Here is an 87912-nt window from a genome sequence, read left to right on the forward strand (position 1 = left end):
GACAACCCCCGCCGGACACCCTCCCAAAACAACACCCGCACACACCGAGCCCGCCCAGGCCGCTTCCCACCCATCACAACTCCTCATCACAAGGCGTTGCAACCACCCACTGACCCCAAGAGATCGAAAGCGTCGCTAACCGCTACCAACTGCGTGCTCACCCCGGCACGCTTGGTAGCGGTTTACGACCGTGATGATCTTGCTTGGGCGTACTTGCAGGCCTACCAAGGGGTGAGGCTGGGGGTGTGCTGACGGTCACCGGAGTGGGCGGCGCACAACCCAGAGGGGGTGTCGGACGTCTGATCGTGCAGAGAGTGCGGTTTAGTGGACACCGCATCCGGCACCGAGACGATGGGACGGGCAATGACCTACGGCGGAGACTATGGCGGGCGCCGGCCACCCACGGGGCCCCGTCAGCCGCCGCGCGGCCCACGGCAGCACCAGTCGGCCCAGATGATGCCGATCCCCGGCAGGGAGCAGGCGCGACGCCCGCAGCAGGGACAGCGCTCATCCCGCCAGGGGCCGCCGCCGGGACAGCGGCCACCGCGAAGGCCCCAGGGTGGCCCGCCGCCCCGTCCGCCCAAGCGCAGGCGATGGGGGCCCGGCCGGGTACTCACGGCGCTGCTCGGCGTGATCGTGCTTTTCCTCGGCGCGACCTGGGTGTACCTGGAGTTCTCGATCAACCGCATCGACGCACTGCCGGACTACGACGGCAAGCCGGCCGCGGGCGAGGGCACGAACTGGTTGATCGTCGGATCCGACTCCCGTGAGGGGCTCACCCCCGAGGAGGAGGAGCGGCTGGCCACGGGGAACACCGGCGGGCAGCGCACCGACACCATCATGGTCGCGCACGTCCCGGACAACGACACCGCGCCGACCCTGCTCAGCCTGCCGAGGGACTCGCAGGTGGCCATCCCGGGACACGGCACGAACAAGATCAACGCCGCCTTCTCCTTCGGCGGCGCCCCCTTGCTGGCGCAGACCGTCGAGCAGGCCACGGGCCTGCGCATCGACCACTACGCCGAGATCGGCTTCGGCGGTTTCGCCAACGTCGTGGACGCGATCGGCGGGGTGGAGATGGACATCCCCGAGGAGATGCGCGACACCAAGACCGGCGTGGTCATCCCGGCGGGAACGCAGGAACTCGACGGCGCACAGGCGCTCGGCTTCGTCCGCATGCGCTACAGCGAGGCGACCCCTCGCTCGGACCTCGACCGCGTGGCCAACCAGCGCAAGTTCATCGGCGCGATGGTGAGCGAGATGGCCAGCCCCGCAACGCTGCTCAACCCGTTCCACCTGTTCCCGTTGCTCTCCGCGGCACCGGACGCCCTGACCATGGATTCCGGTGACCATCTGCACCACCTGGTCGGACTCGCCCTCGCCATGCGTGGCATCTCCTCGGGCGGGGTCGTGACCACGACCGTGCCGGTGACGTCGTCGTCGGCGGTGAACTGGGACGAACAGAAGAGTGAGCAGCTCTTCGACGCGCTGCGCACCGACAAGCCAGTGCCAGACAGCGTCATCGTCAACTGACCGGTAGGCGGCACTTTCCGCGGAGAGTGCCGCCTGGCGGTCAGGCCGCCTTGCGGGAGCGCAGGATGTCCAGCGCCTTGTCCGCGTGCACGCCCATGCGTAGCTCGCTCTTGATGACTTCGAGCACCCGGCGGTCGGTGTCGATGACGAACGTGTGCCTGCGGGTGAGCAGCGGGCCGAACTTGCGCCGCACGCCGAACGCGGTGGCCACCTCACCGGCTGGATCGGACAGCAGCGGAAAGTCGAAGCCGTGGGTGTTCGCGAACTGTTCCTGCTTGTCCACCGCGTCCGGGCTGATGCCGATCCGGTGGGCGCCGACCTCGGCGAACTCCGTGGCCAGATCCCGGAAGTGGCAGCTCTCGGCGGTGCAGCCGGAGGTCATGGCGGCCGGGTAGAAGAACAGCACCACCGGGCCGGTCTCGAGGAACTCCGTCAGCGACCGCTGCTGCCCCTTCTCGTCGGGGAGCGTGAAGTCTCCCGCGAGGTCACCCTGCTTCATGGATGCGTCCTTTCCGTAACCAGCGGAGCCTGCGGCCCATCGTGCCTGCTATTCGGAGCGGCGACGCACCCGGCTTGCTCCTCGCCGGCCGGACCGGGGTCAGCTCGCGTGCCGCTCGATCAGCTCGTCGATGTCGTCGCCGGTAGCCGATTCGGCGACGAACGCCCCGCGGGCCGCGATCACCCCGAGTTGTCGCAGCCGGTCGGCGTGCTCGTCGCTGCACACGCCCTCGGCGCCGATCCGCAGGCCCAGCTCGCGGCCACGGGCGATCAGGTGGCGTAGATGCCGGGTGGCCACCTCGTCATCTCCCTTCGCGAGGGAGTCGACGACGTGGCCGCTCAGGATGATGTGCTGGACCGGCAGCCGGTGTGAGGTGATCAGCTCCAGATCCGCGGTTCCGGTGACGGTCAGCACTAGCGTCGCGCCGAGTTCGGCGAGTACCGCGAGCGAGTCGACGACCTCGCCGCGCGGGTCGAGGATCGAGGCGCCGTCGGTACACAGCCGTAGCGCCTTGCCCGGCAACTGGTTGCGGTCCAGCTGCTCCTTGACCAGCAGTACGAGGTCCGGATCGATCGCGAGGCGGTTCGGCAACCGTACGCATACGTCCGGGGCCGCGTCACCGAAACGTTCCCGCCAGCGAGCCGTCGCGGCGAGTGATTCGGTGAGCAGCCACTTGCCGAGCGGGATGGTCATCCCGGTGGTCGCGGCCAGTGGGTAGAACTCGTCCGAGTCGAGCTCGCCCATCTCCGGATGGTTCCACCGCAGACCCGCGTTGACCGCGGCGATCCGGTTCGGCTCGTTCAGCTTCACGGTGGGCTGGTAGATGAGGGAGAACTCGCCGTTCTCCAGCGCGCCCGCGATCACCGCACCGAGCCGGTACCGGCTGCGATCCCGCGCGTCGAGCTCCGGGTCGAACAGCATCCACTGCGCCTTGCCCGCCTCCTTGGCGCGGTGCAGCGCGATCTCCGCGGCCCGCAGCAGTTCGCCCCTGGCGTCCGAGGACGGCTTGACCACGATTCCCGCGCTCGCGCTGACCCCGATGCCCTTGCCGTCCAGGTAGATGGGTTCGCCGAGTTCCTCGAGGGCCTCCTCGACCATGGCGATGACGTCGGTCGGCGCGAAGTGGCCGTGCATCAGCACGGCGAACCCGTCGCCGGTGAGCCGGGCGACGAAGGCGTCGTGCTGGGTGAACACCGAGGCCAGCTTGCCGGCCACCTTGCGCAGGACCTGATCACCGACGCCGGCGCCGAGGCCGTCGTTGATCACCTTGAAGCCGTCGATGTCGAGGTACACCAGGCCGATCTGTTCATCGGCGCCGAGCGAAAGCGTGGTCTCCAGTTTCGCGTCGAACCGGGAGGCGTTGGGCAGCCCGGTGAGCGGGTCGTGCAGGTTCTGGTGCCGCAGGGTCTTCTGCAGCAGGTGGACCTCGTTGACGTCCTCGATCATCAGCACGGGAAAGACGGTGCCCTCGCCGTCACCCGGCAGGCGGACGATCGTCACGTGTGTCCACAGTGGACCATCGGTGTGCTTCAGTTGCATCCGCTCCCGGTAGCGGGACACCTCGTGTTCGGCCAGATCCGCCACGCCGTCGCGCAGGGACTCGGCGTCGCGTCCTGCCGCACCGAGTTCGGGAATCGCCACGCCACGCAAGGTGTCGGCCTTCCGGCCGAGAGTCCGCAGGAGCGCCGGATTCGTCTCCACGATCGCGCCGCCGGGGTCCGCGAGGGCGATGCCGATCGGTGACGTCGAGTACAGGGCGGTGAATCGCAGCACGGCCGCGTCGCGCACCCGTTCGTAGCGCTCGTGGACGTCGCGGGCTACCTCAAGCAGTATCGATTCCAGATCTTTCGAGGGAAGCGATACTCCTTTAGTGTCCGCCAGTGTGTTCGCCCACCGCTGGGCGATCTCCACCAACCCTGGTTCCGCACCAGGTTCAGGCACAGTCCACCTCTTCACGCCAGAGCGAAGGCCAGCTCAGCCCGCGGATGCGAGTTTCCCGTCGGGCAACGGGTCCGAGCCAGCCGAGAGCCCTGCAACGGCATCACGCATTACCCTCTGTGTCTACCGGCTGAAAGAGTGATCATCTGTGCAATTGTGAGCACTCTCCGTGTTCTCGCCCTCCGCCGGTTCAGGGTCGCGATCACCGAGGACTGAGCCGAACCGGTAAACCGTCCACCGGAACCGGCAGCGATACGTAGTCCCAGCGCACCTGGTAGTTCTCCGGCACGGTCCACCGGAACGCCCGCAGCATCTCGTGCAGGAGCGCCTTGACTTCCAGTGTGCCGAAATGCAGGCCGATGCACTTGTGCGCGCCACCGCCGAACGGCATCCACGCGAAGCGATGGGACTTGTCCTCCCTGCGCTGTGCCGAGAACCGTTCCGGGTCGAAACTGTGCGGGTCGGTCCAGTACTCGGGCAGGAAATGGTTGGCGGTGGGGGAGACGCCGACGAGGGTGCCCTCCGGCAGGAAGTGCCCGAGTACCTCGGTGTCGCGTACGGTCTTGCGGGCCATGGTGGGCACGGGTGCCACCAGTCGCAGGGCCTCCTTGATCACCAGGTCGAGCGTGTGCAGTTGCTCGAGGGCCGCCATGTCCGGGATGTCGTCGCCGAGTGCCAGCGACTCCGCGCGGGCCCGTTCCTGCCACTCCGGATGCTTGGCCAGGTAGTAGGCCACGGCGGTGCTGGTGATCGTGCTTGTGTCGTGTGCGGCCATCATCAGGAAGATCATGTGGTTGACGACGTCGGCGTCGTCGAACCGCTCACCGTCCTCGGTGGACGCAGCACACAGGGCGGCGAACAGATCGTCGCCGCCTCCGGCACGCTTGGCCGGGAGGTTGCCTGCGAAGTAGTTCTCCAGCAGCCTGCGTCCGGCCAGGCCCGCGGACCAGCGGCCGCCGGGCACCGGGTACCGCACGATGGCCGTACCCGCCCGGACCGAGTTCACGAAGGCGCGGTTGATCCGTGCGGCCTCGGCACTGTCGCCGTCTCCCGGCATACCCATGAAGACACGTGTCGCGACGTCCAGGGTGAGCTGCTTGAGTGACCAGTACAGCCGGGGGTTCTGCCGCCCGGACCATGCGGCGACACCCGAACGCAAGGCTGGGCCCATCTGGTCCACGTAACCGTTGAGCCGGTCTCGGCTGAACGCCTGCTGCATGATCCGGCGGTGCATGTGGTGCTCGCCGAAGTCCAGCAGCATCAGCCCGCGGTGGAAGAACTTCTCGATGAAGAACTCCCAGCCTGCCTGTGAGAACGCCTTGTCCTTGTTGACCAGCGCGATCTGGGTGGCGTCTGGGCCCGAGAGGGTGACGATCCGCTTGCCGAAGGCGCCCATCCAGGAAACGGGTCCGTAGTCGTCGTAGCGCCGCAGTGCGTACTCCACGCCGAAGCGCATGAAGTCGAGGGAGTGACCGATCAGCGGTGCGCCCGCATCTCCCAGCACTGGCTTGAGCCCGCTGCCCTCGGGCGGTGCGGCCAGTTCACGGACCGGCCACCGCTTGTCGAGCAGTCGCTGGTCCACCGCCCGGGGCAGCGGGATCGCGGTCAGTGGCGGCATGCGCTCACGCAGCGCTCCGGTCATCTTGCCGACGGCGGTCGTCATGGCGGTCCTCTCCTCGTCGAGAGCAGTACCCGCTCTTACCGTCCCGCACTATTGGCAAAGTGACAAGAGGGTGTCCACCATCAGTGGTGCTGTTGGGTCCTGACCTCGTGCGCGGCCGCCACCAGGTTGCGCAGTGCGGGCTCGATCTCGGCATAACCCCTGGTCTTGAGCCCACAGTCGGGGTTGACCCACACACGCTGGGCGGGCACCGCCCGCAGTGCGGTGCGCAGCAGACCGGTCATCTCGCGCACATCGGGCACCCGGGGTGAGTGGATGTCGTAGACACCGGGCCCGACACCCCTGCCGAAGCCGGCCCGTTCGAGGTCGCCCAGGACCTCCATGCGGGACCGGGCGGCCTCGATACTGGTGACGTCGGCGTCGATGGCCTCGATCGCGGGCAGGATGTCGCCGAACTCCGAGTAGCACATATGCGTGTGGATCTGGGTCGAGTCGGCGATACCGGCCGTGGCGAGCCGGAAGGCCGCCACCGCCCAGTCGAGGTACTCCGCGTGCTCGGCCGCGTGCAACGGCAGCAGTTCGCGCAGCGCGGGCTCGTCGACCTGGATGATCCGGATGCCGGCCGCCTCCAGGTCGTGCACCTCGTCGCGGATGGCCAGTGCGACCTGCCTTGCCGTGTCCCCGAGCGGCTGATCGTCGCGGACGAACGACCAGGCGAGAATGGTGACCGGCCCGGTCAGCATTCCCTTCACCGGCTTGGCCGTGAGGGATTGCGCGTAACGCGCCCACCGGACGGTCATCGGCGCCGGACGGGCGACGTCGCCGTAGAGGATCGGCGGCCGCACACACCGGGAACCGTAGGACTGCACCCACCCGTGCTCGGTCGCGGCGAAACCCCGCAACTGCTCGGCGAAGTACTGCACCATGTCGTTGCGTTCGGGTTCGCCGTGCACCAGGACGTCGAGCCCGAGGTCCTCCTGCAGCCGGATCACCCGCTCGATCTCGTCGCGCATCGCCGCCTCGTAGGCCGCGCTGTCGAGGCGGCCCGCCCGATGCGCGGCACGAGCCCGGCGAATGTCGGCGGTCTGCGGGAACGAACCGATTGTGGTGCTCGGCAGCGGCGGCAGCGCGAGTTCCTCCTGCTGTGCCGCGACCCTGGTGCGGTGATCCGCCCGCCGGGAGTCCTCCGGCCGTACCCTGGTCAGCCGGTCCCGTACGGCCGGGTCGCGCAGCGCCGGTGCGTTCGCACGGTCCCGTACGGCCGCGCGAGCGGCCTCGAGTTCTGCCGCCACCACACCGGTACCGGAGTGCAGCGCGCGTCCGATGAGGACGACCTCGTCGACCTTCTGCCTGGCGAACGACAACCAGCCGCGGATCCGGGGGTCGAGGGAGGTCTCCCGGTCGGCGTCGTAGGGCACGTGCAGCAGTGAGCAGGAGGTGCTGACGCCCACCTCCGCCGCACTGCCCAGCAGGGTGGCCGCGGCGGCGAGAGCCCGGTCGGCGTCCACCCGCCAGATGTTGCGCCCGTCGACCACCCCGGCGAGCACCTGCTTGTCCCGCAGGGAGGGTTCGCCGACGACGGTGTCCACAGCGGATGGAGCGGTCACGAGGTCGACGGCGATCGCCTCGATCGGCGACCGGGCCAGCCGCCCGAGCGCGGGACCGAGATCTCCGAAGTAGCCCGCCGCCAGGATCCTGGGCCGGGCGGCGGCGGACCCCAGTACGTCGTACGCGTATGTGAGGGCGTCCAGTTCCTCGGCGCTTCGGTCCGCCGCGAACGCGGGCTCGTCCAGCTGGACCCACCGGACCCCCTCGTCGTGCAGGGTGGCCAGCAGGTCGAGGTAGGCCGCGAGCAGCGAGTCGAGCCGCTCCAGTGGCCGGTAGCCCGCGGGTGCGCCGTCGGCCGGCTTGGCCAGCAGCAGGAAGGTGACCGGACCGACCAGCACCGGACGCGTTTCGATGCCGAGCGCCCTGGCCTCGCGGTACTCCTCCAGCGGCTTGCGCCCGTGTACGGCGAACGTGGTGTCCGGCCCGATCTCCGGGACCAGGTAGTGGTAGTTCGTGTCGAACCATTTGGTCATCTCGAGTGCCGGCGCTTCGGCGGTGCCCCGTGCCGCCGCGAAGTACGTGTCGGTGGGCGAGAGGCCGAGTTCGGTGAACCGCGCGGGCAGCGCGCCGAACAGGGTCGCCGTGTCGAGAACCTGGTCGTAGTAGGAGAACGTGTTGGACGGGACGGTGTCCAAGCCCGCGCCGGCGAGCGAGCGCCAGCCCGCGACGCGAAGGTCGTGGCCGGTGCGTTGCAATTCCGCCTCGTCGAGCGTGCCCGCCCAGTAGGCCTCGATGGCGCGTTTGAGTTCCCGGTCCGGCCCGATCCGCGGATAACCCAGAATGGTGGTGCCAAGGCGATCGATATCGTTCACAGCTCTCTCCTCGCGAGCTCGTCCACAAGAGTCCGGGCGAGGGCAGCGGAGGCGAACAGCGGGAAAGCCCGTGTCCGTCCGGCCCACCCTCGAGGCGCGGACTCGCGCCGGCCGGCGGCGGGCGCACCACGGGCAGGTCTTCGGACTCGTGGGCATGGGCTTTCCGGCCCGGCCTACCGGCCGTCGCTTCCCGGATTCGCGTCCAGTGCTTTACCGCTGCTCGCGGTGACGGCGTTCGTTCCCACATACCGCTGCGGGGCAGTCCCGGATTCACACCGGGTTCCCTGTTGCCTCCACGGTGAAAGCAGCTCGGCCACGCCACCGTGGAACCAGTGGCGTGGCCGAGCGTAACAGCGGACGGACTGTCGTAGCGGCGGTCTCACCGCATGGGACAGGTCGTGCTCAGTCCCAGTCGAGGGCACCACCGGACTGGTACTCGATGACCCTGGTCTCGAAGAAGTTCTTCTCCTTCTTCAGATCCATCGCCTCCGACATCCAGGGGAAGGGGTTCTCCTCCTGGCCGAAGATCGGTGCGAGGCCGATCTGCTGCGCCCTGCGGTCGGTGATGAAGTGCATGTACTGCTCACACAGCGCCGCCGAGAGCCCCAGCATGCCGCGCGGCATGGTGTCGCGCGCATAGGCGACCTCGAGCTCGCAGGCCTCGATCAGCATGCCCCGCACCTCGTCCTGGAACTCCTGCGTCCACAGGTGCGGATTCTCGATCTTGATCTGGTTGATGCAGTCGATACCGAAGTTCAGGTGGATCGACTCGTCGCGCAGGATGTACTGGTACTGCTCGGCGATGCCGACCATCTTGTTGCGCCTGCCGAGGGAGAGGATCTGCACGAAACCCGTGTAGAACCACATGCCCTCGAAGATCACGTAGAACGCGACGAGGTCCCGCAGGAAGTTCTGGTCGGCCTCCATCGTGCCGGTCTCGAACTCCGGATTCTCCAGGTTCTGCGTGTACCTCAGTGCCCACGCGTCCTTGTCCGCGATCGAGGGCACCTCGCGGTACATGTTGAACAACTCGCCCTCGACCAGGCCGAGGCTTTCACAGATGTACTGGAAGGTGTGCGTGTGTACGGCCTCCTCGAACGCCTGGCGCAACAGGTACTGCCTGCATTCGGGGTTGGTGATGTGCCGGTACACCGCGAGCACGATGTTGTTGGCCACCAGGGACTCCGCCGTGGCGAAGAAGCCGAGGTTGCGCTTGAGCATCAGGCGCTCGTCCTCGGTAAGGCCGTCGGCCGACTTCCACAGCGCGATGTCGGCCTGCATGGCGACCTCGGTCGGCATCCAGTGGTTGTTGCAGCCCGCGAGGTACTTCTCCCAGGCCCAGCCGTACTTCAGTGGCAGGAGCTGGTTGACGTCGGCGCGGGCGTTGATCATCGCCTTGTCGTCGACGCTGACCCGCTGCGCTCCGCGCTCGATGGCGCCGAGGCCGGTGGCGTCGAGGGACTTCGGTGTTTCCAGATTGGTCATGTGCGTCCGTTCCGGTGTCGTGAGTGTGCGTGTCCGAGAGCCGCAGCCGTCACTGGCACGCTTCGCAGTCGGGGTCGTCGATGCGGCAGGCCGCCCCGTCGGTGGTGGAGAAGTCCACGTCCACGTCCGGCGCGGGACTGGGCGACGGCGCGGGGCTCGGCGTCGGTGCCGGGCTCGGCGCGGCGGCCGGAGCGGCGGCCGGGGCGGGTGGCGGGGTGGCCGAGACGGCGTTGAGCTTGCCGTCGGTGCCGCGCAGCGTGCTCTTCTCCACATGCGTGGCCGACTGGGCCCGCAGGTAGTACGTGGTCTTGAGCCCCTTGTGCCAGGCGTAGCGGTAGAGCTCGTCCAGCTTCCGCCCACTCGGCGCGGAGATGTAGAGGTTGAGCGACTGCGCCTGGTCGATCCACTTCTGCCTGCGCGAGGCCGCGTCCACCAGCCACCGGCTGTCCATCTCGAAGGCCGTGGCGTAGAGGGCCTTGATGTCCTCGGGCACCCGGTCGATCTCACCGAGGCTGCCGTCGAAGTACTTCAGGTCCGAGACCATCACCTCGTCCCACAGGCCGCGGGCCTTGAGGCTCGCGACCAGGTGCGGGTTCACCACGGTGAAGTCGCCGGACATGTTGGACTTGACGAACAGGTTGCGGAACTGCGGTTCGATCGACTGGCCGACACCGCAGATGTTGGAAATGGTCGCGGTGGGTGCGATCGCCATGACGTTGGAGTTGCGCATCCCGCTGGACCGCACGCGCCCGCGCAGAGTCTCCCAGTCCAGAGTGGACGACGTGTCGATCTCGAGTGCGTCGCCCTTTCGCGCGTCGGCGAGTAGTGCGAGAGAGTCGATCGGGAGGACTCCCTTGCTCCACAACGAGCCCTCGAACGAGGCGTACTGGCCGCGCTCCTCGGCGAGCTGGACGGACGCCGAGATCGCGTGGAAGCTGATGTGCTCCATGCTCCGGTCGGCGAACTCCACGGCGGCTTCGCTCGCCAGCGCGATGCCCTGCTCGAACAGGGCGTCCTGGAAGCCCATGAGGCCGAGCCCGATCGGGCGGTGACGCAGGTTGGACCTGCGGGCCTCGGGGATCGTGTAGAAGTTGATGTCGATCACGTTGTCGAGCATCCGCACCGCGGTCTTCACCGTGCGCGCCAGCAGATCGGTGTCCAGTCCGGCCGGGGTCACGTGCTTGAGCAGATTGACCGAGCCGAGGTTGCAGACCGCGACCTCTTCGGTACTCGTGTTCAGCGTGATCTCGGTGCAGAGGTTGGACGAGTGCACGACCCCGGTGTGCTGCTGCGGGGAGCGCAGGTTGCACGGGTCCTTGAAGGTGATCCACGGGTGTCCGGTCTCGAACAGCATGGTGAGCATGCGCCGCCAGAGGTCCACCGCGCGCACGGTCCGCACGACCTTGATCTCGCCGCGCTCGGCCATCGCCTCGTACTCGCGGTACCGCTCGGCGAAGGCGTTGCCGTAGAGGTCGTGCAGGTCCGGTGTCTCGTTGGGGGAGAAGAGGGTCCAGTCGGCATCTGCCTCGACCCTGCGGAGGAACTCGTCGGGCACCCAGTTCGCCGTGTTCATGTCGTGGGTGCGCCTGCGGTCGTCGCCGGTGTTCTTGCGCAGGTCGAGGAATTCCTCGATGTCGATATGCCAGGTCTCCAGGTACGCGCACGCCGCGCCCTTGCGCTTGCCGCCCTGGTTCACCGCGACCGCGGTGTCGTTGGCGATCTTCAGGAACGGCACGACGCCCTGCGACTGGCCGTTGGTGCCCTTGATGTGCGCGCCGAGCCCGCGTACCGGGGTCCAGTCGTTGCCGAGGCCGCCGGAGTACTTCGCGAGCAGTGCGTTGTTCTTGTAGGCCTGGAAGATCGAGTCCAGATCGTCGTCCACTGTGGTCAGGAAGCAGGACGAGAGCTGCGGCCGGGTGGTGCCGGAGTTGAACAGGGTGGGGGTGGAGGCCATGAAGTGGAACGAGGACAGCAGCTCGTAGAACTCGATGGCACGAGCTTCCCGGTCGTCCTCCCGGATGGCCAGGCCCATCGCGACGCGCATGAAGAACGCCTGCGGAAGCTCGAACCGGACGCCGTCATGGTGCAGGAAATAGCGGTCGTACAGCGTCTGCAGGCCGAGGAAGCCGAAGTCAAGGTCGCGCTCGGGGCGGATCGCCGCGGTGATGCGGTCGAGGTCGAACGCGGCCAGTTCGGGATCGAGGTGCTCCAGCTCGACGGCCCTGCGCACGTAGTCGCGGAAGTAGTCGCCGTAGTTCTGCGCCATCTCGCTCTGGTTCGCCAGCCGGGTCTCGCCCGCCAGGTAGCCGAGCGCTTCCGCGCGCAGCTTGTCCAGCAGCAGCCGGGCGCTGACGTAGGAGTAGTTCGGCTCGTGCTCGACCAGCGTCCGCGCGGCCATGATCTGCGCCAGCGCCAGTTCGTCCATGCTGATGCCGTCGTAGAGGTTGCGACGGGTCTCGGTCAGCACCGGATCGGCGGACACGTCGGCGAGTCCGGCGACGGCCTCGCCGACCACGTGCGCGACCCGATCCCAGTCCAGCGGGGCAACCGTGCCGTCCGCGGCGCGGACGTGGATCTCGGCCTCGCCGGAACCGGACGCGGCCTTCTCCGCGGCCCTGGCGCGGGAGTGCTCCTCGCGGTACAGGACGTAGGCGCGGGCGACCTTGTGATGCTCGCCGCGCATCAGCGCCAGCTCGACCTGGTCCTGGATCTGCTCGATGTGCAGCGTGACCAGCTCACCTGCCGAGTGGCGCAGCAACGAGGACTCGACCTGCGCGGTGAGATCGGCGACCAGGTGGTGCACCCGCGAGGAGGCCGAAGCGTCATCGCCCTCGACCGCGAGGAACGCCTTGGTCATCGCCACCGAGATCTTGCCCGCGTCGAACGGTGACACGCTGCCGTCCCGCCGGATGACGCGCACCGATCCGGTGCTCGTGTCCGGGGCGGACGGCGGTCGCTGACTGGTCTCCAAGGACATGCCTGACTCCAAAAGGGCGCGTCGGATGGGCATCCCGGCGGGACCGGGATGCTCGCTGCACGAATGTCACCGGCGCCGGGGACCACCACCTCGCGCGGCGAATCGACGTCCCCACGGACGCGCGACCCACTCCCACGCACCACCGGACGAGGTGTTCTGGCTCCCGGCTCGCGGGTGACGGCGATGTGTCGCCGGCCCCGCGTGCTGTCGGTGTCCAGAGCCTACATGTTGTGGTTCTTCGCCGCATAGGACCCAATATGATGGCGTGTCGCTGTGTGTGTCTGGCCACAGAATCAGCGCTGACGGCCGCCGTCAGCTGCCGTCGGGTACCCGAATGATCACACCTGCGGCACCGGATCGCCGATCGACGCGAGGTCCTCGGCCACTCCGACGTGGTAGTGCTCGGGGTCGAATCGGCGGGTCCTGCGACGGTACTCGGCCGTGCGGCCGGGCCAGTTGGCCACCACCCGCCCGTGCGTGTTGCGGTACCAGCTACTGCAGCGCGTCCACACGGATTTGGCGAGGCGACCCTGGACCTCGGTGTCCCAGCGCCGCTCGCTCTCGGCGCGGACGTCGACATAACGGCCCGGGTGTTCGACGAGCCCGCGGACGGCGTCGCGGATGTAGCGGGCCTGGCTCTCGAGCATGTGGATGATCGAGTTGCCGCCCAGGTTGGTGTTCGGCCCGTACACCAGGAACATGTTGGGGAAGCGGGGAACGGTGATCCCGAGGTACGCCCTGGCGCCCTTCTCCCACGCGGTGGACAGGGTGGCGCCCGCGCGCCCGGTGACCTCCACCGAGTCGAGCAGATCGTTCGTGCTGAACCCGGTGCCGTAGATGATCACGTCGGCGGGGTGCTCCGCGCCGTCCGCGGCCAGGACGCCGTTCTCGGTGATCTCGGTTACCGGTGCGGTCACCAGATCGACATTGGGCCGGGTGATCGCGGGCAGGTAGTCGTTGCTGAACAGCACCCGCTTGCACCCGAGCTCGTAATCGGGGGTCAGTGCGGCGCGCAGCCGGGGATCGGTTATCTGCTTGCGCAGGTGCCGCATCGCCTGCAGGCGGAACACCGGGGTGATCCGCCGCCAGCGGGAGAGACACTGCTGGGCGAACTCGGCATAGAGCCAGAAGGACAGCCGGTCGAGGGACTGCAGTACCGGCAGGCGCCGGAACGCGGCGTGGTGCCGTGCGGTGTAGGCGTGGTCCCGCTTCGGCATGATGTACTGCGCCGAACGCTGGAACACCGTGAGACGGGCGACCTCGGGCTGGATCTCCGGCACGAACTGGATGGCACTGGCGCCGGTGCCGATCACCGCGACCCGCTTGCCCGCGAGGCTCTGGTCGTGGTCCCACCGCGCGGAGTGGAAGGCGGGACCCCGGAACCGGTCGATCCCCGCGACGTTCGGCAGCGCGGGCCTGGAGAGCTGGCCGACTGCCGGAATGAACGCGACCGCGCTGTACTCCTGGCCCTGCGCGGTGCGGATCGTCCACCGCGCGGTGGTCTCGTCGAACGTCGCGGCCCTGACCTCACTGTGGAAGCGGATGTGCTGAACCACGCCGTACTTGCGGGCGGTTCGGTCCAGATAGGACTGGATGTCCCGGTGCCCCGCGTAACGGCGCGGCCAGCGCAGGTTGCGTTCGAACGAGAAGGAGTACAGCGGGGAGGGTACGTCGCAACCCGCGCCGGGGTAGGTGTTCTCCCGCCAGACGCCACCGAGGTCGGCCGCCTGCTCCAGCACCACGAAGTCATTGATCCCGGCCCTGCGGAGTTCGATCGCCATCGCGATCCCGCCGAATCCGGCACCGACGATCACCGCGGTGGTACGGACGGGTTCGGTGGGGGACTGCGTGGTCATCGATACCTCCGACCTGCCGGGCCTGCTCGCCGCGGCCGTTCCCGTCCGCGATCCGTCTCAGGAGAGTAGGTCCACGGGGTGGGGGTGGACCATCCCGGCCGCGGACACCTTATCGAGATTTCCGGCCACGGGCGGCCACCGCCGGATCAGCCGCCGAAGCGCAACCTGAAATCCCGCGTGTGCAGGTTGAGCAAAGGCCGGCGCCCGGCGAGGTAACCGAGCGGGCCGTCCGGATTGATGTTCCAGTTCGCTCCAGCCGCACGGGGCAGGGCGCGTGAACCGACCTGGCTGTACTTGATCGAGTCGCCGACCCGCTGGGCGATCGTGAAGGAGCCGCGCATCGGGAACGGTGGGCCACTCCGGACGGTGAACGCCGCCGTGGCGATCCAGTCCCGCGCGGTCGACGCCGTGGCCGTGAACACGCGGCCGTGCCGGAAGTCGAAATCCGCGAGATCCTTCGGGATGCCCCACAGTTGCCTGCCCCCGGCCAGCGAAACCTCGCTGTCGACCCAGATCTCGGTGATGGTCGCGGTCGGCTGGAGTCCACTGCGGACAGTGATGGCGGCCAGCAGTTCGTGGTAGGCCAGCTGACCCTGTTCCTGGTAGTCGATCCAGGCCGTGGTGACCATCGCCCGGCCCGCCAGCGTCATCGGCTGGACACCGGCGGGGAGGCGAGGTAGCTCGCCGACCGGCACCTGCCATACGGACAGGTAACCCTGCCCCGCGAGCCGCCACGGTTCCGGCGGGTATTCGGCGGTGCTCACGGTTTCTCCTCGTGCCGGCTCCCATCGGCCCACGGGAGGTGGCCGGGAATGTCCTCTGGTACCCGCAGTGTCCACTCCGGCGGTCGTTTCTGCAGGAACGAGACGACCCCCTCGATCGCGTCGGAGTTACTGGTGAGCCCGCCGATCAACGTGGAGTCGAGTGCGTGCACCGGCAGCGGCGAGTCCAGCGCCGACATACGGTAAAGCAGTTGGCGGGTCACGGCGACGGAGACGGGTGCGGTGTTTTCGATGATCTCCCGCGCCAGTTCATAGGCCCGGTCCAGCAACTCCTCGCGCGGGTGCAGGCTGTGGACCAGGCCCGCCCTGGCCGCCTCCTCGGCGTCGAAGACCCGGCCACTGATCATCCAGTCCATCGCGGTACCGAGCCCGACGAGCCGGGGCAGGAACCACGCCGAGGCACCCTCGGGATAGATCCCGCGACGGACGAACACGAAGCCGAAGCGGGCGTCGGCCGAGGCGAGCCGGTAGTCCGCGGAGAGGGTGATCGTGATGCCGCCGCCGATCGCCGCACCCGCGATCGCGGCGATGACCGGCTTGTTCATCAGGAAGATCCGCTTGGAGCAGCGTCCCGCCGGCTCCTGCCAGTGCTCGCCGGGACCGTGCTCGGCGTCGAAGTCGAATCCGCCCTGAGAAAGGTCGGCGCCGACGGAGAAGTCCTTGCCCGCGCCGGTGAGGACGACGACGCGCACATCGGCGTCCGCGTCGGCCCGGTCGAGGGCGGCGGCGAGTTCGTCGGCCATGGTGACCGTGTAGCCATTGCGGGCCTCGGGCCGGTTGAGCGTGACCGTCGCGACCCGCTCGGCGACCACATAGGTGATCTCGCTGTACTCACTCGTATCGCTCACTCGTCGCCTCCGGTGTTCGCGGTGAGGCAGACGTTAAGCCACGCCGCCCACTACTGGCAAGCTGCCAACAAGCTCCACGGTCTCCTCAGTCGCGCCGTCCCCAAGCCGCGAGGGTGAACTGCGGGACGTCGATGAACGCCGGGTCGTCGAGCAGCGCGGTGAACTCGTCGAGTTCGGCCTGGGTGATCGAGCCCTCCTCGATCAGCGCGGGGCTCACCTGTGCGATCAACGGCCGCCACCGGTCACGTTCGAGGTTTCCCATGCAGGCGAGCCTGCCGGTGAAGTCGACCTCGGTCAGCCCGGCACCGGCGAGTGCGGACGGAATGGACCGTGCCCAGGTGAGGTCCGCGCCGTGCTCGGCGTACTTGTCGCGGTACGCCGCCATGATCCGCCGGACCACCGGAAACGGAGAGGTCTCGGCCGGCAGCTGGTAGGGCTCCTCGATGACCAGCCAGCCGCCGGGCTTGAGCCAGCCTGCGGCCCTGGCGAGCACCTCGTCCCGGGCGGGCAGGTGACTGAAGAGGTACCTGGCGTGCACCAGGTCGAACGAGCCCGGTGCGTAGCCGGGATCGGTGACGTCCTGTTCGGCGATCTCCAGGTTGGCCGCCGCGTCCGCGTCCAGGTATCGCGTGTCGATGTCGGCCGCCACGACCCTGCCGTCCGGACACCGCTCGGCCAGCCAGTACGCGATGGAACCCGCTCCGGCCCCGAGTTCGAGGCAGTCCCAGGAGGGCCGGACGCCGAGGGCGGCCAGGATCCCGGTGCTGAACACGTCGACGCTCGACTGGATCGAGTTCAGCCTGGCCTGTTCCGTAGGGGAGTCCTTGCTCAGTACGCCGCTCCGGTAGGAGGTGTGTGCCGGTTCCTCGGCGGTCATCGATGTCCTTCCTTGCGGGGGCGGGAATCGTCCTCGGCGGAACGGGCGGGGGAGAACGTGGCGACCACGGCTGAGGTTCTCGCCGAGGAAACCGACCGGAGGAAGTCGACCTCGCCGGAGAGGTCGTCGCCTGGGCCGAGTCTGCGGCCCTCGGGATCGGGTTCGGCCGGTTCCGGCGTCACGCCGCGCGCCTTGGCCGCGAGGGCGACGGTGAGCCAGCAGGCGGTCGCTGTCGCCTCGACGGTGTCCGGTTGTACCCCGCGGGCCAGCGCGTGCTCCCTGGCCCGGGTGACGGTCTCCGTGCTCACGTAGTCACGCAGGATGAGGATGGCGTCGCGGATCTCGATCACCCGGCGGTAGAGGCGCAGGTCGGTCGACCAGCGGCGCATGCCCGGTTCCGGCAGCCGGACGCCCGGCGCGGCGGCGACCAGCTCCCGCCACAGCGGGTCCAGGCCATGCAGTGAGCGCAGCTTCGCGGCCAGCTGCCGGAGCTCGAGCACCAGCGGCAGGGCGATTCCCGCGGCGATCAACCAGGTCGTCAGGCCGATGTTCAGCGGGAACAGCGCCACCAGCCACATCGGACGCAACAGCAGGACGCCGAGCACCACCGGGCCCCAGAAGACCGCGGACGAGGCGAAACCGGCGGCCAGCAGCGCGAGTCCGGTCCGCAGCGTCGGAGCGGACTGTGCCCGGTAGGCGTACCGCGCACAGAGCATCGCGCAGGGCACGACCGCGACCACGTGCGCGGCGGACAGCAGCCACCAGAACGGGCTGTACCACTCGGCTTGCACGGTACTCACACACCCCGCGTGCGGGGAGATCGTGGCGTTGAGGGCGATGAGCGTGACACTCACCCCCGCGGCCCAGCCGTACACCAGCCACGGCCGTCGCCGGTCGAGGGCGGCCAGAACGAAGTCCAGGATGAAGGCGGAACTCGCCACTCCCCAGATGTTCATGAACAGCCCGCAACTGTTGGCGAAGACGAACGTCGAGTTCAGCGCGGCCGTGACGGGATCGAGGTAGACGGTGACCGAACCCGCGATCCCGGTCGCGGCCAGCAGGAGCCTGCGTTGCTGGGTGGACCGCAGGGCGACCGGCGCGCGCAGGAGGATCACCAGCCAGAGCAGGAGCGCCCCCACGAGCATGAAGTCCGAGCCGAAGCTGTAGACGGCTGCCATGGTCATTCGCCCTCGCCCCGGATTCCCAGTGCGGCCTCGAGTTCACCGAGCACGCCGGCCGGGTGGGTGGACTGCTGTGCCCGTGCCGAAGTGCGGATCAGGCTGGCGACGAGTTCGGCCTCCCGCTCCTCTTCTGTGGTGTAGCTGGTACGGGCCAGCAGGCGCTCGATCAGGCCGGGGTCGAGATCGGGCAGGAACCGCGACAGCTCCTGGCGATCGATTGCCCCGGACTCGGCGGTGTCGTTGTTGTCGGTGTGTCCGCAGAGCATGTGCCCGATCTCGTGGAGCACGATGTGGTCCCGGTGGAACCGGGTCGTGTTCTCCTCCACGTAGATGTCGTCATGGGTGTCCGTGCTGATCCACAGGCCGCAGGCGTTGATCGTGCAGCCAGGCGCGAGCGTGTGCAGGTGAATCGGCCTGCCCCGCTGTTCGGCCACCGCGCCCACCAGGGCATCCACCGAGAACGGGCTCGGCAGCGTGAGCCGCGAGACGAGCTCCTGGCACCTTCTGTAGCTGCCTCTGCTGGTCATGTGCGCGGCACTACCTCCTGTCGGGCATCTCCGGAACGAGCCGGGTGGCGAGACCGCCCTGTGGCCCATCTAGCCTTCCGCCCCCGATGCCTCCGTCGCGTTCTCCCCGAGTGGTTCGAGCCGCTCGATCTTGCGCGCCTGGTTGAGCATCGTGAGGATCGAGTTCAGCGTATCGTCCGAGAGCCCCTCCGCACGCAACGCGATGGATCGCACTTTCTGGTTCCGCAGGGCCAACGCCAGTTGCAACTGGCTGTCCACGCGTGCGGCCACCGCGTCGTCGAGGAAGTAGTCGGCCGGCACCCCGAAGAACTCGGCCAGGGTCGCGAGGGTGCCCTGCGTCAGGTTGCGTTTCCGGCCCGTGGCCAATTCCCACAGGTAGGTGCTCGAGATCGTCTCACCGGTCTGGTCGCCGATCTGCGCGGCCAGCTTCGCGAAGCCGGGACGCGAGCGTTTGTCCGGGTAGAGCGTCTCGATCAGATGGTTTAGTTTGCCGGCGAGCGGGCCCGCCACGTCGCGGTCGCCTGCGTCGCCGAGCGCCCCACCCGCGTCGTTCGAGGTCACTGACATGGCCTGGCCTCCGTCCCCATGGACGATGAGCACCCGGAGCGGTCGTCCGAGAAGCTGTCCGCTATGGCGGTCACATCGTCTGCGAACATTGTCGATCAGTCCGCCGTAGTTGACAACTTGCGGCCTGGCTGGCGTATGGTCTGGAGGCGGATTGTCCGCTGTAGCGGGTGGGGCGCCGAGGGGGCCTGGGGGCTGCTCGGCGCCTCCTCCTACCGCCTACCGCCTACCGCGCGGCGGCTGCCCGCAGGAACATACCGGCCGAGCGCACCGCCGCCCTGCCCTCCGGCACGAAGTCGGCGAACGCCTGGAACACGTGGATCTGCCCCGGCCATACCTGGAGCTCCGCGGAGCCGCCGCAGGCCGTCACCGAGTCGGCCAGCCGTTCGGAGTCCCCGAGCAGACATTCCGTCCCGCCGACCTGGATGAGTAGCGGCGGCCATCCGGTCTTGTCCGCGGCCAGCACGTTCAGCCGTACGTCCGCCGGATCGGCGCCCGCGGTGTAGGCCTGCCGGCACTTCTCCACATAGGCAGGTGGGACGAATGGATCACGGTGCTCGAGATCCCTGCGCCTGATCTCGGCCAGGTCGAAGTCGAGCCACGGGGAGAGCAACAACGCGCGAGCGGGTTGTGGGAGTCCGGCGCGGCCGATGTCGGCGAGCAGGCCCGCCGCCAGCTGTCCGCCCGCGGAATCTCCCGCGACGGTGATCCGCTCCGGCGCGAAACCCTTGTCCAGCAGCGTTCGATATGCCGCGAGTGCGTCGTCGGCAGCGGCGGGGAAGGGGTGTTCGGGAGCGCGCCGGTAGTCCAGCAGGAACACCGGAAGGTTCGCTGCCGCCGACAGCCGGTATGCGAGCAGACGGTGGGACCGGGGTGAGCCGAACACGAATCCGCCACCGTGCAGGTACAGCAGGGCTCCGTTGGTGGCGCGCGCGGATGCCGCCCGCAACCAGACCCCGCGGATATCGCCGTACCGGGCTGCCCAGGCGCGGGCTCCCCTGGGCAGCCTGCTCAGTCCGGCACTGTCCGCGGTCCGCCGCAGTGCCCGCAACTGGTATCCCCTCGGTGAGCTGCGATCGGCGAGCGGGCGGACGCGCGCGGCGAACATCTGCCGCAGACGCACACTTTGCGGGCTGGGCGCCCCGGATTCCCCGGACTCCGGCCAACGTTCGGTCGCGGCGGTCGTCGCCATCGGACCTCCTCAGGGTCGTCCGGAAACCTACGGTATCCGAGTTCGAAGACCGGCGGTATCCCTGGCTGACAAAAACAATCATGCGAGCTTGCTTTTTGTTGGGGCTGGTGCCAGTCTGGCCTCCGACGACTCGAGGAGGTGGCCGTGGCGGACCTCGGCGCGATTCTGGACGACCTCGCGGCCCAGGGCCGGGAGGTCGACGACCTCGTGGCCGGTCTCTCGGAAGCGCAGTGGCGGCAGCAGACGCCCGCCGAGGGCTGGACGATCGCCCATCAGGTGGGACATCTCGCATGGACGGACGCGCAGTCGCTGATCGCGGTCCGTTCCCCTGAGGAATTCGCCACCGTGCTCGAGCGGCTGGTCGCCCATGGTTCGTCCTTTGTGGATGAGGTGGCCGGCGACTGGGCGAGCCTGCCCCGCGACGAACTGATGCGGAGCTGGCGGCAGGGGCGCACCGAGCTGGCCGATGCGCTGGCCGAGGTGCCACCCGGCACGAAGCTGCCGTGGTTCGGGCCGCCGATGAGCGCCGCGTCGATGGCCACCGCGCGGATCATGGAGACGTGGGCGCACGGCCAGGACATCGCCGACGCGCTCGGTGTCACCCGCCGTCCCGCCGACCGGTTGTGGCACGTGGCCCGGATCGGGGTGCGAACCAGGGACTTCGCCTTTCTCGCGAACTCGCTGGCGCCACCTGGCGAGGAGTTCCGGATCGAGTTGTCGGCACCTGGCGGTGACAGCTGGACCTTCGGCCCGGAGGACGCCGTGAACCGGGTGACCGGCAGCGCTCTCGACTTCTGCCTCCTCGTCACCCAGCGCAGACACCTCGACGACACCGACCTCGTCGCCGATGGCGAATCCGCGCGGGAATGGCTCGGTATCGCGCAGGCCTTCGCCGGACCACCCGGCGGCGGCAGGAAAGCAGGGCAGTTCTCGTGACCGCGCTGCCGTCACCGCCGGATCCGATTCGGATCGGGAACGCGTCCGGCTTCTACGGAGACCGGTTCTCCGCCGTCCGCGAGATGCTCACCGGCGGACCACTCGACGTCCTCACCGGTGACTACCTGGCCGAGTTGACGATGTTGATCCTCGGCCGCGACCGGATGAAGAACCCGGACCGTGGGTATGCCAAGACGTTTCTCCGGCAGCTGGAGGAGAACCTCGGCCTCGCCATGGACAAGGGCGTCAAGATCGTGGCCAACGCGGGCGGGCTCAATCCGCGGGGACTCGCCGACGCGCTGCGCGAAGTGGCCGCGAAGCTCGGCCTCGATGTCGCGGTCGCGCACGTCGAGGGGGACGATCTGCTGAACAGGGCGGGCGAACTCGGGCTCGGTACACCACTGACCGCGAACGCCTACCTCGGCGCTTGGGGCATCGCCGACTGCCTGCGCGCGGGTGCCGACGTCGTGGTCACCGGCCGCGTCACCGACGCCTCGGTGATCGTCGGCCCCGCCGCGGCGCACTTCGGCTGGTCGGCACAGGACTACGACGCGCTGGCCGGCGCGGTGGTCGCGGGGCACGTCATCGAATGCGGAACGCAGGCCACCGGGGGCAACTACGCCTTCTTCACCGAGCACGACGGGATCGGCCTGCCGGGATTCCCGCTCGCCGAGATCCACGCGGACGGTTCCAGCGTGATCACCAAGCATCCCGGGACGGGTGGTGTCGTCAACACGGGCACCGTCACCGCGCAGCTGCTGTACGAGATCACCGGAGCCCGCTACGCGGGGCCGGATGTCACCTCGCGGTTCGACACCCTCGCGCTTGAGCAGGACGGCGCGGACAGGGTGCGGATCTCCGGTGTGACCGGGGAGCCGCCACCGCCGGAACTGAAGGTGTGCCTGAACGCCCTCGGCGGCTGGCGCAACGAGGTCACTTTCGTCCTGACCGGACTGGACATCGAACGCAAGGCCGAGTGGGTGCGTACCGAGCTGGACGCTGCCCTCGAAAAGAATCCCCCAGCCGAGGTCAGGTGGACGCTGGCCAGAACCGACCATCCCGATGCCGACACGGAGCAGCGGGCCAGCGCGCTGCTGCACTGCGCGGTCAAGGACCACGACCAGAAGGTGGCGGGCAGAGCCTTCAGTGGTGCGGCGATCGAGCTGGCATTGGCGAGCTACCCGGGCTTCCACGTCACCGCGCCTCCCTCGGAGGCGTCTCCGTACGGCGTTTACACCGCCGCCTATGTGGACGCCACCGAGGTGCCGCACGTCGCCGTGCGGCCGGACGGTTCCCGCGTGGATATCGCCCCGGCCGTCACGACGAGGACACTGACCGAGGTGGACGATCCCGCGCTGCCGGCACCGCTGCCCGGCGGACCGGTTCGCCGGCTGCCACTCGGGTCGGTTGCCGGAGCGCGCAGCGGGGACAAGGGTGGCAACGCGAACGTCGGCGTCTGGGTGCGTGGCGAGCAGGCCTGGCGCTGGCTCGTGCACACCCTGACTGTCGAGGAGTTCCGGCGGCTGCTGCCGGAGACCGCTGCGCTGACCGTGCGGCGCCATGTGCTGCCGAACCTGTGCGCACTCAACTTCGTGGTCGAGGGGCTACTGGGCGAGGGGGTCTCGTCCCAGGCCCGGTTCGACCCACAGGCCAAGGCCCTCGGGGAGTGGCTGCGCTCCCGTCACCTGGACATACCGGAGGCACTGCTGTGACCCAGACCGCTGCGACCCAGACCGAAGCGGCACCCGCTGTGGCGGACCCGTTCACCACGCCCGAGCGCGTCGCGCTGCGGCAGACGGTGCGCCGGTTCATGGAGGCCGACGTCCTGCCGAACCTCGACGAGTGGGAGCGCGCCGGTGAGCTGCCGCGCGAGCTGCACCGCAAGGCCGGGGAGATCGGGCTGCTCGGGCTGGCGTTCCCCGAGGAGGTCGGCGGCGGGGGTGGCGACTACCTGGACGCCCTCATCGCGACCGAGGAGATCCATTACGCGGGTGGTTCCGGCGGGCTCATCGCGTCATTGTTCACCTGCGGGATCGCGGTGCCGCACATCGCCGCGGCAGGCGACCCGGAGCAGGTGGACCGCTGGGTACGCCCGGCGCTGGCCGGTGAGCTGATCGGCTCGCTGGCGGTCACCGAACCGGACGGCGGATCCGACGTGGCCGCCGTGCGGACCAGCGCCCGCCGCGACGGCGACCATTTCGTCGTCAACGGCGCCAAGACGTTCATCACGTCAGGTTGCCGCGCGGATTTCGTCACCACCGTCGTGCGTACCGGCGACCCCGGTGCGCACGGGCTTTCCCTGCTGGTGGTCGAGCGGGACACGCCGGGCTTCACGGTCTCCCGCAAGCTGGAGAAGATGGGCTGGCACTGCTCGGACACCGCCGAATTGTCCTATGTAGATGCTCGTGTGCCGGTGGCGAACCTCGTGGGCGCCGAGAACAGCGGGTTCGCCCAGGTGGCCACCCAGTTCGTCAGCGAACGGGTCTCCCTCGCGGTGCAGGCGTATGCGACCGCGCAGCGGGCGCTCGACCTGACACTGGACTGGTGCCGGATGCGCGAGACCTTCGGCAGGCCGCTGATCTCCCGTCAGCTCGTGCAGCACACGCTGACCGAGATGGCCAGGAAGATCGACGTCGCGCGGACCTACGTCCGGCAGGTGGCGTTGCGCCACGTCGCGGGCGAGGAGGTCATCGCCGAGGCATGCTTCGCCAAGAACACCGCGGTGGAGACCGGCGAGTGGGTGGTACACGAGGCGGTGCAGTTGCACGGTGGTCTTGGCTACATGCGCGAGGCCGAAGTGGAACGACACTACCGGGACATGCGCATTCTCGGCATCGGTGGAGGCACCGACGAGATTCTCGCCGGGCTCGCCGCCAAGCGATTGGGATTCACCTCATGACCGCACTGAAGTCCGTTGTGGACCCGAAGTCACCAGAGTTCGAGGCCAACCGCACAGCGATGCTGGCCAAGCTCACGGAACTGGAGACCGAGCACGCCAAGGCCATCGAGGGTGGTGGGGAGAAGTACACGGCGCGGCACCACAAACGCGGAAAGCTGTTGGTGCGCGAGCGAATCGAGTTGCTGCTCGACGAGGACGCACCGTTCCTCGAACTGTCGCCGCTGGCGGGCTGGGGCAGTGACTTCCGGGTGGGCGCGAGCGTGGTCACCGGTATCGGCGTCGTCGAGGGCGTCGAATGCATGATCATCGGTAACGACCCGACGGTGCGCGGCGGCGCGAGCAATCCCTGGACGACGCGCAAGATCTTCCGCGCCGCGGACATCGCGATGGAGAACCGGCTACCGGTGATCAACCTGGTCGAGTCCGGTGGCGCGGACCTGCCGACGCAGAAGGAGATCTTCATCCCCGGCGGACGGCTGTTCCGGGACCTCACCCGGCTGTCCGCCGCCGGAATTCCGACGATCGCGCTGGTGTTCGGCAACTCCACCGCGGGTGGGGCGTACGTACCCGGCATGTCCGACCACGTCGTGATGATCGCCGAGCGTTCGAAGGTGTTTCTCGGCGGTCCGCCGCTGGTGAAGATGGCGACCGGCGAGGTGGCCGACGACGAGTCTCTCGGCGGCGCGGAGATGCACGCACGCACCTCGGGGCTCGCCGACTACCTCGCTCAGGACGAGCCCGACGCCATTCGCCTTGGCAGGCGGATCGTGGCAAGGCTGAACTGGCGCAAGCACGGGCCTGAGCCCGCCTCCCCGGTCGCACCGAAGTACGACGAGGAGGACCTGCTCGGTGTCGTTCCCGAAGGACTGAAGGTGCCGTTCGATCCGCGCGAGGTGCTCGCCAGGGTCGTCGACGGCTCCGAGTTCGACGAGTTCAAACCGCTCTACGGCAACAGCCTCGTCACGGGCTGGGCGAGGCTGCACGGCTACCCGATCGGCGTGCTGGCCAACGCGAGGGGTGTGCTGTTCAGCGAGGAAGCGCAGAAGGCGACGCAGTTCATCCAGCTGGCGAACCAGACGAGGACCCCGCTGCTGTTCCTGCACAACACCACCGGATACATGGTCGGGCAGAACTACGAGCAGGGCGGCATCATCAAGCACGGCGCGATGATGATCAACGCGGTGTCCAACAGCACCGTCCCGCACATCTCGCTGCTCATCGGCGCCTCCTACGGTGCGGGGCACTACGGCATGTGCGGCCGCGCCTACGATCCCCGGTTCCTGTTCGCCTGGCCGAGTGCCAAATCCGCGGTCATGGGGCCGCAGCAACTCGCCGGCGTGCTCTCGATCGTGGCCAGGGCCGCGGCCGAGGGCAGGGGACAGAAGTACGACGAGGACGGCGACGCCGCCATGCGCGCGGCGGTGGAGGGGCAGGTCGAGGCCGAATCGCTGCCGATGTTCCTGTCCGGCCGGCTCTACGACGACGGAGTGATCGACCCGAGGGACACGCGCACCGTGCTCGGACTGTGCCTGTCGGCCATCCACAACAATCCCGTCAGCGGCGCCGGTTTCGACGGCACCGGCTTCGGCGTCTTCCGGATGTAGGAGCACAAGCCATGCGAACGATCGAGAAGCCACCACTGAACGCGCCCGCCGAAGGCCCGTTATCGGGGCGGCAGGGCCGCGTTCGGCGAGAGCGGACTGGTTCCGGACGAGTCGGCCCTGGCGACGCGATCACGGACGCGCGTTTCCAGTCAGGGATGTAGGAGCAGGAGCCATGCGAATGATCGAGAACCTGCTCGTCGCCAACCGGGGCGAGATCGCTTTGCGCGTCTTCCGCTCCTGCCGGGACGCGGGGATCGGCACGGTCGCCGTCTATTCCGACGCCGACGCCGACTCCCCGCACGTCACCTCGGCCGACGCGGCCGTGCGCCTGCCGGGTAACACACCTTCGGAGACCTACCTGCGCTCCGACCTGGTGATCGCGGCGGCCGTGCAGGCCGGCGCCGATGCCGTGCATCCCGGGTACGGGTTCCTTTCGGAGAACGCCGGTTTCGCCCGTGCCGTGCGGGAAGCCGGGCTGACGTGGGTGGGCCCGCCGCCCGAGGCCATCGAGACCATGGGCTCCAAAGTGGAGTCCAAACGCCTGATGGCCGAGGCGGGAGTGCCGGTACTGCCCGAATTGGACCCTGCCGATGTAACCGAGGCGGATCTGCCGGTGCTGGTCAAGGCGTCCGCGGGCGGTGGCGGCCGAGGCATGCGGGTGGTTCGCGCACTCGCCGAGCTGACCGAAGCCGTCGCGAGCGCGCAGGCCGAGGCCGCGTCCGCGTTCGGTGACCCGACCGTGTTCTGCGAGCGGTACCTGGATTCGGGCAGGCATATCGAGGTCCAGGTCATGGCCGACACCCACGGCACGGTGTGGACCGTGGGGGAGCGCGAGTGCTCCATCCAGCGCCGTCACCAGAAGGTGGTCGAGGAAGCACCATCGCCGTTGGTGGATGCCGCGATGCGGGAGGAACTGTTCACCGCGGCGCGCACCGCGGCCAAGGCCATCGACTACGTCGGTGCGGGAACGGTCGAGTTCCTGGCCACCGACGGCGGTGAGTTCTTCTTCCTGGAGATGAACACCCGGCTGCAGGTCGAGCACCCGGTCACCGAGTGCACCACCGGGCTGGACCTGGTGACCTCGCAGTTGCGCGTCGCCGAGGGCGAGCGGCTGCCGCAGGAGCCGCCCGCGATACGCGGGCACGCGATCGAGGTCCGGCTCTACGCCGAGGACCCCGCGGCAGGATGGCAGCCACAGAGCGGCACGCTGCACGCGTTCGACGTTCCCGGAGTGGTCGCCGAGTTCACCCTCCCGGACCGGCACGGCATTCGCCTGGACAGCGGGGTGGTAGCCGGATCGGTGATCGGGGTGCACTACGACCCGATGCTGGCCAAGGTGATCGCCTGGGGCCCGGATCGTCCAGCCGCCGCGCGGGCCCTCGCCGGCGCGTTGGCCAGGGCGCGGATCCATGGCGTGACAACGAACCGCGAGCTGCTGGTGAACGTCCTGCGCCACCCCGGTTTCCTCGCGGGCGACACCGATACGGCGTTCTTCGATCGCCACGGTCTGGACGTACTGTCCGCCCCACTGGCTGGCGAGGACGCGCGGGCATTGTCGGCACTGGCCGCCGCACTGGCCGACGCGGCGGCCAATCGGGGACAGGCACGTGTCCTCGGTGGACTGCCCAGCGGTTGGCGCAATCTGCCCTCCGCACCGCAGCGCAAGACATACCTGCTGGGCGACACCGAGTACGAGGTGGCCTACCGCCTCGGTCGTTCGGGGCTCGTCGCGGAGGGCCACGAGAACGTCGAGCTGCTCGAGGCCGCACCGGACCGTGTCGTGCTGGCGGTGTCCGGAATCCGGCGCACGTTCTCCGTGGGACGCCACCCCGGCCTGGTCGCGGTGGACTCCTCGCTGGGTCCGGTCGCCTTCACGGCGGTGCCGCGCTTCGCCGATCCGGACGCGGCACTCGCGGCTGGCTCGCTCGTCGCGCCGATGCCAGGGACGGTGCTGCGTGTGGCCGTGTCCGAGGGCGACGCGGTCACCGCGGGCGAGCCGTTGCTGTGGCTGGAAGCGATGAAGATGGAACACCGAGTTTCGGCACCCGCCGACGGGGTGGTCGCCGAACTGCCGGTGGTCGTGGGCCAGCAGGTCGAACTGGGAACCGTTCTCGCAGTCGTGAGTACCAACACCGAGGAGTCGGCATGACCATGAACTTCACCGAGCCCGAGGAGCGCCTCGCGCTGCGCAAGGCCGTCGCGGAACTGGGCCGCAGCTACGGTTACGAGTACTACCTGGAGCGCGCCCGCGCCGGCGGGCACACCAATGACCTCTGGGACGAGGCGGGCAGGCTCGGCTATCTCGGAGTCTCGGTACCGGAGGAGTACGGCGGCGGTGGTGCCGGGATCGGTGACCTCGCCGCGGTGTGCGAGGAGTTCTGCGCGGCGGGGACCCCGATGCTGCTGATGGTCGTCTCCCCGGCCATCTGTGCCACGGTGATCGCGCGGTTCGGCACCGAGGAGCAGAAGCAGCACTGGCTGCCTGGGTTCGCGAGCGGCCAGGTGCGTATGTCGTTCGCGATCACCGAACCGGACGCCGGATCGAACTCACACAAGATCACCACCACCGCCCGGCGCAAGGAGGGTGGCGGCTGGATCCTGAACGGGCGCAAGGTCTACATCTCGGGGGTCGACGAGGCCGACGCCGTGCTGGTGGTCGGGCGCACCGAGGACGCCCGCACCGGCAAGCTCAAGCCCGCGCTGTTCATCGTGCCCACCGACACACCCGGGTTCGAGTACACCCGGATTCCCATGGACCTGGTGTCCGCGGACAGCCAGTTCAGCCTGTTCCTCGATGACGTCACCCTCCCCGCCGAGGCGCTCGTCGGCTCGGAGGACGCCGCGATCGCGCAGCTGTTCGCCGGGCTCAACCCGGAACGCATCATGGGCTCGGCCTTCTCCAACGGCATCGCCCGTTACGCGCTGGACAAGGGCGTGCGTTACGCCAAGGAGCGCAGCGTCTGGGGCGCGCCCATCGGTTCCCACCAGGGGCTCGCGCATCCGCTGGCACAGGTGAAGATCGAGCTGGAGCTGGCGAAGCTGATGACCCAGAAGGCCGCGACGCTCTACGACTCGGGGGACGACTTCGGCGCGGGAGAGGCCGCCAACATGGCGAAATACGCGGGAGCCGAGGTGGCGATCAGGGCAGTCGACCAGGCCGTTCAGGTCCACGGCGGGAACGGGCTCGCGTCCGAGTACGGGCTCGGCACGCTGCTCGGCGCCGTTCGCGTCGGTCGCATCGCGCCTGTGAGCAGGGAGATGGTGCTGAACTTCGTCGCGCAGCATAGTCTCGACCTGCCCAAGTCGTACTGATCGGTAACAAAGGAGCGCATGTGAGCACGCTGGCGGGTAAGACCCTGATCATGTCGGGCGGCAGCAGAGGGATCGGCGAGGCGATCGCGGTACGCGCCGCGCGCGACGGCGCGAACGTCGCCCTGATCGCGAAGACCACCGAGCCGCACCCGAAGCTGCCCGGCACGATCTACACGGCCGCCAAGGCCATCGAGGAGGCCGGCGGCCAGGCCCTGCCGATCGTCGGCGACATCAGGGACGACGAGGCCGTCGAGGCCGCGGTGGCCAAGACCGTCGAGCAGTTCGGCGGGCTGGACGTCGTGCTCAACAACGCCAGTGCGATCGACCTGACGTCGTCGGAGTCGATTCCGATGAAGCGCTATGACCTGATGCAGGACATCAACGCCCGCGGTTCGTTCCTGTTGGCGCGCACGGCGATCCCGCACCTGCGCAAGTCGGAGAATCCGCACATCCTCACGCTGTCGCCGCCGATCAGCCTCGACCCGAAGTGGTTCACCGCGGGGCACCTCGCCTACAGCATCGCGAAGTACTCGATGAGCCTGGTGACCGTCGGCCTCGCCGCGGAGCTGAAGGACGACGGTATCGCGGCGAACTCGCTGTGGCCGCGAACCACGATCGACACCGCCGCGATCCGCAACGTGGTCGGCGCCGAGCTGGCCAACCGGTCCAGGACACCGGAGATCATGGCCGACTCGGCCCACGCGATCCTGACCAGGCCGAGCAGGCAGACCACCGGAAACTTCTTCATCGACGACGAGGTGCTGGCCGCCGAGGGCGTCACCGACTTCGCGAAGTACCGGCTGGCCGAACGTGAGGAAGACCTTCAGCTCGACTTCTGGGTCGAGTAGATCAGCGCGGGCCGGCGAGGCCCTGTGGCACCGAAAGGCAGCGTGGCCGCGATGCGTGAACCGCGACAGGAACGCAGCAGGACCACTCGGCGGCGGCTGGTGGAAGCCGCGGTCGAGTGCATCGCGGAGCGGGGCTGGAACGGCATCACCGTCGCGGTGATCGCCGAGCGTGCCGGGGTGTCCAGAGGTGCCGCGCAGCACCACTTCCCGGCGAGGGAGGACCTGGTGGCCGCGGCGGTGGAGCTCGTGGGTGAGGTGCAGCTGGTCGAACTCCGCACCCGCTCGGAAGGGCTGCCCGCCGGGTCCTCCCGGATCGAGCCGGTGGTGGACATGCTGCTCAACCTGTACGCGGGGCCGATGTTCCGGGCCGCCCTGCACCTGTGGGTGGCCGCTTCGACGGACGACGCGCTACGGGCGATCCTGGTGCCGCTGGAGGCCAGGGTCGGTCGAGAGGCGCACCGCGTGGCACTCGAGCTGCTCGGGGTGGACGAGTCCCATCCGGGCGTGCGCGAGATGGTTCAGGCGACGCTGGACCTCGCGCGCGGGCTCGGGCTGGCCAATCTGCTCACCGACGACACACGAAGGCGCCAGCAGATCGTGCGTCAGTGGGCCCAGGTGCTGGCCCCGGCGCTGCCGCAGGTGGCCCCGGCCGCATCGGTGTCGGGCCCGGCCGGCGCCTGAACCTGGCGCCACCGCCGGTCAGCGCACCTCGCCGATGTCCTCGAACCACACATCGGGCCTGCGGGTGATGAACTCGCTCATCAGCTCGGCACACCTGGCGTCGTCCAGCACGGTGATCCGCACGCCGTTGTCCGCGAGCCAGTCGTGGCCACCGGAGAAGCTGGCCGCCTCGCCGATGATCACCTCGCCGATGCCGAACTGGCGCACCAGCCCACTGCAGTACCAGCACGGCGAGAGGGTCGTGACCATGATCGTGTCCCGGTAGCTGGGCCGCCGCCCAGCGGCGCGAAACGCCGCCGTCTCTGCGTGGGTGGCCGGGTCGTCGTCCTGGACCCGCCGGTTGCGTCCCCGGCCCAGGACCGTGGCGCCCGGCCCGAACAACGCCGCCCCGATGGGGACCCCGCCCTCGGCCGCTCCGAGTTCCGCCTCCTCGACAGCGACGGCGAGCATGGCTTCCGTGGTGACACGATCGGTCGTCATCCGCCCACTCTCGACGGTCGGCGCGGTCCGGGCAAGCAGGGGGTGCGTGATCGCGGCAACCGTGACACGAAGGAAAGCGACCGCTTAGTATGTCGGGAACCGGCGGCGGCCGGAGGCGGATCCGTCCTCGACGAAGTGGGAGGTGGCAGCGCTCGTGATGAGACGGCGGCTACTCCACGGAGTCCGGCAGCGCGACGACCGCCCCCAGCATGCGCAGGGCGAGTTCCCCGTACTCCCTGCCCAGCTCGTCGGGGGAGGTGCGGTTGCGGCTGGTGTACCAGCGAGCCACGTCCACGCCGAGGGACAGCACGGCACGCGCCGCGGTCCGCGGTTGGCGCACCTGGAAGACCCCCGCCCGGACCCCTTCGGTGATCACCTCGCGCACCGTGTTCTCGATGCGCCTGCGCAGATCCGCGACGATCTCGTACTCCCGTTCGGGCAGTGCCGCGAGCTCGTACTGCACGACCCTGGCGACCAGATGCCGGCGAGCGTGCCAGGCGACGAAGTCCTCGACGACCCTGCGGATCACCTCGACCGGCTCGGCACTCGTCGCGACCACGTTCTGCACCAGTGCCAGCGTCTGTTCGTGGCCGTTGCGGCTGATCGCGAACAGCAACGCCGCCTTCGAAGGAAAGTGCACGTACAACGCGGCGGGGCTCATTCCCGCGCCGCTTGCGATGTCGCGAGTCGTCGTGGCGTGGTATCCCCGGCGGGCGAAGGACTCCACCGCGGCGAGCATGAGTCTGCGTGCGGCGTCGGGCTGGACGTCCGGCCACAACTCCGCGGACAGCGACATCGTCATGCGTCAGAGTGTAAGCGAGCGCTTAGCGGCGTTCGATCAACGGAGTAGGAGATCGACTCTAGTGGACTCGTTCAAGGATCGTGTAGCCATCGTCACCGGCGCGAGCAGGGGAATCGGCCTCGGCATCGCGAAGGACCTCGTCAACCGCGGCGCGAAGGTGTGCATCACCGCGCGCAAGCCGGAGCCACTGGCCGAGGCCGTGCGCGAACTCGGTGGCGAATCGGTCGCCCTCGCGGTACCGGGCAAGGCGGACGACCCGGAGCACCAGGAAGAGGCCGTGCGCCGGACGCTGGAGACGTTCGGCAGCGTGGATCTGCTGGTCAACAACACCGGCATCAACCCGGTGTACGGCTCGCTGCTCGACGTGGAGCAGGAGGCCGCGGCGAAGATCTTCGCGGTCAACGTACTCGCCCCGCTCGGCTGGGTACGCCGCGCCAAAAACGCCTGGATGGGGGAGCACGGCGGCGCCGTGGTGAACGTCGCGTCCATCGCAGGGCTGCGTACCTCGCCGGGCATCGGGATGTACGGCGTCAGCAAGGCCGCGCTGATCCGGCTGACCCTCGAGCTGGCAGGCGAACTCGGACCGGACATCCGCGTGAACGCGGTGGCACCGGCCGTGGTGAAGACGAAGTTCGCGACGGCGCTGTACGAGGGCCGCGAGGACGAGGTCGCCGAGCCGTACCCGATGAAGCGTCTCGGCGTCCCCGAGGACGTCGCGGGCGCGGTCACCTTCCTGCTGTCCGAGCAGGCGGGGTGGATCACCGGGCAGACCATCGTGGTCGACGGCGGGATCACGATCGGCGGTGGCCTGTGACGGCCGAACCCACCGAGCTCGATGGCGCGGGCGTCGTCATCACCGGTGGTGGGGGCGGGATCGGCGCCGCCATGGCCCGCAGGTTCACCGCCGAGGGCGCGCGTGTGGTGGTCGCCGATCTGGACGGCGAGGCCGTCACGGCGGTGGCCGAGGAGGTCGGCGCAACCGCGATCACCACCGACGTCGCGAGCGAGGCAGGGGTCGAGGCGCTGGTTTCCGGCGCCCGCGAGGCACTCGGCGAGATCGACCTGTACTGCGCGAACGCGGGTGTCGCCCCACTCGGTGGCGCCGACGCCACCGAGCAGCAGTGGGCGCTCGCCTGGGACGTCAACGTCATGGCCCACGTGCGGGCGGCCAACGCGCTGCTACCGGATTGGCTTGCCCGTGGCAGGGGCCATTTCCTCGCCACGGTATCGGCGGCCGGGCTGCTGACGAGCCTCGGTTCGGCGCCGTACTCGGTGACCAAGCACGGTGCCCTCGCCTTCGCGGAATGGCTGTCGGCCACCTACCGCCATCGGGGCATCACGGTGCAGGCCGTGTGCCCGCAGGGGGTGCGCACGAAGATGCTCGAGGACGCCGGGCCGGGCGGCAAGCTCATCATGGACGAGTCCGCCATCAGCGCGGAACAGGTGGCCGACCTGGTCGTGGAGTCGATCGCGGACGGCCGGTTCCTGGTGCTGCCGCATCCCGAGGTGGCCGGGTACTACGCCGCGCGCGCCACCGAGACCGATCGCTGGCTGGGTGGCATGAACAAGCTGCAGCGCAAGGTCGAGGAAACCCTGGGCAGCACATAACGGCGAAGACCCCATACGCCGGGCGACCCGCGCACTTTCCCGGGAAAGCGCGCGGGTGGGTCTCGCACTTTCCCGGGAAAGCGCGCGGCGTGGGGAGGACGGACTTCAGGCGCGAGCCGCGTCTCCGGCCTGGTTCATCTCGCGCATCTGGTGGTCAAGGCGCTCGGCTCGTGCCCGTCCCGCCGACAGCAGCAACTCCACTCCCGCCGCGAGGTCGCGCCCGAGGTCGTACTCCCCGCCGCGTCCCGTCAGCGTGGTCGCCTGCTCGTCCTTCGCCAGTAGGCGGGCCATGCGCCCGAGGCCGGCGACCGTGCCGACCAGAACGAACAGGAACAGCGTGTTGGCAATCATCTCGGCCATGCGGCCCACCTCCCGGCTGATTAAGTAGCGGTCCAGTCTTGCGATTGGCTTGTACCTACATCAGACTGCTAGGTGAAATGGAACGGTGGTAGAGCCAATGGCAGTAGAAGTGGATCGTTTTCCTCCGGATGCCCTCGGCCGTGGCGCCGCGCTGGCGAACCTCCTCGGGGACTGGACCGCGGGGCCTGGGCCCTTGTATCGCAAGCTTGCCGACGCACTCGCCCGTGCGGTCCGGGAGGGAGCGCTGCATCCGGGCGACCGGCTGCCCGCCGAGCGCGAACTGGCCGGGGTGCTGGCAGTGAGCAGGGCCACTGTCGTCGGGGCATACGACGAACTGCGCGGCCGCGAGGTGATCGAACGCAGGCAGGGCAGCGGGACCAGGGTCAGCCGGGCCGCGAGGGCGCCGCTGAGCGACGGCAGAGTGCGTGGCGGCGGCGCGGGTGCCATCTTCCAGCGACTCATCGATGGGCCCGGTCCACTGATCTCATTGGCCTGTGCCGCGGACAGGGGAGGGCCGGAGGTCACCGAAGCACTGCAGGAGGTCGTCGCGCACGACATGCAGGATCTGCTCGGCGATCCCGGGTACCACCCTCGCGGCCTGCCGGTGCTGCGCGAGGCCATCGCCGAGCACTACACGACGCACGGACTGCCCACGTGCGCCGACCAGATCCTTGTCACCACCGGTGCCCACCAGGCGCTGGTGGTCATCGCGGAGGTGTATCTGCGCAAGGCCGCGACGGTCGTGGTCGAGGCGCCCAGCTGGCCCGCCTGCCTCGACGTCTTCCGTTCGGCCAGTGCGGAACTCGTGCCCGTGCCACTGGACGACGAGGGCATCGAGGTGCGCGGGTTGCGCAACGCGCTCGCCGAGCACGCTCCGGCTCTGCTCTATGTCATGCCGAGCTACCACAATCCGACCGGCGTGCTGATGTCGGAACTACGTCGCAGGCAGGTGGTGGAGCTGGCCGCCCGTTACGACGTGCCGATCCTGGAGGACAGCGCCTACTCGGGCATGGGGCTCTCCGAATGCGGTCTCGAAACACCGCCACCGCTGGCGGCGACCGCCGGGGAACACGTCGAGACGGTGACGGTCGAATCGCTGGGGAAAGCGGTCTGGGGCGGGCTGCGGATCGGCTGGGTCCGTGGCCCGGTCGAGGTGATCGAGCGGTGTGCGCGGCGCAAGGCACTGGCCGACCTCGGAAGCCCGATCATCGACCAGGCGGTCGCGGCGCGCCTCGTGCCCCGGCTCGACGAACTCGCGCAGAGCCGGTCGGCGGGCCAGCGGGAGCGCTGCGCCGCCCTGGAGGAACGGCTCCGGCAGCGGTTGCCGGACTGGCGCTGGCGCAGGCCGGACGGTGGATCGTCGCTGTGGGTCGAGCTACCGGACACGAATGCCGACGTCTTCGCCCAACTCGCACTGCGGCACGGGGTCGAGGTCATTCCCGGGTCCACGATGGACCACACCGGCGGGCACGAGAACTACCTGCGGATCCCGTTCACCCACCCGCCCGGAGTGCTCGACGAACTCGTGGAGCGGCTGTGCAGGGCGTGGACGGAGCTGCGGCGGCACGGGCCGCGGGACTCCGCCCCGTTGCGCCCGATCATCTGACCGGCGTCGCCGCACGCCGACGCTCACCACCAGGGGTATCCTGTTCCGTCGCAGGGGAGCAGGCACCGATGCGGTGAAGGGGAAAGCATGTCCGGACCCGGTAATGCGCGGGGGAGAATGGTGCCGTCGGGTGCGGGTGGCGAAGGCCGGATGAACGTGCCGGGACGGCTGCTGTCGGTCTCGACGAGACTGTTCGCGGAACGAGGCTTCGACCGCACCTCCGTGCAGGAGATCGTGGAGGCCGCAGGCGTCACCAAGGGGGCGATGTACCACTACTTCGACTCCAAGGACGATCTGCTCTACGAGATCTACGGCCGGATACTGCGAGAGCAGACCGAACGACTGGAGAAGCTCGCCGCCACCGAGGCACCCGTGGGTGAGCGCCTCGCCTCGGCCGCCTCGGACGTGGTCGTCAGCAGTATCGCGAACCTGGACGACACCAAGATCTTCCTGCAGTCGATGCACCAGCTGAACCCCGAGAAGCAACGTGCCGTGCGCGCGGAGCGGCGCCGCTACCACGAGCGGTTCCGCGCCCTGGTCGAGGAAGGGCAGCGCTCCGGCGAGTTCCGCGCCGACCAGCCCGCCGACCTTGTCGTCGACTTCTTCTTCGGTGCCGTGCACCACCTGGGTTTTTGGTACAGCCCACAAGGTGCGCTGTCCGCGCAGCAGGTCGGCGATCACTTCGCCGACCTGCTGCTGAACTCGTTACGACCCGGATGACCGGGCCATTCAGGTGAAGCAGTAGGCGCGGGAGCCAAAGCTCCAGCACTGGATCGTCCTGGACGTCGTCGCGGTGTGCCCCGCCCGGTCGGCGACCGTGAGTTCCGCGGTGTAGTTGCCGCCGCTCGCGGGATAGCGGTGGCTCGTGGTCTTGCCGTCGCCAGTGCCGCCGTCGCCGAACTTCCACGAGTACGACGCGAGATCGCCGTCCGCGTCGGTGGAGCGGGACGCGTCGAAGGAGCAGTCGTCGTAGTAGCAGCTGACGGTGAACGAAGCCGAAGGCGGCTCTCCGGTGTCCGGTGGCGTGCCCGCCCGGACGGTCCTGGTCGCGGTGCCGGTCCTGCCGTCATCGTCGGTCACGGTGAGAGTGACGCGGTACTCGCCCGCCTCAGCGTAGGTGTGCTCGGGTGCCACGCCCGTGCCTGTCCCGCCGTCACCGAAGTCCCATGCGTAGGACTCGACCGTGCCGTCGAGGTCCCGCGATCCACTCGCGTCGAAGGTGCAGGAGGACTCGGTCGCCGAGCACTGTTCGGTGAACTCCGCGACGGGGGCGGCGGGTTCGTCCGCGCCGCAGTACTGGGCTTGTTTGCCGATGGCCCGGTAGGGGCAGTCCGCGTAGTCCAGCAGCGAACGTACGGCTTCCTCGTTGCGCGCGGTCTCCCGGTCGATCACCTCGTCGGGCGGGTAGAAGCCGGGGCTGGACGAGCGCGGGTACATCTCGAAGGTGAAGGAGAAGATGTCCTGTACCGCCCACATCCAGTCGTTGACCGAACCGTCGGTGATGTAGAGATCGCTCGACTGCTGCGGGGTGTAGCCGTTGGTGGCGGCCATCTCCCCGCCGATCTTCGCGAACGTGTCGTGCGCGTCCTGCGACATGTCGGAACCGGTGTCGTCGTAGGTGTAGCCCATGGGCCACAGCACGAGTTCGCTGTAGGTGTGGAAGTCGATGTGCGCGGTGATCTGCTGCTCGCCCCCGACGACCCTGCCCCTGACGAAGTCGGCGATGGCGCTGACCTCAGGGGTCGACTCCGCGGCGGTGCCGCGGTAGGTCTGGCTGGCCGGGTTGCCGGACGAGCCGCCGCAGCAACCCCACATGTAGTCCCAGTTCCGGTTCATGTCCGTACCGACCGACCCGCCACCGGGCTGGCGGTTCTTCCGCCAGGAGCGGTACTGGCCGCTGGCGACGTCGTACTCCACGCCGTCGGGATTGGCCATCGGCACGATCCACACCTCGCGCTCGTCGACGAGCCGGGTGATCTCGCTGTCGCTGCCGTAGGAGTCGGTCAGCAGGTTGGCGATGTAGAGCGCCATCTCCGCGGTGAGGTGCTCCCTGGCGTGCTGGTTCGAGGTGAACAGCACCTCCGGCTCGGCCTCGTCGGAGCCGACGTTGTCGCTGATCTTCACGATCGGCAGTTCGCGGCCCTCGTAGGAGTTCCCGATGTCGCCGAGCTGGACGAGTCCGGGATGCTCGGCCGCGATGCGGTCGAGTTCGTCGAGCAGTTCGGTGTAGTTGTGATAACCCGAGTCGGCGGGCGGGAAATCCATCGCGGTTGCGATGGGGCTGACAGTGAAGCCGAGATCACGAATCGCCTCGGCCTCGGCCGGGAGCGCCGAGACCACGACGTGATCGGCCTCGACGCCGTCGATGGCGGCGCCGGTACCCGCGACACTCGTGCGCTCCTCGCGCGTGTCCGGTCCGTCGATGCGGTAGGTCGCGGCTGAGGCGGCCGGTGACCGTGGTGCCTCGGGCTCGGCGGCCTGGCCGGTTCCGGTCGAGAGTGCGGGCGGGCCGAGCAGGGCCAGCCCGAGTGCGAGGGGGAGTATTCGTCTGATCATCAGCGACCTCCGGGTACGGGGACTCCGGCGCGCGGGCAGCGCGACGGCCGGCAAGGGCCGGGAACGGTCCGAGACTCGGCCGGACCTGGAGGCCGTGCAATCAGGGTTTCGTTAGGTAGTGCCACCTATGGGGCGATGACCAGCGGATACTCTGCGTGAACAGGACGAAGGTCGGGACGGAACTGCCAACTCAGGCCCTGAAACTGCCAACTCAGGCCCTGAAACTGCCAACTCGCGCCCTGGAACTGCCAACTCGGGCACTGGAAGTGCCAACTCGCGGTGCCCGAGGGGCGGGCACCGCGAGTTGGTGAACCGTGGGTCAGGCCGGGAGGTCCACGAGGCCGGCCAGGGTGGTGCGGTGCCGGCCAGCCGTGCCGAGCGCGAGCTGGTCGGCCTTGGCGCGCTTGAGGTAGAGGTGCGCGGGATGTTCCCAGGTCATGCCGATGCCGCCGTGCAACTGGACGCACTCCTCGGCGGCGTGCACGGCGAGGTCGGCGCAGTAGGACTGCGCCACCGCGACCGCCACCGCGACGTCCGGACTGTCGGAGGCGAGTACGTCGGCCGCGTAACGGGCGGCCGCGCGGGCCGACACCAGTTCGAGGTACAGATCGGCCAGCCGGTGCTTGAGTGCCTGGAAGGAGCCGACCGGCCTGCCGAACTGGAACCGCTGCTTGACGTAGCTCACCGTCTCGTCCAGACACCACTGCGCGATCCCGAGCTGCTCGGAGGCGAGCAGACCGGCACCGGTGCGCAATGCCGTGGCCAGTACCGCAGCCGCCTGGTCACCGGTGACCAGCGGTGTTGCCCGCGCGCCGTCGAGAACGACGTCGGCGACCTGGCGGGTCGGGTCCAGGGAGACCCTGGCGGTCACGGTGACCCCGGCCGCGGCCGAGGTCACGGCGTAGAGCCCTGGGCCGTCCTTGCCCATCGCGGGAACGAGCAGCAGGTCCGCGGCCGCCGCGTCGGCGACGGTGCCCACCTTTCCCGTGAGGGCACCGTCGCCCTCGGCCCGGACGCCGTCCGGGAAGGCCGCGCCCGGCCAGGTGGAGAACGCGACGGCGAGGACACCGACCTGTTCCCCCCCGGCCAGCCTGCCGAGGGGCTGTGCGACCTCCGGGCGGGACGTGTCCGCGGCGAGCAGGGCGGAGGTGGCGAGCACCGCGCTGCTCAGGAACGGCACCGGGGCCACGCTGCGGCCCAGTTCCTCCAGCACCACGGCCGATTCGCGCACGGAGGCCCCGTGGCCGCCGAGCGCCTCGGGCACCTGCAGTCCGGCGACCCCGAGATCGGCCGCGAGTGTGCGCCAGAGCGAGAGGTCGCAGGGTTGCCCGGTCTCGATCCTGCCGAGCACCGACTCCGGATCGCACCGGTCGGTGAGCAGGTCCCGGACGCTCGCGCGCAGGTCGGTCTCGACCTCGGAGTACAGGAGGTCAGCGGAGCCGGGCCGCTGAGGGATGTGTGTCGTCTGTGTACTCATCGGGGGAGGTCCTTCCAGGCGACGTCCTTGTCCACACGGGGCTCGGACGGCAGTCCCAGCACCCGTTCGGCGATGATGTTGCGCAGGATCTCCGAGGTGCCGCCCTCGATGGAGTTGCCCTTCGCACGCAGGTAGCGGTAGCCGGGGCCGCGGCCGGTGAAGTCGACGATGTCGGGGCGGCGCAGCGTCCAGTCGTCATAGTGCAGCCCCTCCTCGCCGAGCAGTTCGAGCTCGAGCCCGGAGAGCTCCTGGTTCCCCCTGGCGAACGCGAGTTTCATCGCCGAGCCCTCCGGCCCCGGCGAGCCGACCGCGAGTTGCTGGCGGAGCCTGCTTCCGGCCAGCCGCGTCGCCTCAGCCTCCACCCACAGCCGCAGCAGGCGGTCGTGCAGTTCGGGGGTCCGCAGTTCGGGGCGCTCTCGCCAGGTCCGCGCCACGACGCCGACCATGCCACCCTCACGCGGCGTTGCGTTGCCGCCGATGGCGACTCGTTCGTTCATCAGCGTGGTCTGGGCGACACGCCAGCCTTCGCCGACCTCGCCGAGGCGATGGGCGTCCGGGATCCGGACCCCGGTGAGGAAGACCTCGTTGAACTCGGCCTCACCGGTGATCTGCCGCAGCGGGCGGACCTCCACACCAGGTGCCGTCATATCGCATACGAAGTACGTCATGCCCTGGTGTTTGGGCACGTCCGGATCGGTCCTGGTGACCAGGATCGCCCAGCGTGCGGTGTGTGCGCTGGAGGTCCACACCTTCTGGCCGTCCACCACCCAGTCGTCACCGGAACGGACGGCCCTTGTGGCCAGTGCGGCCAGGTCCGATCCCGCGCCGGGTTCGCTGAAGAGCTGACACCACACCTCCTCACCGGTCCAGAGTGGACGAAGGAATCGCCTGCGCTGTTCCTCGGTGCCGAAACGCAGGATCGTGGGGGCGGCCATGCCGAGGCCGATCCCGATCCGCCGCGGATCGTTGTCCGGCGCGCCCCCGGCGGCGAGTTCAGCGTCCACAACGGACTGTAGTGATCGCGGTGCGTCGAGGCCGCCGAGGCCGGTGGGGAAATGCACCCAGGCCAGGCCCTCGTCGAATCGAGCACGAAGATGTTCGAGCCGATCCGTCGTCTCCGGATCGTGTTTCTCCAGCAGCTCGCGAACGCGGCCGCGCAGTTCTTCGGCGTCCACTGTGGTCTCGGATTTCTCCGTTGTCATCAGTGTTCCCCCCGTTCCGGCAGGTACTGCTTGAGTTCGCGGCGCGCCAGTGAGCGCTTGTGCACCTCGTCCGGCCCATCGGCCAGTCGCAGCATGCGGGCGGCCGCCCAGAGTCCGGCGAGGGGAAAGTCCTGACTGACCCCGCCCGCGCCGTGCGCCTGAATCGCCTTGTCCAGGATCCATTCCACGGAGGAGGGGGTGGCGATCTTTATCGACTGGATCTCCGTGTGCGCTCCCTGGTTGCCGACCGTGTCCATCAGCCAGGCGGTTTTGAGTACCAGCAGCCGAAGCTGTTCCACCCGGACCCGCGATTCGGCGATCCAGTCCTGTACGACCCCCTGCTGCGCGATCGGCTTGCCGAAGGCGGTCCGGGAGATCGTGCGGCGGCACATCAGTTCGATGCCGCGTTCGGCCATGCCGATCAGCCGCATGCAGTGGTGGATACGGCCGGGACCGAGGCGGGCCTGCGCGATGGCGAACCCGCTGCCCTCGGACCGCAACAGGTTCTCCGCGGGTACACGCACGTCCTCGAACACGACCTCGGCGTGACCACCGTGATCGCCGTCGTTGTAGCCGAAGACGTTCATGCCACGTTTGACATGCACGCCGGGTGTGTCACGGGGGACCAGGATCATGCTCTGCTGACGGTGTGGCTCCGCGTCGAGATCGGTCTTGCCCATCACGATGAAGATCCGGCAGTTCGGGTTCATCGCGCCGGAGATGTACCACTTGCGCCCGGAGATGACGTAGGAGTCGCCGTCGCGAACGATCTTGGTTTCGATGTTGCGTGCGTCGGAGGACGCGACGTCCGGTTCGGTCATCGCGAACGCGGAGCGGATCTCGCCGTCCAGCAACGGCCGAAGCCACCGCTCACGCTGCTCCTGCGAGCCGAACATGGCGAGTACTTCCATGTTGCCGGTGTCCGGCGCCGCGCAGTTGAGTGCGGTGGGGGCGAGCTGCGGGCTGCGACCGGTGATCTCGGCCAGCGGGGCGTACTGCAGGTTGGTCAGGCCCGCTCCGTGCTCACCAGGGAGGAACAGGTTCCACAGCCCGCGGCTGCGGGCCTCGGCCTTGAGTTCCTCCACGATCGGCACACTCGACCACGGGGTCTCCCGCTCGGCGAGTTGCTGCTCGAAGACCGGCTCGGCCGGGTAGACGTGTTCGTCCATGAACGCCTGTAGCCGTGAGCGCAGCTCGTCGGTCTCGGCATCGAACGCGAAGTCCATCAGTCCTCCTGGCGGGTGACGTTGTCGAGGATGGTGTTGCCGCGCGCGACCAGCGGAAGCACGCTGTTGCCGATGCCGGCGAAGCCCTCACCGACGGTCTGACCGTGATCGAACCGGTAGTGGATACCTTCGAGGATCACCGCCAGCTTGAAGAAGGCGAAGCCGACGTACCAGTCGAGCCGGGACACGTCTCGGCCGGATCGTTCGGCGTAGCGCGCCACGACCGCGCCGGTGTCCGGATATCCGGGTGCGCCGCTGGCGTTGGACACGACGCTCAGACTGGTCGTGTCCCGTTGGGCATACGCCACGAGCAGGGCAAGGTCGGTGAGCGGGTCGCCGAGGGTGGACATCTCCCAGTCGAGAACGGCGCCGATTCGGTCGTCGGCGTCGACCAGGACGTTGTCCAGCCGGTAGTCGCCGTGCACGATCGCCGCGGGGCCGGAATCGGGAACCTCGGCCGCGAGCCGGTCGTGCAGGTGGTCGATGCCGGGCAGTTCCCTGCTGCGGGAGGAGTCCAGCTGCTTCTTCCAGCGCCGCAACTGACGCTGCAGATAGCCCTCCGGTCTGCCGAAGCCGGCGAGGCCGATGGCGGCGGGGTCGACCGAATGCAGGTCGACGAGGGTGTCCACCAGACCGAAGCCGATCGATCGGGTGCGCTCTGGGCCGAGCGCCACCAGTTCGTCCTCGGTGCGGTACGGCGTCCCCTCGACGAACTCCATGACGTAGAACGGTGCGCCGATGACGCCGGGATCGTCGCAGAGCAGGACGGTGCGGGGGACCGGTACGCCAGTGCCGTACAGCGCCGAGATCACTCGGTGCTCCCTGGCCATATCGTGCGCGGTGGGCAGGACGTGCCCCAGTGGTGGCCGCCGGACGACCCATCTGGTGCTGCCGTCGGTCACCCGGTAGGTGAGGTTGGAACGGCCACCGGCGATCACCTGGGCGCACAGGGATCCGGCGACGAGCCCGGGCAGGTCCCGGTCCAGCCGCTCGCGCAGTCGTGCAAGGTCAAGGCCCGGGGGATCGTCGTCGGTCATCTGACCTCCTGGAAAACGGAAACTGGCGGTTATGGTACCGACCGGTCGGTATGTGCCGCTTACGGTCGTTCTCCGGCCTCGCCGGCGAGGATCAGCCGAGTAGCCGGGCGACGGTCTCCGCGATGCAGGCCGGTTTGCTCTCGCCGTCGATTTCGATGGTCCAGCGCACGACGGCCTGCTTGCCACCTGGCACATCGGTGAGTTCGGCCAGTTCGGCGCCGGCCCTGACGCGGGAACCGACCCGGACCGGCTGGGGGAAGCGCACCTTGTTCAGGCCGTAGTTGATGCCCATGCTCAGGTTGTCGACCTGGTAGATCTCCTTGCCCAGCATGGGTATCAGCGACAGGGTCAGGTAACCGTGCGCGATGGTGGCGCCGAAGGGGCCGGCGGCGGCTCGTTCGGTGTCGATGTGGATCCACTGGTGATCGCCCGTGGCGTCGGCGAAGGTGTTCACCTGTTCCTGGGTGATCGTGTGCCAGTCGCTGTGGCCGAGGACCTCGCCCACCGCGCCCGCGAAGTCGTCGAGACCGGAGAAAACTCGCATGGAAGCTCCTTTGCTCGCGCCGGTGATCAGGCCTTCGGCCCGCCGGCTACGTAGATGACCTGGCCGGACACGAACGAAGCCTCGTCGCTGACGAGGAAGGACGCCACGTTCGCGATGTCCTCGGGCTTGCCGACCCTGCGCACGGGGATCTCCTGCGCCGCGCCCTTCTTCATGTCCTCGAAGGAGACGCCGAGTCGCTCCGCGGTGGCCGCGGTCATCTCGGTCGCGATGAAGCCGGGGGCGATGGCGTTGGCCGTGACGCCGAACTTGCCGAGCTCGAAGGCCAGTGTCTTGGTGAAGCCCTGGAGCCCGGCCTTGGCGGCGGAGTAGTTGGCCTGACCCCTGTTGCCGAGCGCGGAGGTGCTCGAGAGATTGACGATCCGGCCCCACTTCTGCTCGGTCATGTACTTCTGCGTGGCTCGGCTCATCAGGAAGGAGCCGCGCAGGTGCACGTTCATCACCGAGTCCCAGTCGTCCTCGGTCATTTTGAAGAGCATGTTGTCGCGGGTGATGCCGGCGTTGTTGATCAGCACGGTCGGGGCGCCGAGATCCTCGGCGACCCGCGTGACCGCGGCATCTACCTGAGCGCTGTCGCTGACGTCGAGGCCGACACCGATGGCTTTGCCGCCATCGGCGGCGATCGCTTCGGCGCCGGAGACGCAACTCGCCTCGTCGAGGTCCAGGAGTCCGACGGCGAAACCGTCCTTCGCGAGCCGGGCGGCGACCGCGGCACCGATTCCGCGTCCCGCTCCGGTGACGATGGCGACCTTGCTCGGGGATTCGGTCACATTTCCTCCTCTGTCTCGGCACTGAGTGTGAGTGGGCGACAGCATACTAAGCGCGCGCTTAGGACCGTAACTCCCCGAGCCCGGAGCGGGCCTGTGAGCTGTGTCATGAACCCCGATGGCTCAGCGAGGTGCGGTCGCGGGGCGCAGGTACAGCCCGAGGGCGAGGGTCGCGATGGCGAGAACCTCGGTGAGCGCGAGGCCCCGTTCGACCAGACCGAGCGGGATCGAGCGCCACCAGGGTGGCCCGCCGGCCGCCATGACCAGGACCGCCACCAGGATCGGGACGAACCACAGGATCGCGGCGACGCCGAGCGACTGGACCGCGCGCCGCCACGCGGGAGCGTGGGCGAAGACGACTCGGGCGGCGAGCACGAGCGCGGCCGGGAGACAGAGGAAGGCGAGGAGGCTCGCGAATCGGTGGATGCTGCCACCCACACTCGGACCGACGCTCCAGTCGGTCTTCGGGAAGATCACGATTGTCACCAGGCCGAGAACCCACGCGGAGAACAGCACGAAGGAGGCGGAGGCAGGCCGCAGCAGGCGATCCCGGACCGCCGCCGCGGCCGCGACGGCGGAACCGATCGCGATCAGCCCGACCGAGAGGTCGAAAAGCCATTTGCTCTCACTCAGCGCGTACTCGCTGATCGTCCGCCGGATCGGGCTGATCTCACTGGTGGGCGGCAGTATCTGCAACAGGCCCATCAGGACGACGCCACCTGCGAGGCTGGCGAGGGCGATCAGCGCGAGCGCTGCGCCGCCGCGTCCGGCCAACGCGGGCTCGGCGGTCGTGCGCGCATCGAGATCGGGCGAGGACGGCACGCGACTCCTTCGGCGACAGCGCGAGATCGGACCTTCTGCGCAGATCCGACTCTAGCGAGCACGACTGAAAGGAACGTAAGAGAAGCGTCGCGGTCGTGCCGGTGCGAACTCAGTGCGCCTCCGGGAGCCCTGTTCCGGATCCAGCCACTCCGAAGTGCGGCACCCCCACCGCACTTTCCCGGGAAAGTGCGATGGCGGGATCGGGGACGGGGGCGATCAGGTGTCCGTCGTCGACGTGCTGCCGCCGGGTCGGTGCGCGAGCACGTTGACCACCGTGCCGCTGGGGTCCTCCACGAAGAAGCGGCGTACACCCCAGGGCTCGTCGGTGAGCGGGTAGACGACGCGCAGCCCACGGCGTACTGCCTCGGCGTGCGCAGCGTCGACCGCCGAGGGCTCACCCATGTCGATCCCGAAGCGGGGCGGGGGAATCTCCATCCCACTCGGCGGCACCAGGACCTGTGCTGTGGGATTGGCAGGTGAGCGCAACCCCAGTACCGGGTCCTCCATGGCTACCTCGAGGCCGAACACCTCGACGTAGAAGTCGCGGGACGCGGCGAGATCGTCGCCATTGGCATACGGAAAAATTCTGTTGATCATCGGTACATCATCGTGCTGCGCGAGCGGCCTGGCTTGGAAAAACCGGAAGTACGGCTGTGCTCCCGCTTATATGACCTGTTCGAGCAGCGTGTTGAAGGCGTTTCGGTCCACTGTGGTGGGTTGCGGGGAGAGCCACTGCCCGATGTCGTGGACGAAGTCCTCCGGGATCATCGGCGGAACCTCCGCCGCCGACACGTCTCCCGTCGTGATGGCGCCTGCCCGGCTGGGATAGACGATCAGCACACCGCGGACCTCGACGTCGGGCAGCAGGTCCTGGTAGGCGTCGACGCACTCGGCGAGGCTGCTGCCGCCACCGCGGAAGACGTGGTCGTCGCGCCAGAGATCCCCGTACTCGTCCGTGCTGTAGTGCCCCGGCAGCCACATCTTGGACTCGACGAGCACGAGCCGCCGGCCGCACAGCACGGCGTGGTGGACGTCGACGAACACCGAACCCGGCAGCGAAAGGCCATGGAAGATGCGTGCGCCAGGCAGCCGGGTCAGGTAACGGGACAACAGTTCGGCGGTGAGCCGCTCGCCCCAGTCCTCCTGCTCGGTGCTGGTGCTGCCCGATATCGCCCGGCCACCGGGACCGGTCAGGAAAGCCCGGTCGTTTCGCGCGTCGGCGAGGTGACTGCGCAGCAGGTGGACCGCGGCGAAAACCGCGGCCGCCAGCATCAGCAGCCAGAGAGCCAGGACGGCGGGCGAGGGATCCGCACCGAGAAGTACCGGAGTCAGCAGCAGCAGGAACGATCCGGTGACGGCCAGCGCGGGGGCGTGGCCGAGGCACGCACGGGGCAGGCACTGCACTCGATCGTGCGGATCCACCGAATGCCACCACGGGATGTGTTCGGTGTCGATCGCGGGAAGGGCCGGCAGGAAATCCGGATCCTCGCCGAACCGTCGCCATCGGCGCCGTTCCCGTTGATAGGAGCGAAACGCCGTCCTGGACGCCCTGTTCCAGGTAACCGTCACCCCGGCGCCGGCCGGCTCGCCCTCGAGGGCGTCCAGATCGTCTCCGCGGTCGTACCGAGCCCTGCGAAGCGGGTCGCCCAGGGTTTCGTAGGCCTCCTGGAGCAGGCGGAACGTGCCCGCAGTGCCTCCGGTGTCCGGATGCATCGCCCGCGCGAGAGCCCGGTATGCCGACTTGATCTCGGCCGGCGATGCGCTCGGGCTCACCCCGAGCAGCTCGTAGTAGTCGACCTCGTGCACGAACTCCGGTCACCTCCCGCTGCGCCGCCACAATATGGGGTCGGCGGAGAAGAGTCTGCAACGACTGCCCGCGCGATCCGGTGAATCCGGCTGCTAGTGAGTAGCGTCGGGTACGGAGGAACGATGGAGACGCGCGCCAAGATCATCACCATGGTCGCAGCTGTGACCGTGGTGGTAGTGGTGGTGGCGGTGGTCACGTTCCTCGTGCGCACCGCTCCGCGGCCGCAGGCCCCGCAGGCCCCGCAGGCGGCGGCACCCGCGCCGACGACCACCACCACGCCGCGACTCCCGCTCCAGCCGGGGGTGCTCGCGGTCAAGCTCGACAACGTTCCCGCGGCGCGGCCGCAGACCGGGCTCTCCGCCGCCGCCACGGTGTACGTCGAACCCGTGGAGGGCAAAGCCACCCGGCTCGTCGCGCTCTACACCGGAAAGCTGCCGAATGTCGTCGGCCCCGTCCGCAGCGCCCGCGAGACCGACGTCCAACTCCTGGCGCAGTACGGAAAGCCGGTGCTCGCGTACTCCGGATCCGCGCCCGAACTGGATCCGGTGCTGCGGGACGCCGCACTGGTCCGGGCCCCGGCCGAGGAGTTGCCCAGGGCGTACTTCCGGGACGGGGGCCGGCGGATGCCGCACAATCTCTACGTCCGCCCCGATCGCCTCCCCGAAGCCGGGCGGTACCGGGGCCACCCGCCCTGGCAGCGGGGTGAGCCGCCGTCCGGCGGCACCGCGGATAGCGCGTACCGGGTCGCCTTCGGTGCCGCCACCTACGACTTCACCTGGTCCGCTGAGCAAGAGCGCTGGCTGATCAGTCTGGACGGCAGGCCATTGGTGTCCACGGAGTCCGGCAGGGTCGGCGCGGCCAGCGTCGTCGTCCAGCGGGTCGAGGTGCATTCGGGCAGGGAGATCGCCGACGTACTGGGCAATCTCTCGCCTGTGGCGGTGACGGTGGGCAGTGGGCCCGCCAGCGTGCTGCGCGACGGAAAGCGGTTCGACGGGACGTGGTCTCGTGCCTCCGCCACGGACCCCGTGCGGTTCACCACCGGCGACGGGGACGAACTGCCGCTCGCCGAGGGGCCGGTGTGGGTGCTGCTCGCTCCTCGATAAGGACCACGCAACGCTTGTGACGACGATCACGCTGGAGGGTCTGGGGCTGGCCGGGCCGTATCGCGTACCGCGAGTACCGTATACGTTCGGTCTCACGTACTTTCCGCGTGCGGCCTCCGGGCGGCACGCCTTCGTGAAGGGAACCGCCACGATGGCCCGCAACGCAGCCACGACTTTCGGATTTCTGCTCGCCGCCACCGGCGCCGCGCATTTCGCCGCCCCGCAGGTGTTCGAGCCGGTGTCGGCCGCGGCGTTCCCCGAGGACACTCGTAGCTGGGTGTACCGCAATGGGGCTTCCGAACTCGCGATCGGACTCGCGGTCGCGAACGGGCGCACCCGAAAGCTCGGGTTCGCGGCGTTCGCTGCCTACGGCGCCTGGCTCGGCTCACGGATCATCGCGAGCCGTTGAGCCCGGTCAGGACAGGGCGTCCAGAATCTGCTGGCCGTACTTGGCGAGCTTGTTCTCCCCGACGCCACTGACGCCACCCAGCTCGGTCAGCGTCGAAGGCTGATCGGTGGCGATCTGGCGCAGTGTCGCGTCGTGGAAGATCACGTACGCCGGAACGCCCTGTTCCTTCGCCGTGGCGGCCCGCCAGCTACGAAGCTGCTCGAACCTGGCCGAGGCTTCGTCGGACAAATCGACCTTTGCCGCCGCCTTGGCCTTCGCGGTCCGCGTGTTTCGCGCCGCCCGTTCTGGTTCCTTACGCAGCAGCACGTCCCGCTGCCTGCCGAGCACCTCGCCGCTGGCGTCGGTGAGCACGAGCGCACCATAGTCGCCCTCCACGGCGAGCAGCCCCTGTGCGAGCAGCTGGCGCACGACCCCACGCCACTCGGTGTCTCGCAGTTCGGTCCCCACGCCGAACACCGGCAGCGAATCGTGTTCGAACTGGGCCACCTTCGGCGTGCGTTTGCCGAGCAGGATGTCGATCACCTGGCCCGCGCCGAACTTCTGCCCCCGCTCGCGCTTGAGCCGGAACACGGTCGACAGCAGCTTCTGCGCGGCTACGGTGCCGTCCCAGGTCTGTGGCGGCGAAAGGCAGGTATCGCAGTTGCCGCACGGCGTGGAGTGCTGGCCGAAATAGGCGAGTAGTTGCACCCGGCGGCACTGCACGGTCTCGCACAGCGCGAGCATGGCGTCGAGGTGCGTGCCGAGCTTGCGGCGGTGCGCGGCGTCGCCCTCACTCGTGTCGATCATCTTGCGCTGCTGCACCACGTCCTGCAGTCCGTAGGCGAGCCAGGCGGTGGAGGGCAGCCCGTCGCGCCCGGCACGGCCGGTTTCCTGGTAGTAGCCCTCGACCGACTTCGGCAGATCCAGGTGCGCCACGAACCGCACGTCGGGTTTGTCGATGCCCATGCCGAACGCGATCGTGGCGACCACGACCAACCCGTCCTCCCTGAGGAAGCGGGACTGGTTGCGCGCGCGGGTACGCGAGTCGAGCCCCGCATGGTAGGGCACGGCGTCGATCCCGTTCTGCACAAGGAACTCCGCTGTCTTCTCCACCGAAGCCCTCGACAGGCAGTAGACGATCCCCGCGTCGCCCGCGTGCTCGGTCCGCAGCAGGTCGAGCAACTGCTTACGGGGCTCGTTCTTGCCCGCGATCCGGTACTGGATGTTCGGACGGTCGAAGCTCGCGACGAAATGGCGTCCCTGTTGCAGAGCGAGCCGCGTGGCGATCTCGGTGTGCGTCGCCTCGGTCGCCGTCGCGGTCAGTGCGATCCTGGGGACCTCCGGCCAGCGCTCGTGCAGGCCGGACAGTGCGAGGTAGTCGGGCCGGAAGTCGTGTCCCCACTGGGCGACACAGTGCGCCTCGTCGATGGCGAACAGTGAGATCTTGCCCTGGTCGAGCAAGCGCAAGGTGGACTCCACCCGCAGTCGTTCCGGGGCCAGGTAGAGCAGGTCGAGTTCGCCGGAGAGGAACGCCGATTCCACCGCACGGCGCTCGCCCGCGTCCTGTGTGGAGTTGAGGAATCCGGCGCGTACCCCCAGCGCGCGCAGCGCGTCGACCTGGTCCTGCATCAACGCGATGAGCGGAGAGATCACGACGCCGACCCCGCTCCTGACGAGTGCGGGGATCTGGTAGCAGAGTGACTTGCCGCCACCGGTCGGCATCAGCACGAGGGCGTCGCCACCGCCGGCCACGTGCTCGATGATGTCCTGCTGTTCGCCCCGGAACGTGTCGTAGCCGAAAACGCGGCGCAGGATCCGCAGTGCGTCACTCAGGTCGGTGTCGAGATCGGTGGATGCCACCCGGCGATCGTACGAGGTGTGACCGACAGGGCGGCCGAGCGCCGCGGGTTGCGCGGTCATGGTGATCGCGCAACCGAGTTCCAGGACGGCTGCTGACAGTCAGGGGAGAGCGGGGTCGAGGCACTCCTCGCCAGGGTCGACTGCGAGTACGACCTGCACGAGTTCGCCGAGCGCGCGGGCGAGGTGGGGATCTGCCAACGCGTAGTGGACCTGCCTGCCCTCGTAGGTCGCCACCACGATGCCGCAGCCACGCAGGCACGACAGGTGGTTGGACACGTTCGATTTGCTCAGCTCGAGGCGTTCGGCGAGCTGGCCCGGATAGTGCACGCCGTCGAGCAGCGCCACCATGATCCGGCAACGGGTAGGGTCGGCCAGCGCGCGGCCCAAGCGGGCCAGCGCGGACTCCCGCGTCTCACTGGTGAGCATGGAAGGAACAGTACACTTGCTGGTGACATGTCCGACGATTTATCCGGCAAGCTGGCGTAACCGGCGGGCGAAGAGGACCGTCGATGCCATGGCACTTCCACCCGGCGCAGGCGAGGAACTCGCGCGCAGGGTCCTCAACAGGGCGAACAGCCGGGCCAACCTGGACGACTATGTCGGTGTCCGGCAAGCCACCTGCGGCGATGGCGCAGCGGACATCCGCGGGGATCTCTTCGCTGAGTACGGCGGGAACGGCCAGGATGCGGAGGCCGAGCGCGTGGTCGCGATGGTGAACGCCGCCGCCGACGAGCGGGCCGACCCCGACCTCGGTTGATCAGTCGGCTTCGGCGTTCGAGGGTGAACCGAGTGCGCTCGGATCCAGTTTCCCTTCGGTGACGGCACGGGCGACCTCGGGCAGTGGGCGCCTCTGCCGCAGCGCGTAGTCCGACAACGCGGCCCGGGCCCGGTGCTGATCGGTGTCCAGGGTCCCCGCCACCAGCCCGACGGCGTGCGACACCAGTACCCGATCGTTGAGCGCGGTCAACGTCTGCTCCGCGAGTCTGCTCGAACGGCGCAGGTCCCGTTCCTTGTGCGCACTGACCATCGGGCGCCGGGCGCCACTGGTGGGGCTGTTGCCGCTGCGGCTGATCCGGGTTCCGCGCCGCGACCGCGCTGATGTCCGCCGCCCGGTTCAGCGGACTCCCGCTGGCCGGAACTGGACGCTGATGCGTGGCCCGACGGATTTCCGCGTCTTCGGAACCGCATGCTCCCAGGTTCGCTGGCAGGAACCGCCCATCACGATCAGATCGCCGTGCCCGAGGCTGTAGCGGTGGGTGGGGCCACCGGAGCGGGGCCGGAGCAGCAGTGGGCGGGCCGCGCCGACGGACAGTATCGCGACCATCGTGTCCTCGGTCCTGCCGCGGCCGATCGTGTCCCCGTGCCAGGCGACACTGTCGCTTCCGTCGCGGTAGAAACACAAACCGGCGGTGCGGAAGCGCTCACCGAGCTCACCCGCGTAGTGCAGGTTCAATGCCGCGCGGGCGTCCTCCAGTATCGGGTCCGGCAGCGGTGCGTCCTCCGGGTAGTGGCTGAGCAGGCGTGGGACATCGACGACGCGGTCGTACATCTGGCGGCGTTCCGCCTGCCAGGCGACGTCGGTGACCAGCCGCTCGAACACCGCGTCCGCACCGGTCAGCCAGCCTGCGGCGACGTCCACCCACGCGCCGTCGCCGAGCGTGGTGCGGCGCAGCGCGGTGAGCGGTCCGAGGCCGATCTCGGCACCGTCACCGAGCAGCGAGCCCTGCAGCGCGTCGTGCATGCGGTCACCGTACCTCACGATCGAACAGATGTTCTACTTCAAGGTTCGCGCTGTGTGGTGATTCGGCAGCCGGGGAGCGGGTAGCCCAGCGTCGGCGCGCGGGATCGCGGGCCGAGATCGAGGCGTGGAGGTGCGGTGATGACGCCAGCAGGCGATCGGCCGAGCGAACAACAGGAAGCGGTCGAGTCCGGGGCCGGGCCCCGCTCGGGAACTGAGGCAGCCGGTACGCCGGGCCAGGAGAGCGAGACGCCCGCACCCCAGTTCACCCCGGCAGGCGACGAGGGGACCGGTCGGGACCGCGAGACCGATCAGGTCGCCGATCCGGCCGGGGTGGAAAAGCCCGGTGACCCGGAGGAGCGGGCGATGCGGATCGAGAACGAGTAGCGGGCCATCGCGGGGGACCGCGGTTCAGCTGCCGCGGTTCTCGCCCAGTTCCTCCACGATCGGGTGGCTGGGTGTCTCCTTCTCTTGCTCCGCGACGCCGGGTTTGGTGTGGTCCTTCCGTTGCGCGGCTCGTTCGGCATCCGTCCGGTCGTCCTCCAGCGGCACCGAACGCACGACCTCGGTGAGATTCGAGTACTCCACCGGTGGGATGGACCGGATAGCTCGCACGGTCTCGGCATCCGCCTGTGCGCGTTCCGCGTACCGGACGAGATCGTCCTTGCTCGCGGGGAAGTCGGCCTCGTTGAGCGCGCTGCGCAGCCGGTCGGCGTCGGTCGTCTGATGCATGCGATCACCTCCGGCGGTCGCATACCCCCCGGTCGGGGCGCCGAAACCGCTGGCGGAAGGCGTCTTCGCGGTCCGGTGAAACCTGGGGGTGTAGACGTGCCGGTGTGGGGAATACCACTTCGGTGTCTGTCCCTTCTCGACTGATGAAATGAGACCGATGAACACGCGAATCGCGTTCAAGAAGCACTCCCCGTCCCTGCCCTGCGAGCGCTGTGGTTACGACAGCCTCACGGTGGCCGCTCTGATCAGCGAGGACGGGTCCGTGATCGGGCAGACGCTGGTCTGCACGACCTGCCGGGAGCGCAGGCGCGCGGACGCGGGCGGCACCGTTCCTGTCCAGCGCTCCTGACCGCCACAGGTGCACACCCGCCCACAAAGCAGGTGCGCCGTGCTGGGTGCCGGGGGCTACCTCGGATCCCAGCTGGTTCCGGTCCTGGTCCGGCACGGGCATCGGGTGACGGCGGTGGTGCGGAAACCGGACGCCGGGCTCGCCGCTCTGCGGGGAGTCGAGCTGTTCGTAGCCGATGCCACCGACGAGGCCGCGGTACGCCGCGCCGTGAGCGGCGCCGACACCGTCTACTACCTCGTGCACTCACTGGCCGTCGCGAACTTCGCGGAGGTTGACCGCGTCGCCGCGAACGTCCTGGCGCGTGTGGCCGCCGACGCGGGCGTGCGTCAGATCGTCTATGTCGGCGGTACCCGTCCCGTGGACGGGCGGGTGCCGTCCACGCACCTGGCCTCCCGGGCCGAGGTGGGCGACATTCTCACGCGGGCGCCGGTGCCCGCGCTGGTGCTGCAGGCTTCCATGATCGTCGGAGCGGGCTCGGCCAGCTTCGAGCTGCTCAGCCGGTTCGCCGGCCAGGGTCCATTGGTGCCCTACCCGTCCTGGATGAACCACCGCAGCGCTCCTGTCGCGGTGAGCGACGTGCTGCACTACCTCGTCGCGGCGGCCGAGCGCCCCGATCCCGTCAACGGCGTGTTCGACCTCTCGGGGCCCGAGGAGCTGACCTACTTCCGGCTCGTTCAGCGCTGCGCGCGGGTGGCGGGACTACGCACCCGGCTGCCGGTTCCGGCTCCGCTGTGGTCGCACCGGCTGGCCGGCCACCTCGCCGGGGCGTTGACTCCGGTACCCGCCGCGGTCGCGAAGGCACTGTTCGCTTCGCTGGACCACGACCTGGTGGCCTCCGCCCGGCCCGTCACGGACGTGTTGCCCCCGCCAGCGGAGGGACCGTCCAGTCTGGACAAGGCGATCCGGCGTGCCACCGCGACACCGGAACCACGTTCGCCTGCCGGACCACAGGGGTCCTACGTGGACGATCGTTCGGCGGCCTGTGCGGCTAGCGCGGACGAACTGTGGCGGGTCATCACCGGTATCGGCGGTGAACAGGGCTGGCACAACGTTCCCCTGCTCTGGGCGGCCCGCGGGGCGCTCGACCACCTGGTCGGGGGAGTCGGGCTGTACCGGGGAAGAGCGGCGGAACTAAAGGCGGGTGACGTCGTGGACTTCTGCACGGTACGTGTGCGCGACGACGAGAGACGCCGCCTGGTCCTGCGGGCGGACCTGCGGACGCCCGGCGAGACCCTGCTGGAACTGACCGCCGTCGCGGCGGGCACGGGCAGCAGATACCACCAGCGAATCGTGTTCATCCCGGAAGGGGTCGCAGGGCGGCTCTACTGGCGGCTGCAGAAACCCGTGCACGATCTCGTGTTCGCGGTGATGGCCCACAACATCACCGCCCACGCGAGCCGCGTCCGTGCCGTTCGTCCGTCGCCGGGGCCGGCGGACCGGCCGGCTCGCGCACAGCGGAGATGAACCCGCCCAGGGCTCGGCTGACCCTTCGGTGCGATTGGATCCTTCGGCAGCGGCTACCCGGCAGGCACAGGAATACGCGTGGATCCTGCCGACGACCACCGGGAGTTCGGGTTGACCGAGCGGAAGCAGCACCGACACCAGGAGGCGTCCCCCGGGCCTGGCACCTGGTGGGCGGTCGCGAAAGGAGTTGTGCACGAGATCCGCGAGGACCAGCTGATGCTGGCCGCTGCCGGTATCGCCTTCTTCGGCATGCTCGCGCTGGTGCCGGCGCTGATCGCGCTGCTCACGATCTTCGCGCTGGTCGCCGACGCCCAGTACGTCCGCGACCAGATCGAACCCATCGTGTCCGCGCTGCCCGGCGGCGCGAGCGATCTTGTCGTCCGGCAGCTGCGTTCCGCCGCGGAACTCGGCGACAGCGGCCTGACCTTCGGGCTGCTGGCCAGTGTCGTCGCGGTGCTGTGGAGCACGTCCACGGCGATGCGGGCACTCATCGGTGGCATCAACCGTGCCTACGACCGCCCGGAGACCAGGGGGTTCCTCCGGCTGCGCGGCCTCGCGCTGGTGCTGACCCTCGGCGCCCTCGTGGTCGTGGCGATCGCGCTCGGCACGGTCGCGGCGCTGCCGGTCGTGCTGAACGTGCTGGGCGTCCCGGATAGCGCGCGGTGGATCGTGAGCGCGGTCCGCTGGCTCGGGCTCCTCGTGCTGATCAGTGCCGCGCTCACCGTGCTCTACCGGTACGCGCCCGATCGGGAGCACCGGAGGTGGCGCTGGTACAGCGCGGGAACGGCGGCGGCGGTGCTGCTCTGGCTCGCCGGTTCCGTGGCCTTCTCCTTCTATGTCGAAGGTTTCGGCCGCTACCAGGGGACCTACGGGACCCTGGCCGGCATTGTCGTGTTGCTGCTGTGGCTGTACCTGTCGTCCTTCTCGGTGCTCTTCGGCGCCGAGGTCGACGCGGTACTGCGGCGTGGGCCGCGCGTCCGGGACGGCGCCCGGCGGATAGGCCGGCGGCACAACGGGTAGCCGTCGAACACATTCACGCGGTCGTCATTGGAAGGAGCCGGACAATGCGCAGCAAACTGCTGGGGGACGGGCCGCCACGCACGCACGTGGTGGTGCTCGACACCGGGGAGGACGTGCTCGCGGAACTCGGCGCGTTCGCCGAGGCCGAGGGCCTGCACGCGGCGAGCTTCACCGCGATCGGCGCGTTCCGGTCGGTCACCCTTGGCTACTTCGACCTCGACGAGCGGCGCTACTTGGAGAACCCGGTGGCCGAGCAGGTCGAGGTCCTGACCCTCGCGGGAAACATCGTCGCGGGGGAGGACGGCAGGAAGCTGCACGCGCACGGGGTGGTCGGTCTGCGCGACGGCACCACCCGCGGCGGGCACCTGCTCGCCGCCGTCGTGCGCCCCACGCTGGAGGTGATGGTCACCGAATCCCCGCGTCAGGTGACTCGCCGGTTCGACGAGAGCGTCGGACTGGCACTGATCGACCTGTGAGGACCCGAGCCCGAGCGCACGCTGCGAGTACGGCGATTGGTACGCGAGGTGTTGGGTAACCCGTGCGCCGAGGAGGTTTCGAGATGAGCAAGAACAGCGACACCGAGTCGCGCACCGGCAAGAACGAGTCGAACTCACTGAAGTACGCGCAGGAGATCCAGTCCCCGGACGACCAGCCGGAGCGCGCGGGGCGCAGCCTTGCCACCACGAACCACGACGTGATCAAGAAGTGGGCCGAGGCACGCGACGCCAGACCCGCGACCGTGCCGGGTACCGAGCACGGTGAACGCCTCGGTGTGCTCAGGTTCGACTTCCCCGGTTACGGCGGAGACGATCTCAAGGAGGTCAGCTGGGACGAGTGGTTCGACACGTTCGATCAGCGGCAGCTGAACTTCCTGTATCAGGAGGAGCGTAAGGACGGCCAGCGGAGCAACTTCTTCCGGCTGGAGAATCCCGGCCGCGAGGACGCCTGATCCGCGACCGGTCGGGACGTGATGTGTGAGGAGTGAACATGGCCGTTTCGGACATGGTCCGCAGCTATCCCGCTGATCTTGGCGATATCGATCGGGAAGCACTGGTGCGCTGCATCGAGGAATGCCTTTCCTGTGCCCAATCCTGCACCGCCTGCGCAGACGCCTGTCTGTCCGAGGCGGACGAACAGCTGCCGATGCTACGCAAGTGCGTCCGGTCCAACCTGGACTGTGCGGACATCTGCGAGACCACCGCGCGTGTCCTTTCCCGCCATACTGGCTACGACGCGAACATCACCAGGGAGATCCTGCGGGCCTGCGCCACGGTGTGCCGCTCCTGTGCCGACGAGTGCGAGCAGCACGCGTCGATGCACGAGCACTGCGATCTGTGCGCGCAGCAGTGCCGCCGCTGCGAGCAGGCCTGTAACGCGCTGGTCGAATCACTGGGCTGACCGGCATCGCCAGGCGAGGAGGAACGATGCGTGCGCTGACCGTGGTTCCTGGCGAACGGGACTCCCTGGCCGTCGTGCAGGCCCCCGAGCCGGAACCGGGCCCGGGCGAGTTGCTGGTCGACGGACTGGCCGTTGGCGTGTGCGGGACTGACAAGGAGATCGCGGGCGGCGAGTACGGGGTGGCACCCGAGGGCAGTTCCCGGCTGGTGCTCGGGCACGAGTCGCTCGGCCGTGTCGCGCGGGCGCCGCAAGGCAGCGGGTTCGAGCCGGGGGACCTCGTCGTCGGTGTGGTCCGGCGACCGGATCCCGTGCCCTGTGGCGCCTGTGCCCACGGTGAGTTCGACATGTGCCGCAACGGAAAGTACACCGAACGTGGCATCAAGGGCATCGACGGCTTCGCGAGTGAACGCTGGCTCGTCGAATGCGACTACGCGGTGAAACTGGATCCGGCACTCGCGGGAACCGGAGTTCTCCTGGAACCCACCACAGTCGTGGCGAAGGCCTGGGAGCAGATCGACAAGGTCGGTTCCCGCGCCTGGTTCGACCCGCGCTCGGTCCTGATCACCGGTGCGGGGCCGATCGGCCTGCTCGCCGCGATGATCGGCGCCCAGCGGGGTTTGGACGTGCACGTGCTCGACCGGGTCACAGACGGGCCCAAACCAGGACTGGTGGCCGAACTCGGCGCGACGTATCACCACGAGGGCATGGCGGAGGTGGCGTCCGAGGTGGAGCCGGATGTCGTCATCGAGGCGACCGGAGCCGGCGCACTGGTCATCGACGCGATGACGATCACCGGGCCGTACGGGATCGTGTGCCTCACCGGGGTTTCCTCCCCTGGGCGCCCGCTGCGGTTCGACGCCGGGGAGGTGAACCGGGAGGTCGTACTGGAGAACGACGCGATCATCGGCTCGGTCAACGCCAACCTGAACCACTACCGGATGGCCGCCGGGACTCTGGCGAAAGCCGACGCGGACTGGCTGGCGCGGCTGATCACCAGAAAGGTTCCGCTGACCGAGTTCGCGTCCGCGTTCACCGCGGGCGACGACGACGTCAAGGTCGTGCTCGATCTGACGGGCGAGGCCTGAGCGCCGGCAGCCAGTTTACCCGCTGATCTTGATGTTGGCCGGTGTGTGGCTGTTCCGACCATGCTCATGATGGAGCACGCGGTGCCGCTGCGGCAGGCGCTGATCCCAGCCGAGTACGCCACTCCTGTTTGCCCGCCGTTGACAGTTGCGGCGCCCTCCGTCACGCTTGACGAGCAATTTTCGCCAGCTTCGAGCAAGGGGTTGGCCGTGCGCGCCGAGTTTCTTGGGAAAGACCCCGACTCCATCGAGGGTGAGTCGCCTACGCTGTTCGCCACCGATCGGACGGACCGAGTGACATACATCGCCCAGGGCTGGAAGGTCACCGACCCGCAGGTGCTGGCCGACGTGGGTCCAGTGCCCGACCACGAGACCCTGATCGAGATTCCCGAGGATGTCCTGAAGATGTACGCCCGCCGCTACCAGCAGGAGACGGAGGGAGACACCTGACTTTCATCAAGCCCGGCCCCGAGTTTAGTCAGCTGTTCCAGTCGTTCGAGCACACGGCCTTCCGCCTGGAAGTGCGGGAGACCTACAACGCGCCGCGCGAGGTTGAGTCGTTCCGCCGCTTCCGAGCTGGCGAGCAGGTTGACCTGTCGTGGGCGGAGACCTGGTTCAGCATGATCCGTCAGGCAACCGCGGAGGGCAGGCGCTTCGCACGGGTTCGGATCGTCAGCGTGCCGTTGTCCGAATACAACCGATTTGGCTTGTGGGCGGCCCAGTTCACGACTGAAGCCGGAGAAGACATCCGTTACCTTCAGCGCGACGTTGCCGAGCACCTCGACCTGCCCAACCACGACTACTGGCTGTTCGACTCGCGCAAGCTGGTCAGGATGACCTTCGGCGAAGATGACCGCTTCCTCGGAGCTGAGGTCATCGAGGATTCCTCGGTGATCGTTGAGCACAACTACTGGCGTGACGCCGCGCGTCATCACGCCATGAGCAGAGATGAGTTTGTCGCCAAGTATGAGCAGCGGGACGACCAGCGTCGATGAGGCGCGGAATGCGCTTGGCAAACGACTCCGCGAGCTGCGCACCTCAGCCGACCTGTCCGGCAGGCAGCTCGCGGAGTCGTTGTCATGGGTGGGGTCCAAGGTCTCCAAGATAGAGAACGGCAAGCAGACCCCAACCGACGACGACATTCATGCCTGGACGAGGGCAACGAAGGCCGAAGACCAGGCCGTCAGCCTGCTCGCGGCGCTCAATAACCTTGAGCAGCAGCACGCCGAGTGGCAGCGCGTCCTCAAGTCGGGCTTGAAGGCGCACCAGCTCACGCTGTCGCAGACGGACGAGAAGACCAAGTTCTATCGGAGCTTTGAGAATACGGTCATCCCTGGGCTTGTCCAAACTCCCGAGTATGCGCGCTCTCTTTTCGCCCGAGTCGTCATGGTGCACGGAATCCCGAACGACATCGACGAGGCCGTCAAGTCGCGTATGCAGCGCCAAGAAATGCTGTACCGCTCGGATAAGCGCTTCCACTTCGTTCTGACCGAGGCCGCGCTCCGCTACCGCCTCGTCTCCACTGAGACCATGCTCGGGCAGCTCGACCGCCTCATGGCGATCACCACCATGCGAAACGTCAAGCTTGGAATCATCGGCTTCGACACGCAGTACGTCACGGACCCTCGCCACGGCTTCATGCTGCTGGATGACCAGTTGGTGCGCTTCGAGTCGTACTCGGCCGAGCTGAACCTGCGTCAGCCTGACGAGATCGAGCTGTACGCCTCGATCTTCGATCAGCACGCCGCCGTAGCGAGCTACGGCGCGACGGCCCGCGCGATCATTGGCCGCGTCATGCAAGAACGCGCCGCCGAAGCCGAGGCAACCGATTCCTGATTTGCTCGACCGGAGCCAGGGCAGCAGATTTTCGAGCAAACTCGAGAAAATTGCTGGCAATCCAGTAGTGTGCTGCTTACTCTCCCCAGTGTCACCCGCCTGACCTTGGGAGATTCCGTGGCCGTTTCGGTTCCACTGCTGACGAAAGACCAGATCGACCGCCCGCCTGACCGTGCGCGTGAGGTGGTCGAGTACCGCAAGAGCGGTCTGAGCCTCAACCACATACAGGGGTGCCCGCTTGGGTGCGCCTACTGCATTCGTCACACGTACGGCTTGTGGGACAAGGACCAGCCCGTCGCGCTCATGTCCGACGCCCAGGCCATCGACGAACTGGTGGCTCACCGCTACTTCCAGCCGCACGTGACGCCTATTCAGGTGTTCAACCGTGCGACTGAGCCGTTCTTGCCGAAGGTCCGTCCGCACACCTACGCCGTGCTGGAGGAGTTGGACGAGCGCGAGCTGACCAACCACATTCTGATCATCACGCGGCACCAGTTGAAGCCGGATGACGTGGATCGGCTGAACCGCTTCGCCACCTGAAGGTGACGTTGCTGTTCACGTATTCGGGGATTGCTGATCCGGGTATTGAGCCGTACCCGTCGCGGGTGGCGGCCACGTCGCTGAAGCTGATGAGCGCGCCGCTGCGTCGGAAGTACCGCACGATCTTGTACTGGCGTCCGCTGGTTCCGGGGCTGAACGATGGCGACGAGCACCTGGCCGCCGCCTTCGAACTCAGCGAGCACGCCGACGCCACGGTGTTCACAGGCTTGTTCTACCGGGATCAGATCGCCGAGTACTACAAGGCCAACGGCTTGTCGGAGCCGTACGACGGGACAGCGCGGCGGAAGATCGTGCCGGAGACGCTGGAACGTCGGGTGCTGGACACCTTCTCCAGTTCGGCCGCCTTGTTCCGCAAGACCTCCTGTGCGGTGTCGTACGTGCATAACCTGCCGGACTACAACGGCCACTACGGAATTCGGGAGTTGTGCGACATCTGCCCCTTGAGTCAGCTTGAAGTCTGTTCGATGGCCCACCAGGTGCCGACCGCTGAAGACATCCAGCAGGCCGCCCGCGTGTTGCCCGAGGCCGACGCCCTGCAGGTCGTAGACATCAGCAAACGGGCGGCCATCGTGTCGGGCCTGGCCACCGAGCATCCGCGCTACTTCCTGCAGCACGCGCTTGGCTTCCAGGTACATGACCAGCACCACCCGCACCACCAGAACCGCCACGGGCGGGCTGACATCGGCTGGAAGGAACCATCGGCATGACGGACTGGACCACCCTGGACTACGTCGTGGTGGACGTGGAGGGCAACGGCCACCAGCCGCCCGACCTGGTGGAGCTGGCCGTCGTGCCGATCGTCGGCGGGATCGTCCGGGAGCCACTGAGTTGGCTGGTCAAGCCCGACCAGCCGATCACGCACTTCGCCCGCAAGATCCACGGCATTACCAACGAGCAGGTGGCCGACGCACTCACGTTCGCCGCCGTCGAGGCTGACGTGCTGAAGGCGCTCGACGCCCCGGCCCTGATCGCACACAACGCCCACGTTGATGTTGGCGTGCTCCGGCGCAAGCTCCCTGGTTGGGAGTGCCCGGAACTGTTCGACACGCTGAAACTGGGCCGCCGCCTGCTGCCCGGCCGCAAGAAGTACCGTCTCGGGGCCCTGGTGGAGGAGTTCGAGCTCGCGGACGGCCTCAAGGAGGATCGCCAGCCGCACCGGGCCACGTATGACGCCATCGTGACAGCAAGGCTGTTCATTCTGCTCGCAGGCGGGCGGACGCTCGAGGAACTGCGCGACCAGCCGACAGAGGGAGGTCGTGATGACCCGGCCCTCTTCTAACGGGTTGTTCGTCAGCGTCGATGGGCCGAGTGGCGCGGGCAAGACGACGATCGTGCGGCACTTGGCTCACATGCTGCTCGCCCAAGGCCACCACGTTCACGTCACCGCCGAACCATCGTCCGGGCCGATCGGCGCGCTCGCGTCAGAGCTGACCGAAATCGTCACCGGGCACGCGCTCGCCTGTCTGTACGCGGCGGACCGTTACAGCCACATCGAGACGGAGATCGCGCCGTACGTCAGGAAGGGCCACGTCGTCATCTCTGATCGCTACGTGGCCTCCGGCCTGGTGATCCAACGGTTCGACGACGTTGACCCGGTGTTCCTCTGGCAGATCAACGAAGAGGTGCAGCGGCCTGACTTGGCCGTCATTCTGGAAGCCGACCCGGACGTGATCGCCGAACGGTTGGAAGCGCGCGGGCCGCACAACCGCTTCCAGCGCTCGCCCGGAACCAGTCGCCGGGAAGTCAACTACTACCGGCAGGCGACGGACACGTTGGAAGAAGCCGGCTTCGACGTGCTGCGGGTGGACTGCACCAAGCGCCCACCCGAACAGTCCGCATCGGTCATTCGTCGTGAACTGACGGCACTGCTCGCGCCGAGTGAGGCGGTCGGCTGATGGATCTGATGAATGAGGCTGCGATTCGCCGCTATCCCGAGCTGCGCGACCTGATGGCCGTGCGCGAGGCCGGGTGGACGTTCCGGCCACTGTACGACGAGCGCGAACTGGCTGGCATTGCCGGAAGCTTCAGCCGCCAGCAGTATACCGACGCCCTGTTCGTCTTCGACCGCACCAACGTCAGCGCCGCCCGTGTGTTGGACGACGCCTATGGCGGCGGCTGCTTGTGGTTCAGGCAAAGGGCGGACCTCCGAGAAGTCATTCAGGACATCTTGGGGCTGCCGGAACCCGGGCAACCGGGTGCGCCGTATCTGGTCAAACGGTCAAGTCTGTTGTGGACGCCGTGATGGCGACGCTCGCACCGCAAGAGTCCTGGTTCCCAGTCGGTGACCTTCCTGCCGAGGCCGAGGTATCCCGTACGCGCGAGAAACCGCGGTTCTCGGACTCGCTGCACCTGGTAGCGCTGCCCACGGCTGCCCCCGTGACCCGTCTGTTCGTGGCGGAGACGCTGCGTAAGTGGAGTGCCACGTTCATCGAGCCGGACATGGAAGCAGTCGCGGGCGAGCTGGTGGCCTTCAGCGTGAAGCAGACCGGGCCGGCCGACGTCGTGAGCTACCGGGACATCACTGAACCGCACCTGTTCCGGCTGCGGCTGCTCGGCTACCAACGGCACATCACCTTCGAAGTGATCGACGAGCACGATGAGGCGCTGGTCTTTCCAGAGGATGCCGAACTGCCGGAAGGCAGCGGCCTGGCCCTCGTCGACGCTCGGGCGGGGCGGTGGGGATCGCACCTCACCCAGCACGGCCGGGTGATGTGGGCCGAACTCGGCGTTTACGAGCAATCGGCCGTCGGGCTGCCCAGGCGGCCAGTGAAGCCAACGCCGTCCCCGCGCAGTTCGCCAGAACCAGCCCCCCAAGAATTCGACCTTCTCCGCAGAGTTCGAGCCGGCCTGGAAAACATGTATCCCTCGCGCTAGGACCGCGCTCGCTCGGCAAAATCGAGGGCGCTGCCGCCTGGGGTGGCGCTGCCGCTTCGCTCAGCGGAGGCGGTAGGAGTCTGCCGCGTCCGCCGAAAGGGCGAGGCCGTGCCCCGGCGCGGACAGGTCCGGCTCCACCCATCCGCCGCTCGGATCCAGTGTGCCGGTGAACAGCATCGGCTCGATGCGGTCGTGGTCGGCGAACCATTCGACGTGCCGGAAGTTCGCGGTGGCGACCGCCGCCGGCACCGAGACGTTCGGTGCACAGTGCGCCGAGACCTCGAGGTTGGCCGCCGCGGCCAGGGCGGTGATCCGCAGCCATTCCGTGTACCCGCCGCAGCGGGTGACATCCACCTGCACGCAGTCCACCGAGTCGTTGTCGATCATCCGGCGGAAGTACGGCAGGTCGTAGCCGTACTCCCCGGCCGCGACGTCCGCTGGCACCGCGTCCCGGACACGCCGGAGCCCGTCAAGGTCGTCGCTGGACACCGGCTCCTCGAACCAGGTGACGTTCCACTCGGCGAGCCGGGCGCCCACCCTCGCGGCCTGGGCGGCGCTGTAGGCGCCGTTGGCGTCCACGTACACCTCGGCCGTCGCGCCCGCGACCTGCCTTGTCCTGGCCACACGGGCGATGTCCCGCTCGACGGCGGTGCCCCACCCCTCGCCGATCTTGATCTTCACCCGGGGAATTCCCCGCGTGCCGACCCAGTCCTCCAGGTGTGCGCTGAGCCGGGGGTCGTCGTAGGTGGTGAAACCGCCGCTGCCGTAGACGTCGACGCGGTCGTGCACCCGGCCGAGCAGGCGGCACAGCGGCATCTCCCGCAGCCGTGCGGCGGCGTCCCAGAGCGCGATGTCCACAGCGGACATCGCGCACGACACCAGGCCGACCCGGCCCAGGTTGCGCACGCGGCGCTGCATGGCGTGCCAGCAGGCCGGGGTGTCCAGCACGTCCCGGCCCCGCAGCTCGTCGGCGAGCACCCCGTGCACGAGCTCCACACAGGCCTCGTTGGCATAGGTCCAGCCAAGGCCGGTCACGCCACCGCAGCGCACCTGCACGACAACGATCGTCGTGCCGTCCCAGTGCAGGGTGCCGTCGGCCTCCGGGCCCGGGGTCGGGATCCGGTAGGCCGAGGCGGTCAGGTCCTCGATCGCGTAGTCGGTCATGAGTCAGCGGCGGTTCGGGATGAACTCCTGCACCTTCGTCTTCGCGCCCTGCAGCATCAGGTGCCAGGCATTCGGGTCACCCTTGAGCACGGACTCCGCGGTGGACTTCATCTGCTCGAACGTGGCATGCGGCGGGATCGGCGGCACCTCGGGGTCGCAGCGTACGTCGAGTACCGCGGGCCGGTCGGCGGCGAGCACGCGGTCCCAGGCGTCGCCCAGCGCGTCCGGGGTTTCGACGGCGACCGCATCGAGCCCGAGCGAACGCGCCACGTCGGCGTAGGAGATGTCCGGGATGGCCTGGGACTCCTCGAACTTCGGTGAGCCGCCCATCGCCCGCAGCTCCCAGGTGACCTGGTTCAGGTCGTTGTTGTGGAACACGCAGACGACGAGGCAGGGGTTCTTCCAGAGCTTCTGGTACCTGGCGATGGTGATCAGTTCGGCAAGCCCGTTCATCTGCATGGCGCCGTCGCCGACGAGGGCGATCACCGGCCGGTCGGGATGGGCGAATTTGGCGCCGATCGCGTAAGGCACGCCGGGCCCCATGGTCGCGAGGGTGCCGGAGAGGGAGCCGCGCATCCGGCCTCGCATCTTCAGGTTCCTCGCGTACCAGTTGGTCGACGATCCCGAGTCCGCTGTGACGATCGCGTCCTCGGGGATACGCGGCGACAGTTCGTGCACCACCCGAATCGGGTTGACCGGCTTGGCCTCCAGCATCGCCTGCTGCTCCATGGTGTCCCACCAGTCGGCGACGTTCTGCTCGATCGTCTCCCGCCAGGAGCGGTCCTGCTTGTGCCGCAGCAGCGGCAGCAGTGCGCGCAGCGTGCCCTTCGCCTCGCCGACCAGATTGACCTCCGTCGGGTAGCGCATCCCGATCAACCCGCCGTCGATGTCGATCTGTACCGCCCTGGCCTGACCGAACTCCGGCATGAACTGCGTGTACGGGAAATTGGACCCCACGATGAGCAGGGTGTCGCAATCGCGCATGAGCTCGTAACTGGGCCTGGTGCCCAGCAGGCCGATCGACCCGGTGACGTAGGGCAGGTCGTCCGGCAGTACGTCCTTGCCGAGCAATGCCTTCGCCACCCCCGCGCCGGTGACTTCGGCCACCTGCCTGACCTCGTCGGCGGCATTGCGCGCGCCCTGTCCGATCAGGACGGCGACCTTCTCGCCGGCGTTGAGCACGTCGGCCGCGCGGGCGAGCTCGTCCTCCGGGGGCACCATGACGGACCTGGCACTGCTCGGTGGACTGGAGGGAACGTGCTTGAACGCGTGCTGCGGCGGTGTGTACTCCTCCTCCTGCAGATCCGCGGGAATGATCACCGCTGTCGGCGCGCGGGAGGCTTCCGCCGTACGCATCGCGCGGTCGATGGCGTTCGGCAGCTGCTCGGCGACGTTCACCTCGACGACGTATTCGCTGGCCACGTCCTTGTACAGCGACTGGAGGTCGACCTCCTGCTGGTAGTGACCGCCCATCGCGCTGCGCGCGGTCTGCCCGACGATGGCCACCACGGGGACGTGGTCGAGTTTCGCGTCGTAGAGCCCGTTGAGCAGGTGGATGGCGCCCGGGCCGGATGTCGCCATGCAGACTCCCACCCGGCCGCTGAACTTGGCGTAGCCGACCGCCTGGAACGCCGACATCTCCTCGTGCCGGGACTGGACGAAGCGTGGTTCGTTGCCGGACTTCTCGAACGCGGCGACGATTCCGTTGATTCCGTCGCCCGGGTAGGAGAACACCTCCTCGACGCCCCAGTCCCGCAGGCGCTTCAGCAGGTAGTCGCCAACCGTCTCGGGCATGTTTCCTCCTCGCTCAGTCGGGCATTCCTTTGCCACCGGCTACCCGCCATCGACGGGCTCAACCCTGTGGGGAGGACGAGTGAGCACCAGCCAGCAGCTCCCGATGCCGACGGTTCCGTATCAGGCGCTCGAGGAGGATCTGCGACGGCGGGTGCGAGGGGAGGTCCGCTTCGACGCGGGCAGTCGCGCCACCTACTCGACCGCCGCGTCGAACTACCGCCAGGTGCCGATCGGGGTGGTGCTGCCGTACACGGTGGACGACGGGGAGCAGGCGATCGCGGTTTGCCGGGAGCACGACGTTCCCGTGCTCTCCCGTGGCGGCGGGACAAGTCTGGCCGGCCAGTGCTGCAACGTCGCCGTGGTGATCGACTGGAGCAAGTACTGCACCCGGCTGGCTTCGGTGGACACCGAACGCGGGATCGCCGTCATGGAGCCGGGCGTCTCGCTGGACAACGTCAACGACGACCTCGCCGAACACGGGCTGATGGTGGGGCCGAAACCTTCCACTCATGTCAGCTGCACGATCGGCGGCATGATCGGTAACAACTCCTGCGGAGCCACCGCTCAGGCCTTCGGAAAGATGGCCGAATCGGTGCGCAGGCTGGAGGTGCTCACCTACGACGGGCTGCGCATGTGGGTGGGCGAGACCAGCGATGAGGAGTACGCGGCGATCCTGGCCGAGGGCGGGCGCAAGGCGGAGATCTACCGGGGCCTGCGGAGCCTGCGCGATCGCCACCTCGCCGAGATCCGGACCCGCTATCCGGACATTCCCCGGCGGGTGTCCGGTTACAACCTCGACTCACTGCTGCCGGAGAACCGGTTCAACCTGGCCGAGGCGCTCGTCGGCAGTGAGAGCACCCTCGTCACGGTGCTGCGCGCGGAACTCGAACTGGTCGAGGCGCCCGCGGCGAGCACCCTTGTCGTACTCGGCTACCCGGACGTGACGCTGGCCGCCGACGCGGTCACCGACGTACTGCCGTACGAGCCCTCCGCGCTGGAGGGGCTCGACGACCGGCTCATCGAGTTGGAACACAGCCGAGGGCTCGCCGAGAAGGCGTTGCGTGAACTGCCGGAGGGCAGTGGCTGGCTGATGGTGGAGTTCACCGGCAGCGACCAGGCCGAGGCCGATCACAAGGCACGAGCGCTGATCGAAGCACTCGGTGCGGGCCCTCGGGCGCCGTCGACGGCACTGCTCAATGAACCGGAGGAGGAACAGAACCTCTGGGAGGCCCGCGAGTCCGGACTGGGAGCCACGGCCTACCCACCACAGGGCCCGGAGACCCACGAGGGATGGGAGGACGCGGCCGTGCCGCCGGAACGCCTCGGTGACTACCTGCGCGACTTCCGCGAGATGCTGGACCGCTACGACTACGGATCGGCGGCGCTGTACGGCCACTTCGGGCAGGGCTGCGTACACACCAGGATCCCGTTCGACCTGACGACCGCCGAGGGGATCGCCCACTACCGTGAGTTCGTCGAGGAAGCGGCACGGCTGGTGATCTCCTACGGCGGATCGCTGTCGGGGGAGCACGGCGATGGTCAGTCCCGGGGTGAGCTGCTGCCGTTGATGTTCGGTGACGCCATCGTCGCGGCGTTCAAGGAGTGCAAGGCGCTGTTCGACCCGGACAACCGGATGAACCCCGGTAAGGTCGTGCATCCCGACCCACTGGACGCGAACCTGCGGCAGGGCGCGGATTTCCGCCCGTGGGAACCGGAGACGCATTTCGCCTATCCCGACGACGACCACCGCTTCAGCCGCGCGGCCGGCCGATGTGTCGGCGTCGGCAAATGCCGCGGTGAGGAGAGCGGGGTGATGTGCCCCAGCTACCGCGCGACGCGCGAGGAGGAACATTCCACGCGTGGTCGTGCCAGGCTCCTCTTCGAGATGCTGAACGGGGACGTCATCACCGAGGGCTGGCGGTCGCGGGCCGTGCACGACGCGCTCGATCTGTGCCTGGCCTGTAAGGGTTGCCGCAGTGACTGCCCGGTCAACGTCGATATGGCCACCTACAAGGCCGAGTTCCTCGCGCACCACTTCGCGGGGCGCGTCCGGCCCGCCGCGCACTACTCGATGGGCTGGCTCCCACTGTGGGCAAGGCTCGCGGGGTTCGCGCCGAGGTGGGTCAACGCCCTCGCCCACACGGCGGGACTGAGCGGCTTACTCAAGGCGGTGGGCGGCGTCGACCGGCGGCGGGAGATCCCGTTGTTCGCCGGGGAACGATTCTCCGACTGGTTCGCCCTTCGTGCTCGCCGGCCCGCGGGGGACAGGGGAGAGGTCCTGCTGTGGCCGGACACCTTCACCAACGGCTTCCACCCGGACGTCGCGAAGGCGGCGGTGGACGTCCTCGAAGCCGCCGGCTTCACCGTGCGGGTTCCGGATCGGACTGTCTGCTGTGGACTGACCTGGATCTCCACCGGCCAGCTCGATACCGCCAAGCGGGTGCTGCGTCGAACGCTCGAGACGTTGCGCCCGCAGCTGAGTGACGGAACGCCGGTGGTGGTGCTCGAACCGAGTTGTGCGGCCGTATTCCGCTCGGATCTCCCGGAGTTGTTGCACGGGGACACCGACGCCCACCGGCTGGCCGGGCAGACCCGCACGATTGCCGAGCTACTGGCCGAACGCGCGCCGGACTGGCGCCCCTCGGCCCGGGAGAACCGCCGCGCCATCGCCCAGCCGCACTGTCACCACCACGCGATCCTCGGCTTCGACACCGACGCGAGGGTGTTACGGGAGTCCGGAGTGGACGTGGAGGTGCTGGACGCGGGATGTTGTGGTCTCGCGGGCAACTTCGGCTTCGAGCGTGGCCACTACGACGTGTCGATGGCCTGCGCCGAGGACAAGCTGATGCCCGCGGTGCGGGGCGCGGAGAAAGACACGCTGGTGCTCGCGGACGGGTTCAGCTGCCGCACGCAGATCGAACAGGCAGGGGGCGGTGCTGTCGCGTTGCACAGCGCCGAGGTGCTCGCCGCCGCCGTACGCGACGGCGAGCCCGTGCCCGGCAGGCCCACCCCACCCTCGCCGTTGGCCAAGACGGCGATCGTCGTGGCGACGGCGGCCCTGCTGGTCGCGCCGATCGTGCTCGCCGCCCGGTCACTGCGCGACCGGCTCCGCGGCCGAGACCGCAGGTCGACCGCGCAGGCACAGAGGACGACACGATGAGTGGAACACACGAGTACCCCAGCCGAGGGCGCTTCACGAAGGATGGTCCCGCTCGCGGTCGTCAGCCCACGCCTGGGCCGGCCGGTCGTGCCTGCTGTGCACGTTGTGCTTGCTGTGCTTGTTGTGCCTCTTTCGACACCCGCGTCAGCAGTTGCTTTCCGCCGTCGTAGGCGAGGTGCAGCGCGTCGGCGCCCGCGACGACCGTGAGCATCGTGCTGATCAGCCGGGTCTGCCGCGGTGCGAACGCCAGCCCCGCGGTGAGACCGGACGCGACCCAGACCGCGAGGCAGAACGGGCAGGTGAGCACCTCGCCGACCGCGTGCTGGGCTCCCTGCCCGCGGACCGACTCGTTCAGTTCGGACTGTCCCGCAGGCTCCTGGTAACGGGTGAACGGCGCGCGCAGCGGGCTGGTGATCGTGTCCTTGGCCAGCAACCTGCTGGCCTTGTGCGTCGCGATGGTCAACAGCACGGTGTCGCCGAGGCCGACGCGTTCGGGTACCCGGACACCGAGCGCCCGGCCGGCGGCGGTGAGCGCGCCGGCCAGGGCGCCGTAGGTGCCCAGCACCACCACGTATCCGCGCAGGGGGCGCTGTGCGTCTCCCTGGTACAACTCGCGGATCCGGCTGGCGGTCCTGGTCAGTGCTGACATTCGCAGCTCCTGGTTGTGGTCCGGCTGTTGTCCGCGAGGCTGGCTCAGGAACGGTCGACCGTCCCGACGCGCGAACGCGCGCCACTGGGCAGGAGGCCGAGGAGGATCATCCCGATTCCGAGACCGAGATGCAGCCAGTTGTCGGCGTCGTTGAGCGGGACGAAGTTCGCCTCGCTGTCCTGGTCGATCACCAGTCCGTAGATCCACAGCGCGAGGTAGATCACCCCGCCACCGATCAGATACGCCTTGGCGCCACCGGGACGCATCGCCATCGCGAAGCCGACGATCCCGAACGCCAGATGCACCAGGTTGTGCAGGATCGACACCGCGAAGATCCCGAGCAGCAACGCATCGGAGTCCACCGACCAGAACTCCATCCGGTCGTACTGCGTCGTCACACCCGGGACGAAGCCCAGGATGCCGACGAGCAGGAACACCGCGGACACGGCATATGCGGCCATCCGCACAGGTGAGGTCGCCGGCTTGACCGTTTCACTCACTTTGTCACCTCGATTCGGTGATGGCTGTTTTCCGAACACTCCGCGTACCCGGAGCGCCACCGGTCAAACGCGCGTTCACCCCCTCGTGATCGTTCCGGGTTTCGGGCAGGCAGAAGCGGGAACACCAGGGCTTCTGGCGAGTTCCGGTGCCGAGGAGGCGAGTGTGCGCCTGCGCAAGAGTGATATCGCGGACCTGGTCTCCGAGCAGCCCTCGTTCCAGGTACGCGAGTGGCGGATCGACCGGATCGGCTGGTTGGTCATGGGCCTGATCGTGATCGCCGGCCTGCTGGGCGTGTGGGGTGGCGGGCTCGCCGGTGACGCGACGGTATCGGCCGGCGACGGCAGTATGTCGGTGAGCTACGACCGGTTCGTCCGCAACCTCGGGGAGAGCACGCTGGTCGCCGAGTTTCCGCCGGGCAGCGCGGAGGAGGGCTCCGTCAGCCTCGCCCTCGACCAGGCATATCTGACCAGCAACGAGGTCCAGTCCGTGACGCCCGAACCGGACTCGGTCACCGCGCGGGACGGCCGTTTCGTCTACGAGTTCTCCGCCGCGGGGGACGCTGCCCTGACCGTGCGGTTCGACCTGCGTCCTAGCTCCGGGGCCGGGGTACGCACGGCGACGATCGAAAGCGGTTCCGGCGGGCAGGCTTCGCTCTGGCAGTTCGTCTACCCCTGACGCGGCGACGGGAACGAGGAGTACACAGTGGACATCATTCTGCGCGCGCTGGTCATCTACCTGATCCTGATGCTGTTGTTCCGGCTGTCGGGAAAGCGAACACTGTCCCAGGTCACGACCTTCGACCTGGTGCTGTTGCTGATCATCAGCGAGGCCACCCAGCAGGCGCTGCTCGGTGACGACTTCTCGATCACCACGGCGGCGCTGGCGATTCTCACCCTGGTGTCGCTCGACCGCGTCGCCGACATGCTGAAGTCCCGCTCCACGGCGTTCAGCAGGCTGGCCGAGGGAGCGCCGCTGGTGCTGGTGGAGCACGGCAGGCCACTGCAGGAGCGGCTGCGTAAGGAACACATCAGCACCGACGACATCCTCGCGTCGGCCAGGAAGAGTCAAGGCCTGTTGCGGATGGACCAGATCGAGTACGCCGTGCTGGAGAGCTCGGGCGGGATCAGCATCATCCCGGTGCAGAGCGAGTCGGAACGGGAGAAGAACCGGGAGGCGAGCCGCCGCATCGCCCGCGAGTCGGAGGAGTCCTGAACCGGTCGCTAACCCATCGCTGGACGACCCGGTGGTGGTGCGACCTCGTCCAGCACGCCCGACTGCCCGGCCAGCGCCGCCGCTTCCGTACGGGTGCCGACCCCCAGTCTGCGCAACAGCGTCGCGGTCAACCGCTTGACCGTGCGCTCGGAGACATGCAGTTCGGTCGCTATCTGCGCGAGGGTTCTCCCGGTGGACAGCAGCCGCCACAATCGCCGGTCGGCATCGCAGAGTTGATCACGTAGCCGCCGGGCGGCACCGCCGGTCGCCGCAAGGTGTTCGAGTACGGGTCCTGGAAGGACGGCCCAGCCCTCGATGAGTGCCAGCAGTGGCGTGAGCAGGTCCTCGGGTTCGGCGGTCTTGCTCAGCACGCCCCGGGCTCCGGCGTGCACGGCCCGCAGGGCCGGTTCGTGGTCGTCCTCGCGCGCCATGGCGATCACGGCCGCGGCCGGTTCTGTCCGCCTGATCGCCGAGATCGCCCGTAAGCCGCCGGGTGCGGGCAGGCCGAGGTCGACGAGCGCGAGTTCCGGGCGGTAGCGGCGAACGGTGGTGGCGGCGTCGGACGCGGCACAGGTCGTGGCGATCACCTCCGCCCGCCCACCGCTCATCGAGGGCAGGAGCATCGCCAGCCCGCGGCTGAAGAGGGGTTGCGGATCGACGACCACGATCCGTACGGGACGGGGCTGTCCCATATCCCACCGCTCCTGCCCGTCCCGAGGAATCCGCCGCTCGGCGGGTTCCCCTTTCGTGCGGACCTAAGCGTGCTCCGGCTGGCCTTTCCGGGCCAGGTTGGGCCGCGCGGGGACAGCGAACCCGGCAAGGCTCACAGATGTGACGGGTCCATCGCAACGAGAAGGAGCGCAATGTTCTATCACGTCCAGACTCTGCAGTTCGAGGCGAAACCGGATGGCCCGGACCCCGCCTTCGCGAAACGCCTGCAGGAGATCCTCGGAGGAAAATGGGGTGAGCTGACCGTCGCGCTGCAGTATCTGCAGCAGGGCTGGAACTGCCGGATGCCGGGCAAGTACAAGGACATGTTGCTGGGTATCGGCACCGAGGAGTTGGCCCACGTCGAGATGATCTGCACGATGATCGCGCGGCTGAACGAGGGCGCGCCGATGTCGGTGCAGGAGGCGGCTGTCTCCGACAATCCGATGACCGCCGCGATCTACGGCGGATCGAACCCGCAGCACCTGATCAACAACGGTGGCGGGGGCTACTACCAGGACAGCAGCGGGGTGCCGTGGCTGGGCGCGTACACCACGTCCTCCGGCAACCTGATGGCCGACTTCCACCTCAACGCCACCGCGGAGATGCAGGGCAGGCTGCAGGTGTCGCGCCTGTACAACATGACCGACGATCCCGGCGTCAAGGCCATGCTGCGGTTCAACCTCGCCCGCGACCACATGCACCAGCAGCAGTGGCTGGCCGCCATCGAGGAACTCAAGGCGGACGGGCTGGAGGGCCTGCCGGTGCCCGAGGCCTTCCCGAACGAGTCCGAGCAGAATCTCGACTTCGTCAGCCAGTACATGAACTGCAGCGATGGCACCCAGGCCGGTGCGGGAAGGTGGGCTTCGGGGGAGATGCCCGACGGCAGTGGCCGCAACTTCACCTACACCGACAATCCCGAACCGCACGGCGATCGGCCTGTGCTGCCTCCCGGCGATCCCCGGTTGTACGGCACCCCGCCGCCGGACGAGGCCAAGGGGAACGAGGCGACCTGACGCCGCGACCGAGGCGCACACGATGGGAGCCCCGCCGAGATCGGCGGGGCTCCCATCGTGTGTCCGCCCGTCCGCCGGGACCGGAGCGCGGCACACGGCGACGGCGTCCCGGAGCGCGGTCCGGGACGCCGTCCGACCGTCAACCAGGACGGCCCGGCACCCACGGGGGCAACGCGGGTGCCCGACTTACGCGGGGTCAGTCCTCGTCGTACTCCTCGTCCTCGTGCTCTTCGTAGTCAGCCTCCGTGTTCGCACTGGAGTGCACCGTGCTGGACCAGGCGCCGTCCTCACCCGCGCCGTACATGCCGCTGGTGTAGGTGGTGCCGTAGGCGTTCGCCCCGGAGGCGGTGAACTCCAGCATCGCGCCATCCGGACCCGCGTGTGAGGAGGACTCCGCGAAGTAGGTGCCAAAGCTGCCGTAGCCGTCATGGTGCTCGCCGTGGCCACCGGCGTAGCTCTGCGTACTGACCGTTCCGGCACCGCCGTCACCGGCCCACGAGGTGGTCTCGTCGTAACCGCTGTCCGCGGAAGCGATACCCGCGGTGCCGAACGCGAGCGGCAGCGCCAGTGCGCTGGCCACCATGGCGCGTCGAACTGTACCCATGCGATGATCCTTTCTCTGTCCTCTGGCAGAGGCAGGACCTGGTTCTTCCGACTCCATGTTGCACAGGAAGACCAGGTCCTGTTCTTGTATGGAACTGGCTCGGCGTGAATGTCGAGCCGAGAACGGAGTTCCACCCTGTCCGCGGATTGATGCAGGCAGGCGCCGGGTTCACTCGATGAGGCGGCGGCTCACCGGCGATTACTTCATACGGTGTCCACTTCAACGGCCATTGATCATCCGGCGGTGTCGGTAGCGGGCACGACACGGCCCCGAACCTCACCGAAACCGATCCGGGCGCTGCCCGGACCCGGTGCGGTGGCCGAGATGTTCACCTCGTCACCGTCCCGCAGGAAGGTCCGCTCCTCGCCGTTGACGTCGACGGGCTCCTTACCGCCCCAGGTCAGTTCGATGAACGCACCGCGCTGGTGCTTCTCCGGGCCGGAGACGGTGCCGGAGGCGAACAGGTCGCCCGTGCGCGACGAGGCACCGTTCGCCGTCAGATGGGCCAGCATCTGCGCGGGCGACCAGTACATGTCCCGGTACTGGGGACGGGAAACCTCCTGGCCGTTCCACTCGACGGCGAGCTCGATGTCGAGGCCCCACGGCTGCCGCTCGCGCAGGTAGGGCAGCGGCTGGGGGTCCTGTGGCGGGTTGGCGGTCCTGGCGGACTCGAGCGCGAGCATCGGCACCACCCACGCGGACACCGAGGTCGCGAAGCTCTTGCCGAGGAACGGGCCGAGCGGCACGTACTCCCACGCCTGGATGTCGCGCGCCGACCAGTCGTTGACGAGCACGGCGCCGAAGACATGCCGCGCGAAGTCCTCGCAGGACACGGCTGTGCCCATCGCGGAACCCGTGCCGACGACGAAACCCACTTCCGCCTCGATGTCCAGCCTGCGGGACTCGCCGAAGGAGGGCTGCTGTTCATCCGGGGACTTGCGCTGGCCCTGCGGGCGCACGATGCCGGTCCCGGAAACCACGACGGTGCCCGCGCGGCCGTGATAGCCGACCGGCAGGTGTTTCCAGTTGGGCATCAGCGGCTCCGCGCCGGGACGGAACAGCCGCCCGAGGTTCGTCGCGTGGTGTTCCGAGGCGTAGAAATCGACGTAGTCGGCGACCTCGAACGGCAGGTGCATCGTGACCTCGCCCGCGGGATGGACCGCGTCGTCGGGGACGTCGCCGGACACCAGATCGAGGATCCGCTCGCGGACCGCGACCCAGCGCTGTTGTCCCTGCGCCATGAAGCCGTTCAACGATCGTCCTGCGAACACGTCCTCGCCGAGCGCGACGGCGAGATCCACCACCGAATCACCTACCCGGACCCCGACGCGGCGCGCGGAACCGGGCGTGGAGAAGACGCCGTAGGGAAGGTTGTCGAGCCCGAACAGCGAGTCGTCCGGGATGGCGATCGTGGTCATGCTTTCTCCTTCGCGGACCGCGGGCCGATCAAGCCGGCCTGGACGAGTCCCAGTTCCACCAGTTCGGTGAGGGGGTCGGTGATACTGCAGGTGCCGAACGACCGGAACACGGCACGGGCCGCGTCCACGCGCCGGCCGGACAGCTCCGCGACCCTGCTCGCCACGGTGTCCGGTGAACGTTCGGCGAGTACACCGGCGAGTTCGCCGGACCCCGGGCCCCGCAGCGCCGCATCGACGGCGAGCAGCAGGTTCAGGAATCCGTGCTGCTCGAACCCGGTTTCGGGGTCGGTGTTGCGGACCGCGTGGTGCAGTCCGGCGGTGGCCTTGAACCGCACCCCGGCCGTGACGACGGCGGCGATCGCGGCGGCGAGTTCCCGCTCGTCCGGATACAGCTGCGCGGTGACTCCACCCGTGCGGAACTTCGCCTGATAACGGGTGGTGGCGAGGATGTCGATGATCTCCGTCCTGCGCTCGTCACGGGGCACCTCGACGAAAACCTCCACCTCCTCTCCGGCCACCCGTACGGCCAGGTCCAGCTCGGCGAAGAACCGTGCCGGTGCCGTACCCGCTGGCACGGCGACCTCGAGTGCGCGCAGTGCCACCGGGAGCTCAGCGGCCGCCGCGAGTGCGGGTCCGGCCTGCGCCGGTCCGGCGGGCAGTGTGACCGCGAGATTGAGCGGGTCGTCCTGCCCCAGCAGCGGAGCGAGGTCGCCCAGGTTTGGTGCGGCGAGGATCAGCGGTCCGACCAGCCCGGCGTAGCGCTCGCGCTCGTGCTCGCGGTGTGCGGGTACCGCCTGGCTCAGTGGCATCAGGCCCGGCGGGAACACGGCCGCGTCGTCGCAGAGCCCCCGTGCGAAGGCGGGCACCGCCCCCGGTGCCTCTTCCGTTCCCGCCGTTTCCGCTGTCTCCACGCGAACCTCCACGTTTCCGGCGCCAGATCGCTCCGCCAGCCTGGCACATCTGATTAATACATGTACTACCTTTGTCGGCAAGCGGCCCCTTTGCGTGCTGGCTCAGTTGCGGCCACGGATCTCGAACTGGTCGCGGTTGGTGATGAGCTTCTCGAGCAGCATGACCAGGACGCGCTGCTCGGCCTCGGTGAGCACACTCGTCCACTCGTGCTCCCGTTCGTTCTGCTCCCGGAAGACCTCCACCATCTCCCGCTCGCCGCGCTCGGTGAGAGACAGGCGGACGGAGCGTCGGTCGTGCTCGGCGGGAGAGCGCCTGATGAGCCCGTCCGCGACCAGTGTCTTGGTCAGGTTTGACACGGCTGCCCGGCTCATTCCGGTCAGTTGTGCCGCTTTCGCCGATTCGAGGGGACCGGCGAGCCAGGTCACGAACAACAGCCGGAAGCTCGACCAGGACCGGCCGCGGGGGCGGTGCACGGAGGATTCCAGATCGTAGGTGACGATGTTGGCAGCGCGGTTGAGCGCCAGCAGGACCTCGGTCGCCGACTGGTGGCGGAACCCGTACTCAGTCGACAGCCTGTGGTTGGCGAGGTCGACGAACGACCAGAAGTCGAGTTCGGGCGCGGGCTGCCGCGCGTCCTGCTCGCCGTCCGATGGCACTTCGGTCATCCCGCAAAAGTAGTACACAGCTGAACTTGTTCGCGACCTGACCGGAGGCATCCCGCGCGCCGATCCAGCGCCGGGTCCCGCCGGGATGGCACATACTTGTCGCCGTGCCCGCGGACTGGATTCTGCACGTGGACCTCGATCAGTTCATCGCCGCTGTCGAGGTGGCCCGGCATCCGGAGTTGCGCGGATGCCCGGTGGTCGTCGGTGGTTCGGGTGATCCGACGGAGCGTGCCGTTGTGGCCACGGCTTCCTACGAGGCCCGCGAGTTCGGGATCACCTCCGGAATGCCCCTGCGCACCGCGGCGAAGCGCTGTCCGGACGCCGTCTTCCTGCCGTCCGACCCGCCCGCGTACGAGGAGGTCTCCGAGCGGGTCATGCTCGTGCTCCGGAGTTTCCCCGTGGTCGTCGAGGTGATCGGCTGGGACGAGGCGTTCCTCGGTGTTTCCTGCGACGCGGACGAGCACCCGGAAGCCCTGGCCGAGGACGTCCGGGGAAAGGTGCTCGCCGAGACCGGACTGTCCTGCTCGGTGGGCATCGGCGACAACAAGCTGCGGGCGAAACTCGCGACGGGGTTCGCCAAACCCGCGGGCGTCTTCCGGCTCACCCGGGACAACTGGGTGGAGGTGATGGCTCATCGGCCGCCCGACGCGCTCTGGGGAATCGGCGGCAGGACCGCCACCAAGCTCGGCGCCCTCGGCATCACCTCGGTGGGCGAGTTGGCCAGGGCGGACAAGGCCGCGCTCGCCGAACGGTTCGGTCCGACCATGGGGCCGTGGTTCCGCCTGCTCGCGCTGGGCATCGGGGACAAGACCGTGGAGGCGACGCCGTACGTGGCCCGCTCCCGTGGCAGGGAGCTCACCTTCCAGCGAAACCTCACCGACCGTTCGGAGATCGAAGAACAGGTGGCGACACTGGCCAGGCGGGTGGCGCAGGACGTGCGCGCGGAAGGCAGGCCAGCGGTGCGCGTCGGGGTGAAGGTGCGGTTCGCGCCGTTCGTCACCCAGACCAGGAGTGTCACGCTTCCCGAGCCGACCGCCGAGGCCGGGGACATCGAGCGGGCCGCGCTCGCCGTGCTGAGCCGGTTCGAGCACGGCAGGCCCGTCCGGCTGCTCGGTGTGCGGGCCGAGTTCCACCGCCCGGACACCAAGGACTGACCCACCCTTCGGCAGCCGTGCCCGCGGCCACCGCGCTTTCCCGGGAAAGTGCGAGGCTGGGGCCGGCGAGACGTCCTAGGCTGCCGGCATGAGCACGCCAAGCGAATACGACGTCTCGGCCATCCGAACCCGCTTTCCCGCGCTGACCGGCGAGGTGGCCTTCTTCGACGGGCCGGGTGGTTCCCAAGTGCCGGCCGCAGTCGCGGAGGCGGTGGGCACGGCGATGGTCTCCCCGGTGTCCAACAGGGGGACGGTGACGGCATCGGAACGGCGCGCCGACGAGCTGGTGACCGGGGCGCGGGCGGCCGTCGGGGACCTGCTCGGCGCGGACCCGGGAGGTGTCGTGTTCGGCCGGAGCATGACCCAGCTGACCTACGATTTCGCCCGCGCGCTCGCCAAGCGGTGGCGGCCTGGCGACGAGGTCGTCGTGACGCGGCTCGACCACGACGCCAACATCCGGCCATGGGTGCAGGCGGCGGAGGCCGCGGGCGCGACCGTCCGCTGGGCCGGGTTCGATCCGCGCGCCGGTGTGCTCACGGTGCGCGACGTCGTCGAGCAGCTCTCCGCCCGCACTCGCCTGGTCGCGGTGACGGCCGCCGCGAACCTGCTCGGCACGCGGCCCGACATTCCCGCTGTCGCGGAAGCCGTGCATGCGGCAGGGGCACTGCTCTACGTCGATGGTGTCCACTACACACCGCATTCCACTGTGGACGTTCAGGAGATCGGTGCCGACTTCTTCGCCTGCTCGCCGTACAAGTTCCTCGGGCCGCATCTGGGTGCGGTCGCGGCGGACCCCGCGCTGCTGCGATCCCTGCGCCCGGACAAGCTGCTGCCCTCCAGCGACACGGTCCCCGAGCGGTTCGAACTGGGCACACTGCCCTACGAACTCCTTGCGGGTACGGCCGCCGCGGTGGACTTCCTGGCGGAGCTCGCGGCGGGAACGGGAAATCGCAGGGAGCGGCTGGTTCGGTCCATGGCCGCACTCCGCGTGCACGAGGACGAGCTGCTGGCGAGAGCGGAGGAGGGGCTGGCCGCGGTACCTGACGTGGTACTGCACGGCGATCCGGGCAGGGCCCGGACGCCCACCCTGCTGTTCACCGTCGATGGTCTGTCTCCACGCGCGGTCTACGAACGGCTCGCGCTCAGCGGTGTCAACGCCCCGGCGGGGCACTTCTACGCGCTGGAATGCGCCAGATGGCTCGGCCTCGGTGACGCGGGCGGTGTCCGTGCCGGTATCGCGCCCTACACCGACGAGTCCGATGTGGACCGCCTTGTCGCCGCTGTCGGCGAGATCGCGGCGGCCGGGGGCCGAAGCTGAATCCGTCCGTGGTGCTACCGCGGCCGGCCCTGCCGGAAGCCGGTCTGACTCGACACGTCCGCGCCCTCGTGCCAGCTGACACCGAGCCCGGACAGGGCGACGGCTCTGCTGATGTCGGTCGGGGTGACGATGCCGACCAGTGCGCCCGCGTCGTAGACGAGGGCGCGCCCGTCGGCGCAGGAACCCAGCCGGGGCAGCAGGTTCGTCAACGGCTCCTCGGGTTCGGCGAGGACGATCTCGGCGGGAGGGCAGGCCGCCGCACGTAACGGGGTCCGCTCACGATCCTCTGGTGGCACGGCCCGCAGGCGGTTGAGTGTCACCATCCCCTGCAACCTGCCCGCGTCGTCGAGCAACGGGAACGCGGAGTGTCTGCGTACCAGCGCGATGTCGCGCAGGAAATCGGCCACGTTCCGGTCGCCGTGTGCGACGTCCGGACGGGGGGTCATGACGTCGCCGACGCGAGTTCCGGAGAGCGCGGTACCCAGCCGGGTCTGCTGCTCCTCGGCGCTGGCGACGTGCACCACGAAGAGTCCGATCAGTATCCACCACAGGCCTACGCCATAGCCGAAAAGCAGCCGGACGAGGCCGAGGGTGATCAGCAGATAGCCGAACCACCTGCCCGCGCGTGCGCTCCACACCGCGGCCTGATGGCGGTCGCCACGCCACGCCCAGAGTGCTGCCCGCAGCACCCGGCCACCGTCCAGCGGCGCCGCGGGAATCATGTTGAACACCGCGAGCAGCACGTTCACCCCGGCGAGATACAGCAACATCGCGCGGAGCAACGGCTCCAGGTCTCCCAAGATCACCAGCAGGGCCGCGAGGCCGAACACCGCGCCGCAGGCGAGGCTGACCAGTGGCCCGATCACGGCCACCCGCAGGTCCGCGCCGGGAGTGCGCGGCTCCGAGCGCAACCGGGCCACCCCGCCGAGTAGCCACAGGGTGATCCCGTCGACCTCGATCCCGTTGCGCCGGGCGACAACGGCGTGGGAGACCTCGTGCGCGAGCAACGAGACCGCGAACAGCAGCGCGATGGCGATGGCGGTCGTCACATACGCCCATACCGGGTATCCGGGAAGCACGTCGGGCAGCTGGGTCGTGCTCAACCCCAGTACGAGCAGCAGGACAATCCCGAGCACACTCCAGTGCAGGCCGATGCGAACGCCGAGGATTCTGCCCAGTTTCACCGTTTCCGTCATCGCCGAACGAGATTCCTTCCCCTGTGCGCCCTGGTGACACCGGCGGTGCCACCGACGCCAGGTTTGCCGTCGCGACCGTTGCCTAACCGCCCGCCGCGCTCATCCGCGGTTTTCGTTCCCGTGTCGTGACGGGAGGCGAGTGATCCTGCGGTGTTCGGGTAGCCGATCGGTATGGGACGGGAGAACGGCCCGGAGATCGCCGTCGTCGGTCAGGTCGCCAGGGATCTCGTGCTTTGCGTGGACGAGATCCCCGAGGCAGGCGGAACGCGGCCCGTACGCCGGCGCCAGGAGGTACTCGGCGGCAAGGGGGCCAATCAGGCGGTCGCCTGTGCCCAGCTCGGCGCGGGTACGGCACTCGTCGGCGTCGTCGGTACCGATCAGGTGGGAGACGACGTACTGGCGCAGGCGCGGGCCGACGGTATCGACGTGTCCGGGGTGGTGCGGCGGCCCAAGGCGAGAACCGGCCTGATCGTGGACGTTCTCGAACCCGGCGGCCGCTGGCACTACCTGGAGGACCTGCCCGAGGAGGTCCTGCTCACCGAGGCCGACGTCGAACAGGCCGGCGAGCTGATCGAGGGGGCCGGGTCCGTGCTGGTGCAGTTGCAGCAACCCGCGGGCGCCGCGCTCGCCGCCGCGCGCCTCGGTGGCGCCAATGGTGCCCGCGTGGTGCTGGACGGCGCGCCCGCCGAGGACGATCGCCGGTCCACGTTGCTCGCGGCCGCCGACGTCCTCCGGCTGGACGCGAAGGAGGCCGAACTCGCCTTCGGGCAGCACATCCGCGGTGCGCACGACGCGTTGCGCGCCGGCCGGGACTTCCTGCGGCAGGGCCCCACGCTGGTCGCCATCGACGTGGCGGGACAGGGCAATGCCTTCGTCTGGCCCGATGGTGAGCTGTTCCTGCCCCTGATCGACACCGAGGTCGTGGACACCACCGGGGCGGGGGACGCCTTCACCGCCATGCTGGCCGTGGCCCTCGACCACGGCCGGTCTCCCGGGCAGGCCGCGCGCGCCGCGGTCGCCGCCGCGGCGAGCAGTGTCGAACGCGCGGGTGGCAGGCCTGCGCTGACCGGAGACGCCCTGCGGGTGCAGCTGGCCAGACTCGATGCGATAAACCCTGCCTGATCGCGAATCGGTACACGCCGCGAAACAATCGTGAATCCGTCGATCCCGCAGCCGGAAGTCAGCCGTCAGCAGCGGCCTGAGCGGGGGCGATCCCGCGAGGTGCGCGTCCGGTGTCCGAATGATTTGGAATAATCGAAATGGCCGACAAATGCGCAGGTCACACGTAACTCGTTATTCACTCGTGACCCGGTTGTGTCCCGTGGTGGGTCGCGTTACCTTCGAAGTGTTCGGTTGAGCCAACAGCCGTCCGGAGCTGCGCCCGGCCAGACGTGACGTCGTTAGTTATGCGTTGGTGCTACTCCACACAGCAAATCGCGTGTGAGGAGGCTGTCCGATGGACACAACCGCCCCTGTGCCACCTGCTCTCCGTCCGGCACGGACCGAGGAGTGGCTCACCGTGCGTCGTGCCAAATCCGCCGGTGTCGCCATCGTCCAGGTGATCGGCGAGGTCGATCTGTGCACGAGTGACACCGTCAGTACGAACGTCACCTCCGCGTTGACCGAGCATCCGTCGGGTCTCGTGATCGACCTCCTCGAGGTCACTTTCTGCGGCTGCAGCGGACTGAACGCGCTGGTCGCCGCCGACGACAGGGCTCGGCGGTCACGTAAGCCGCTGTCGCTGGTGTGCGCGGGCAGGACCGTACTGCGTCCGTTGGAGTTGACCGGTCTCGCAGGCCGCTTCCGCATCCACGAATCGGTGCCGCAGGCCGTGCGGAGTCTTCGGCACCTGTCACTCGCGGGCTGAGCGGACGTCGCGCCGGGGGCGGTCTGATCTGGGCCACACATAGGGCAGATCGTCCGGCACGTCGGGAAACCAGCGCCGGTAGTGGCCGGGGTCCTTGCGAACGAGCGCCGACTGGTGGCTGCGATGGAACTCGGGATCGCCGACGCACGGCGGGAGTTCACCCGCTCCCGCCAGTTCGGCGAAGCCGCGTACCGTATCGCGGCCCACCGAGGTCGCGAGATCCGTACGCAGGCTGGTGGCGCAACTGTCCGCCCTGCCCGCGGCTGTCCAGTGCTCGCAGATGTCCAGGCCGTACCGCGTCAGCGACTCCTCGTATCCCGCCCACATGGCCGCGGCGGGGTGGTGCCGCCAGCCGTGTCCGGGCACCGTCAGCGCCCGAAGCAGCTGCAGTGTCTCGACCCGTTGCTTGCCCAGCCGCCGCGGGTCGAGGATGCGGGCCGTCTCGGCGAAGTCGGGGACCGGAAGGAACGTCTGCATCGGCGGACTCTTTCTGGGCGGCGCGGCCTCCTCGGGCGTACCGGCCCCGTTCAGGCACGTCCCCGTTCGCCCTGTGACTCGTCCCTGTCGTTTTCGGTCTCTTCGTTGTCGCGCCTCGCGGCTTCGGCCTCGGCGCGCTCACCCGCCTGCCTGCTGCCCTCAGCGGGCTCCGAAGGATGCGCACCCCGGACCCGGTCCTGCTCCGTCATGTCGTCTCCCTGCGTTGGTTACCCGTGATTCCTGGTGTCGGGTGCCCATCGCCGCGGCGGGTAATCACACAACCCGACTTTGCAGTTCCAGGCCCCGACTTTGCAGTTCCAGGGCCCGAGTTGGCAGTTCCGGGCCCCGAGTTGGCAGTTCCGGCAGCCCATTCGGCGAGCCGCGGCTCGAGCTGGGTGTAGAGGTCGGGGTCGAGGCCCATCCCGGTATGACCGCTGCCGACCTCGACGCGCTCGGCATACGGGTCGAGACACAACTGCCATGGCACGATCGCGTCGGACTGGGAGTACACCGTCACGGCGGGCACCTGCGGGGGAAGTGGCGCGGTCAGTGCCTGTGAGCTGGCGCGGAAGCAGGCGCCGGAGAGGCAGTCGTCGGTCAGCAGACCGGGCACTCCCAGCGTCGACAGTCGCGCGAGTTTCTTGGCCGCACGGACGGCTCGCGGATGGGCACCGAGGGGATCGAGCACCGGGGACGCCAGCATGACCAGTCCCCGCGTGAGGTCGGGCCTGCGGCGGGCGACCAGCCGCGCCAGCCAGCCGCCCCGGCTCTGGCCGAGGAGGATGACCCTTCGTTGCGTGGTCTCGGCATGTTTCTCGAGTCTGCGTTCGATTCGGTCCACGAGCTCGGTGGTGCAGCCCAGGTTCAGTCCGATGCGTGCACCCGAGGGCCGATACCCGCGGGCACGTAGCCACCTGCGCGTCAGCTCGAGGCTGCGATCGCCGCACCCGAATCCCGGGACAAGCAGCACACCCTGGCCTGCCCCCTGATTTGGATTCGTCCCGCGCCAGGTGGGATGGCGCAGCAACTGCGGGATCATCACGAGCATCGTGAACAGAACCTGCTCTCGGGCCGCCGCTCGCAGATCGCGGGCCGCGTATGCCACGGTTTCCTGCGGTCTCCACATCTGCGAGCCTCCGATCTTCCGGCGTCCCTGTGCAGCGACTACCCAGGAGAACGGCGTCGACACCTGAACCTCTACCGCTCGCGGGCCCGCCGGAACTGCCAACTCGGGCGCCGGAACTGCCAACTCGGGCGCCGAAACTGCAAAGTCGGACCCGGAAACTGCAAAGTCGGGCCCTGGAACTGCAAAGTCGGGGCGTGGATCTGGTGGGCTGGTTAGTGCGTGGACTCGCCTACTTTGAGGCGGGCGTGGTAGCGCTGCCTCGCTTCGAGGATGACCGGCGAACTCAGCCAGGCGACGGGGCGCACGTCGACGAGCAGTGGTTCGTTGTCCGGCCCGACATCGACGGAACTTCCGGAAAGTATCCAGGGGTAGGCGCCCTCGCGGAGTTCACGCAGGTACTGGCAGACCCGCCGGGCCAGCCAGTCCTCGAGTGGAAGTGTCCACCAGCCGGGCGCCGGCAGCGGATTCACCGCGATGCCGGGCATCAGCAGGCCACTCTCGTGGTCCGTGCTGGGGTGCAGCGCGTCGGCCTCCGGGCCCGGCGAGTAACGCAGGTACGGGGCCAGGCCGGCCGCGACGAGTTCGGTCAGCTCGCCGAGTCGCCGTACCGTGAACATGTCCGAACTGGTCGCTTCCACTCGATTGCCCCAATCATCCGAGGTGCACGGCAGAGACTTCCCCGCCCTCGCGCCCTTAACCCACGGACTCCGGTCCGGAGATACGGCAGGAAGCTCGCGGTCCCAGGGTTGACGGCACACCCGAACGGGAACCCGGTCGAAACGACTGGAGGAGGTGCGCGATGACGACCACCGGGCGGAAGACGTGGGGTGTGGCGTTCGGCGTGCTGGCCGGGTGCGGCCTGGTCGCCGTCGGCCTCGGGACCAGCGTGTTGTGGCTGGTGTGGCTCGGCGTCGCGCTCGCACTGGTTGCGCTGTGTGCTTGGCCGTTGCTCGGGATGGGCAGAGATCGAAACGATCCGGGCCCGGATTCCACTCTCGAAGGAGCTGACCGCTCGCCCCGCGCCACCGGTGGCGACGTGGAGCCGGAGGACGCCGATCAGCACAGTACGACCGGGCCCTCGCGCAACGACACCTTCGTCGGCCGGGTCGCGGGTTCCGACACCGGGTCCGAGGAGACCGGGGGAGCCGAACGGCGGTCGTGGGAGGGCGAAGAACGCGGACGCGGCGAAGGCCTCGATCGGCCACCCGGTGGACACTCTCGATAACCGATCGGTCACCCGTTCGGGACGGGTTCCATCTTTCGAGTCGGGCGAGCTAACGTGGACGTCGTGTCGAGCTTGACCGATATCTGGGTAGAGTCCGCAGCGCGCAGAACCCTGGCCCGTCTGAACGAGCAGATCGGCTCCGCCGGGCTTACTGCCGTTGCGGCGACACCGTGGCTTGCCGCCGCCGTAGACCAGCATTCGGCCGCGGTGCGCGACATCATCGAATTCGGTGTCGAGGGCTCAGCGGCGATGGCCGGGGTGGTACTCCTCGCCGGCTATGCCCGCGGTCTGCTGGACCGCGCACGGGAGACCGGCTGGACGGTGCCCGTGCCGGTGGAGGGCAAGCCGTGGGCACACACGGACTGGATGACCACCAGGTTGCTCGGGGTGTGCGCCCTGGCGAGAACGATCGACGAACCACAGCCGCGGCTCGACGACATCGACCCCACCGAACCCGCCTTCGGGAACGGCTGAGGCGGCCGGCTACGGCCGACCGCCTCAGCGCTGCTCCTGACTGGTTCCTCGTTCAGCTGTAGCCGCCGGTAGCCGGCGGCATCTGGCCACCCTGCGCGGTCTCGCTCGGCCGCGCGGCGTGGGCTGGCTGCATCTTCTCCGTTGGCTGCTCGGCGCGGGTGGCGTCCTCACGGCCGCGCTTGTACGCCTCAGCGTGCCCCTTGAGAGCGGGAGCCTCGTTCTCGGCCTTGCCGAGCCAGCGCTCCCAGCGCTGCTGCATCGGCCGGATCAGGCCACCGCCCGCGCCGACGACGAGCACACCACCGATGGTGGCGAGCACCGTGATCAGCACCGGAGTGGTAACCGTGGTGGCGACACCGATCTGGTTCAGCGCGGCGATGATGCCCAGACCCCAGATGAACACCGAGGCGATAGTGGCCAGTACGCCGCCGTAGGACAGACCGCCGAGCGCGCCGCTGACCATGTCCTTGACCGCCCTGGCGATCGCGCCGGCGACGACCACGATGATGATCGCCACCGCGGCCTGCGGCAGCCAGGCCACGATCGCGGTGAGCAGGTTACTCACCGGGTTCGGTCCCCACACGCCGAAAGCGAGCTGCAGGGTGATCAGCAGGACCGCGTAGTACACCAGTTTCGCGATGATGTCGGATGCGTCGAACTTACTCTTGGCGAGCATCTTCTTGATGCCACCACGTTCCACGACGCGGTCGAACCCAACTCGTTCCAGCACCTTGTCGATGACCTTGGCCAGTGCCTTCGCGATGATCCAGCCGATCACCAGGATGACCAGGAACGCCACGAACTTGGGCACGAAGCTGGCTACGGCGCTCCACGCGTCGGACAGTCCCTGCCCGAAGTCGACCTGCGCCAGGTTGTAGGAAGCCACGACTTTTTCTCCCTTCCCTTCAGGAGCACGCACCGCCCCACTCGAAGCGGCGTCGTGCACGGATACCCAGGGGTAGGCAGCCCACACATCAGGGCGTAACACTCCGGCGGGAAGCGGCGGTACCTCCGACGGAAGCGCTCACCCCATCCCCACTGCTCTATTCGCTCGTTCGGGCGATGCCTTGGGGAGTTTGACGAGGTCGTGAGGGGAAACTCGGAAGATCACCGGGCGTGCGGGATGGGAGTACGCGATGGAGGCACATCTGACCCACAAGGGTGAGGAGCGCGAGAGCCCTGGGCGCCCCGCGGCCCGGCCCTCGCCCCGGGCGTCGCGGCGGCCACGAGGCGGCCCCGCAGCAGCGCATCACCGCGTCACCGCTGTCCGTCCCTGCAGGCTGGTGTTCGGCAAGGGAAGATCAGTCAGGGTCCTCACCTCCTATCCGGTTCGCCGCGGACTGGGGCTGTACAGCCTGGCGACAGCGGTGCGGTTCCGCTGCACCGCTTGCTGGCACCAGTGCGAAGCGACATTGATCGCCGTCTGGGCTTGCGACGGAAGGCCCGTGTGCCCCTCTTGTTACGGGCAGCTGGGCAGGGAAGAACCGGGAGTGGCAGAGGCGGCCGGATGAGTGGACGTGGCCGATCCAGGTCTTCCGCCGGTCCGTCGAGCGCCGGACTGAAGGCCGATCCGGCGGACTCGACGGTCTCGCAGCGCCATTTTCGCTGGTCAGTGCGTATATCGATCACAAAGTGACCCCCCTGTTTTCGCCGGTTCAGTGGGTGTGTAATCTTCTTCTTGTCGCCAGGGAGACCGGGTCGGCGGAGCGGGAAAGAGAGCTTCGACGGGACGGGTTACCAGGCGGGGGATCACGAACCAAGCTCCCACGGTGTGGTAGAGTGGATGTTCCTGATCGGGGCCGCTAGGTCACCCCGGAAGAATCGAAAGATTTGACTAGGGTAGGCTGCTGCCTCGGGATAATAACAAGCTTTTCGCGTAGTGGTGTGTTGCTTGAGAACTCAACAGTGTGCTAGTGAACTAAGCCAGTAGAGCTTATGTATGAGAATACCCTTTGTGGGTTTCTTTGAGTGATTG

General features: G+C 68.5%; 89 protein-coding genes, 2 pseudogenes and 1 riboswitch. Of the genes and pseudogenes, 43 read left to right on the forward strand and 48 right to left on the reverse strand.

Annotation, left to right across the window (positions count from 1 at the left end):
• The first annotated feature begins 363 nt into the window (after window positions 1-363).
• Complete coding sequence (locus tag D0C15_RS19595) at window positions 364-1533, forward strand: LCP family protein (RefSeq protein WP_116047570.1); 1170 nt, start codon at window positions 364-366, stop codon at window positions 1531-1533.
• Window positions 1534-1573: 40 nt separating this feature from the next.
• On the opposite strand, the gene D0C15_RS19600 is transcribed toward D0C15_RS19595, so the two are convergent.
• The 14 genes from D0C15_RS19600 to D0C15_RS19665 form a co-directional block, all read right to left on the reverse strand.
• Window positions 1574-2032, reverse strand: coding sequence for a peroxiredoxin (locus D0C15_RS19600; protein ID WP_116047573.1), 459 nt, complete (start codon window positions 2030-2032; stop codon window positions 1574-1576).
• A gap of 99 nt (window positions 2033-2131) precedes the next feature.
• On the reverse strand, window positions 2132-3937 hold the full coding sequence (locus D0C15_RS19605; RefSeq protein ID WP_116047764.1) for a diguanylate cyclase domain-containing protein: 1806 nt from the start codon (window positions 3935-3937) through the stop codon (window positions 2132-2134).
• Between the two features lie 235 nt (window positions 3938-4172).
• Window positions 4173-5633 (reverse strand): cytochrome P450, encoded by a 1461-nt coding sequence (locus tag D0C15_RS19610; protein ID WP_116047576.1) that lies wholly within the window; start codon window positions 5631-5633, stop codon window positions 4173-4175.
• 80 nt (window positions 5634-5713) lie between these two features.
• Entirely contained in the window at window positions 5714-8011 is a 2298-nt protein-coding gene (gene metE, locus D0C15_RS19615; RefSeq protein ID WP_425455409.1) for a 5-methyltetrahydropteroyltriglutamate--homocysteine S-methyltransferase, read from the reverse strand.
• Between the two features lie 114 nt (window positions 8012-8125).
• Window positions 8126-8360: riboswitch (cobalamin riboswitch) on the reverse strand.
• Window positions 8361-8413: 53 nt separating this feature from the next.
• Entirely contained in the window at window positions 8414-9496 is a 1083-nt protein-coding gene (locus D0C15_RS19620) for a ribonucleotide-diphosphate reductase subunit beta (RefSeq protein ID WP_116047579.1), read from the reverse strand.
• A 49-nt stretch (window positions 9497-9545) separates the two neighbouring features.
• Window positions 9546-12473, reverse strand: a complete 2928-nt coding sequence (locus tag D0C15_RS19625) for a ribonucleoside-diphosphate reductase subunit alpha (RefSeq protein WP_116047582.1) — start codon at window positions 12471-12473, stop codon at window positions 9546-9548.
• Between the two features lie 338 nt (window positions 12474-12811).
• Window positions 12812-14329 carry a flavin-containing monooxygenase gene (locus D0C15_RS19630; protein ID WP_116047584.1) on the reverse strand — a complete coding sequence of 506 codons (1518 nt, stop codon included), beginning with the start codon at window positions 14327-14329 and terminating at the stop codon, window positions 12812-12814.
• 146 nt (window positions 14330-14475) lie between these two features.
• Window positions 14476-15093, reverse strand: coding sequence for an acetoacetate decarboxylase family protein (locus tag D0C15_RS19635; protein ID WP_116047587.1), 618 nt, complete (start codon window positions 15091-15093; stop codon window positions 14476-14478).
• The gene (locus tag D0C15_RS19640; RefSeq protein WP_116047590.1) at window positions 15090-15959 is read right to left on the reverse strand and encodes an enoyl-CoA hydratase-related protein; all 870 of its coding nucleotides are present in this window, start codon (window positions 15957-15959) and stop codon (window positions 15090-15092) included. Before D0C15_RS19640 ends, D0C15_RS19635 begins: the two co-directional genes overlap by 4 nt.
• Window positions 15960-16044: 85 nt before the next feature.
• On the reverse strand, window positions 16045-16836 hold the full coding sequence (locus tag D0C15_RS19645; protein WP_116047592.1) for a class I SAM-dependent methyltransferase: 792 nt from the start codon (window positions 16834-16836) through the stop codon (window positions 16045-16047).
• Complete coding sequence (locus D0C15_RS19650; RefSeq protein WP_116047595.1) at window positions 16833-18020, reverse strand: MAB_1171c family putative transporter; 1188 nt, start codon at window positions 18018-18020, stop codon at window positions 16833-16835. The genes D0C15_RS19645 and D0C15_RS19650 overlap by 4 nt, the downstream gene beginning before the upstream one ends.
• Entirely contained in the window at window positions 18017-18544 is a 528-nt protein-coding gene (locus tag D0C15_RS19655; protein ID WP_116047597.1) for a hypothetical protein, read from the reverse strand. Before D0C15_RS19655 ends, D0C15_RS19650 begins: the two co-directional genes overlap by 4 nt.
• 69 nt (window positions 18545-18613) lie before the next feature.
• Window positions 18614-19111, reverse strand: coding sequence for a hypothetical protein (locus tag D0C15_RS19660; protein WP_211323264.1), 498 nt, complete (start codon window positions 19109-19111; stop codon window positions 18614-18616).
• 223 nt (window positions 19112-19334) lie between these two features.
• Complete coding sequence (locus tag D0C15_RS19665; protein ID WP_116047600.1) at window positions 19335-20300, reverse strand: alpha/beta hydrolase; 966 nt, start codon at window positions 20298-20300, stop codon at window positions 19335-19337.
• A 144-nt stretch (window positions 20301-20444) separates the two neighbouring features.
• Between D0C15_RS19665 and D0C15_RS19670 the strand changes: the two genes are divergently transcribed.
• The 8 genes from D0C15_RS19670 to D0C15_RS19705 all read left to right on the forward strand — a co-directional run bounded on the left by D0C15_RS19670 (window position 20445) and on the right by D0C15_RS19705 (window position 30580).
• Entirely contained in the window at window positions 20445-21236 is a 792-nt protein-coding gene (locus D0C15_RS19670; RefSeq protein ID WP_116047603.1) for a TIGR03084 family metal-binding protein, read from the forward strand.
• Window positions 21233-22948: an acyclic terpene utilization AtuA family protein gene (locus D0C15_RS19675; RefSeq protein WP_245976022.1), complete on the forward strand. Its 1716-nt coding sequence runs from the start codon at window positions 21233-21235 to the stop codon at window positions 22946-22948. Before D0C15_RS19670 ends, D0C15_RS19675 begins: the two co-directional genes overlap by 4 nt.
• A 38-nt stretch (window positions 22949-22986) precedes the next feature.
• Window positions 22987-24135 carry an acyl-CoA dehydrogenase family protein gene (locus D0C15_RS19680; RefSeq protein ID WP_116047771.1) on the forward strand — a complete coding sequence of 383 codons (1149 nt, stop codon included), beginning with the start codon at window positions 22987-22989 and terminating at the stop codon, window positions 24133-24135.
• Window positions 24132-25739: an acyl-CoA carboxylase subunit beta gene (locus D0C15_RS19685; protein ID WP_116047609.1), complete on the forward strand. Its 1608-nt coding sequence runs from the start codon at window positions 24132-24134 to the stop codon at window positions 25737-25739. Before D0C15_RS19680 ends, D0C15_RS19685 begins: the two co-directional genes overlap by 4 nt.
• 178 nt (window positions 25740-25917) lie before the next feature.
• On the forward strand, window positions 25918-27888 hold the full coding sequence (locus D0C15_RS19690) for an acetyl/propionyl/methylcrotonyl-CoA carboxylase subunit alpha (protein WP_116047612.1): 1971 nt from the start codon (window positions 25918-25920) through the stop codon (window positions 27886-27888).
• A gap of 2 nt (window positions 27889-27890) precedes the next feature.
• Entirely contained in the window at window positions 27891-29051 is a 1161-nt protein-coding gene (locus tag D0C15_RS19695) for an acyl-CoA dehydrogenase family protein (protein ID WP_116047773.1), read from the forward strand.
• Between the two features lie 20 nt (window positions 29052-29071).
• Window positions 29072-29899 (forward strand): SDR family oxidoreductase, encoded by an 828-nt coding sequence (locus D0C15_RS19700; RefSeq protein WP_116047614.1) that lies wholly within the window; start codon window positions 29072-29074, stop codon window positions 29897-29899.
• 51 nt (window positions 29900-29950) lie between these two features.
• A complete protein-coding gene (locus tag D0C15_RS19705) occupies window positions 29951-30580 on the forward strand; it encodes a TetR/AcrR family transcriptional regulator (RefSeq protein WP_162830156.1) in 630 nt (209 codons plus the stop codon).
• 18 nt (window positions 30581-30598) lie between these two features.
• Here the strand turns inward: D0C15_RS19705 and D0C15_RS19710 are convergent, their stop codons facing one another.
• The gene (locus D0C15_RS19710; RefSeq protein WP_211323265.1) at window positions 30599-31060 is read right to left on the reverse strand and encodes a nucleoside deaminase; all 462 of its coding nucleotides are present in this window, start codon (window positions 31058-31060) and stop codon (window positions 30599-30601) included.
• 169 nt (window positions 31061-31229) lie between these two features.
• Window positions 31230-31862, reverse strand: coding sequence for a TetR/AcrR family transcriptional regulator (locus tag D0C15_RS19715; RefSeq protein WP_116047617.1), 633 nt, complete (start codon window positions 31860-31862; stop codon window positions 31230-31232).
• 61 nt (window positions 31863-31923) lie between these two features.
• Here D0C15_RS19715 and D0C15_RS19720 point away from each other — a divergent pair, with 61 nt between their 5' ends.
• Together D0C15_RS19720 and D0C15_RS19725 are read left to right on the forward strand one after the other, a co-directional pair.
• Window positions 31924-32676 (forward strand): SDR family oxidoreductase, encoded by a 753-nt coding sequence (locus D0C15_RS19720; RefSeq protein ID WP_116047620.1) that lies wholly within the window; start codon window positions 31924-31926, stop codon window positions 32674-32676.
• Window positions 32673-33470: an SDR family oxidoreductase gene (locus D0C15_RS19725; protein WP_116047622.1), complete on the forward strand. Its 798-nt coding sequence runs from the start codon at window positions 32673-32675 to the stop codon at window positions 33468-33470. Before D0C15_RS19720 ends, D0C15_RS19725 begins: the two co-directional genes overlap by 4 nt.
• A 105-nt stretch (window positions 33471-33575) precedes the next feature.
• Here the strand turns inward: D0C15_RS19725 and D0C15_RS19730 are convergent, their stop codons facing one another.
• Window positions 33576-33830, reverse strand: coding sequence for a hypothetical protein (locus D0C15_RS19730; RefSeq protein WP_116047625.1), 255 nt, complete (start codon window positions 33828-33830; stop codon window positions 33576-33578).
• 97 nt (window positions 33831-33927) lie between these two features.
• On the opposite strand from D0C15_RS19730, the gene D0C15_RS19735 reads away from it, so the two are divergent.
• Both D0C15_RS19735 and D0C15_RS19740 read left to right on the forward strand, forming a co-directional pair.
• Complete coding sequence (locus tag D0C15_RS19735) at window positions 33928-35436, forward strand: aminotransferase-like domain-containing protein (protein ID WP_116047628.1); 1509 nt, start codon at window positions 33928-33930, stop codon at window positions 35434-35436.
• Window positions 35437-35553: 117 nt separating this feature from the next.
• Complete coding sequence (locus tag D0C15_RS19740; protein ID WP_116047631.1) at window positions 35554-36156, forward strand: TetR/AcrR family transcriptional regulator; 603 nt, start codon at window positions 35554-35556, stop codon at window positions 36154-36156.
• Between the two features lie 9 nt (window positions 36157-36165).
• Here D0C15_RS19740 and D0C15_RS35755 read toward each other — a convergent pair.
• The 11 genes and pseudogenes from D0C15_RS35755 to D0C15_RS19790 all read right to left on the reverse strand — a co-directional run.
• Window positions 36166-36393 (reverse strand): annotated as a pseudogene (locus D0C15_RS35755) (PKD domain-containing protein); the annotation flags it as partial.
• A gap of 90 nt (window positions 36394-36483) precedes the next feature.
• Window positions 36484-37992: pseudogene (locus tag D0C15_RS19745) on the reverse strand (M14 family zinc carboxypeptidase); the annotation flags it as partial.
• Between the two features lie 319 nt (window positions 37993-38311).
• Window positions 38312-39469, reverse strand: a complete 1158-nt coding sequence (locus D0C15_RS19750) for an acyl-CoA dehydrogenase family protein (RefSeq protein ID WP_116047637.1) — start codon at window positions 39467-39469, stop codon at window positions 38312-38314.
• The gene (locus tag D0C15_RS19755; protein WP_116047640.1) at window positions 39466-40671 is read right to left on the reverse strand and encodes an acyl-CoA dehydrogenase family protein; all 1206 of its coding nucleotides are present in this window, start codon (window positions 40669-40671) and stop codon (window positions 39466-39468) included. The genes D0C15_RS19750 and D0C15_RS19755 overlap by 4 nt, the downstream gene beginning before the upstream one ends.
• Window positions 40671-41897, reverse strand: a complete 1227-nt coding sequence (locus D0C15_RS19760) for an acyl-CoA dehydrogenase family protein (protein ID WP_116047643.1) — start codon at window positions 41895-41897, stop codon at window positions 40671-40673. The genes D0C15_RS19755 and D0C15_RS19760 overlap by 1 nt, the downstream gene beginning before the upstream one ends.
• On the reverse strand, window positions 41897-42934 hold the full coding sequence (locus tag D0C15_RS19765) for a phosphotransferase family protein (protein WP_116047647.1): 1038 nt from the start codon (window positions 42932-42934) through the stop codon (window positions 41897-41899). Before D0C15_RS19765 ends, D0C15_RS19760 begins: the two co-directional genes overlap by 1 nt.
• Window positions 42935-43025: 91 nt before the next feature.
• Window positions 43026-43478: a MaoC family dehydratase gene (locus D0C15_RS19770; RefSeq protein WP_116047654.1), complete on the reverse strand. Its 453-nt coding sequence runs from the start codon at window positions 43476-43478 to the stop codon at window positions 43026-43028.
• A 26-nt stretch (window positions 43479-43504) separates the two neighbouring features.
• Entirely contained in the window at window positions 43505-44266 is a 762-nt protein-coding gene (gene fabG, locus D0C15_RS19775) for a 3-oxoacyl-ACP reductase FabG (RefSeq protein ID WP_116047657.1), read from the reverse strand.
• Between the two features lie 120 nt (window positions 44267-44386).
• The gene (locus tag D0C15_RS19780) at window positions 44387-45085 is read right to left on the reverse strand and encodes a DUF998 domain-containing protein (RefSeq protein ID WP_245976026.1); all 699 of its coding nucleotides are present in this window, start codon (window positions 45083-45085) and stop codon (window positions 44387-44389) included.
• Between the two features lie 216 nt (window positions 45086-45301).
• Window positions 45302-45682, reverse strand: a complete 381-nt coding sequence (locus tag D0C15_RS19785; protein WP_116047659.1) for a VOC family protein — start codon at window positions 45680-45682, stop codon at window positions 45302-45304.
• 66 nt (window positions 45683-45748) lie between these two features.
• Window positions 45749-46891, reverse strand: coding sequence for a J domain-containing protein (locus D0C15_RS19790; protein ID WP_116047661.1), 1143 nt, complete (start codon window positions 46889-46891; stop codon window positions 45749-45751).
• A 123-nt stretch (window positions 46892-47014) separates the two neighbouring features.
• Here D0C15_RS19790 and D0C15_RS19795 point away from each other — a divergent pair, with 123 nt between their 5' ends.
• Together D0C15_RS19795 and D0C15_RS19800 are read left to right on the forward strand one after the other, a co-directional pair.
• Window positions 47015-47995, forward strand: coding sequence for a DUF3048 domain-containing protein (locus D0C15_RS19795; RefSeq protein ID WP_116047664.1), 981 nt, complete (start codon window positions 47015-47017; stop codon window positions 47993-47995).
• Between the two features lie 151 nt (window positions 47996-48146).
• Window positions 48147-48404, forward strand: a complete 258-nt coding sequence (locus D0C15_RS19800; protein ID WP_116047782.1) for a hypothetical protein — start codon at window positions 48147-48149, stop codon at window positions 48402-48404.
• Between the two features lie 6 nt (window positions 48405-48410).
• On the opposite strand, the gene recQ is transcribed toward D0C15_RS19800, so the two are convergent.
• Together recQ and cmtR are read right to left on the reverse strand one after the other, a co-directional pair.
• Window positions 48411-50243 (reverse strand): DNA helicase RecQ, encoded by a 1833-nt coding sequence (gene recQ / locus D0C15_RS19805; RefSeq protein WP_211323266.1) that lies wholly within the window; start codon window positions 50241-50243, stop codon window positions 48411-48413.
• Window positions 50244-50342: 99 nt separating this feature from the next.
• Window positions 50343-50669 carry a Cd(II)/Pb(II)-sensing metalloregulatory transcriptional regulator CmtR gene (gene cmtR / locus D0C15_RS19810; RefSeq protein WP_116047670.1) on the reverse strand — a complete coding sequence of 109 codons (327 nt, stop codon included), beginning with the start codon at window positions 50667-50669 and terminating at the stop codon, window positions 50343-50345.
• Window positions 50670-50757: 88 nt separating this feature from the next.
• On the opposite strand from cmtR, the gene D0C15_RS19815 reads away from it, so the two are divergent.
• Window positions 50758-51000 (forward strand): hypothetical protein, encoded by a 243-nt coding sequence (locus tag D0C15_RS19815; protein WP_116047673.1) that lies wholly within the window; start codon window positions 50758-50760, stop codon window positions 50998-51000.
• Here D0C15_RS19815 and D0C15_RS19820 read toward each other — a convergent pair whose 3' ends face one another.
• Together D0C15_RS19820 and D0C15_RS19825 are read right to left on the reverse strand one after the other, a co-directional pair.
• Window positions 51001-51270 (reverse strand): ANTAR domain-containing protein, encoded by a 270-nt coding sequence (locus D0C15_RS19820; RefSeq protein WP_116047676.1) that lies wholly within the window; start codon window positions 51268-51270, stop codon window positions 51001-51003.
• Between the two features lie 87 nt (window positions 51271-51357).
• Window positions 51358-51984 carry an alpha-ketoglutarate-dependent dioxygenase AlkB gene (locus D0C15_RS19825; protein WP_116047678.1) on the reverse strand — a complete coding sequence of 209 codons (627 nt, stop codon included), beginning with the start codon at window positions 51982-51984 and terminating at the stop codon, window positions 51358-51360.
• A 138-nt stretch (window positions 51985-52122) separates the two neighbouring features.
• Here D0C15_RS19825 and D0C15_RS19830 point away from each other — a divergent pair, with 138 nt between their 5' ends.
• Window positions 52123-52368, forward strand: a complete 246-nt coding sequence (locus D0C15_RS19830; RefSeq protein ID WP_116047681.1) for a hypothetical protein — start codon at window positions 52123-52125, stop codon at window positions 52366-52368.
• A gap of 24 nt (window positions 52369-52392) precedes the next feature.
• Here D0C15_RS19830 and D0C15_RS19835 read toward each other — a convergent pair whose 3' ends face one another.
• Window positions 52393-52713, reverse strand: coding sequence for a DUF2795 domain-containing protein (locus D0C15_RS19835; protein ID WP_116047684.1), 321 nt, complete (start codon window positions 52711-52713; stop codon window positions 52393-52395).
• Between the two features lie 157 nt (window positions 52714-52870).
• Here D0C15_RS19835 and D0C15_RS19840 point away from each other — a divergent pair, with 157 nt between their 5' ends.
• The 16 genes from D0C15_RS19840 to D0C15_RS19910 all read left to right on the forward strand — a co-directional run bounded on the left by D0C15_RS19840 (window position 52871) and on the right by D0C15_RS19910 (window position 63297).
• A complete protein-coding gene (locus tag D0C15_RS19840) occupies window positions 52871-53062 on the forward strand; it encodes a hypothetical protein (RefSeq protein WP_116047686.1) in 192 nt (63 codons plus the stop codon).
• 9 nt (window positions 53063-53071) lie between these two features.
• Complete coding sequence (locus tag D0C15_RS19845) at window positions 53072-54526, forward strand: DUF2867 domain-containing protein (RefSeq protein WP_116047689.1); 1455 nt, start codon at window positions 53072-53074, stop codon at window positions 54524-54526.
• Between the two features lie 78 nt (window positions 54527-54604).
• Window positions 54605-55546, forward strand: a complete 942-nt coding sequence (locus D0C15_RS19850; protein WP_116047691.1) for a YihY/virulence factor BrkB family protein — start codon at window positions 54605-54607, stop codon at window positions 55544-55546.
• Between the two features lie 44 nt (window positions 55547-55590).
• Window positions 55591-56022: a PPC domain-containing DNA-binding protein gene (locus D0C15_RS19855; protein ID WP_116047694.1), complete on the forward strand. Its 432-nt coding sequence runs from the start codon at window positions 55591-55593 to the stop codon at window positions 56020-56022.
• 83 nt (window positions 56023-56105) lie between these two features.
• Window positions 56106-56495: a hypothetical protein gene (locus D0C15_RS19860; RefSeq protein WP_116047696.1), complete on the forward strand. Its 390-nt coding sequence runs from the start codon at window positions 56106-56108 to the stop codon at window positions 56493-56495.
• A 38-nt stretch (window positions 56496-56533) separates the two neighbouring features.
• Window positions 56534-56944 (forward strand): four-helix bundle copper-binding protein, encoded by a 411-nt coding sequence (locus tag D0C15_RS19865; protein WP_116047699.1) that lies wholly within the window; start codon window positions 56534-56536, stop codon window positions 56942-56944.
• Window positions 56945-56970: 26 nt separating this feature from the next.
• Entirely contained in the window at window positions 56971-58029 is a 1059-nt protein-coding gene (locus D0C15_RS19870; RefSeq protein ID WP_116047701.1) for a glucose 1-dehydrogenase, read from the forward strand.
• A gap of 69 nt (window positions 58030-58098) precedes the next feature.
• Complete coding sequence (locus D0C15_RS35100; RefSeq protein WP_245976028.1) at window positions 58099-58476, forward strand: hypothetical protein; 378 nt, start codon at window positions 58099-58101, stop codon at window positions 58474-58476.
• 32 nt (window positions 58477-58508) lie between these two features.
• Window positions 58509-59021 (forward strand): DUF6879 family protein, encoded by a 513-nt coding sequence (locus D0C15_RS19880; protein ID WP_342768589.1) that lies wholly within the window; start codon window positions 58509-58511, stop codon window positions 59019-59021.
• Complete coding sequence (locus D0C15_RS19885) at window positions 58993-59862, forward strand: helix-turn-helix domain-containing protein (protein ID WP_116047707.1); 870 nt, start codon at window positions 58993-58995, stop codon at window positions 59860-59862. Before D0C15_RS19880 ends, D0C15_RS19885 begins: the two co-directional genes overlap by 29 nt.
• Before the next feature lie 117 nt (window positions 59863-59979).
• A complete protein-coding gene (locus D0C15_RS35105; protein WP_245976031.1) occupies window positions 59980-60402 on the forward strand; it encodes a hypothetical protein in 423 nt (140 codons plus the stop codon).
• A 2-nt stretch (window positions 60403-60404) separates the two neighbouring features.
• Window positions 60405-61130 (forward strand): hypothetical protein, encoded by a 726-nt coding sequence (locus D0C15_RS35110; RefSeq protein ID WP_245976033.1) that lies wholly within the window; start codon window positions 60405-60407, stop codon window positions 61128-61130.
• Window positions 61127-61702 (forward strand): 3'-5' exonuclease, encoded by a 576-nt coding sequence (locus tag D0C15_RS19895; RefSeq protein ID WP_116047710.1) that lies wholly within the window; start codon window positions 61127-61129, stop codon window positions 61700-61702. Before D0C15_RS35110 ends, D0C15_RS19895 begins: the two co-directional genes overlap by 4 nt.
• A gap of 4 nt (window positions 61703-61706) precedes the next feature.
• Window positions 61707-62318, forward strand: coding sequence for a dTMP kinase (tmk, locus tag D0C15_RS19900; protein ID WP_245976035.1), 612 nt, complete (start codon window positions 61707-61709; stop codon window positions 62316-62318).
• Window positions 62318-62665: a hypothetical protein gene (locus D0C15_RS19905; RefSeq protein ID WP_116047715.1), complete on the forward strand. Its 348-nt coding sequence runs from the start codon at window positions 62318-62320 to the stop codon at window positions 62663-62665. The genes tmk and D0C15_RS19905 overlap by 1 nt, the downstream gene beginning before the upstream one ends.
• A 149-nt stretch (window positions 62666-62814) precedes the next feature.
• Window positions 62815-63297 carry an ATP-binding protein gene (locus D0C15_RS19910; protein ID WP_162830159.1) on the forward strand — a complete coding sequence of 161 codons (483 nt, stop codon included), beginning with the start codon at window positions 62815-62817 and terminating at the stop codon, window positions 63295-63297.
• Between the two features lie 60 nt (window positions 63298-63357).
• On the opposite strand, the gene D0C15_RS19915 is transcribed toward D0C15_RS19910, so the two are convergent.
• A complete protein-coding gene (locus D0C15_RS19915) occupies window positions 63358-64461 on the reverse strand; it encodes an enolase C-terminal domain-like protein (protein ID WP_116047720.1) in 1104 nt (367 codons plus the stop codon).
• A 3-nt stretch (window positions 64462-64464) separates the two neighbouring features.
• Complete coding sequence (locus D0C15_RS19920; RefSeq protein WP_116047722.1) at window positions 64465-66255, reverse strand: thiamine pyrophosphate-requiring protein; 1791 nt, start codon at window positions 66253-66255, stop codon at window positions 64465-64467.
• 79 nt (window positions 66256-66334) lie between these two features.
• Here D0C15_RS19920 and D0C15_RS19925 point away from each other — a divergent pair, with 79 nt between their 5' ends.
• Window positions 66335-69415 (forward strand): FAD-binding and (Fe-S)-binding domain-containing protein, encoded by a 3081-nt coding sequence (locus D0C15_RS19925; protein ID WP_342768587.1) that lies wholly within the window; start codon window positions 66335-66337, stop codon window positions 69413-69415.
• Between the two features lie 61 nt (window positions 69416-69476).
• Here the strand turns inward: D0C15_RS19925 and D0C15_RS19930 are convergent, their stop codons facing one another.
• Together D0C15_RS19930 and D0C15_RS19935 are read right to left on the reverse strand one after the other, a co-directional pair.
• Window positions 69477-70064 carry a DUF1360 domain-containing protein gene (locus D0C15_RS19930; protein ID WP_116047725.1) on the reverse strand — a complete coding sequence of 196 codons (588 nt, stop codon included), beginning with the start codon at window positions 70062-70064 and terminating at the stop codon, window positions 69477-69479.
• 44 nt (window positions 70065-70108) lie between these two features.
• On the reverse strand, window positions 70109-70525 hold the full coding sequence (locus tag D0C15_RS19935; protein WP_116047789.1) for a DUF4383 domain-containing protein: 417 nt from the start codon (window positions 70523-70525) through the stop codon (window positions 70109-70111).
• A gap of 124 nt (window positions 70526-70649) precedes the next feature.
• On the opposite strand from D0C15_RS19935, the gene D0C15_RS19940 reads away from it, so the two are divergent.
• Both D0C15_RS19940 and D0C15_RS19945 read left to right on the forward strand, forming a co-directional pair.
• Window positions 70650-71240 carry a hypothetical protein gene (locus tag D0C15_RS19940; RefSeq protein WP_245976038.1) on the forward strand — a complete coding sequence of 197 codons (591 nt, stop codon included), beginning with the start codon at window positions 70650-70652 and terminating at the stop codon, window positions 71238-71240.
• Window positions 71241-71267: 27 nt separating this feature from the next.
• Window positions 71268-71777 carry a DUF421 domain-containing protein gene (locus tag D0C15_RS19945; RefSeq protein ID WP_116047728.1) on the forward strand — a complete coding sequence of 170 codons (510 nt, stop codon included), beginning with the start codon at window positions 71268-71270 and terminating at the stop codon, window positions 71775-71777.
• A gap of 8 nt (window positions 71778-71785) precedes the next feature.
• Here D0C15_RS19945 and D0C15_RS19950 read toward each other — a convergent pair whose 3' ends face one another.
• Window positions 71786-72469 carry a response regulator gene (locus tag D0C15_RS19950; RefSeq protein ID WP_116047730.1) on the reverse strand — a complete coding sequence of 228 codons (684 nt, stop codon included), beginning with the start codon at window positions 72467-72469 and terminating at the stop codon, window positions 71786-71788.
• Between the two features lie 171 nt (window positions 72470-72640).
• Between D0C15_RS19950 and D0C15_RS19955 the strand changes: the two genes are divergently transcribed.
• Window positions 72641-73501, forward strand: coding sequence for a manganese catalase (locus D0C15_RS19955; protein ID WP_116047733.1), 861 nt, complete (start codon window positions 72641-72643; stop codon window positions 73499-73501).
• Window positions 73502-73697: 196 nt separating this feature from the next.
• Here D0C15_RS19955 and D0C15_RS19960 read toward each other — a convergent pair whose 3' ends face one another.
• From D0C15_RS19960 to D0C15_RS19975, 4 genes are all read right to left on the reverse strand, one after another.
• Window positions 73698-74105 (reverse strand): hypothetical protein, encoded by a 408-nt coding sequence (locus D0C15_RS19960; RefSeq protein ID WP_211323267.1) that lies wholly within the window; start codon window positions 74103-74105, stop codon window positions 73698-73700.
• A 233-nt stretch (window positions 74106-74338) separates the two neighbouring features.
• On the reverse strand, window positions 74339-75523 hold the full coding sequence (fahA, locus tag D0C15_RS19965; RefSeq protein WP_116047738.1) for a fumarylacetoacetase: 1185 nt from the start codon (window positions 75521-75523) through the stop codon (window positions 74339-74341).
• Window positions 75520-76434, reverse strand: a complete 915-nt coding sequence (locus D0C15_RS19970) for a hypothetical protein (protein WP_116047741.1) — start codon at window positions 76432-76434, stop codon at window positions 75520-75522. Before D0C15_RS19970 ends, fahA begins: the two co-directional genes overlap by 4 nt.
• 102 nt (window positions 76435-76536) lie before the next feature.
• Complete coding sequence (locus D0C15_RS19975; protein WP_116047743.1) at window positions 76537-77100, reverse strand: MarR family winged helix-turn-helix transcriptional regulator; 564 nt, start codon at window positions 77098-77100, stop codon at window positions 76537-76539.
• A gap of 104 nt (window positions 77101-77204) precedes the next feature.
• On the opposite strand from D0C15_RS19975, the gene D0C15_RS19980 reads away from it, so the two are divergent.
• Window positions 77205-78254: a DNA polymerase IV gene (locus tag D0C15_RS19980; RefSeq protein WP_116047746.1), complete on the forward strand. Its 1050-nt coding sequence runs from the start codon at window positions 77205-77207 to the stop codon at window positions 78252-78254.
• 88 nt (window positions 78255-78342) lie between these two features.
• Window positions 78343-79572, forward strand: coding sequence for a cysteine desulfurase-like protein (locus D0C15_RS19985; RefSeq protein WP_116047748.1), 1230 nt, complete (start codon window positions 78343-78345; stop codon window positions 79570-79572).
• A gap of 14 nt (window positions 79573-79586) precedes the next feature.
• Here the strand turns inward: D0C15_RS19985 and D0C15_RS19990 are convergent, their stop codons facing one another.
• Window positions 79587-80768 (reverse strand): site-2 protease family protein, encoded by a 1182-nt coding sequence (locus D0C15_RS19990; protein WP_116047751.1) that lies wholly within the window; start codon window positions 80766-80768, stop codon window positions 79587-79589.
• A 171-nt stretch (window positions 80769-80939) separates the two neighbouring features.
• On the opposite strand from D0C15_RS19990, the gene D0C15_RS19995 reads away from it, so the two are divergent.
• Window positions 80940-81890, forward strand: a complete 951-nt coding sequence (locus D0C15_RS19995) for a PfkB family carbohydrate kinase (RefSeq protein ID WP_116047753.1) — start codon at window positions 80940-80942, stop codon at window positions 81888-81890.
• 334 nt (window positions 81891-82224) lie between these two features.
• Window positions 82225-82635, forward strand: coding sequence for an STAS domain-containing protein (locus D0C15_RS20000; RefSeq protein ID WP_116047756.1), 411 nt, complete (start codon window positions 82225-82227; stop codon window positions 82633-82635).
• On the opposite strand, the gene D0C15_RS20005 is transcribed toward D0C15_RS20000, so the two are convergent.
• The 4 genes from D0C15_RS20005 to D0C15_RS20015 form a co-directional block, all read right to left on the reverse strand.
• Entirely contained in the window at window positions 82621-83112 is a 492-nt protein-coding gene (locus D0C15_RS20005) for an MSMEG_6728 family protein (RefSeq protein WP_116047758.1), read from the reverse strand. The genes D0C15_RS20000 and D0C15_RS20005 overlap by 15 nt on opposite strands.
• Before the next feature lie 50 nt (window positions 83113-83162).
• Window positions 83163-83321, reverse strand: a complete 159-nt coding sequence (locus D0C15_RS34195; protein ID WP_162830160.1) for a hypothetical protein — start codon at window positions 83319-83321, stop codon at window positions 83163-83165.
• Window positions 83318-84238, reverse strand: a complete 921-nt coding sequence (locus D0C15_RS20010; protein WP_342768588.1) for an alpha/beta hydrolase — start codon at window positions 84236-84238, stop codon at window positions 83318-83320. Before D0C15_RS20010 ends, D0C15_RS34195 begins: the two co-directional genes overlap by 4 nt.
• 212 nt (window positions 84239-84450) lie before the next feature.
• The gene (locus D0C15_RS20015) at window positions 84451-84855 is read right to left on the reverse strand and encodes a DUF6098 family protein (RefSeq protein WP_116047796.1); all 405 of its coding nucleotides are present in this window, start codon (window positions 84853-84855) and stop codon (window positions 84451-84453) included.
• 182 nt (window positions 84856-85037) lie between these two features.
• Here D0C15_RS20015 and D0C15_RS20020 point away from each other — a divergent pair, with 182 nt between their 5' ends.
• Both D0C15_RS20020 and D0C15_RS20025 read left to right on the forward strand, forming a co-directional pair.
• Window positions 85038-85463 carry a hypothetical protein gene (locus D0C15_RS20020; protein WP_116047760.1) on the forward strand — a complete coding sequence of 142 codons (426 nt, stop codon included), beginning with the start codon at window positions 85038-85040 and terminating at the stop codon, window positions 85461-85463.
• A gap of 63 nt (window positions 85464-85526) precedes the next feature.
• Window positions 85527-85937, forward strand: coding sequence for a DUF6401 family natural product biosynthesis protein (locus D0C15_RS20025; RefSeq protein ID WP_245976039.1), 411 nt, complete (start codon window positions 85527-85529; stop codon window positions 85935-85937).
• 52 nt (window positions 85938-85989) lie between these two features.
• Here D0C15_RS20025 and D0C15_RS20030 read toward each other — a convergent pair whose 3' ends face one another.
• Complete coding sequence (locus D0C15_RS20030) at window positions 85990-86823, reverse strand: mechanosensitive ion channel family protein (protein ID WP_116047762.1); 834 nt, start codon at window positions 86821-86823, stop codon at window positions 85990-85992.
• Window positions 86824-87912: the final 1089 nt, after the last annotated feature.

Source organism: Amycolatopsis palatopharyngis, assembly GCF_003385185.1.
Lineage (GTDB): Bacteria > Actinomycetota > Actinomycetes > Mycobacteriales > Pseudonocardiaceae > Amycolatopsis > Amycolatopsis palatopharyngis.

What these genes read in the sequence shown, in the direction of transcription:
- D0C15_RS19870 (WP_116047701.1), top strand. Translation starts at nt 56,971, where the DNA reads ATGCGTGCGCTGACCGTGGTTCCTGGCGAACGGGACTCCCTGGCCGTC.
- D0C15_RS19990 (WP_116047751.1), bottom strand. Translation starts at nt 80,768, where the DNA reads ATGACGGAAACGGTGAAACTGGGCAGAATCCTCGGCGTTCGCATCGGC.
- cmtR (WP_116047670.1), bottom strand. Translation starts at nt 50,669, where the DNA reads ATGCTCACCAGTGAGACGCGGGAGTCCGCGCTGGCCCGCTTGGGCCGC.
- D0C15_RS19955 (WP_116047733.1), top strand. Translation starts at nt 72,641, where the DNA reads ATGTTCTATCACGTCCAGACTCTGCAGTTCGAGGCGAAACCGGATGGC.
- D0C15_RS19760 (WP_116047643.1), bottom strand. Translation starts at nt 41,897, where the DNA reads ATGGACTTCGCGTTCGATGCCGAGACCGACGAGCTGCGCTCACGGCTA.
- D0C15_RS19855 (WP_116047694.1), top strand. Translation starts at nt 55,591, where the DNA reads ATGCGCAGCAAACTGCTGGGGGACGGGCCGCCACGCACGCACGTGGTG.
- D0C15_RS19630 (WP_116047584.1), bottom strand. Translation starts at nt 14,329, where the DNA reads ATGACCACGCAGTCCCCCACCGAACCCGTCCGTACCACCGCGGTGATC.
- D0C15_RS19865 (WP_116047699.1), top strand. Translation starts at nt 56,534, where the DNA reads ATGGCCGTTTCGGACATGGTCCGCAGCTATCCCGCTGATCTTGGCGAT.
- D0C15_RS19645 (WP_116047592.1), bottom strand. Translation starts at nt 16,836, where the DNA reads ATGACCGCCGAGGAACCGGCACACACCTCCTACCGGAGCGGCGTACTG.
- D0C15_RS19820 (WP_116047676.1), bottom strand. Translation starts at nt 51,270, where the DNA reads ATGGTCAGTGCGCACAAGGAACGGGACCTGCGCCGTTCGAGCAGACTC.
- D0C15_RS19800 (WP_116047782.1), top strand. Translation starts at nt 48,147, where the DNA reads ATGGCCCGCAACGCAGCCACGACTTTCGGATTTCTGCTCGCCGCCACC.
- D0C15_RS19705 (WP_162830156.1), top strand. Translation starts at nt 29,951, where the DNA reads ATGCGTGAACCGCGACAGGAACGCAGCAGGACCACTCGGCGGCGGCTG.
- D0C15_RS19625 (WP_116047582.1), bottom strand. Translation starts at nt 12,473, where the DNA reads ATGTCCTTGGAGACCAGTCAGCGACCGCCGTCCGCCCCGGACACGAGC.
- D0C15_RS20005 (WP_116047758.1), bottom strand. Translation starts at nt 83,112, where the DNA reads ATGCAGACGTTCCTTCCGGTCCCCGACTTCGCCGAGACGGCCCGCATC.
- D0C15_RS19930 (WP_116047725.1), bottom strand. Translation starts at nt 70,064, where the DNA reads ATGTCAGCACTGACCAGGACCGCCAGCCGGATCCGCGAGTTGTACCAG.
- D0C15_RS19815 (WP_116047673.1), top strand. Translation starts at nt 50,758, where the DNA reads ATGGCACTTCCACCCGGCGCAGGCGAGGAACTCGCGCGCAGGGTCCTC.
- D0C15_RS20015 (WP_116047796.1), bottom strand. Translation starts at nt 84,855, where the DNA reads ATGTTCACGGTACGGCGACTCGGCGAGCTGACCGAACTCGTCGCGGCC.
- D0C15_RS20000 (WP_116047756.1), top strand. Translation starts at nt 82,225, where the DNA reads ATGGACACAACCGCCCCTGTGCCACCTGCTCTCCGTCCGGCACGGACC.
- D0C15_RS20020 (WP_116047760.1), top strand. Translation starts at nt 85,038, where the DNA reads ATGACGACCACCGGGCGGAAGACGTGGGGTGTGGCGTTCGGCGTGCTG.
- D0C15_RS19960 (WP_211323267.1), bottom strand. Translation starts at nt 74,105, where the DNA reads ATGGGTACAGTTCGACGCGCCATGGTGGCCAGCGCACTGGCGCTGCCG.
- D0C15_RS19710 (WP_211323265.1), bottom strand. Translation starts at nt 31,060, where the DNA reads ATGACGACCGATCGTGTCACCACGGAAGCCATGCTCGCCGTCGCTGTC.
- D0C15_RS19735 (WP_116047628.1), top strand. Translation starts at nt 33,928, where the DNA reads ATGGCAGTAGAAGTGGATCGTTTTCCTCCGGATGCCCTCGGCCGTGGC.
- D0C15_RS19685 (WP_116047609.1), top strand. Translation starts at nt 24,132, where the DNA reads ATGACCGCACTGAAGTCCGTTGTGGACCCGAAGTCACCAGAGTTCGAG.
- D0C15_RS19730 (WP_116047625.1), bottom strand. Translation starts at nt 33,830, where the DNA reads ATGGCCGAGATGATTGCCAACACGCTGTTCCTGTTCGTTCTGGTCGGC.
- D0C15_RS19740 (WP_116047631.1), top strand. Translation starts at nt 35,554, where the DNA reads ATGGTGCCGTCGGGTGCGGGTGGCGAAGGCCGGATGAACGTGCCGGGA.
- D0C15_RS19905 (WP_116047715.1), top strand. Translation starts at nt 62,318, where the DNA reads ATGGATCTGATGAATGAGGCTGCGATTCGCCGCTATCCCGAGCTGCGC.
- D0C15_RS19595 (WP_116047570.1), top strand. Translation starts at nt 364, where the DNA reads ATGACCTACGGCGGAGACTATGGCGGGCGCCGGCCACCCACGGGGCCC.
- D0C15_RS19650 (WP_116047595.1), bottom strand. Translation starts at nt 18,020, where the DNA reads ATGACCATGGCAGCCGTCTACAGCTTCGGCTCGGACTTCATGCTCGTG.
- D0C15_RS19750 (WP_116047637.1), bottom strand. Translation starts at nt 39,469, where the DNA reads ATGAGTACACAGACGACACACATCCCTCAGCGGCCCGGCTCCGCTGAC.
- D0C15_RS19665 (WP_116047600.1), bottom strand. Translation starts at nt 20,300, where the DNA reads ATGGCGACGACCGCCGCGACCGAACGTTGGCCGGAGTCCGGGGAATCC.
- D0C15_RS19795 (WP_116047664.1), top strand. Translation starts at nt 47,015, where the DNA reads ATGGAGACGCGCGCCAAGATCATCACCATGGTCGCAGCTGTGACCGTG.
- D0C15_RS19915 (WP_116047720.1), bottom strand. Translation starts at nt 64,461, where the DNA reads ATGACCGACTACGCGATCGAGGACCTGACCGCCTCGGCCTACCGGATC.
- D0C15_RS19995 (WP_116047753.1), top strand. Translation starts at nt 80,940, where the DNA reads ATGGGACGGGAGAACGGCCCGGAGATCGCCGTCGTCGGTCAGGTCGCC.
- D0C15_RS19655 (WP_116047597.1), bottom strand. Translation starts at nt 18,544, where the DNA reads ATGACCAGCAGAGGCAGCTACAGAAGGTGCCAGGAGCTCGTCTCGCGG.
- D0C15_RS19610 (WP_116047576.1), bottom strand. Translation starts at nt 5,633, where the DNA reads ATGACGACCGCCGTCGGCAAGATGACCGGAGCGCTGCGTGAGCGCATG.
- D0C15_RS19715 (WP_116047617.1), bottom strand. Translation starts at nt 31,862, where the DNA reads ATGACGATGTCGCTGTCCGCGGAGTTGTGGCCGGACGTCCAGCCCGAC.
- D0C15_RS19690 (WP_116047612.1), top strand. Translation starts at nt 25,918, where the DNA reads ATGATCGAGAACCTGCTCGTCGCCAACCGGGGCGAGATCGCTTTGCGC.
- D0C15_RS19765 (WP_116047647.1), bottom strand. Translation starts at nt 42,934, where the DNA reads ATGACCGACGACGATCCCCCGGGCCTTGACCTTGCACGACTGCGCGAG.
- fahA (WP_116047738.1), bottom strand. Translation starts at nt 75,523, where the DNA reads ATGACCACGATCGCCATCCCGGACGACTCGCTGTTCGGGCTCGACAAC.
- D0C15_RS19935 (WP_116047789.1), bottom strand. Translation starts at nt 70,525, where the DNA reads ATGGCCGCATATGCCGTGTCCGCGGTGTTCCTGCTCGTCGGCATCCTG.
- D0C15_RS19825 (WP_116047678.1), bottom strand. Translation starts at nt 51,984, where the DNA reads ATGCACGACGCGCTGCAGGGCTCGCTGCTCGGTGACGGTGCCGAGATC.
- D0C15_RS19895 (WP_116047710.1), top strand. Translation starts at nt 61,127, where the DNA reads ATGACGGACTGGACCACCCTGGACTACGTCGTGGTGGACGTGGAGGGC.
- D0C15_RS19785 (WP_116047659.1), bottom strand. Translation starts at nt 45,682, where the DNA reads ATGATCAACAGAATTTTTCCGTATGCCAATGGCGACGATCTCGCCGCG.
- D0C15_RS34195 (WP_162830160.1), bottom strand. Translation starts at nt 83,321, where the DNA reads ATGACGGAGCAGGACCGGGTCCGGGGTGCGCATCCTTCGGAGCCCGCT.
- D0C15_RS19600 (WP_116047573.1), bottom strand. Translation starts at nt 2,032, where the DNA reads ATGAAGCAGGGTGACCTCGCGGGAGACTTCACGCTCCCCGACGAGAAG.
- D0C15_RS19975 (WP_116047743.1), bottom strand. Translation starts at nt 77,100, where the DNA reads ATGACCGAAGTGCCATCGGACGGCGAGCAGGACGCGCGGCAGCCCGCG.
- D0C15_RS19985 (WP_116047748.1), top strand. Translation starts at nt 78,343, where the DNA reads ATGAGCACGCCAAGCGAATACGACGTCTCGGCCATCCGAACCCGCTTT.
- D0C15_RS19835 (WP_116047684.1), bottom strand. Translation starts at nt 52,713, where the DNA reads ATGCATCAGACGACCGACGCCGACCGGCTGCGCAGCGCGCTCAACGAG.
- D0C15_RS20010 (WP_342768588.1), bottom strand. Translation starts at nt 84,238, where the DNA reads ATGTGGAGACCGCAGGAAACCGTGGCATACGCGGCCCGCGATCTGCGA.
- D0C15_RS19840 (WP_116047686.1), top strand. Translation starts at nt 52,871, where the DNA reads ATGAACACGCGAATCGCGTTCAAGAAGCACTCCCCGTCCCTGCCCTGC.
- D0C15_RS19860 (WP_116047696.1), top strand. Translation starts at nt 56,106, where the DNA reads ATGAGCAAGAACAGCGACACCGAGTCGCGCACCGGCAAGAACGAGTCG.
- D0C15_RS19885 (WP_116047707.1), top strand. Translation starts at nt 58,993, where the DNA reads ATGAGCAGCGGGACGACCAGCGTCGATGAGGCGCGGAATGCGCTTGGC.
- D0C15_RS19920 (WP_116047722.1), bottom strand. Translation starts at nt 66,255, where the DNA reads ATGCCCGAGACGGTTGGCGACTACCTGCTGAAGCGCCTGCGGGACTGG.
- D0C15_RS19830 (WP_116047681.1), top strand. Translation starts at nt 52,123, where the DNA reads ATGACGCCAGCAGGCGATCGGCCGAGCGAACAACAGGAAGCGGTCGAG.
- D0C15_RS19770 (WP_116047654.1), bottom strand. Translation starts at nt 43,478, where the DNA reads ATGCGAGTTTTCTCCGGTCTCGACGACTTCGCGGGCGCGGTGGGCGAG.
- D0C15_RS19950 (WP_116047730.1), bottom strand. Translation starts at nt 72,469, where the DNA reads ATGGGACAGCCCCGTCCCGTACGGATCGTGGTCGTCGATCCGCAACCC.
- D0C15_RS19660 (WP_211323264.1), bottom strand. Translation starts at nt 19,111, where the DNA reads ATGTCAGTGACCTCGAACGACGCGGGTGGGGCGCTCGGCGACGCAGGC.
- D0C15_RS35100 (WP_245976028.1), top strand. Translation starts at nt 58,099, where the DNA reads ATGGAGCACGCGGTGCCGCTGCGGCAGGCGCTGATCCCAGCCGAGTAC.
- D0C15_RS19695 (WP_116047773.1), top strand. Translation starts at nt 27,891, where the DNA reads ATGAACTTCACCGAGCCCGAGGAGCGCCTCGCGCTGCGCAAGGCCGTC.
- D0C15_RS19755 (WP_116047640.1), bottom strand. Translation starts at nt 40,671, where the DNA reads ATGACAACGGAGAAATCCGAGACCACAGTGGACGCCGAAGAACTGCGC.
- D0C15_RS19620 (WP_116047579.1), bottom strand. Translation starts at nt 9,496, where the DNA reads ATGACCAATCTGGAAACACCGAAGTCCCTCGACGCCACCGGCCTCGGC.